Source organism: Streptomyces sp. NPDC086519, assembly GCF_040686075.1.
GTDB lineage: Bacteria > Actinomycetota > Actinomycetes > Streptomycetales > Streptomycetaceae > Streptomyces > Streptomyces shenzhenensis.
The window spans coordinates 38220-153028 of the sequence record NZ_JBFBJL010000021.1 but is presented as its reverse complement, the minus strand read 5'-3'; the positions used below and the strand labels follow the sequence as shown (position 1 = coordinate 153028).

General features: G+C 71.4%; 97 protein-coding genes and 8 pseudogenes (1 of these 105 only partly in view). 52 read left to right on the top strand and 53 right to left on the bottom strand.

What is annotated here, in order from left to right; translation table 11 throughout:
• The 7 genes from AB0P24_RS21700 to AB0P24_RS21670 all read left to right on the top strand — a co-directional run.
• Window positions 1-353: the final stretch of an AAA family ATPase gene (locus AB0P24_RS21700; protein WP_365796327.1), read on the top strand. It extends 2206 nt beyond the left edge of the window; 353 of the gene's 2559 nt are visible here — the last part of the coding sequence; its start codon lies beyond the left edge, outside the window; its stop codon occupies window positions 351-353.
• Window positions 354-566: 213 nt separating this feature from the next.
• Window positions 567-1940, top strand: coding sequence for a PLP-dependent aminotransferase family protein (locus AB0P24_RS21695; RefSeq protein WP_365796325.1), 1374 nt, complete (start codon window positions 567-569; stop codon window positions 1938-1940).
• 108 nt (window positions 1941-2048) lie between these two features.
• Entirely contained in the window at window positions 2049-3152 is a 1104-nt protein-coding gene (gene dpgA, locus AB0P24_RS21690) for a 3,5-dihydroxyphenylacetyl-CoA synthase DpgA (RefSeq protein ID WP_365796323.1), read from the top strand.
• A gap of 17 nt (window positions 3153-3169) precedes the next feature.
• Window positions 3170-3841 carry an enoyl-CoA-hydratase DpgB gene (gene dpgB, locus AB0P24_RS21685; protein ID WP_365796321.1) on the top strand — a complete coding sequence of 224 codons (672 nt, stop codon included), beginning with the start codon at window positions 3170-3172 and terminating at the stop codon, window positions 3839-3841.
• A 305-nt stretch (window positions 3842-4146) separates the two neighbouring features.
• Window positions 4147-5430, top strand: a complete 1284-nt coding sequence (dpgC, locus tag AB0P24_RS21680) for a (3,5-dihydroxyphenyl)acetyl-CoA 1,2-dioxygenase DpgC (protein WP_365796319.1) — start codon at window positions 4147-4149, stop codon at window positions 5428-5430.
• Between the two features lie 3 nt (window positions 5431-5433).
• Window positions 5434-6243 carry an alpha/beta hydrolase gene (locus AB0P24_RS21675; protein WP_365796317.1) on the top strand — a complete coding sequence of 270 codons (810 nt, stop codon included), beginning with the start codon at window positions 5434-5436 and terminating at the stop codon, window positions 6241-6243.
• Window positions 6244-6650: 407 nt separating this feature from the next.
• Entirely contained in the window at window positions 6651-6839 is a 189-nt protein-coding gene (locus AB0P24_RS21670; protein ID WP_365796315.1) for a hypothetical protein, read from the top strand.
• Between the two features lie 106 nt (window positions 6840-6945).
• On the opposite strand, the gene AB0P24_RS21665 is transcribed toward AB0P24_RS21670, so the two are convergent.
• From AB0P24_RS21665 to AB0P24_RS21655, 3 genes are all read right to left on the bottom strand, one after another.
• Window positions 6946-8514, bottom strand: coding sequence for an MFS transporter (locus AB0P24_RS21665; protein WP_365796313.1), 1569 nt, complete (start codon window positions 8512-8514; stop codon window positions 6946-6948).
• A 55-nt stretch (window positions 8515-8569) separates the two neighbouring features.
• A complete protein-coding gene (locus AB0P24_RS21660) occupies window positions 8570-9922 on the bottom strand; it encodes an alpha/beta hydrolase (protein WP_365796311.1) in 1353 nt (450 codons plus the stop codon).
• 148 nt (window positions 9923-10070) lie between these two features.
• Window positions 10071-10925: a PaaX family transcriptional regulator C-terminal domain-containing protein gene (locus AB0P24_RS21655; protein ID WP_365796309.1), complete on the bottom strand. Its 855-nt coding sequence runs from the start codon at window positions 10923-10925 to the stop codon at window positions 10071-10073.
• Between the two features lie 324 nt (window positions 10926-11249).
• Here AB0P24_RS21655 and AB0P24_RS21650 point away from each other — a divergent pair, with 324 nt between their 5' ends.
• Complete coding sequence (locus tag AB0P24_RS21650) at window positions 11250-13154, top strand: hypothetical protein (protein WP_365796307.1); 1905 nt, start codon at window positions 11250-11252, stop codon at window positions 13152-13154.
• A gap of 69 nt (window positions 13155-13223) precedes the next feature.
• Window positions 13224-13904, top strand: a complete 681-nt coding sequence (locus tag AB0P24_RS21645) for a hypothetical protein (protein WP_365796305.1) — start codon at window positions 13224-13226, stop codon at window positions 13902-13904.
• 1 nt (window position 13905) lies between these two features.
• Here the strand turns inward: AB0P24_RS21645 and AB0P24_RS21640 are convergent.
• From AB0P24_RS21640 to AB0P24_RS21620, 5 genes and pseudogenes are all read right to left on the bottom strand, one after another.
• Window positions 13906-14151: pseudogene (locus tag AB0P24_RS21640) on the bottom strand (transposase); the annotation flags it as partial.
• A gap of 460 nt (window positions 14152-14611) precedes the next feature.
• A complete protein-coding gene (locus tag AB0P24_RS21635) occupies window positions 14612-15580 on the bottom strand; it encodes a superoxide dismutase (protein ID WP_365796303.1) in 969 nt (322 codons plus the stop codon).
• Window positions 15581-16206: 626 nt separating this feature from the next.
• Window positions 16207-16602, bottom strand: coding sequence for an SRPBCC family protein (locus AB0P24_RS21630; protein ID WP_365796301.1), 396 nt, complete (start codon window positions 16600-16602; stop codon window positions 16207-16209).
• Window positions 16603-16663: 61 nt separating this feature from the next.
• Window positions 16664-17320, bottom strand: a complete 657-nt coding sequence (locus AB0P24_RS21625; protein ID WP_365796299.1) for an MBL fold metallo-hydrolase — start codon at window positions 17318-17320, stop codon at window positions 16664-16666.
• A 47-nt stretch (window positions 17321-17367) separates the two neighbouring features.
• Window positions 17368-18897 carry a carotenoid oxygenase family protein gene (locus tag AB0P24_RS21620; protein WP_365796297.1) on the bottom strand — a complete coding sequence of 510 codons (1530 nt, stop codon included), beginning with the start codon at window positions 18895-18897 and terminating at the stop codon, window positions 17368-17370.
• 207 nt (window positions 18898-19104) lie between these two features.
• On the opposite strand from AB0P24_RS21620, the gene AB0P24_RS21615 reads away from it, so the two are divergent.
• The 3 genes from AB0P24_RS21615 (at window position 19105) to AB0P24_RS21605 (ending at window position 23610) form a co-directional block, all read left to right on the top strand.
• Window positions 19105-20043: a LysR family transcriptional regulator gene (locus AB0P24_RS21615; protein ID WP_365796295.1), complete on the top strand. Its 939-nt coding sequence runs from the start codon at window positions 19105-19107 to the stop codon at window positions 20041-20043.
• A gap of 561 nt (window positions 20044-20604) precedes the next feature.
• The gene (locus tag AB0P24_RS21610) at window positions 20605-22281 is read left to right on the top strand and encodes a thiamine pyrophosphate-binding protein (protein ID WP_365796293.1); all 1677 of its coding nucleotides are present in this window, start codon (window positions 20605-20607) and stop codon (window positions 22279-22281) included.
• A gap of 99 nt (window positions 22282-22380) precedes the next feature.
• Complete coding sequence (locus tag AB0P24_RS21605) at window positions 22381-23610, top strand: FAD-dependent monooxygenase (RefSeq protein WP_365796291.1); 1230 nt, start codon at window positions 22381-22383, stop codon at window positions 23608-23610.
• 137 nt (window positions 23611-23747) lie between these two features.
• Here AB0P24_RS21605 and AB0P24_RS21600 read toward each other — a convergent pair whose 3' ends face one another.
• Window positions 23748-24137: a lipocalin family protein gene (locus AB0P24_RS21600; protein WP_365796289.1), complete on the bottom strand. Its 390-nt coding sequence runs from the start codon at window positions 24135-24137 to the stop codon at window positions 23748-23750.
• Window positions 24138-24299: 162 nt separating this feature from the next.
• On the opposite strand from AB0P24_RS21600, the gene AB0P24_RS21595 reads away from it, so the two are divergent.
• Window positions 24300-24518, top strand: a complete 219-nt coding sequence (locus AB0P24_RS21595; protein WP_365796287.1) for an NAD(P)-binding protein — start codon at window positions 24300-24302, stop codon at window positions 24516-24518.
• 249 nt (window positions 24519-24767) lie between these two features.
• Here AB0P24_RS21595 and AB0P24_RS21590 read toward each other — a convergent pair whose 3' ends face one another.
• The 4 genes from AB0P24_RS21590 to AB0P24_RS21575 are packed head-to-tail and all read right to left on the bottom strand — an operon-like array spanning window position 24768 to window position 28688.
• The gene (locus tag AB0P24_RS21590) at window positions 24768-25598 is read right to left on the bottom strand and encodes an NAD(P)-dependent oxidoreductase (protein WP_365796285.1); all 831 of its coding nucleotides are present in this window, start codon (window positions 25596-25598) and stop codon (window positions 24768-24770) included.
• Window positions 25599-25651: 53 nt separating this feature from the next.
• The gene (locus tag AB0P24_RS21585) at window positions 25652-26479 is read right to left on the bottom strand and encodes an enoyl-CoA hydratase-related protein (RefSeq protein WP_365796283.1); all 828 of its coding nucleotides are present in this window, start codon (window positions 26477-26479) and stop codon (window positions 25652-25654) included.
• Window positions 26476-27378, bottom strand: a complete 903-nt coding sequence (locus AB0P24_RS21580; RefSeq protein WP_365796281.1) for a fumarylacetoacetate hydrolase family protein — start codon at window positions 27376-27378, stop codon at window positions 26476-26478. Before AB0P24_RS21580 ends, AB0P24_RS21585 begins: the two co-directional genes overlap by 4 nt.
• Window positions 27379-27395: 17 nt before the next feature.
• Window positions 27396-28688, bottom strand: a complete 1293-nt coding sequence (locus tag AB0P24_RS21575) for a CaiB/BaiF CoA-transferase family protein (RefSeq protein WP_365796279.1) — start codon at window positions 28686-28688, stop codon at window positions 27396-27398.
• A gap of 175 nt (window positions 28689-28863) precedes the next feature.
• Here AB0P24_RS21575 and AB0P24_RS21570 point away from each other — a divergent pair, with 175 nt between their 5' ends.
• Window positions 28864-30120 carry a DUF3500 domain-containing protein gene (locus tag AB0P24_RS21570; protein WP_365796277.1) on the top strand — a complete coding sequence of 419 codons (1257 nt, stop codon included), beginning with the start codon at window positions 28864-28866 and terminating at the stop codon, window positions 30118-30120.
• A gap of 82 nt (window positions 30121-30202) precedes the next feature.
• Window positions 30203-30955 carry an IclR family transcriptional regulator gene (locus AB0P24_RS21565; RefSeq protein ID WP_365796275.1) on the top strand — a complete coding sequence of 251 codons (753 nt, stop codon included), beginning with the start codon at window positions 30203-30205 and terminating at the stop codon, window positions 30953-30955.
• Here the strand turns inward: AB0P24_RS21565 and AB0P24_RS21560 are convergent.
• Complete coding sequence (locus AB0P24_RS21560) at window positions 30883-31539, bottom strand: response regulator transcription factor (RefSeq protein ID WP_365796273.1); 657 nt, start codon at window positions 31537-31539, stop codon at window positions 30883-30885. The two genes, AB0P24_RS21565 and AB0P24_RS21560, sit on opposite strands and share 73 nt — an antisense overlap.
• Window positions 31540-31853: 314 nt before the next feature.
• Here AB0P24_RS21560 and AB0P24_RS21555 point away from each other — a divergent pair, with 314 nt between their 5' ends.
• From AB0P24_RS21555 to AB0P24_RS21500, 12 genes are all read left to right on the top strand, one after another.
• Entirely contained in the window at window positions 31854-33128 is a 1275-nt protein-coding gene (locus tag AB0P24_RS21555) for a glycosyltransferase (protein ID WP_365796271.1), read from the top strand.
• Between the two features lie 32 nt (window positions 33129-33160).
• Complete coding sequence (locus AB0P24_RS21550; RefSeq protein ID WP_365796269.1) at window positions 33161-35302, top strand: glycosyltransferase family 39 protein; 2142 nt, start codon at window positions 33161-33163, stop codon at window positions 35300-35302.
• A 37-nt stretch (window positions 35303-35339) separates the two neighbouring features.
• Window positions 35340-36080 (top strand): response regulator transcription factor, encoded by a 741-nt coding sequence (locus AB0P24_RS21545; protein ID WP_365796267.1) that lies wholly within the window; start codon window positions 35340-35342, stop codon window positions 36078-36080.
• Window positions 36077-37588 carry an ATP-binding protein gene (locus AB0P24_RS21540; RefSeq protein WP_365796265.1) on the top strand — a complete coding sequence of 504 codons (1512 nt, stop codon included), beginning with the start codon at window positions 36077-36079 and terminating at the stop codon, window positions 37586-37588. The genes AB0P24_RS21545 and AB0P24_RS21540 overlap by 4 nt, the downstream gene beginning before the upstream one ends.
• A gap of 699 nt (window positions 37589-38287) precedes the next feature.
• The gene (locus tag AB0P24_RS21535; RefSeq protein WP_365796263.1) at window positions 38288-39589 is read left to right on the top strand and encodes an extracellular solute-binding protein; all 1302 of its coding nucleotides are present in this window, start codon (window positions 38288-38290) and stop codon (window positions 39587-39589) included.
• 7 nt (window positions 39590-39596) lie between these two features.
• Window positions 39597-40514: a sugar ABC transporter permease gene (locus tag AB0P24_RS21530; protein ID WP_365796261.1), complete on the top strand. Its 918-nt coding sequence runs from the start codon at window positions 39597-39599 to the stop codon at window positions 40512-40514.
• A complete protein-coding gene (locus AB0P24_RS21525) occupies window positions 40511-41392 on the top strand; it encodes a carbohydrate ABC transporter permease (protein ID WP_365796259.1) in 882 nt (293 codons plus the stop codon). The genes AB0P24_RS21530 and AB0P24_RS21525 overlap by 4 nt, the downstream gene beginning before the upstream one ends.
• Complete coding sequence (locus tag AB0P24_RS21520) at window positions 41389-42753, top strand: carboxylesterase family protein (RefSeq protein WP_365796257.1); 1365 nt, start codon at window positions 41389-41391, stop codon at window positions 42751-42753. The genes AB0P24_RS21525 and AB0P24_RS21520 overlap by 4 nt, the downstream gene beginning before the upstream one ends.
• An 8-nt stretch (window positions 42754-42761) precedes the next feature.
• Window positions 42762-43892, top strand: a complete 1131-nt coding sequence (locus tag AB0P24_RS21515; RefSeq protein ID WP_365796255.1) for an ROK family protein — start codon at window positions 42762-42764, stop codon at window positions 43890-43892.
• 58 nt (window positions 43893-43950) lie between these two features.
• Window positions 43951-45477: a GMC oxidoreductase gene (locus tag AB0P24_RS21510; protein WP_365796253.1), complete on the top strand. Its 1527-nt coding sequence runs from the start codon at window positions 43951-43953 to the stop codon at window positions 45475-45477.
• 16 nt (window positions 45478-45493) lie between these two features.
• Entirely contained in the window at window positions 45494-46102 is a 609-nt protein-coding gene (locus AB0P24_RS21505) for a nucleoside deaminase (RefSeq protein WP_365796251.1), read from the top strand.
• Complete coding sequence (locus AB0P24_RS21500; protein WP_365796249.1) at window positions 46099-47103, top strand: sugar phosphate isomerase/epimerase; 1005 nt, start codon at window positions 46099-46101, stop codon at window positions 47101-47103. Before AB0P24_RS21505 ends, AB0P24_RS21500 begins: the two co-directional genes overlap by 4 nt.
• A 210-nt stretch (window positions 47104-47313) precedes the next feature.
• On the opposite strand, the gene AB0P24_RS21495 is transcribed toward AB0P24_RS21500, so the two are convergent.
• The 7 genes from AB0P24_RS21495 to AB0P24_RS21465 form a co-directional block, all read right to left on the bottom strand.
• On the bottom strand, window positions 47314-48495 hold the full coding sequence (locus tag AB0P24_RS21495) for a cytochrome P450 (RefSeq protein ID WP_365796247.1): 1182 nt from the start codon (window positions 48493-48495) through the stop codon (window positions 47314-47316).
• Window positions 48492-49892 (bottom strand): nucleotide pyrophosphatase/phosphodiesterase family protein, encoded by a 1401-nt coding sequence (locus AB0P24_RS21490; protein ID WP_365796245.1) that lies wholly within the window; start codon window positions 49890-49892, stop codon window positions 48492-48494. Before AB0P24_RS21490 ends, AB0P24_RS21495 begins: the two co-directional genes overlap by 4 nt.
• 103 nt (window positions 49893-49995) lie before the next feature.
• Window positions 49996-51195 carry a metabolite traffic protein EboE gene (eboE, locus tag AB0P24_RS21485; protein WP_365796243.1) on the bottom strand — a complete coding sequence of 400 codons (1200 nt, stop codon included), beginning with the start codon at window positions 51193-51195 and terminating at the stop codon, window positions 49996-49998.
• Window positions 51196-51206: 11 nt separating this feature from the next.
• A complete protein-coding gene (locus AB0P24_RS21480; RefSeq protein WP_365796241.1) occupies window positions 51207-52061 on the bottom strand; it encodes a TatD family hydrolase in 855 nt (284 codons plus the stop codon).
• A 192-nt stretch (window positions 52062-52253) separates the two neighbouring features.
• Window positions 52254-53036, bottom strand: coding sequence for an EboA domain-containing protein (locus tag AB0P24_RS21475; RefSeq protein ID WP_365796239.1), 783 nt, complete (start codon window positions 53034-53036; stop codon window positions 52254-52256).
• Window positions 53037-53133: 97 nt separating this feature from the next.
• On the bottom strand, window positions 53134-53982 hold the full coding sequence (locus AB0P24_RS21470) for a sugar phosphate isomerase/epimerase family protein (RefSeq protein ID WP_365796237.1): 849 nt from the start codon (window positions 53980-53982) through the stop codon (window positions 53134-53136).
• Between the two features lie 32 nt (window positions 53983-54014).
• The gene (locus AB0P24_RS21465; RefSeq protein ID WP_365796235.1) at window positions 54015-54962 is read right to left on the bottom strand and encodes an SCO3242 family prenyltransferase; all 948 of its coding nucleotides are present in this window, start codon (window positions 54960-54962) and stop codon (window positions 54015-54017) included.
• Between the two features lie 113 nt (window positions 54963-55075).
• Between AB0P24_RS21465 and AB0P24_RS21460 the strand changes: the two genes are divergently transcribed.
• A complete protein-coding gene (locus AB0P24_RS21460; protein ID WP_365796233.1) occupies window positions 55076-55459 on the top strand; it encodes a glycoside hydrolase family 2 TIM barrel-domain containing protein in 384 nt (127 codons plus the stop codon).
• Here AB0P24_RS21460 and AB0P24_RS21455 read toward each other — a convergent pair.
• Window positions 55432-55563: a hypothetical protein gene (locus AB0P24_RS21455; RefSeq protein WP_365796231.1), complete on the bottom strand. Its 132-nt coding sequence runs from the start codon at window positions 55561-55563 to the stop codon at window positions 55432-55434. The genes AB0P24_RS21460 and AB0P24_RS21455 overlap by 28 nt on opposite strands.
• Complete coding sequence (locus tag AB0P24_RS21450; protein ID WP_365796229.1) at window positions 55557-56024, bottom strand: helix-turn-helix domain-containing protein; 468 nt, start codon at window positions 56022-56024, stop codon at window positions 55557-55559. The genes AB0P24_RS21455 and AB0P24_RS21450 overlap by 7 nt, the downstream gene beginning before the upstream one ends.
• A gap of 97 nt (window positions 56025-56121) precedes the next feature.
• On the opposite strand from AB0P24_RS21450, the gene AB0P24_RS21445 reads away from it, so the two are divergent.
• The 3 genes and pseudogenes from AB0P24_RS21445 to AB0P24_RS21435 all read left to right on the top strand — a co-directional run.
• Complete coding sequence (locus tag AB0P24_RS21445) at window positions 56122-56547, top strand: hypothetical protein (RefSeq protein WP_365796227.1); 426 nt, start codon at window positions 56122-56124, stop codon at window positions 56545-56547.
• The gene (locus AB0P24_RS21440) at window positions 56441-57139 is read left to right on the top strand and encodes a molybdopterin cofactor-binding domain-containing protein (protein ID WP_365796225.1); all 699 of its coding nucleotides are present in this window, start codon (window positions 56441-56443) and stop codon (window positions 57137-57139) included. The genes AB0P24_RS21445 and AB0P24_RS21440 overlap by 107 nt, the downstream gene beginning before the upstream one ends.
• A pseudogene (locus AB0P24_RS21435) lies at window positions 57100-57284 on the top strand (IS21 family transposase); the annotation flags it as partial. The gene AB0P24_RS21440 and the pseudogene AB0P24_RS21435, both read left to right, overlap by 40 nt.
• Before the next feature lie 164 nt (window positions 57285-57448).
• Here the strand turns inward: AB0P24_RS21435 and AB0P24_RS21430 are convergent.
• From AB0P24_RS21430 to AB0P24_RS21415, 4 genes are all read right to left on the bottom strand, one after another.
• Entirely contained in the window at window positions 57449-58150 is a 702-nt protein-coding gene (locus AB0P24_RS21430) for an FCD domain-containing protein (protein WP_365796223.1), read from the bottom strand.
• Between the two features lie 72 nt (window positions 58151-58222).
• Window positions 58223-59266, bottom strand: coding sequence for an ABC transporter permease (locus tag AB0P24_RS21425; protein ID WP_365796222.1), 1044 nt, complete (start codon window positions 59264-59266; stop codon window positions 58223-58225).
• Between the two features lie 2 nt (window positions 59267-59268).
• Window positions 59269-60873 (bottom strand): sugar ABC transporter ATP-binding protein, encoded by a 1605-nt coding sequence (locus AB0P24_RS21420; protein WP_365796221.1) that lies wholly within the window; start codon window positions 60871-60873, stop codon window positions 59269-59271.
• Window positions 60874-61007: 134 nt separating this feature from the next.
• Window positions 61008-62045: a sugar ABC transporter substrate-binding protein gene (locus AB0P24_RS21415; protein WP_365796220.1), complete on the bottom strand. Its 1038-nt coding sequence runs from the start codon at window positions 62043-62045 to the stop codon at window positions 61008-61010.
• A gap of 840 nt (window positions 62046-62885) precedes the next feature.
• Here AB0P24_RS21415 and AB0P24_RS21410 point away from each other — a divergent pair.
• The 13 genes and pseudogenes from AB0P24_RS21410 to AB0P24_RS21350 all read left to right on the top strand — a co-directional run bounded on the left by AB0P24_RS21410 (window position 62886) and on the right by AB0P24_RS21350 (window position 76081).
• Window positions 62886-63737 (top strand): fumarylacetoacetate hydrolase family protein, encoded by an 852-nt coding sequence (locus AB0P24_RS21410; RefSeq protein WP_365796218.1) that lies wholly within the window; start codon window positions 62886-62888, stop codon window positions 63735-63737.
• 14 nt (window positions 63738-63751) lie between these two features.
• Window positions 63752-65089, top strand: coding sequence for an L-fuconate dehydratase (locus tag AB0P24_RS21405; RefSeq protein ID WP_365796216.1), 1338 nt, complete (start codon window positions 63752-63754; stop codon window positions 65087-65089).
• Entirely contained in the window at window positions 65086-65844 is a 759-nt protein-coding gene (locus tag AB0P24_RS21400; protein ID WP_365796214.1) for an SDR family oxidoreductase, read from the top strand. Before AB0P24_RS21405 ends, AB0P24_RS21400 begins: the two co-directional genes overlap by 4 nt.
• Window positions 65841-66869, top strand: a complete 1029-nt coding sequence (locus tag AB0P24_RS21395; RefSeq protein ID WP_365796212.1) for an aldo/keto reductase — start codon at window positions 65841-65843, stop codon at window positions 66867-66869. The genes AB0P24_RS21400 and AB0P24_RS21395 overlap by 4 nt, the downstream gene beginning before the upstream one ends.
• Window positions 66866-67177 (top strand): L-rhamnose mutarotase, encoded by a 312-nt coding sequence (locus AB0P24_RS21390; RefSeq protein ID WP_365796210.1) that lies wholly within the window; start codon window positions 66866-66868, stop codon window positions 67175-67177. Before AB0P24_RS21395 ends, AB0P24_RS21390 begins: the two co-directional genes overlap by 4 nt.
• Window positions 67174-67981, top strand: a pseudogene (locus tag AB0P24_RS21385) (amidohydrolase family protein). Before AB0P24_RS21390 ends, AB0P24_RS21385 begins: the two are co-directional and overlap by 4 nt.
• Window positions 67972-68712 (top strand): (Fe-S)-binding protein, encoded by a 741-nt coding sequence (locus AB0P24_RS21380; protein WP_365796208.1) that lies wholly within the window; start codon window positions 67972-67974, stop codon window positions 68710-68712. Before AB0P24_RS21385 ends, AB0P24_RS21380 begins: the two are co-directional and overlap by 10 nt.
• Complete coding sequence (locus tag AB0P24_RS21375; protein WP_365796206.1) at window positions 68709-70208, top strand: LutB/LldF family L-lactate oxidation iron-sulfur protein; 1500 nt, start codon at window positions 68709-68711, stop codon at window positions 70206-70208. Before AB0P24_RS21380 ends, AB0P24_RS21375 begins: the two co-directional genes overlap by 4 nt.
• Window positions 70205-70840: an LUD domain-containing protein gene (locus tag AB0P24_RS21370; RefSeq protein ID WP_365796204.1), complete on the top strand. Its 636-nt coding sequence runs from the start codon at window positions 70205-70207 to the stop codon at window positions 70838-70840. The genes AB0P24_RS21375 and AB0P24_RS21370 overlap by 4 nt, the downstream gene beginning before the upstream one ends.
• Window positions 70841-71157: 317 nt before the next feature.
• A complete protein-coding gene (locus AB0P24_RS21365) occupies window positions 71158-72981 on the top strand; it encodes an alpha-L-fucosidase (protein ID WP_365796202.1) in 1824 nt (607 codons plus the stop codon).
• A gap of 334 nt (window positions 72982-73315) precedes the next feature.
• Entirely contained in the window at window positions 73316-74266 is a 951-nt protein-coding gene (locus tag AB0P24_RS21360) for an expansin EXLX1 family cellulose-binding protein (protein ID WP_365796200.1), read from the top strand.
• A 393-nt stretch (window positions 74267-74659) separates the two neighbouring features.
• Window positions 74660-75109 (top strand): annotated as a pseudogene (locus AB0P24_RS21355) (transposase); the annotation flags it as partial.
• Between the two features lie 231 nt (window positions 75110-75340).
• Complete coding sequence (locus AB0P24_RS21350; protein ID WP_365796335.1) at window positions 75341-76081, top strand: 3-oxoacyl-ACP reductase family protein; 741 nt, start codon at window positions 75341-75343, stop codon at window positions 76079-76081.
• A gap of 150 nt (window positions 76082-76231) precedes the next feature.
• On the opposite strand, the pseudogene AB0P24_RS21345 reads toward AB0P24_RS21350, so the two are convergent.
• A pseudogene (locus AB0P24_RS21345) lies at window positions 76232-76360 on the bottom strand (ISAs1 family transposase); the annotation flags it as partial.
• A gap of 192 nt (window positions 76361-76552) precedes the next feature.
• On the opposite strand from AB0P24_RS21345, the gene AB0P24_RS21340 reads away from it, so the two are divergent.
• The 4 genes and pseudogenes from AB0P24_RS21340 to AB0P24_RS21325 all read left to right on the top strand — a co-directional run.
• A complete protein-coding gene (locus AB0P24_RS21340; RefSeq protein WP_365796198.1) occupies window positions 76553-76822 on the top strand; it encodes a hypothetical protein in 270 nt (89 codons plus the stop codon).
• Window positions 76749-77024 (top strand): annotated as a pseudogene (locus tag AB0P24_RS21335) (IS630 family transposase); the annotation flags it as partial. The gene AB0P24_RS21340 and the pseudogene AB0P24_RS21335, both read left to right, overlap by 74 nt.
• Window positions 77025-77079: 55 nt before the next feature.
• Complete coding sequence (locus tag AB0P24_RS21330; protein ID WP_365796196.1) at window positions 77080-77862, top strand: class I SAM-dependent methyltransferase; 783 nt, start codon at window positions 77080-77082, stop codon at window positions 77860-77862.
• A gap of 281 nt (window positions 77863-78143) precedes the next feature.
• Window positions 78144-78362, top strand: a pseudogene (locus tag AB0P24_RS21325) (hypothetical protein); the annotation flags it as partial.
• A gap of 280 nt (window positions 78363-78642) precedes the next feature.
• Here the strand turns inward: AB0P24_RS21325 and AB0P24_RS21320 are convergent.
• The 5 genes from AB0P24_RS21320 to AB0P24_RS21300 all read right to left on the bottom strand — a co-directional run bounded on the left by AB0P24_RS21320 (window position 78643) and on the right by AB0P24_RS21300 (window position 84178).
• Window positions 78643-80145: an ATP-binding protein gene (locus tag AB0P24_RS21320; RefSeq protein WP_365796194.1), complete on the bottom strand. Its 1503-nt coding sequence runs from the start codon at window positions 80143-80145 to the stop codon at window positions 78643-78645.
• Window positions 80142-80879 carry a response regulator transcription factor gene (locus AB0P24_RS21315; protein WP_365796192.1) on the bottom strand — a complete coding sequence of 246 codons (738 nt, stop codon included), beginning with the start codon at window positions 80877-80879 and terminating at the stop codon, window positions 80142-80144. The genes AB0P24_RS21320 and AB0P24_RS21315 overlap by 4 nt, the downstream gene beginning before the upstream one ends.
• An 89-nt stretch (window positions 80880-80968) precedes the next feature.
• Complete coding sequence (locus AB0P24_RS21310; RefSeq protein ID WP_365796190.1) at window positions 80969-81709, bottom strand: peptidoglycan-binding domain-containing protein; 741 nt, start codon at window positions 81707-81709, stop codon at window positions 80969-80971.
• Window positions 81710-81936: 227 nt separating this feature from the next.
• On the bottom strand, window positions 81937-82779 hold the full coding sequence (locus tag AB0P24_RS21305; protein ID WP_365796188.1) for an FMN-binding protein: 843 nt from the start codon (window positions 82777-82779) through the stop codon (window positions 81937-81939).
• A 64-nt stretch (window positions 82780-82843) separates the two neighbouring features.
• Window positions 82844-84178: a ferredoxin reductase family protein gene (locus tag AB0P24_RS21300; RefSeq protein ID WP_365796186.1), complete on the bottom strand. Its 1335-nt coding sequence runs from the start codon at window positions 84176-84178 to the stop codon at window positions 82844-82846.
• Between the two features lie 801 nt (window positions 84179-84979).
• Here AB0P24_RS21300 and AB0P24_RS21295 point away from each other — a divergent pair.
• Window positions 84980-85543, top strand: coding sequence for an NAD(P)H-dependent oxidoreductase (locus tag AB0P24_RS21295; RefSeq protein ID WP_365796184.1), 564 nt, complete (start codon window positions 84980-84982; stop codon window positions 85541-85543).
• A 19-nt stretch (window positions 85544-85562) separates the two neighbouring features.
• Here the strand turns inward: AB0P24_RS21295 and AB0P24_RS21290 are convergent, their stop codons facing one another.
• Genes AB0P24_RS21290 through AB0P24_RS21280 form a run of 3 tightly spaced genes read right to left on the bottom strand, consistent with a single transcriptional unit; the run spans window position 85563 to window position 87804 of the window.
• Entirely contained in the window at window positions 85563-86264 is a 702-nt protein-coding gene (locus AB0P24_RS21290; RefSeq protein ID WP_365796182.1) for an SDR family NAD(P)-dependent oxidoreductase, read from the bottom strand.
• Entirely contained in the window at window positions 86261-86902 is a 642-nt protein-coding gene (locus AB0P24_RS21285; protein ID WP_365796180.1) for a flavoprotein, read from the bottom strand. Before AB0P24_RS21285 ends, AB0P24_RS21290 begins: the two co-directional genes overlap by 4 nt.
• Window positions 86899-87804 carry a phosphotransferase gene (locus AB0P24_RS21280; protein WP_365796178.1) on the bottom strand — a complete coding sequence of 302 codons (906 nt, stop codon included), beginning with the start codon at window positions 87802-87804 and terminating at the stop codon, window positions 86899-86901. The genes AB0P24_RS21285 and AB0P24_RS21280 overlap by 4 nt, the downstream gene beginning before the upstream one ends.
• Before the next feature lie 99 nt (window positions 87805-87903).
• Here AB0P24_RS21280 and AB0P24_RS21275 point away from each other — a divergent pair, with 99 nt between their 5' ends.
• Window positions 87904-88986: a winged helix-turn-helix domain-containing protein gene (locus AB0P24_RS21275; RefSeq protein WP_365796176.1), complete on the top strand. Its 1083-nt coding sequence runs from the start codon at window positions 87904-87906 to the stop codon at window positions 88984-88986.
• The gene (locus tag AB0P24_RS21270) at window positions 88983-90842 is read left to right on the top strand and encodes an MFS transporter (protein ID WP_365796174.1); all 1860 of its coding nucleotides are present in this window, start codon (window positions 88983-88985) and stop codon (window positions 90840-90842) included. Before AB0P24_RS21275 ends, AB0P24_RS21270 begins: the two co-directional genes overlap by 4 nt.
• Window positions 90843-91377: 535 nt before the next feature.
• Here the strand turns inward: AB0P24_RS21270 and AB0P24_RS21265 are convergent.
• The 17 genes from AB0P24_RS21265 to AB0P24_RS21185 form a co-directional block, all read right to left on the bottom strand.
• Complete coding sequence (locus AB0P24_RS21265) at window positions 91378-93927, bottom strand: FAD-dependent monooxygenase (RefSeq protein WP_365796172.1); 2550 nt, start codon at window positions 93925-93927, stop codon at window positions 91378-91380.
• Complete coding sequence (locus AB0P24_RS21260) at window positions 93924-94610, bottom strand: VOC family protein (protein ID WP_365796170.1); 687 nt, start codon at window positions 94608-94610, stop codon at window positions 93924-93926. The genes AB0P24_RS21265 and AB0P24_RS21260 overlap by 4 nt, the downstream gene beginning before the upstream one ends.
• A 7-nt stretch (window positions 94611-94617) precedes the next feature.
• Window positions 94618-95730, bottom strand: coding sequence for an FAD-dependent oxidoreductase (locus AB0P24_RS21255; protein WP_365796168.1), 1113 nt, complete (start codon window positions 95728-95730; stop codon window positions 94618-94620).
• Entirely contained in the window at window positions 95708-96766 is a 1059-nt protein-coding gene (locus AB0P24_RS21250) for a hypothetical protein (RefSeq protein WP_365796166.1), read from the bottom strand. Before AB0P24_RS21250 ends, AB0P24_RS21255 begins: the two co-directional genes overlap by 23 nt.
• 7 nt (window positions 96767-96773) lie before the next feature.
• Entirely contained in the window at window positions 96774-98036 is a 1263-nt protein-coding gene (locus AB0P24_RS21245) for a metallopeptidase TldD-related protein (RefSeq protein ID WP_365796164.1), read from the bottom strand.
• Window positions 98033-100195 carry a hypothetical protein gene (locus tag AB0P24_RS21240; RefSeq protein WP_365796162.1) on the bottom strand — a complete coding sequence of 721 codons (2163 nt, stop codon included), beginning with the start codon at window positions 100193-100195 and terminating at the stop codon, window positions 98033-98035. The genes AB0P24_RS21245 and AB0P24_RS21240 overlap by 4 nt, the downstream gene beginning before the upstream one ends.
• Window positions 100192-102468 carry a lantibiotic dehydratase gene (locus tag AB0P24_RS21235; RefSeq protein WP_365796160.1) on the bottom strand — a complete coding sequence of 759 codons (2277 nt, stop codon included), beginning with the start codon at window positions 102466-102468 and terminating at the stop codon, window positions 100192-100194. Before AB0P24_RS21235 ends, AB0P24_RS21240 begins: the two co-directional genes overlap by 4 nt.
• A complete protein-coding gene (locus AB0P24_RS21230) occupies window positions 102465-103847 on the bottom strand; it encodes a hypothetical protein (protein ID WP_365796158.1) in 1383 nt (460 codons plus the stop codon). The genes AB0P24_RS21235 and AB0P24_RS21230 overlap by 4 nt, the downstream gene beginning before the upstream one ends.
• Window positions 103844-106102 (bottom strand): hypothetical protein, encoded by a 2259-nt coding sequence (locus AB0P24_RS21225; protein WP_365796156.1) that lies wholly within the window; start codon window positions 106100-106102, stop codon window positions 103844-103846. Before AB0P24_RS21225 ends, AB0P24_RS21230 begins: the two co-directional genes overlap by 4 nt.
• A complete protein-coding gene (locus tag AB0P24_RS21220) occupies window positions 106099-108519 on the bottom strand; it encodes a lantibiotic dehydratase (RefSeq protein ID WP_365796154.1) in 2421 nt (806 codons plus the stop codon). Before AB0P24_RS21220 ends, AB0P24_RS21225 begins: the two co-directional genes overlap by 4 nt.
• Window positions 108519-110327, bottom strand: coding sequence for a hypothetical protein (locus AB0P24_RS21215; RefSeq protein WP_365796152.1), 1809 nt, complete (start codon window positions 110325-110327; stop codon window positions 108519-108521). Before AB0P24_RS21215 ends, AB0P24_RS21220 begins: the two co-directional genes overlap by 1 nt.
• Before the next feature lie 145 nt (window positions 110328-110472).
• Window positions 110473-110646, bottom strand: a complete 174-nt coding sequence (locus tag AB0P24_RS21210) for an ammosamide/lymphostin RiPP family protein (protein ID WP_365796150.1) — start codon at window positions 110644-110646, stop codon at window positions 110473-110475.
• A 541-nt stretch (window positions 110647-111187) separates the two neighbouring features.
• Entirely contained in the window at window positions 111188-111529 is a 342-nt protein-coding gene (locus tag AB0P24_RS21205; RefSeq protein WP_365796148.1) for a hypothetical protein, read from the bottom strand.
• A gap of 50 nt (window positions 111530-111579) precedes the next feature.
• Window positions 111580-111861, bottom strand: coding sequence for a hypothetical protein (locus tag AB0P24_RS21200; protein WP_365796146.1), 282 nt, complete (start codon window positions 111859-111861; stop codon window positions 111580-111582).
• Window positions 111858-112094, bottom strand: coding sequence for a hypothetical protein (locus tag AB0P24_RS21195; protein WP_365796144.1), 237 nt, complete (start codon window positions 112092-112094; stop codon window positions 111858-111860). The genes AB0P24_RS21200 and AB0P24_RS21195 overlap by 4 nt, the downstream gene beginning before the upstream one ends.
• A gap of 106 nt (window positions 112095-112200) precedes the next feature.
• A complete protein-coding gene (locus tag AB0P24_RS21190) occupies window positions 112201-113679 on the bottom strand; it encodes a HAMP domain-containing sensor histidine kinase (RefSeq protein ID WP_365796142.1) in 1479 nt (492 codons plus the stop codon).
• A complete protein-coding gene (locus AB0P24_RS21185) occupies window positions 113676-114338 on the bottom strand; it encodes a response regulator transcription factor (RefSeq protein WP_365796140.1) in 663 nt (220 codons plus the stop codon). Before AB0P24_RS21185 ends, AB0P24_RS21190 begins: the two co-directional genes overlap by 4 nt.
• Window positions 114339-114454: 116 nt before the next feature.
• Here AB0P24_RS21185 and AB0P24_RS21180 point away from each other — a divergent pair.
• A pseudogene (locus AB0P24_RS21180) lies at window positions 114455-114809 on the top strand (hypothetical protein); the annotation flags it as partial.

The following is a 114809-nucleotide window of genomic DNA, read 5'->3' as shown; positions in this document are numbered from 1 at the left end:
AACGCTGCCGGGAACTCGCGGTCCGCTGGGGGCTGCACGGCCCGGGCTTCGTGGACTGGCGCCAGCGCGGCGCCGTACGGCTGGGCCGCTCCCCGCGCCCGGCCGCCACGGCCGCCGGCCCCGCACCGCTCCCCGAACTCACCGAATCGGAACGGCGGGTGGGCGCGCTCGCCGCGGCCGGCCGCACCAACCGGGAGATCGCCGACCTGCTCAGCATCACCGTGAGCACGGTGGAGCAACATCTCACCAAGGTGTACCGGAAACTCAAGGTGCGCCGCCGGGCTGATCTTCCGGAACCTCTCGCGCATTTCTCCGGGGAAGTTCTGCACATGGTCGAAGAAAGCCACGTCTAGCCTTCGACGGCGTTCCTCCGTAAATCTCTGGCCATTGCTCGGCGGTGTCTTCCGCATGCCCTTACGGAATCCGTCCAACCGGCCTTCCGGCCTCTTGGACACGTTGTTGGGGCGGCCGGAATCATGTGATGCTGACCGGGAAAACGGCGCGACCCACCTGATGATTCCAGGGCCATGGACGCCGTCGATTCTCACCGGGGGAGATGCGTTTCCGTGTCCGCCACCGCATTCCCGAACAGGTCGCCCGACGGTCGTGTGCTGAGCAGGGGCGACCTGCACGCCAGCGTCCGCGATCCCGTCCTGGACACCATGACGTTCCTGAACGAGATCACCCACCGCTATCCCGACGCCATCTCGTTCGCGCCGGGCCGGCCCTACGACGGATTCTTCGACATCGAGCAGGTCTTCGGCCATCTCCGCCGCTATCTCGACCACCTGGCCGCCCTCGGCCGCACCCCCGCCGAGGTGCGCACCGCGCTCTACCAGTACGGCCCCACCGCCGGCCAGATCCGCGGCATCATCGCCGACTCGCTCCGCGCCGACGAGGGCATCGACGTACCACCGGAGTCGGTCGTCGTCACCGTCGGCGCCCAGGAGGCCATGCTGCTGGTGCTGCGGGCCCTCGTCGCCGGACCCGAGGACGTCGTCCTGGTGGCCAGCCCCTGCTACTCGGGCATCACCGGCGCCGCCCGGCTGCTCGGCGTCACCGTCGTCCCGGTCGACGAGGACGAGAACGGTTTCTCGCTGACCGAGGTGGAGACCGTGATCGCGCGCGAACGAGCGGCAGGCCGGCGGCCCCGCGCCCTCTATGTCATCCCCGACCACTCCAACCCCTCGGGCAACACGGTGGACCGGGACACCCGCGACCGGCTGCTGGCCGCCGCCGAGCGGCACGGCCTGCTGATCGTCGAGGACAGCCCCTACCGGCGGGTCAGCCCCGGCACCCCGCTGCCCACCCTCAAGTCGCTCGACCGGTCCCGTACCGTCGTGCACCTCGGTTCCTACTCCAAGACCGTCTTCCCCGGCGCGCGCGTCGGCTTCGCCGTCGCCGACCAGGAAGTCGTCGACGAGGACGGGTACACCGGCCTGCTCGCCGACGAACTCACCCGGATCAAGAGCATGGTGACGGTCAACACCTCCTCGCTGAGCCAGGCCGTGGTGGCCGGAGCCCTGCTCGCCGCGGACGGCCGGATCTCCACACTCAACGAGGAGCCCGCCGCCTACTACGGCGACGCCATGCGGACCACCCTGCGCTGCCTCGACGCCCGGCTGCCGGCCGCGCGCCGCGCGGAGCTGGGCGTCCGCTGGAACCGGCCCGCCGGTGGTTTCTTCCTCACCGTCCGGGTCCCTTTCCGGGCCGACAACGCGGCACTCGCCCGGTCCGCCGAGAAATTCGGGGTGCTCTGGACACCCCTCAGCTACTTCTATCCGGACGGCGGCGGAGAACATGCACTGAGGCTCTCCACCAGCTATCTGACGAAGACCGAGATAAGGGAAGGCACAGCGCGCCTCGCCGATTTCATCGAGGCACAGACGGCCGCGGACCAGGACCTCGTTCCCGAGCCCGTGAACAGCCGACAGCGCTGAATTTCCCGAACGTTCCCGAAAGGTGGAATCCGTGCGCGATGCCGGCACGACTCCGCGATCACGTCAAAAACCGCGCAGCAAGTCCCGTATGTGGGGGTGGACCTTCCGATGACCATCACGCTCGAGGCAGGCGACGGCGTCGTCACCGCGGCGCACCGGCCGCGCATCACCGGCGTCGGCACCGCGGTGCCCCCGGCCTCCTACTCCCAGCAGGACGTCCTCGACGCCTTCGCGATCAGCGACCCGAAGATCACCTCCGTGTTCCGCAACAGCGCCATCGACCGGCGCCACCTCCAGCTGCCCGAGCCCGGCCCGGACGGCGTGCGCAGCCCCGAGAGCCAGGGCGACCTCCTCGACAAACACAAGCGGACGGCCGTCGAGATGGGCGCCGAGGCGCTCCGCGCCTGCCTCAAGCGGGCCGGCGCCGACCTGTCCGACCTGCGCCATCTGTGCTGCGTCACCTCCACCGGCTTCCTCACCCCCGGCCTCAGCGCGCTGCTCATCCGCGAGCTCGGCATCGACCGGCACTGCTCGCGCAGCGACATCGTCGGCATGGGCTGCAACGCCGGCCTCAACGCCCTGAACCTGGTGTCCGGCTGGTCGGCCGCGCACCCCGGGGAGCTGGCCGTGCTGCTGTGCACGGAGGCCTGCTCCGCCGCCTACGCCATGGACTCCTCCATGCGCACCGCGGTCGTCAACAGCCTCTTCGGCGACGGTGCCGGCGCGATCGCGCTGCTCTCCGGCCCGCAGGAGGCGGTGACCGCCGAGGAGGGCCCGACCCTCCTCAAGTTCGCCAGCTGCATCATCCCCGAGGCGGTCGGCGCGATGCGCTACGACTGGGACCGCGACCTGGGCCGGTTCAGCTTCTACCTCGACCCGCAGGTGCCGTACGTGGTCGGCGCGCACGCCGAGATCGTCATCGACCGGCTGCTCGCCGGGACCGGGCTGCGCCGCAGCGACATCCGGCACTGGCTGGTGCACTCCGGCGGCAAGAAGGTCATCGACTCGGTCGTCGTCAACCTCGGCCTCACCCGTCACGACCTGCGCCACACGGTCGGTGTGCTGCGGGACTACGGCAATGTGTCGAGCGGTTCGTTCCTCTTCTCCTACGAGCGGCTGCTCGACGAGAAGGCCGCCGAACCCGGCGACTACGGCGTGCTGATGACGATGGGGCCGGGATCCACCCTCGAGACGGTACTGGTGCAGTGGTGACGGGAGAGACGAGAGACGTGGACGTGACCGTGGACGAAGCGCCGGCCCTGGACGTGGACGGCCGCCGGCCGCCGACGGCGGTGGCCGTGAAGGAACTCACCGCGCTCTGCGACCGGGTGGAGGACGGCGGCCCCGCAGTCGCCGTGCTGCGCGTCACCGGCGCGCCCGACGCGGACTGGACGGACGGTCTCGACACCGCCCTGGTCACCAAGTGGGAACGGACCCTGCGCCGCTTCGAGCGGCTCCCCGCGGTGACCGTCGCCGTCGCCGCCGGGGACACCGGCGGCACCGCCCTCGACGCCTTCCTCACCGCCGACCTGCGGCTGGCGGCCCCCGGCACCCGGCTGGTGCTGCCCTCCGACGGCGAGGCCACCTGGCCCGGCATGGCCGTCTTCCGTCTGGTCCGCCTCCTGGGCGCCGGCCGCGCCCGCCGGGCCGTCCTGTTCGGCGACCCGATCGATGCCGAACAGGCCCTCGCCCTCGGGCTGGCCGACACCCTCACCCCCGCCCCGGACGCCACCCTGGCCGCCCTGACCACCCGCTACGCCGCGCACGCCGGCACCGAACTCGCCGTCCGCCGCCAACTCCTCCTCGACGCCGCCACCACCCCCTTCGAAGACGCCCTCGGTTCCCACCTCGCCGCCTGCGACCGCGCCCTACGCCGCCTCCCCACCCAGGAGCCGGCATGACCACCACCTCACCGGACCCCTCCGGGGGACCGGGCGTTCCGGGCCGGAGGCCTGCCGTGGAGGGCCCCGGGGGGCCGGGGCTTTCGGGTCAGGCGTCGGTCGCGGGGAGCTCTGGGGGAGAGGGGCTCCCAGGCCCGGCGTCCGCTGTGGAGAACTCCGGAGCATCGGAGCTTCGGCCCCAGGGGTCTCCCGTGGAGGCCGCAGGGCAGCCGATTCTCCGGGATGGCCGGTCCGTTGACGACGAGACCGGGGGAACGGGGCGGCCCGCCGCGGCGGCACCGGACCTCCAGGGCCTATCGGCCGCCGTGGCGGAGCTGGCCGGCTGGCAGGACGTCGTGGTGGCGTCGGCCGAGGTGGACCGGGTGCTGGCCGGGCTGGTGCGGCCGGCGGGACGTGGGGTCGCCGCGCGGGAGGCCGCCGAGGCGGTGAAGGACGCGGCGCGAGCCGCCCGGTCCCGGTTCCTCGACATGCATGCCGATGCCGTCTACGACCGGCTGACCGACGGCCGTACCCGTTCGCTTCGCCTCGACGAGTTGGTCGAGGCGGCGGCCGGTGCGTTTCCCGGTCTCGTCCCCGGTCCCGAGCGGATCGCGCAGGAGCGGGCCCGGCCGCAGGCCGACAAGGAGGGGCACGAGATCGACCAGGGCATCCTGCTGCGGGCCGTGCTGCGTTCGCCGGTCGCGGGCCCGCACCTGCTCGACGCGATGCTCCGGCCCACCGCCCGCGCGATCCGGCTGCTGCCGGAGTTCCGGCGCACGGGCGTGCTGGAGACGGAGTCCGTACGGCTCGAACGCCGGGACGGCGTCGCCCGGCTGACGCTCTGCCGCGGCGACCGGCTCAACGCCGAGGACGAGCAGCAGGTCGACGACATGGAGACCGCCGTCGATCTGGCCCTGCTCGACCCCGGAGTCCGGGTCGGCCTGGTGCGCGGCGGCGAGATGACCCACCCCCGCTACCGGGGCCGGCGGATCTTCAGCGCCGGCATCAACCTCAAGAGCCTCAGCTCCGGCGGTATCCCGCTGGTCGGCTTCCTGCTCCGCCGCGAGCTCGGCTACCTCCGCAAGCTCGCCCACGGACTGTCTCTCGGCGACGCCGCGACCTGGCACACCCGGTATGCCGACAAGCCGTGGCTGGCCGCGGTCGACGGCTTCGCCATCGGCGGCGGCATGCAGATGCTGTTCGTCTTCGACCACGTGGTGGCCGCCTCGGACGCGTACTTCAGCCTCCCCGCCGCCGAGGAGGGCATCGTCCCCGGCGCCGGCAACTTCCGCCTGGGCCGCTTCGCCGGGCCCCGGCTCGCCCGGCAGGTCATCCTCGGCGGCCGCAGGATCAGGGCGGCGGAGCCGGCGGCCCGGCTGCTGGTCGACGAGGTCGCCGAGCCCGACGAGATGGACGCCGCCGTCGAACGCGCCCTGGACCGGCTCGACGGCGAGGCCGTGCTCGCCAACCGCCGGATGCTCAACCTCGTCGACGAACCCGAGGACGCGTTCCGCGCCTACATGGCCGAGTTCGCCCTCCAGCAGGCCCTGCGGATCTACGGCGAGGACGTCATCGGCAAGGTCGGCCGCTTCGCGGCGGGAAGCAGGTGACGAGTGCCGTACGCGCGGATCGACGGCAGGGACCTCGCCTACGAGGAGTACGGCGCCGCCGGCGCCCCGGCCGTGGTGCTGGTCGCCGGCACCGGCGCCCCTGGCCGGGTGTGGCGTGCCCACCAGGTGCCGGCGCTGCGCCGGGCCGGCCTCCGGGTCGTCACCTTCGACAACCGGGGGCTCGGCCCGGAGCCGCCCGGTTCCTTCACCCTCGCGGACCTGGCCGCCGACGTCGCCGCGCTGATCGAGTACCTCGGCGCGGCGCCGTGCCGGCTGGTCGGGCACTCGCTGGGCGCGATCATCGTGCAGGAGGTGGTCCTGGCCCGGCCCGAACTCGTCGACCGGGCCGTCCTGATGGCGGGCGGCGGCCGCACGGACGCGCTGATCGCCGCCGCCTCCGCGGCCGACCTCGCGCTCGCCGACGGCGGGGTCCGGCTGCCGCCCGCGGTCGCGGCCCACCGGCACGCCCTGCAGAACCTCTCGCCCCGCACCCTCGACGACGACGCACGGCTCACCGACTGGCTGGGCCTGTTCGAGCTCACTCTCCCCGATCCCGCCGCCGTCCGCGCCCAGCTGGGCCTGGAGCTCATCCCGAACCGGCTGGCCGCGTACCGCCGTATCACCCGGCCCTGTCTGGCCGTCGCCTTCGCCGACGACGTGGTGGTCCGCCCCCGCTTGACCCGCGAACTCGCCGACGCCATCCCCGGCTGCCGGTACACCCAGATCCCCGGCTGCGGCCACTTCGGCTATCTGGAGCGGCCCGACGAGGTGAACGCGGAACTCCTCGGCCATCTCGCGGGCACCCGGGTGTGACGCCGTACCACGGGACTTGCAGTTTTCCGACCAGCCGGTCGGCCGTTCAGGCGGAGGGCTCCGCCAGCAAGGAGACCGCGTCGGCCGGCCGCGAGCAGCACGCCGATGCCGGCGAGTTCAGGAAGCCGCTTCCGGGCCACCGGTGCGGATGACGGGCGCACGGATGTCCTGCTGGGGGCCGTAAAGCGTGTTTTCCGCCAGTCGCGGGAGTTGCGGCGGTCTCGGCCGGTGAACCGCCCCGCCCGGGCATGCCGGTCCGGAATGAACCTTCTGGGCCGACGGAGTTGTCGGTGCCGGCCCGATGAATGACCCCTGCCTACGCTCACCGAGTATCACGCACCGTAGCCGCAGAACGCGGTCGCCGTGCTTTGCCGTGACGGGCTCGGACGAATGAGAGGGAGAGGGCCATGGGTGACCGCACTGCTGCCGTCTCTCCCCGTTCCCGCTACGAGGTGATCCCCGTGTCCCTGTTCCCCGGTACCCGCTGCGTGGCCGGCACGATCCGCCCCGACGGGGCGGCGGTGGCCGCCCAGTTGCTGCTCGACACGGTCGGACGGGATTCGACGCGACGGTCGGCGACTTGTCCCGGCACGTGACGCACGGGACGTCGTTCGACCGCCGCCAAGGGCTGCGTGCCTCCAGGACGAAGCCGTGGCTTCGGCTGCGTACCGTCTCAGCAGCGGCAGGTGTACGGCGCGGCCGCTACTGCTGCTCCGAGGACTCGTCACGCGAGGCAGCCCGGCCCCGGAGCGTCACGAGTGCCAGCAGGGCCGAGAACAGTGCGGCCGAGCCGCAGACGACGAAGCCGATCGAGTAGCCGCGGCCGAGGGCGTCCAGGGCGAGTGGGTGAAGGTCCGCCAGCTTGGGTGACGCCGCCGAGGCACCGTTCACAGCGAGCGGGCCGCCCTCCTCCAGTACGGCCGCGCCCGCCCCTTTCAGCGCTTGCGGGAGCGGGGAGTCGGCCAGCGAGTCGGAGAAGCTGCTTGCCGCGCGGCTCAGGGCCACGGCGCCGATGACCGCCGGCCCGAGGGTGAAGCCGAAGTCGCGCAGCAGGTTGGTGGTGGCGCTCGCCATGCCGGCCAACCGCACCGGCACGGTGTTGACGGCCGTCGCCGTGATCGACGAGACGGTGATCGCGAAGCCCAGGCCGACCAGACCGAGCGGCAGGATCAGCGAGGTGAAGGCGGTGTCGGTGATCGGCAGGGTGGCCGTCCAGTAGTCGCCCGCCGCGATCAGCAGTAGCCCCGCGCCCAGCAGCAGCCCCGGCGCCACCGTCCTCAGCAGCCTCTCCGTCAGCGGCAGCATCGCCAGCGCGATGCCGTTGAGCAGGACGAAGGCCAGGGCCGTGCGCATCGGGGCCTGGTCCTGCACGGGGCCGAGCCGGATGCTGACGGAGTAGGCGGTGCCCAGGAAGGCGAACATCCCCACCACGGCCACCACCGAGGCCACCGCGAAGGCGCGGTTGCGGAACAGGTCCAGGCGCAGGAGCGGGGACTTGGCGTGTTTCTCGGCGAGGACGAAGGCGGCGAGGAAGGCGGCCGCCAGGACGAAGGCGATGACGATGGAGGGCGAGGCCCATCCGTCGGTGGGACCCTGGATGATGGCGTAGAGCAGGGCGAACAGGCCCAGGCCGATGGTCAGTTGGCCCGCCACGTCCAGTGAACGCCCCTCGGGGGCACTGGAGTCGACCGCGAACAGGGCGCTGACGGCGGCGCTCACCGCGGCGATGGCGGTGACCACGACGAAGGACCACCGCCACGAGCCGTAGGTGGCGGTGATGCCGCCGAGCAGGGGGGCGAGGAATCCGCCGGTGGAGAGCAGGGCCGCCCACATCGCGATGACCCGGGCCCGTTGGGTGGCCGAGGTGGTGCCGGCAGCCAGTACGGCCAGCGAGGTCGGGAACAGGCTCGCGGCGCCCAGCCCTGCCAGGGCCTGTCCGGCCCAGAGCTGGTGGACGCCGGAGGCGGTGGCGCTGACCAGCTCGCCCACGGCCAGCAGCGAGGCGCCGCCGATCAGCAGCCGTTTGCGGCCGAAGAGGTCGCCGAGCAGGCCGAAGGTCAACTCCAGTACGGCGACCGGCAACAAGAAGGCGTCGGAGATCCAGGTGAGCTGAGAGCCGACCGGGTGCAGGTCGGACTGGAACAGTCCGTTGAGGGTCGCCGGTATGGCCAGGCCGACCTGGGCGAGGCAGACGGCGAGGAGACCGGCGACCAGGGTGCCGGGGGTCAGGCCACGGCCGACGGCGGTTCTGGTGGAGGATTCGGTCGTCATGGACACGGGGGCTCCTGAGGTGCGCGAGCTCGGGACGAGGGAGGAGGCTTCGGGATCAGCGGGTGCCGGTCAGTCGATGCGGCCTGTAGCCGGTGAAGGCGGCGCCGTCGAGACCCAGTGCGTCGGCGTTGTGCTGGAGAACGGCGGGGGTGGCGGAGTCGTCCCAGCGCCCGGTGTCCAGCCGGTGCTCCACGGCGTGCAGCCCGGCGAGCACTTCGGCGGTGGTGAAGTTGCAGTGGCTCTGGCGTGCCACGTAGGCCTGTCGCAGCAGCGCGGAGTCTCCGGCCCTGCGCACCCGGGCGGCGAAGGCCGACTCCTGCTCGACCGGCACGAGCTGGTCGGCGGTGGTGTGGAGGTCGAGCAGCGGCACGGTCAGTTCCTGTCCGGCCGTGGAGGTCCGCTTCAGATGAGCCACCGCGGCCGGGTCGGCCGAGACGTCCGCGCCGCGGGTGAGCCTGTTCAGGTCAGCTCGCAGGTCGAGTCCGGCGTCGCGGTAGAGCGCCTTGACCTGCGGGGTGTGGCTGGACTTGTGCAGCAGGCCGGCGTAGTCGACGCCCTTGTTCCAGGAGGTGTTCCCGCCGGCGGACCGCTCCACCGACCACCGCGCCGGGACGATGAAACCGAGCAGCCCCTGGGCCAGCCATGCGTACTGCTGCTCCTCCTGGCCCGTGAAGTCGTCACCCGCGGGCGGCTGCCGGCCCGGAGCCCAGTCGGTCAGATTGAGGTAGGCGGCGGCCAGGGCGATCCGGGCGCGGCCCGCTGGGGTCTGCTGTGCCGTTTCCACGGCCTGTGTGAGCCGGTCGGCCAGGGCGACCGCATCTGCCGGGCTGTCGAGGTTCACGAGTCGGCCGGCGTCGGCGGGGTCGAAGAACGTGGCAAGCGTGTACTCGGCGTCCAGCTGGTAGTTGTCCAGATCCACACCGCCCGCCACCAGGCCGCACAGGCCGAGGGAGCCGTCGACGCGTCCCGCGCCGTCGCGGGCGATCTGAGCGTTGACGAGGCCTCCCATGGACTGGCCCACCGATATGACCCGGGTCGGCGTTCCGATCTGCCGGCGGAAGGCGCTGAGCGTCGCGAACTGGTCCCGTTCGGCTGAGTCGAGCGCCCACATCGAGCCGTTCGGGTCGTAGGAGGAGCCGACGAGGGCGTAGCCGGCGTCCAGCAGGGCCTGGCGTACCGCGGCCGACGGTGCGTCGGCGGCGGTGGTCGGTCCGAACCCGTGGCTGAACAGCAGCAGGCTGCCGTTCCACTGCGCGGGTCTGTCCGCGATCCAGGTGGCGCCGTCGGACAGCGTCCCGGAGTAGTGGTCGCTGGTCGTTGCCCGCGCGTCGGCCGCCGGCCCGAGCAGAGCGGTGGCGAGGGCGGTCGCACACGCGGCGGCGAGGGTGGGGAAGTGGGGACGAGGCATGACTGCGGCTCCGCGAGTCGAGGGGGACTGGGGAGGAGCGAGCTGGAAGAGCGCAGCGAATGTATGGCTCTTTTTTCATGGCGGTCAATACTCTGCCCAATATTGAGGCAGGGGGCTCCGCACCTGGGGGCTCGGGCTCGGGCGCGGATCAGCCCAGCGTCAGGGTGTCGAGCAGTTGGGCGGCCACCCGTACGGCCGGGCGTTCCCAGCGGCGGGCCAGGCCGCGGAAGACGGTCTCCGCGTCGGCGGCGGGCCAGTCCGCCGGGAGGTGTTCGGCCGGCAGATGCGGGTCGCGCCGCACCAGGTCCAGCCAGTCGGTGTGCAGAAGGAGCTGGCCTGCGAGTTCGTCGCCGCGGAGGGCCGCGGGAAGCGGGTCGGTGCGATCCCAGCGTTCCAGGAACGCCCGGTACCGCGCGCCGATCGCCGGCACGTCGAAGGCCTGCTCCAGCACCTCGCGGACGTCGGTCGGCGACTCCACTTCCGCCCGGAACACCCGCAGATACGGTTCCAGACCGAGACCCGCCACCATCTCCCGCACATCGACACGCGCCGGGGCCACCCACAGGCCGTTCTGCAGGGGCCCGAAGCCCGCCCAGATCAGCCGGGAGCGCAGGTCGTGCCGTTCGCGACTCCACGCCTCAGGGAGTGAGAAGCCCACCATGGTCCACCGGCCGTCCCAGTCCCGGTTCACGGCGCCGGTGCGCCAGATGCGGTCCCTGCCGTCGGTCAGCACCTGAACGGCGTGCGACGTGAGCCCGAAGTAGGTCTTCCGGCCCTGGCGATGGCGCTCCAGCAAACCGCGTCTGACCATCCGGTTCAAGGTGGTGCGCACCGCCTCCTCCGTGCTGCCCAGCCTCCCGAGAGCAGCGATCACACTGCCCGACGACACCGCGATCGGCCGCCCCAGCACATGCACACCGAAGAAGGTCAGCATCAGGGACTGGGTACGCGGCTCGGGACCGCCCTCGGTGGCGGGCCCGGCGGCGACATCGGCACTGGTCACCGGGACAGCCTAGGCCCCGGGACGAGCGCGTATCGCTCCCGCCGCACAGAGACATACGTCACTTTAATGACGTCAAAAAGAAAAGTGCCCGATATTGGGGTCCCGGACACCGGGACGCCATGCCGCACGGCGGCGCCGGGACGACCTCCGGATGACGTCGATCGCTCGGGACGGGTGCGGCTCGACGCGGTCGACCGGTGGGTGACGGCTAGGGCAACGGTGGCTGCCGCACGAGCCACTGGCCGGTAGGCGACGCTCGCGAGGTCCACCGCGGCCACCGGCTCGGGGACGACCGCAGCGCCGAGCCTGTCGGCGACGAGGGCGATGAGGGGATCACGCGGATCACGGGAAGCCGGTCCCGGCGCAGGTTCTCCGACCGCGTCCGACTCCGGCTCCAGCATCGGCCTCGGCTCCGACACTGGCATCGGCATCGGCATCGGCATCGGCATCGGCGCCGCCCCGGTCCGGTCGGCTTTCGACCTGTCCTACGACCGGCTCACCCCCGAACAAGCCCGGCTGTTCCGGCTGGCGGCGCTGCATCCGGCGGCGTCCTTCCACGCCGAGCAGGCTGCCGCGCTGGAGGGCGCCGGGGCGGACGAGACCGCCGGGAGACTGCGGGCGCTGGCGGCTGCGAGTCTGCTGACCGAGACCGGGCGGCACGACGACCGGTACCGGTACCACGACCTGCTGCGCGGGTATGCGCGTGAGCGCACCGAGCAGGAGGACTCCGACAGCGACCGGCGGGAAGCCGTACGACGGCTGCTGCGGCACTACGCGCACACGGCCGGGCAGGCCGACGCCGCCCTTCGAGGCGCCCTCGGCCCGGACCCCACCCGCGTCACCGCCCGCTTCGCCGACCGGGCGTCCGCCCGGCGCTGGTTCGACGCCGAGCGACCGGCCCTCGTCGGAGCCGTCCAACTGGGCGCCGCCTCCGGCTTCCCCGCCGAGACCGCGGCGCTGGCCGTCCGGCTGACCGCCTACTTCGACCTGCGCAAGCGCTGGGACGAGTGGACGGCCACGTACGAACTCGCCTCCGACTGCGCGCGCCAGACCGGTGACCGGGCACGCGAGGGACTCCTTCTGGGCCAGCTCGGCCGGGCCTACGCCCAGCAGCGCAGATACGACGAGGCGCTGATCGCCTACGGCCGCTCACGCGCGGCCTACCGGGCGGCCGGCGACGCCAGAGGAGCTCAGCTCGTACTCGGCCGGGTGCTGCGCGTGCTCCAGGACACCCGGGCCGGGCGCGTCCCGTTGCAGGAGGCGATACGCCGGTACGAGAGAGCCGCCGACGGCCTCAGGGAAACGGACGACGGCGACGCCGTCACGCTGTCCGGCATCCTGAACAACCTCGGCAACCTCCGCTTCACCAGCGGCTCGTACGACAGGGCCGCGGAGTGCCACGCGCGGGTGCTGCGGATCCACGAGGGACACGGCGATCGACGCGGCGCGGCTCAGTCCCTGGTCAACCTCGGCAACGCGCTACGGGCCGCCGGCGCAGCACAGCGCGCGGCTCAGCACTACGAACGCGCGGCAAAGACGTTCCACGAGATCGACGACCGCTACGGCCAGGCGCAAGCCCTGGAGAACCTGGGTCTGGCACACCTGGCTTCCGGACAGGTACGCGCCTGTCGGCTCGCCTGGCGGGACGCAGCCGCCTGCTTCGCCGAGGCCGGTCACACCGACGAGACGGAACGGCTGACCGCCGCCGACCGGTCGCTGCGCCTATGGCGGCGCAAGCGTGCTGTTCCGGTGCTCCTGCGCCGCGGAGGACAGAACTACAAGGTGCCGCAGGAGACTTGGGACACACCGCCGAAGACCACTACTGGCGGCCCTGCACACCGCGACCACCCACCCGCACGCACACGCTCACGCGCCGGTGCGTACGACTCCTCCGCGGCGAACGACGGACCCGCAGTCGGCACCGAAGTCCCGCAGGAGGACAACCAGGACGTCGGCGCCATACCGGGGGCAGAACCGGGTGGGGACGACCATGGCACTGCCACCACCCACGTCTTCGACGCGGAGGGCGGGGAACCGCACGAGGTCGCGCACGAGGTCTCGTACGAAGGAGGGGAGGATTCCTGGCACGACGACCTGCACGGCGGCCCCGACGACGAGCACATCGACCTGGACCACGAATTCCCCGTCGCCGACTTCAGCCACGACCAGGACACCGATCAGGGCAGTGACGCGGACGACGAGAACGAGCACGATTGGGACGACGACTAGTGAACGGGGGTGGTTCGCGACGTTCCTGGCGGCGGCCTGGCTGTCACCGGTATCGGGTTGGATGGGCACGTGACTGTCTATGACGTAGCTCGCCAGCTCCCTGCCATCGCCGACCTGCGGGACCTGTGCCGTTCACTGGCGATGCTCGATGCGATCCTCAGCCCGGACTGGGAAGACCGGTACTACTCCATGAACGCCAATTGGGCCGACGGCGAGGAGATGGCCTCGATGCGCAACGGGTCGGGAAACGAGTACTCCATCGTGTTCTCGACTGCCGGGGCTTATATACGTGGCTTCGACCATGAATCGCCGATGAGCCCGTATGGCAATGACGGCGAGCCCTGGTCGGGAGTGATCGACGAGGTCCCCGAGCTCTTCAAGCCCTTCGTCGAGGAGCCGGCGTTCACCGACGAGGACGGCGTCCCTGTCGTGACGGCCTGCTTGTGGCGGGGAGCGACGGACGATCGGTGGCATCACGGGACGATCGATTTCCCCGATCGCGCTGTCGATCCTGACGGAGCGACGGGCCTGTTCGAGCTCCTGGTCGACCGTTCGCCAGAAGCGTTCCAGCGCTTCGCCGAGGACTACTACGAGGTCCCCGTGGACCTGGAGGCGGTGAGCCAGGTGTACGCCTTGCGGCCGCTGAGTCCGGAGCTCGTGTCGTTGCTGAACCCTGGGGTCAGCTTGACCGGCCTGGCCCAGGACATCTCCGAGGTCGGCTACCCGCAGCCGGACCAGGAGTCGACCTGAACGCCATTAGGAGGATGCGTCTGCGGAGCAGATCAAGGTTGGCGCGGCCGTAGCCCATGCGCTTGAGGAGCTTGTCTCTGGTCCCGTGTCCCTCGAACTGGCCAGAGCTCCAGGGCGTAGACAGGCCGGCGGTGACGGCGTTCAGGTCCCGTTTCATGCCGTTGACCAGGGAGCGCAGGGCGGGCAGGTCGTCTGTGAGGACGCGGTCCATCCATGCGGGCAGGTCGTTGCCGCGCAGGTCGTGCATCATGTCCGCGAAGTCGCGGGCTGCACACGCCACGACACCACCCCGCATCTTGGGCACCTCGCCCCCGGTACCGCGGAGTGAGCGCAGAACGTGACCGTTCCGGCCGCATGCTCGATCGACTCGATCACCACACCGGCTAAATGCGGAAGCAACCGCCCCAAACCCCCTGAACCGCACGCCGGGTAGATGCCCAGTTCAGGCAGGTGACATCACAAGATCCCCGACAGAGCCGAATTGTTCGACCGTCGAGACTCCGGGAGCGGGGCGTCGACGCCCCGCTCCCGGAGTCGGACTCGGCGTTCTGAGGCCGTGGTCGCCGCGCGAGGCGGCTTCTGCCAGGCGGAAGGGGTTCGCGTCCGGTGTTCCTCGCACGGCTGCCGCCGCCGGAGCCGCACGGCTGCCGACGGTTCCGTCCGCGTGGGCGGGAACCCACCCCCGGCCCGGGCCGGGGGTGGGGGCGCTACGGGATCGGCACCGACACCACGTCGTACGTCGTGGTCGGCTCGACGGGGAGGGCGAAGCGGGCGTTGGGAAGGTAGAGCCGTCCGCGGTACGCCGCCACCGTCGTCGGCACGTCGAAGGAGGGGTCGGTGATCCGCGCGGTCACGGAACCGGTACGGCCGGTCCTGTCGAGCGTTACGACCGCGACCTCGTTCGCCAAGTTGCACACCACGTAGAGGGTGTGCCCGATGCGCAGCAGGCCGTCGCCGGGCAGCGGGAACTCGCCGCCGAGATCGACCACGGCGGTGGCGCCGGTCCGCGGATCCACGCGGTACAGCAGTTGGCTGCTGCTGTGCATGACCAGCAGCGCCGTGCCGTCCGGGGTGGTGACGATGCCGTTGGCGTTGATGCCGACGCCTTCGGTGCTGGTGGGAAAATCGGTCAGCGGGAGGGTGAACACCTTGGACTGTGCGGGCAGCGCGCCCCTGGGGCCGAGCGGCAGCACATACAGCGCGGGGTGGCGCGAGTCGGTGAGGTACACCGCCTCACGGGTGATGACGAGGTCGTTGACGATGCCGGTCGTGGGGGCGGTGAACAGGCGGTAGCCGGCCAGCAGCTCGCCGGTCCGGGTGTCCACCACCCGGGCGTCGCCGCCCTCGCTTCCGGCCACGAACAGCCGCCCGTACGCGTCGACTTTGAGCCCGAGCGCCATGGCGTCGGACCCCGCGACGAGCTGCGTGCCCTCGCCGGTGGCGAGATCGATCCGCTGGATGGCACCGCTGAGACGGCCGCCGCAGTACGCGATGCCCCACCGGTCGATGGCGATGCCCTCGGGGCCGAATCCGTTGGGCAGGGCCGCGGTGGTCACCGGAACGGGAGCCGTCCGGGCGGAGGCTGATGCCGGAGAGGCGGGAAGCAAGAAGGCCGCGGCCGTCGCGGCGGCGCCGGCCAGCAGGCCTCGCCTGGTGGGCTGCTGCGTTGGGAACATCGTCGCTCCTCTGGTCGGTGGGCTGGTGGGCTGGCCTCGTACAAGACAGCCTGGGGGTTGGGGATACGTTGCCTTCGGGAAACGGCAGGGCCGCGATCAGGGCTGATCGCGGCCCTGCCGTTTCACTCGGTGCCGGGTCCGGGAGTCGTACGGCGGATGTCGTCGTACCGACTGCGGCCCAGCGGGGGACAACCGCGGGTGGAGCCGCTGGAACGCCGCGGTGGAGCGGTGCGCGGGCCGGTCGGGGCCCGGGGCGCGAGGCGGGCAGTCCGGGGCCGGTGTGCGGCAGTCGGCTCCCATTGCCGAGGAGCAGAAGCAACTGGCGCAGGTCCCCGGCGGAAGCTGGCACGGCATCTTCCCAGCGGGCGAGGAATGTGTGGTGGGCGGCCCGCAGGAGGTCAAGATCCCCATCCCAGGGTTCCGGCGATCATGCGGTCAGGGCGGCTGGGGGATGGGGGGTGACAAGGAACGCCCGCGCGAGGCCGAGTTCGTCCCCGTGAGCACGTCGGCCATGAGCGCCTGCGCGTCCACGTATGTGCGGGGGAGCCGCTCCAGCCCGCGCTGGACTTCAAGCCCGGCCTGGCGGCTGTCGCGCGGTGCGGGATCTTCGGTCGAGTCGTTCTCCCTCAGGGACGGGTCGCGAAGTAGTCGTCGATGCCCGCGATCGCCGTGCTGACGACCTTTTCGAAGACGGGCGCCAGGCTGTCCGGGAGGATTTCCTGGCTGTAGATCACGCGTGAGCCGTCTCCGTCGGCGAGCACGTCGATGGTGCCGAGATGGAATTCGGCGGGCTCGGGCAGACCCTCGACGACTCGGTACTGGAAGCGCCGCAGTGTGTCGTCCTGCGTCACGACGAGCGACTTGAGTTTTCCACCGGGCCCGCTCAGGTGGCGGTGCTCGCCGTCGAAGTACGCCTCCTCCACCACCGGCAACCACTCCGGGATCTTGCTCACGTCGGAGAGCACGGCCCAGACCTGGTCGGGGTTCTGCTTCACCTGAGTGTCGAATCGAAGAGTTGCCACAGTGATCTCCTTGCGTCAGTGAGGTGTTGGTGGGTGACCCGGCGGGGGCGGGCGGTCGAGTTCAGGCCGGGAGCTGCGACAGGTTGGCCGGTGTCCCGGCCTCCAGCCGGATGTAGTGGGTGGTGGCGTCGGCGCCGATCGTGGCGCCGACGATCCCGTTCACCACGGCGTGGCCCATGGCGCTCAGGCCCCCGTCGTGGACGGCCACGGCAAGCCGGGGCTTGATCTGCCGTATGTAGTCGATGACCTCACCGGTCCGCGACCAGGGGCTCTGGACGGGGACCAGGAGCGTGTCCACCGGGCTCGGCGGGACGGTGAACGCGTCGCCCGGGTGAAAGACGTTGCCGGCCACGAGGAAGCCGATGTTGGGTACGGTCGGGAGGTCGGGGTGGACGAGCTGGTGCAGTTCGCCGTGTACCTCGACACCGATGCCGTCGACGTCGAAGGTGTCGCCGTCGCCGACCACGGTGACCCGGTTGCCGAGGCCGTCGAGCCTGGCGGCCACGGACCGGTTGGTCCAGATCCGCAGGGCCGGGTTGGCCTCGGCGGCCGCGCGCAGGCGGCTCTCGTCGAAGTGGTCGGCGTGTTCGTGGGTGACGAGCACCGCGTCCGCGCCGTCGAGGGCCTGGGGGTCGGTGTACTCGCCCGGGTCGATGACGACAGCCGCACCGGGCCGCTCGAGACGGACACAGGCGTGACCCCACTTGGTGAGCCGCAACGGTCTTCCTCTCTGTCAATGGGGCGGCGTGACCGAGGACGAGGACTTCATCGCTCAAGCTCGGCGGCGGGCACCCAGGTGCCGTGGAAGCCGTACCGGAGCCGGAAGGGAATCTTCACCGTGGCGATCGGGCCGGCGGCGATGTCCAGGGCATCGAGGATGACCATGTCGTGCCGCATCTCGTCGCGCCGGCCGACCAGCGTGAGCAGGTAGCCCTCGCCCTCGTCCGCGTCAGCCGACTTCGGGACGAAGACCGGCTCCTCGGGCGCGGCGTGCTCGCCGGCGGACCAGTGGGTCTGCTGCCCGGTACTGTCGTCCCGGTGGATGATGGCGTTGAGAGGCGGGCCCATCGGGCCGATCTCGCACATGGGCTCCTCGTGGATCATGCCGCCAACCCAGGCATGCCGGTTCTTCTCCATCAGCACCCGGGGGTCGACCCGGGGCATGTCGCCCGGCGAAGTGAGGAGTTGCTCGCTGCGGTAGATGTCGGTGGCGTCGTCCCAGTGGGCGGCGCCCCGGGTGAGGTCGAACGTCCAGCGCTCCAGGAACGGCGGCTGTTCGGGCAGCAGGCCGACGGTCGTCTTCGGGAACTGCGAGAACCAGCCGGACTTGGTGACGAAGTGGTCGCCGACGAGAGTGTCGCCGTCCGTCCAGGCGTTGAGGGAATGTCCCTCCATGACCCGTTCGCTGCGGAACCACTTGATGCCGCTCACGCCCTCCTCACGCGGGATGATCGCGGCGTAGGCATCCCTGCTCGGGTCCCACATGCAGAACTGCTCATCCCGTTTCATCCACTCCTCATCGATGACCATGGGCGCGATGGTGAAGACGAAGTGCTCGCGGGTGACGAGCCAGTCGTGCACCATCGAGGAGTACGGCACCTCGAAGGACTGCGCGCGGGTGACCTTGCCCTCGGCGGAGATCTCGTAGATGTGGATCTGCTTGTCAGGCCGGCCGGAGGCGTTGTACGCGAAGGCGATCAGTTCGCCGGTGCGCGGGTCGTGCTTGGGGTGCGCGGTGAAGGTACGGCCGGGAATCTGGCCGGAGAAGTCGTAGACGCCCTTCGTTTCCAGGGTCACCGGGTCCAGCTCGTAAGGAAGGGCCGCTTCCTTGAGCGCGAGCAGCTTGCCCGCGTGCCAGATGACCGAGGTGTTGGCGTTGCCGTCGTCGATGCCGGCGACGGACGGGTCGTCGGTGTAGGGGTTGCGGTAGGCGCCGAAGAGGGCCTGGCGGGCCTGGCGTTCGAGTTGGAACCGCTGGGTGCGCACATACTTGGTCTTCAGATCGGCGTGGCCGTTGTCGAACCGCACCATGTGGACCATGCCGTCGCCGTTGATGTACGTGTCGTTGGGGAAGCGCGGCGGGTACTGGGTGTCGGCGGCGGCCCGGTAGAAGGCGCCGTTCAGCTCGGGCGGGATGCGGCCCTCGACCTCCAGGTCGTAGACGTCCGCCTCGATCCGCGAGGGGGCGAAGAACCCCCGGAACTTGGGGGTGTCCGGCCACTGCATGGTTTCCGGAGGCGGTTGGGTGCCGACCTGCGGGGGCGTGGTGTCCGGCTGGGTGGGGACAGCGGCCATTGGATTCCTCCTGCAGTGCATGGCTGACCGAACGAGGCTTTGGATTGATGCCTGTCTGCGATGTCGCACGAGTAGGCGGGGGCTGCCGAGAAGGGGGGCCCGGTGCGGCGCGATATCTGGCATTCATTTGCTCGTAACAGTGATGATGCTGTCGGTGTCGCGGGGGTGTCCAACAGTGGAATGCGCAGGCAGTGATCGGAGAGCTGGATGGATCTACGTCAGATGGAATACGCGGTGGCCGTCGCCGACGAGCTCAACTTCACCCGGGCCGCCGCCCGCTGCAGCATCGGGCAGTCCGGGCTCAGCCACCAGATCACCCAGCTGGAGCGCGAGGTCGGAGCCCGGCTGTTCGACCGTACGAGCCGCAGCGTGCGGCTGACCCCGGCGGGCCAGACGTTCGTCCACTGCGCACGCCGGGTGCTCAGAACGGTGCAGGAGATGAACGCCGACATCGCCGCCGTCGAAGGACAGGTGCAGGGACACCTGGGCATCGGGGTGATCGCGCTCACGGCGGGCGACATCGACGTCCTGGGCCTGCTGCGGGAGTTCCAGGAGACGTATCCCGCGGTCGAGGTCACCGTGTCCGACGACGGAGGCACGACGGCCGCCACCCAGCTGCTCACCGGCGACATCGAGGTGGCCGTCCTCGGGCTCCACGAGCACGAGCTGCCGCCCGGCCTCGCCCACCATCTGCTGCGCCTCCATCCGCTCGTGGCCGTGGTCGGACGGCAGCACCGCCTGCGCGGCACCGGTGTCACGGGTCTGGAGGCCCTGGCCGGCGAGCGCTTCCTCGACTGCACCCCGGAGACGGGGCTGCGTGCCCAGGTCGATGCCGCCTTCAACCGGGCGAGGGCCCGCCGCAGAAGTGTCTGCGCGTTGCGCGGCGCGGGCGATCTCACCTTGTTGGCGCTGGAGGGGATCGGGGTGACCGTCGTCCCCCGCCCGGTGGCGCAGGCGGTCGTCCCGGCCGGTCACGCCGACTGCGTGCTGCGCCTCGACGATCCGCGGGCACTTCAGCCGCTGGCCCTCACGCACCGGGATCCGGTGCCGTCCTCACGGGCGGCCCAGGCGTTCCTGCGCCTCGCGCTCGCCCGCCTGTCCCCGCGCCAGGACGCCGAAAGCGCCGCCTCGGGGGACACCGCCTGAGTCACTCGCCGGGCAGGTGCCTGCGCGCGAGCAGTCGTCTGGAGGCTCCTCCAAGGCGTCGGCCGCCTCGGGCACGTCCCGGGCGATGGCTCCCGTGCCTGCGCCGAGCCGGGCGCTGCCGTAACGGTGCCCGGCGGCAAACGGCGATCGGGTGACGGGAGTTGTGTCGTCGGGCGTCCTCCGCGTGGCCCGCCGACGCTGTGGCCGTGGCGCTCGAGAGAGCAGGGCCGGGATGGCCGTTCCGCCCGACTGCCGCGTTCACGGCCCTGCGGCACGGGTGCTCGGCACTCGACGAATCTCTCTTGACGCTCCGCCCTGTGCGCCCTAACGTCCCAGTGGACCTTATTCCGGTCCGTTGGTCCGCAAGGCGGACCACTTCCTGCAGCAGTCATCTTCGCGGTGCGGCACTCGCAGGAGTCCTCAGTCACCTCCTTGACGTCCTGGTGGAGGCGCCGAACGAGCGCCTGACAGGAAGGTGTGGGCAAGGCGGATGAGCGCACCCCGACCGACGGCCCGTGCGGGAACGAACCGCATGTCCAGAACCGAGCCAAGGAGCGAGAGATGACCGCAGTCAAGGCCGTCGGCGAACCGGCCGACGAGCGCCCGGTCTGGCAGCACATCGCCGCCGCGGTGGCCGCTGAGGATGTCGAGGCCGTCTTCGGGGTCATAGGCCTGGGCAACATGCAGCTCGCCGTCCACCTGGCGTCAGAGTACGGCGTCGCCTACCACCCCGCACGGCACGAGAGCGGTGCCATCAGCATGGCGGACGGATACGCGCGAGCCACCGGCAGGCCCGGGGTCTGCACCGTCACGGCAGGTCCCGGCCTGACGAACGCCCTGACCTCGCTGCTCGAAGCTCAGCGTTCCGCGACTCCCCTCGTACTCCTCGCCGGTCAAAGCGCCGTGGACAACCCGGCCGACAACCAGTACCTCGAGCAGGAGCGGCTGCTGCGTTCCGTGGACATCGAGGTGGAGGGCTACAGCGGTGCGGCCGGCATTCCCGGCACGATCGCCCGCGCGTTCTCACGGGCACGGCGCGAGCGGCGGCCGGTCGTGGTCAATCTGCCCCTCGATCTCCAGCACACCGTCGTGGCGCTACCCCCCGGGGCGCAGTCCGCACAGTCCGCCGAGACGACGCAGGCACCCGCGGACGAATCCGTCCAGGCTCTCGCCGACCTGCTGTCCCGGGCGCAGAACCCGGTCGTCCTCGCGGGCCGCGGAGCGGTTGTCTCGGACGCCCGAAGTGTGCTGGAGGAACTGGCGGACCGGGTCGGCGCGCTCCTGATGACCAGTGGCCCGGCCAAGGGCTTCTTCTCGGGAAACCCCTTCTCGATCGGTGTTGCCGGCGGCTTCTCGACCCGCCGCGCCCTGCAGCACGTCGACCAGGCCGATCTCGTCCTCTGCTTCGGCGCATCGCTGAACCCCTGGCAGACCCGGCACGGCAAGCTCTTCCCTTCGGACGCAAGGCTGGTCCACGTCGACACCGACTCCGACGCGATCGACCGATACCTGAAGGCCGATCTGGGCATCGTCGGCGACGTGTCCGCCGTGGCCGCCGCAGTCGTCAAGGAACTGGCCGGCCGCGGTGTCCGGCACACCGGCATGCGCACGGAGGCCAGAACGGCCGACCTGCGCGCGTTCGGGGCCGCGGACGAGTGGACGGATGCGAGTCGCGAGCAAGACCTGGACCCACGGACGCTTACCGCCCGCCTCGACGGCATGCTGCCTACCGCGCGGACGGTCGCGAGCGGTGACGGCATCTGCTTCGGATGGTCCATCCTCGGCCTGAGCGTGCCGGACGAGCAGGCGTGGCTGATGATGTACGGCTTCCAGTCCCTCGGCCACGCCCTCGGCGCGGCCATCGGCGCCGCGGTGGGACGTCCGGACCGGCTGGCCGTCGCCACCCTGGGGGACGGCGGACTCATGATGGCCCTCAGTGAACTGGACACCGCGGTCCGGGTCGGCCGACCGCTCGTGGTCATCGTCTACAACGACTCCGCCTATGGCGCCGAGGTCTTCCATCTGACCCACCACTTCGGCGGCCTCCCCACCGAGCTGGTGCGCTTTCCCGACGTCGACTTCGCCGCCACGGCACGTGCTCTCGGCTGCCGAGCCGTCACCGTGCGGAAGGAGGCCGACCTGGAGGCAGTGCAGCGCTGGCTCGAGGCGCCCTCGGGCACCCTGCTCATCGACGCCAAGGTGACGCCCGACGTGTGGGCCGACTGGATGTTCAGCTGACCGCTCGGCCGTACGGGCCCGTCGCATCGGATGCGGCCTCACTCCTGACGTACATACGACTGTCGCCTGCAGGCGGCGACCTTGAAACCAAGGCAGATCATGCAGAACGATATTGTCCACCCGTCCCGTGGCCTCGGCCGCATGCGCATCGCCGTCGTCGGAGCCGGGATAGGCGGTCTGGCCACGGCCATCGGTCTTCAGAAGTGCGGTCACTCCGTCTCGGTACACGAACAAGCGGCCGCGCTGACCGAGGTCGGGGCGGGAATCGTGCTCGCCCCGAACTCCCAGCGACTGCTGGCAGGAGCTTTCGGCATCGTGGTCTCAGGGACGGTGCGCCCTTCGGCGCTTCACCTCCGCCGCTGGCAGGACGGCTCCACCATCAGCCGCCAGCTGCTGGGTGCCGAGGCGAGCGCCCGGTTCCGGGCCGACTACGTCACCCTCCACCGCGCGGACCTGATCGACGCCCTGGCCGCCGGGGTCCAGCCTGGCACCCTGCACCTGGCACAGCGGACGATCGCCGTCCGGCAGGACGACGACGGGGTGGAGGTCGACTTCGAGAACGGAGAGTCGCTCCGGGCCGACCTCGTGGTGGCGGCGGACGGCAACCGCTCTCTCGTGGCCGCGGCGGTGGGCGTCCCGACCGTCCCCCGCGCCTCCGGATACGCCGCCTACCGCGGGCTTGCCTCGCCGGACCTCATCGAGGAACTGGGAGACGATCACACGGCCTGGCTCGGGCCCGACCGGCACTTCGTCCACTACCCCGTCAGCGGCGGACGCTTCCTCAATTTCGTGGCCATCGTCCCCTCGCCCCGGGACGAACCGGAATCATGGAGCAGCGCCGGTGACATCGGCGACGCTCGCGCGCACTTCGCCGACTGGGACCCACGGGTGCGCAGGATCCTCGCCTGCACCGATTCCGTCGGGCTCTGGGGGCTGTACGACCGACCCGTCCACGATGTTCTGCACGCCGGCCGGACTGTCCTCGTCGGCGACGCCGCCCATCCGGTACTCCCGTTCTTCGCCCAGGGCGCGAGCATGGCCCTGGAGGATGCGGCGGTCCTCTCGTCGCTCCTCGGACGTGCCACGCCGGAGAACCTGGCGGATCGTCTGGCGGCCTACTCCGCGGCACGAGTGCCACGGGTCCGCAAGGTGCAGCAGGTCTCCTACCGCAATGCGACGATGTTCCACCTGGCCGACGGGCCCGAGCAACAGGCGCGCGATGCCCGCCTGGGCACCCCGGGGGCAGGCGATCCGCTCCGCGACAACGACTGGCTGTACGGCTACGACGCCCGCGACGAAGCCGCCGTCGCGCTCGCCAGGAACAGCTGATGCCGATCGGCCTCGGAGGTGACGATCTGATCGTGGCTGAACGGCGCGGCCGGGCGGACGGTGTGCTCCGCCCGGCCGCGGAGACCGGGCTGCCTCTCCGGTGGGCCGCCGACGGCCCACCGGAGAGCGGGGCGTGGTCAGGCGGGCCAGTGACCGACCATCTCGACGTGGTTCTTGCCGCTGACCTGTGCGCCCTCGTACCTGCCGGCGAAGGAGGCGGTTGCTTCGAGGCGGGCTCCGAAGCCGCCGGTGAGTTCCTGCCCGTCCGTGCCGGTCAGACGGACGTTCAGAGGTGTCTTGAGCGCGGGGATGTCCACCTTCCAGCGCGTGGGGCAGGACTTGCCGCTGCTGGGGCTGGTCCAGAACCTGTCGACGCCGTCGGCGAGAGGCTTGACCGCGGCCACGTCGTAGGAGCCGTCCGGGTGCAGGACCGTGGCCCAGTTGCTCTCGCTGTCACCGGCCACGGCGTCCCACAGGGCGAGCTTGTCCCCGCTGGGCAGAATGAGGTCCATCCAGGTCCACCGCATGGCCGGGTTGTCGGAGACCGGGCCCCACTGACGGTCCGGCCAGCTTTCCCCCGTGACCTTGTGGGTCCTGCCCCGGCCTGAACTGCCGGGCGCGGCCAGAGTGGAATGCACACCAGACCACCGGGCTCGCCCGGTGGTACCCCGATTTACCAAGGGGCGACGATGAAGTCGTTTCACATCCTGATCGCCGGAGGAGGCATCGGCGGCCTCTGTCTGGCCCAGTGCCTACGCAAAGCCGGCATCAGCTGCACCGTCTACGAGAGCGCTCCCGGCATCGTGCGCTCCGGCTTCCGGCTCCACATGGACAACGATGGCGGTCGGGCTCTTCGCGCGTGCCAGCCCGAGAACCTCTACGAAGGCCGACTGCCGTCCTCAGCCTAGGCCTTCACCGGCGACGCGGGTTCTGTCGGCCGGCCGGCGCACCGCCCGTCCTTCCTCTCCGGTAGGGAGACGACGCCGGACATCCTGGTCAGCCGACGGGCGAGTGTGTGGGACGACTGGATGAAGCCTGGCTATCTCCGGGCCGATCAGGTGCCAGGTCCGGAACAGATCCTCGACTGACTTGACGGTGAGCGGGATGACCTGAAAACCGCCCCGTGCTGGTGCGGTGACCTCGGACCGGCGTGCGGCTCAGCGGGCCGGATCCACGAAGAGATCGAGTTCCGGACGGTCGCCACCGCCATAGGGGGCGAGATCCGTGATGCCTGCGTCGGCCAGGACGTCGGCGTCGATGAGGGTGTGGCCTGTGTGCTCACGTGGTGGGCGGGACAGTACGGCCACTGCCGCGTCCGCCATGATCTCGGGGGCGCGCGATCGTCTGCCCAGGCCTTCGCCACCGAGGAGATTGGTCACCGCGGCGGTCGCGATGGTGGTCTGCGGCCACAGGCAGTTCGCGGCGATGCCGACCTCTCCGTACTCGGCGGCCCAGCCGAGGGTGAGCAGAGTCATCCCGTACTTCGCCACCGTGTAGGCGGGGTGGGCGCCGAGCCAGCGTGGTGCGAGGTTGAGCGGTGGTGACAGCGTCAGGATGTGGGCGTGGTCCGACCGCTTCAGGTGGGGCACACAGGCCCGCGTCAGCAGGAACGCTCCTCTGGTGTTGACCGACTGCATCAGGTCGAAGCGCTTCAGCGGTACTTCCTCGGTGCCGCGGAGGTCGATGGCGCTGGCGTTGTTGACGCAGATGTCGACGCCGCCGAACCGTTCGACCGCCGTGGTCACCGCCCGTTCGACGTCCGTTTCCCGGCGCACGTCGCCGACCACGGCGACGGCCGATCCGCCGGCGGCCTCGATCGCGGCGACCGCCGTGTGCACGGTGCCCGGCAGCCGAGGGTCGGGTGCGTCGGTCTTGGCCAGGATCACCGCGTTGGCGCCCTCCCGGGCCGCGGCGGTGAGAACGGCGAGCCCGATACCGCGGCTGCCGCCGGACATCACGATGGTCCGCCCCTTCAGCGAGGTCCCCATGGGGAATGCTCCTGTCGTCGATGTGCCGCCCGGAGTGGCGGCGCCGGCGGCCGTCAGCGGCCGGTGAAGTGTGGTGGCCGCTTCTCCAGGAAGGCGCGGGCGCCTTCGAGCAGGTCCTGAGAGGTGCGGCAGCGGGCGACGGCCTGGGCCGCGAGCTGCCGGGCGGCGTCGCCGGCGGCCTGGTCTCCCTCACTCAGGCGGCGAACGGCCCGGACGGTCGCCTTCGCGGCGCGCACGGAAAGGGGGGCGTTCGCCGCGATGGTGGCGGCGAGTTCGCCGACGACGCCTTCCAGCTCCTCGGGTTCGGCGACCCGGTCCACCAGGCCCGTCGCGTGTGCCTCCTGGGCGGCAAGACGCCGACCGGTGAACAGCAGATCCGCCGCGGTTGCAGGACCCACGGTCTGCACGAGGGCGGCGGTCTGCTCGAAGGGGTAACCGACGCCCAGGCGGGCGGCGGGAATGGCAAGGACACCGCGGGTGTCGACGCAGCGGATGTCCGCGCCGAGCGCGAGGGCCATTCCCGCGCCCAGGCAGTAGCCGTGGATGCGGGCGATGACCGGCACGGACAGCGCCGAGAGCTCGGTGAACAGAGCCGTGGCCGCATCCTCTGCGGCCTGACGCACGTCGACGTCCTGGTGGCCGGGAAACTCGCTGATGTCGGCGCCGGAGGCGAAGGCCTTCGTACCGGCGCCGCGGAGGACCACCACCCGTACCTCCGGGTCGTTGTCCACCGCACGCAGCGCGGCTGCCAGATCGTTCATCATCGCCACGGACAGGGCGTTGTGCCGGGCCGGGTTGCTGATCTCCACGGTGGCGACGGCATCGCGTACCTCGGTCCGGATCTGTGCCGGTGCGGCTGCGAGGGTGCTCACGGCGGTCATCCGGTCTTCTCGTCGACGAACCTGTTGCGCAGTGCGCCGATGCCCTCGACACGCACCTCGAACTCGGAGCCGTGGCGCAGGAAGACCTTGGGCTCGCGCGCGAACCCCACCCCCGCCGGGGTGCCGGTGAGGATCAGGTCACCTGGCTCCAGGGTCATCACCGTGGTGACGTAGGCCAGCAACTCCGGCACCCCGAAGAGCAGCTGGGAGGTCCGGTCGTCCTGGACGACCTTCCCGTCGAGCGTGCCGGTGATGGCGAGGTCGGGCCGGGCGCCTCCCAGCTCCTGCGCGGGCACGACGACGGGCCCGAGGGGGGTGAGCCCGTCCCATGCCTTGCCCGCGGTGCGCTGAGCGGTGTGGAACTGGAAGTCGCGCACCGAGCCGTCGTTGGCCGCGGTGTAGCCGAAGACGACGCGCCGCGAGTCCTCGGCCGTGATCCTGCGTGCCCGTACCCCGATCACCACGGCGAGTTCGCTCTCGTAGTCGACCTGCTCCGACTCCGGCGGCAGGGCCACGTCGGCGAACGGTGCCGCCAGCGAGGTGTGCCACTTCGCGAACAGGTCGGGGTGGGCGGGGCCGGCCTCACGGCCGCCCTCACGCACATGCATGAGGTAGTTCTGCCCGATGCAAATGATCTTGCCCGGCTGGCCGACCGGGCTGAGCAGCCGGTCGTCGGGTGCGTGGATCGGCGTGCCGGCCTCGATGGACGAGGGATCCCCCTGGGCCGCTTCGAGCAGTGCGGGCAGGTCCTCGAAGGCACGGCCGTCCACCAGCGCGAGCCGTGCCTCGGACGACCCGTCACGCCGAAGAGCGACCACGGGGCCGCCGCCGTGGAGGACCCGGGCGAGCCCGAGACCGTCCGCCCAGTCGACGGACGAGGCGTGATGCGGTTTGGCCATGCGGATGTTCTCCTGGTTCATCGGGGTGCTCGGACGGCTCGGGCGGAGTCGGTGACCGGTTCGGACGCGGGCGGGGGTGTGCTCGCCGCACCGGGGGAGGGGCGCACTCCGACCACGCCTGCCTCGACCAGGGCGGCGATCCGCTCGTCGTCGTAGCCCAGGCCGGCCAGGACCGCGGCCGTGTCCGAGCCGAGGACGGGCGCGGGTCCGCGGGCCCGGGGCGCCCCGTCGGCGACGATCGGCGTGTTCACGATCGTCGGCTGCCCGAACCGGTCCTCGTCGTGCACGAACAGCCCCCGCTCGGCGAACTGCTCGTCGGTCAGGACGTCACCGATGCCGTTGACGGGCCCGCACGGGACGCCGGCCGCACGCAGTGCCTCCATCCAGTGGTCACGGGTCGCGGTGCTGAAGCGCGCTTGCAGGATCGCGGCCAGGGACTCCCGGTGCACGAAGCGCTCATATTCCGTGGCGAACCGGGCGTCGCCGCTCAGATCCACTCCCAGGACGGCGCACAGGGCCTCCCACGCACGGTCGACCGCGCCCAGGACCAGGGTGGCTCCGTCGGAGCAGGTGAACGCCTCGTAGGGAGCCGCCAGACGGTGCGCCGTGCCCAGTGGTGCCGGCTCGACCCCGGTGGCCACGTAGTCGGCGACCTCCCACAGGGACCAGGCGGCCACCGAGTCGGCGAGGGCCACATCGACGTACGCACCGCCACCACCGGCCCGTGCCCGCAGCAGGGCGGCCAGGACACCGATCGCTCCCCACATGCCGGATCCGAGGTCGGACACCGGGAACCCGGCCTTGGCGAGTTGTCCGTCGGTCGATCCGGTCACCGACATCAGCCCGCTGTACGCCTGTGCGATCAGGTCGATGCCCTTGGCCTCCCGCATGGGGCCGAACTGGCCGAAGCCGGAGATCGAGCAGTAGACGAGATCCGGACAGTCCGGTCTGAGGTCTTCGTAACCCAGACCCAGCCGCGCCATCGCGCCTGCCCGGAAGTTCTCCACCAGGACGTCACTGCGCCGCGCCAGCGACCGCACGATGTCCACGCCCTCGGGCGCCTTCAGGTCGACCGCGAGACTGCTCTTGTCACGATGGATCAGGTCGAACGGCAGGGACCTGCGGCCAGGACCCATCCGCCGCGCACGCATGCCGTCACCCGAGACCGGCTCGACCTTGAGGACCTCCGCACCCAGGTCGGAAAGGATCGTCGTGCAGTAGGGACCGGCGAGGGCCCCGGTCACGTCGAGGACGCGCACCCCCTTCAGGAACGGGGAACCGCGCCCGCCGGGCCTTGTTGTCATCGTCATTCTGCCCTCCACTCCTCTCCTGGACCGCATTACGGACCAGTGGACCGCAATGAGGACCCGTGGCAAACTTAGGTTCCGGATTCCAGGAGCGTCAAGCGTCCTGCGGGTGGCCGCCCGGCGCTGCTGGACCGCCGCGAGCCGGTGCGGTCTCGCGTCACCACCTGCCGGAGGCGACATGCCCAGTGACTTCCGCGATCACCTCTTCCCTCTCGACCATCCGCGTCTGAGCGCGTTCAGGTCGTGCGATCCGTACACCTACGTCGACGCGCTGAGGAGGGACCCCTTCGTCGACAAGGTGCTGTCGGGATGGATGGAACTGTTCGCCTCCCCCGAGCCGTTCCGCGGCATCACCACCGACGGCCGGCCGGTACCAGACCTCTTTGCGGCCGGGTGCGACGAGGGAGCGGAGGTCAAGTCGGCGGCCGACGCGGGGCTGGCCCTCCTCGAAACCCTCGGCGCGTCGGAGCGGGACCGCGTCCTGCACCCACTCGACAGCCGAGTGTGGCGGGCCTGGATGAACCCGGAGATGTACCTCAACCGCTACGGAATCCGGCTGGAGGAGACCGGCGAGGGCGTGCGTGCGCGGGTCTTCGAGCTGATCAAGGCGTGCCTGAGCCCCGCCGGCTACCGGAAGGTACGCGACGTCATGACCGTCAACGGGTTCCTGGGTGACCTCGTCGGCCTCCCTCGACTGCTCAACGAGCACAGCTACAACATCAACGTCTTCGGCACGCCTTCCGAGGACGGGCCGTGGGGATGGAACCTCTGGGGCCACCACCTGGCCGTCAACTGCCTGCTGATCGGCGGTCAGCAGGTGCTGACACCGGTGTTCTTCGGCTCCGAGCCGAACATGATCGACCGTGGCGAGAACGCTGGGCTGTCGCTGTTCGGCGAGCAGGAACGCGCGGGTCTGGCGTTCGTGAGAAGTCTGACCGGCCGCCAGGCCGACCAGGCGGTGCTCTACGACCGCAAGCGGGACCCGGACATGCCGGCCGGGCGGCTGCACCCGGGTGACGAACTGCACCTGGGCGGCGCCTTCCAGGACAACCGCGTCATCCCCTACGAGGGGATCATCGGCACCGAGCTGAACGCTGCCCAGCAGGAGTCGCTGCTGGAACTGGTGGACCTCTTCCTGGACTACCAGCCCGACCATGGCCGGGCGGCGCGACGCGCGGACGCACGGCGCCATCTCGCCGACACGCACTTCTGCTGGATCGGCGGGCGCGGCGACGACGACCCCTTCTACTTCCGCGTGCAGAGCCCGGTCGTCCTGGCCGAACTCGACCACCACGCGGGAGTCTTCCTCGCCAACACGGAACCAGAGAAGTTCCACACCCACACGCTCGTGCGGACCCCCAACGGCAACGACTACGGCGTTGAGCTCGTGCGGCGCGCCACGGGTGCTCCGCAGCGTCTGGACGGTCCCGTCTGAGAGCCCGGGAGCGTTGTTCGCCCGTGTGCGATCATCACAGGTGAGGCACGGCCACAACGACGCCCGGGAACGAGGTGGGAGTATGAGGAGCGTCACCACGGCGCTGCGCGTCCTCGAGGCCGTCGCGGTGAGTCAGCCGGTCGGGCTGAGCGCACTGACCCGGAGCCTGGGCCTGCCCAAGACCACGGTGCAGCGCAGCCTGGCGACCCTCGCGGAGGCCGGCTGGATCGAACAGGACCCCGACACGGGTCGCTGGCAGGTCGGGGTGCGCGCCTTCGTCGTAGGCAGCGCGGTCGGCGCCCGTGGGGGACTGCGGCCCGCCGCCCTGCCCACGATGAGGAATTTGTCCGCGGAAGTCGGGGAAACGGTGCATTTGATGGTCCCCGCCGACCGGGATGTCGTCCTTGTCGAGCGCGTCGACAGCCCCCACCCTGTCCGTGCCGTGGCTCCCCTCGGCTCGCGCGGGCCGCTGCACGCGACGTCGAACGGCAAGGCCGTCCTCGCGGCATGGCCGCAGAGCGAGGTCGACACGTACATCGCAGATGGTCTGCCTGCCGTCACCCTCCACACGATCACCGACCCCGACCGGCTGCGGGCCGAGCTCCGCCACGTCGGCGAGGCCGGATACGCGATCTGCCGGGAGGAAGTCGAGGAAGGCGTCGTCTCGGTCGGTGCCGCGATTCGGCCCGGCCGTGGCAGGCCGATCGCCTCCCTCTCGATCTCGGGACCCAAGAGCCGTATGTCGCCCGAACTGCTCGCGCCCTACGGTGAGAAGGTCCGTCTCGCGGCGGAGGCGATCGCCATCGCTCTGCCCACCGCCACCGAACCGGCCTGACACTCCTCGGGGACGGGGCGCGGGCCCGCGGCCCCGTCACGCCCTGACGCGATTCTGGTTCGGCACACCGCGCTCTGCCTGCCGTAGACAGCTGAAGAGCCGGCTGGAGCCCTTGACGGGGTTCCGGCGGCGGGCCGCTCTGCCGAAGTCCGTGATGGCCCGGTGCGCCGAGCCGCCGCAGGCGCGGTGGCGGCTGGGGCGCCCGTGGGGGCCAGGGCTCGGTGGGTGTAGGCGTCCAGGAGGCGGCGGGTGAGGCGGGGGGAGACGACGGCGTCTCCGGTGGCGACCGCGTGGATGCCGGCGACGAGTTCCTCGGGCCGGGCGTCCTTGAGGAGGAAGCCGCCGGCGCCGGCGCGCAGGCCGTCGTAGGCGTACTCGTCGAGGTCGAAGGTGGTGACGATGAGGACCCGGATGCGGCCACCGGCGGCGACGATCCGGCGGGTGGCCTCGATGCCGTCCATGCCGGGCATGCGGATGTCCATGAGGGCGACGTCGGGGCGGAGTCCGGCGGTCATGCGGACGGCCTGGGCGCCGTGCTCGGCCTCGCCGACCGGGGTCAGGCCGGGGGTGCCCTCCAGGAGCACCGGTACGCCTCAGGTATGACGGCGCCGCACACCTCAGCCGGCATCCCGCCCCGGCCGGCCCGCCGGCGGGTGGTCCCACAGGAGCCTCTCGGTGGGTTCCCGGGCTGCTGACCTCGGTCTCCCAGGTCGCGCGGCAAGGATCGGCGACATCCTTGGCCGCCCGCCGACGGGCGGCCTGACAGCGGACTCCCCGTCAATTCCCAGCTTTCTCCCCGCGTTTTTCCTGGCGCGCCGGTCAGAGTCGACCCGGCGCGCCACGAGGGCGTGGGCGCGACCGGGAGCCGCCCCACCGACCCCCACTGCTCGAGGAACCCATGACGCATACCAGCAGCAGTCCGCCCACGGCCCGGCGTTTCCAGGCGGCGTCGCGGGCCGACGTCCCTGGCTCGACCGCCACGCACACGCCGACCGTCGAGATCGTCATCCCCGTCCACAACGAGGAACGGGCCCTGCCCGGCTGCATCCGCACCCTGCACGCCCGGCTGCGCGACCAGTTGCCCTACCCCTGGCGGATCACCGTGGCGGACAACGCCAGTTTCGACCGCACCCTCGCCGTGGCCCGCGAGCTGTCCGAGGAACTGCCCGGTGTCGGTGTCCTCCACCTGGAGCGCAAAGGACGGGGTCTCGCGCTGCGCACCGTCTGGGGCATGAGCGACGCCGACATCGTCGTCTACATGGACGTCGACTTGTCCACTGGCCTGGACGGACTGCTGCCGCTGATCGCCCCACTGGCCAGCGGCCACTCCGACCTCGCCATAGGCAGCCGCCTCGCCTCCGGCGCCCGCACCGTGCGCGGCCCGCGCCGCGAGCTGATCTCCCGCTGCTACAACGCGTTGATCCGGCTCACCCACGGCGCCCGCTTCAGCGACGCCCAGTGCGGGTTCAAGGCGGCCCGCACCGACGTGCTGCGCCCGCTGCTGGCCAGGACCGAGGACGACGCCTGGTTCTTCGACACCGAACTGCTGCTGCTCGCCGAGCACAACGGCCTGCGCATCCACGAGGTCCCCGTCGACTGGGTGGAGGACGTCGACACCCGGGTGGACGTGGTCGGCACCGCCGCCGACGACCTGAGGGGCCTGTGGCGCATGGCCAGGCTCAAGGCATCGGGCGCTGCCCGCGTCCCGGTTCCACGCCGCCCTGGACCCGCCGCCGAGCACCCGGACGCGGTCCTGGCCCCGGACGCCGCCCGTTCCCAACTCGCCTGGCAGATCAGCTGCTTCGTCCTCATCGGCATCGCCTCAACCGCCGGACAGGCCCTGCTGTACTGGCTGCTGCGCGGCTGGTGGCCGCCCGCCGCAGCCAACTTCGTCTCGCTCCTCGTGCTCACGCTGCTGAACACCGAGGCCAACCGCCGCCTGACCTTCCGCTACTCCGCGGACGGTGTCGGGGCGGGGCGGGCGCACCTGGGCGCCGGTGCCCTGTTCGTCGTCGGCTACCTCGTCACCTCGGCGGCGGTACTGGTGTTCCGCGACGCCGTGCCGGACGCCTCGGCGGCCGCCGAGACACTCGTCCTCGCCGCCTCCTCGGTCCTGGTCACCGCCCTGCGCTTCCTGGTGCTGCGACTGGCCGTCTTCCGCCGCCGCGCCTGATGACCCCCTACTCTTCGAGAGCGAACCCCCACATGACCCCCACCACCGAGGCGCACGCGACCCCCGTCCTGCGTCTCCCCGTCACCGGGCGTGCCCTGCCAGGCTGGGCGGCCCCCGCCGCGCTGGGCGCGATCCTGCTCCTGTCCGCGCTGCTGTACGGCTGGGCCCTCGGCTCCCTCGGCTGGGCCAACAGCTACTACTCGGCCGCCGTGAAGTCGATGGGCCGCGACTGGACCAACTTCCTGTTCGGCTCCTTCGACCCGGCCGGGGTCGTCACGGTCGACAAGCCGCCGGCGGCGCTGTGGCCGCAGGTCCTCAGCAGCAAGATCTTCGGGATGCACGGGTGGGCGCTGCTCCTGCCCCAGGTGCTGGAGGGCGTCGCCGCCGTCTTCGTGCTGCACCGTACGGTCCGCCGGTGGGCGGGCGAGGCCGCGGCACTGCTGGCCGCGCTGGTGATGACGCTGACCCCGATCACTGTCGCGATCAACCGCGACAACAACCCGGACACGCTGCTGGTGCTGTTCCTGGTCGCTGCCGCCTACGCGCTGACCCGTGCCCTGCATACCGACTCGGGCCGGCACGGCACATGGTGGCTGTGCGCGAGCGGGTTCCTGATCGGCTGCGGGTTCCTCACGAAGATGATGGCGGCCTGGATGGTGCTGCCGGCCCTGGCGGCGGCCTGGCTGGTGGGTGCGCGGGGGACCTGGCTGACGCGGACCGGGCGGCTGCTGCTCGCCGGTGCGGTGTGCGCGGTGTCCTCGCTGTGGTGGGTGGTGATGGTCGCCTGGTGGCCCGGTGAGAAGCCGTACATCGGCGGCAGCACCGACGGCGGGGCCTGGGACCTGGTGACCGGGTACAACGGGCTCGGCCGGGTCTTCGGCGAGAACGCGGGCGGCGGCGGGGGCAACTTCGGCGGCGCCTTCGGCGGCGAGGCCGGGCTGCTGAGGCTGTTCAACGACCAGGTGGCGGGGCAGATCAGCTGGCTGCTGCCGGTGAGCGCGGTGGCACTGGTCGTCGCGGTGGCCGGTGCGGTGCTGCGCCGACACGGCGGCGGCTCGGCGGGGGAGGCCCTGGACGGCTCCGGGTGGGTGCTGTGGGGGACCTGGCTGGTGGTGTGCGGGCTGGTGTTCTCCACCCAGGAGGGGATCTTCCACCCGTACTACACGACCCAACTCACCCCCGCCGTGGCCGCGTTGACCGCCGGACTGGTGACCGCGCTGGTCCGGGCGCACCGCGCCGGGGCGCGCTGGGCGCTGCCCGTCGGCGCCGGGACCGTGCTGGTGACCGTCGTCTGGGCCGTGGTCGTGATCCGCCGGGAGCCGTCCTGGCACGGGTGGCTGGCATGGGTCGTGCTCCTGCTCGGGCTGATCGCCGTCGGGCTGCTGACGGCCGCGATGCGGGCGGTGCGGCTGGTTCCCGTCGCCCTCGGCGGCGCGCTGGTGGCGGTGCTGCTCGCGCCCGCCGCGTGGGGGGTCAGTGTGACCGGCGGGTCCGGGTCGGCGATGGGCGGAGCCAACCCGACGGCCGGGCCGGCGACGATGTCGTTCGGCGGAGGGAACGGCTCGTTGCCGCCGAAGGGCTTCGAGCTGCCCGAGGGCCTCGGTGGTGGCGGGACCGGCATGTCCGGCGGATCCGCGGGCGAGCTGCCCGAGGGCATGCCGTCGGGACTGCCCACGGACATGCCCGTGTTCCCCGGCGGCGGTGGCGGCTCGGGCGATCGAGGCGGTTTCGGCCGACTGGGCGGCGCCACGAAGCTCACCTCCGACCAGCGCAAGATCCTCGACTTCGCCACCGAGCACTCCGACGACGCCCGCATCACCCTTGCGGTCGACGGCGGAGCTCAGAGCGCGGCCCCGTTCATCCTCAGCAGCGACGCCACGGTCATCGGCATGGGCGGCTTCTCCGGCGCCGACGACGCACCCTCCGTGCGGCAACTGCAGAAGTGGACCAAGGACGGCGAACTGCGCTACGTACTCGGCTCCGGCTCCTCCGGCGGCATCGGCGCCATGATGGGCGGCAAGAACGGCGTGGCCTCCCAGCGGTCGGCATGGATCAGCAAGCACTGCACCAAGGTGCCGGCCAAGGAGTACGGCGGCTCCGGCGGCAGCGCCTCGGCCACGGGCGGCATCATGGGCCGTACCGGAACGACCATGTACGACTGCGCCGCCAAGTAGCCAGTAGCAGCTGCGGCAGAACGGACGACACCGCACCATGCACGAACCACCCGCCGCCCCGGCCCCGTACCGGCTCCTGGTGGTCGAGGATGACCCCGGCATTCGCATGCTGCTGGAGTCGGCGCTGCGGCTGTCCGGCTACACGGTCGCCAGCGCCGCCACCGGACGGGACGCCCTGCACGACATCGAGGGACTGCGCCCCGACCTCGTCCTACTGGACGTGATGCTGCCCGACCTTGACGGTTACGAGGTCACCCGCAGACTGCGCGCCGCGGGTGTGCGGACACCGGTGCTGTTCCTCACGGCCCGCGGTGAGGTCGCCGACCGTATCGCGGGCCTCGCCGCGGGCGGCGACGACTACGTGACCAAGCCGTTCAGCATCGAGGAGGTGCTGCTGCGCATCCGCGCCATCCTGCGGCGGACCGATCCCGAACACCTCGCCGACGTGCAGGGCGACGGCAGCGGCATCCTGTGCTTCGCCGACCTGGAGCTGGACGACTACGCCCACGAAGTGCACCGGGCCGGCGAGTACATCCCGCTGTCCCCGACCGAGTTCAACCTGCTCGCCTACCTGATGGAGAACGCCAACCGCGTACTGAGCAAGACCAAGATCCTCAACCATGTGTGGGGGTACGACTTCGCAGGCGACGGCCGCATCGTGGAGACGTACGTCAAGTACCTGCGCCGCAAGATCGACCGCTTCGACCCGCCCCTTCTGCACACTGTGCGCGGCGTGGGCTACTGCCTGCGTCTGCCGCGCACCAGGGCGGACCGGTGATCCGCGGCCGCCCCCGGTCGCTGCGCGGCCGGCTGGTGTGGGGCGTCACCCTGCTCGCCGCGGCCGCGGTTCTCACCGCCCAGACCGTCGGGTTCCTGGTCCTGCATTCCTGGCTGCTCAACCGGGTCGACCAGCAGTTGACGGAGTTCTTCCTCCCGAACGGCGCCCTCGCCGACGAGACCGGACTGCCCACCAGGCCGGCCCCTGACTCCACCACCCTCCCCTCGGACTTCCGCATCACGTTCTACGACGCCTCGGGCCAGGAGCGGGGAACCCTCGGTGGCGGGAGGAAGCCCGGCCCGGCGCTCGCGCCGAAGACCGGCAAACTCCATCTGGACAAGGGACGCGAGGCGACCGTCCCGGCCGTCTCCGGCGAAGGGCACTGGCGCGTGGTGTGGAAGAACGCCAGAGCCGATGGCACCACGTACGTGGTCGCCCTGCCCCTCGACACCGAGGAAGGGGCCACGTCGAAACTGCTCGTCCTCAACGTGGCCGTCTTCGCCGTGACCGTGGTCGGGCTGATCGCCGTCGGCCGGTGGGTCGTCCGTCTTGGTCTCCTTCCGCTGACCAGGATGGAGCACACGGCGCAGGACATCACCGCGGGGGATCTGAGCGTGCGGCTGCCCGACACCGACCCGCGCACCGAGACCGGCCGCCTTGGAACCGTACTGAACGACATGCTCGACCGCCTCCAACAGGCCCTGCGTCAACGTGAGTTCTCGGAGGCCCGGCTGCGCCGCTTCGTGGCTGACGCAGGGCACGAGCTGCGTACGCCCCTCACCTCCATACAGGGTTTCGCCCAGCTGGCCCTGCGCCACCCGGACCGCCCCGCCGCGTACCGCCGGGAGGCCGATGAACAGGTCGCCAGGAACGCGGAGCGCATGAACCACCTCGTCGACGACCTGCTCCTGCTGGCCAAACTCGACCAGGAACGGGCCTACCGCACCGTACCCGTCGACCTGCTGTCCCTCGCGGCCGACGCGGTGAGCGCGGCAGCCGTGCGCGGCGGGGGTGAGCACCGGGTGACCCTCAGCCCGCTCGACATGAAGATCGGGGATGCCGCCAACCGCGAACTCGACATCGTCGAGACGGATGGTGATCCGGACCGGCTGCTCCAGGTGGTGAACAACCTCCTGTCCAACGCGCTCGTGCACACGCCGCCGGGCACTCCCATCGACGTATGCGTGGGTACGGCCCGCGCGGGGGCGACGACGGGAGGTACCGACCGTCCCGGTCGGTGCGGCGGCTCACCGCCGCTGACCGCGGGCACGCCGATCTGTGTGATCGAAGTCGCCGACCAGGGGCCGGGACTGCCGCCGGAGGAAGCAGAGCGAGTCTTCGAGCGCTTCTACCGTGTCGACCCCTCCCGCTCTCGTGACCACGGGGGCAGTGGTCTGGGCCTCGCCATCGCCGCGGCGATCGCCCGGGGCCACGGCGGCCGCCTGGAACTCGACACCGGAGTGGGTGCAGGGTGCACGTTCCGCCTGGTGCTTCCGGCAAGGGATTGACCGGCGCCACTTCTTCCGCGCGACCGGCGTGCCGGTCTTGGCACTGGGCCACCCCAGCGGCCGCGAACTGCTCTGCCTCTACCTGGCTGTTCAGATGACCAGGACACTGCGCAAGCGCACTGCTGTGCTTTTCAGGCGCAACGTCACCGGCTACGCGAACGGTCGGGAGGTCGACAAGGCGCGGTCCCCCGCACGGGCTGCCGCACCGGGCTCCGATGCGCTTGGTGGAGGACCGGCAGCCAAAAGGCCGAACAACCGAGCCGGGAACTTCCACCACTTCACCCGTCAGCGCGAACGGACGATGAAAGGGATGCAGCACTTCAGGTGGGGGTGGTGTCGATCACGAAGCGGTAGCGGACGTCGCTCGCCAGGACCCTCTCGTACGCGTCGTTGATCTCGGACGCGTGAGCAGCTCCTCGCCGTCTTCGACTGGAAGCTCCCGGACACCGCCGCCCCGTTCCGGGGATGCCCGTTCCTGAACGTCAGCGTCGAAGTGCCGGACCCCGGGCATCCCGATTTTGCTACAAGTTCCGAAATTTCACGGTGACGGATCCGCGATGCCACCGCAACCCGTCCCACCTACGGTCACTGCCACGCCGTAAAGGCACCATCACCTCGATCACGTCCTATCGGACCGAAATCGCTACTTTCCCCGAAATACCCCACTGTGCTCAGCGCCCCATGAGACAGGAGCCCAGCGTGTCCCACCCCTCCAGACGCAGTGTCCTACGGCTGACCGCCGGCACAGCTTTCCTCGGCAGCTTTGCCCTGGCAGGCTGCGGTCGAGGCAGCGACAACGCTGCGACCGCCGCCACTGCCAAGCCCGTCGACAACTCCCCGGCCAAGGGAACCGTCAACGTGTGGGCCGCCCAGGGCGATGCCGACGTGCTCGACAAGGTCATCAAGCCCTTCAAGGCCGCGAACCCGAAACTCGATGTGAAGTTCACGCTGATACCGAACGCCGAGTACTACACCAAGCTCCAGTCGGCGATCGCCGCGGGCAAGGGGCCCGATGTCGCCCAGTTCTTCGCCGAGTCGCAGGCGCAGTTCCTCGATCCGTCGATCCTGCGGCCCGTCCCGGACGGCGTCGTCGACCCGTCCGCCTTCTTCAAGAGCCTGTGGGACGCCGGTGTGGTGAAGAACGTCGCCTACACGGTGCCCTGGTACGCCTACACCTACGCGCTCGTCTACCGCTCCGACCTCGCCAAGAAGGCGGGTGTCAAGGCGCCGACGACATGGGACGAGGTGGTGCCGTTCTTCAAGGCCTTGCAACGCGTCGGCGCCGGGCACGGGCTCGGGGCCGACATCGGCTGGGACATCTTCAACGGCCAGGACGTCGCGATGTACGCCTGGCAGGCGGGTGGCTCGCTGCTCTCGTCCGGCAGCAAGTGGACGCTCGACACACCGGCGATGGTCGACGCGATCAAGTACAACGCGTCGTTCTTCACCTCGGGCATCGCGGACACCAGCGGGCCCACGTTCCTCGACGCGCAGCCGTACTTCGTGTCGGGCAGGACCGCCTGCATGATCACGGGCCCGTGGGTCATCGGCCAGCTCGACGCGGTCGCGAAGAAGACCGGCTGGACGGCGTCCCATGTCGCCACCGCACCCCTGCCTGCCGGGCCGTCGGGAAGCGTCTCCTTCTCCGCCGGGGGCAGCTGGGGAGTGCTCGCCGACAGCGGCAACGCGGACGCGGCCTGGAAGCTCATCCGGTACATCTCCAAGCCGAGCACGCAGGTCGCGCAGTACAAGGCGTACAGCTCGCTGCCGGCCGTCGCCTCCGCCTGGGCCAACCCGGCCGTCGCGGGCCAGCCGCTGCTGGATGCCTTCCTCACGCAGTTGAAGAACACCCGGGCGTTCCCGCAGGTGAGCAACTGGCAGCAGGTCGCCACACGGCTGGGCAAGGAGATGGAAGCCGTGGCCAAGGGCAAGGGGACCGCCGCAGAGGCCGCCGCGAACGTCCAGGCGTACGCCGAAAGCCTCGGCACGGGCAAGGGGTGATGCCCGGATGACCGCCGCCATCGGGCCGACGCCGCGCAGGGCGCGTCGGCCCCGGGGCGCCCGCCGAACGGCCGTCGCCTGGCTGTTCCTCGCGCCGTTCGCCCTGGTGTTCCTGCTCTACACGGCGATCCCCACCGTCGCCGCGCTCGGGTTCAGCCTCACCGACCTCCGGGGCACGGACCTGCGGCATCCGCTCGCCGTCGACTTCACCGGAATCCAGAACTACCTCCGGCTGCTGGAGGACCCGAGCTTCCTGCGGGACATCCTCAACACCGTCCTGTTCGTAGCCGTCGGTGTGCCGTTGACCATGGGGTTCGGGTTCGCGCTCGCCCTCGCGCTCAACTCCGGCATCCGGCGGCTGCGCGGCACCTTCCGTACCGTCTTCTTCGCACCGGTCGTCACGAACGTCGTGGCCGTCGCCATGATCTGGCAGTACGCCTTCAACACCAACGGCACCGTCAACAAGGTGCTCGGCGCCGTCGGTTTCGCCGGGCCGAACTGGCTGGACGACACGCACCTGGCCATGCCCGTGGTCATCGCCCTCGGTGTCTGGCGGAATTTCGGCATCGCGATGGTGCTGTTCCTCGCCGGTCTGCAGGCGGTGCCGCAGGACGTGTACGAGGCCGCCTCCCTCGACGGGGCCGGCTGGTGGCGGAGGCTGCGGCACATCACCCTGCCGTTGCTGATGCCGACCACGCTGATGGTGTCGGTGCTGCTGACCGTCTTCTACCTCCAGGTGTTCGACGAGCCGTACCTGCTCACGAACGGCGGCCCGCTGGGTTCCACCGAGTCGGTGGCGCTGTACACCTACCACCAGTTCGGCGTCGGCGAGTTCGGCATGTCCTCGGCCGCGTCCTTCGTGATGCTCCTGCTCGTGACGTTGGTGAGTATCGTCCAGTTCCGAATGCTGAGGCCCCGCGCATGACCACCATCGCCGCACCACGGAATGCCGCGATGACGGGCGAGCGGACGCATGTGCGCCGCCGGTCCGTCGCCCGTCCCCTGCTCTACGGCGCGCTCGTGCTGTGCGCGTTGCTCACGCTGCTGCCGTTCGTCTGGGTGCTCAGCGGCTCGCTGCGCGGCCTCGGCGAGATCCGCTCCGACCCCGGTGCCTGGCTTCCGCACCACGTCACCGTCGACAACTTCGTACGACTGTTCCGGACCGAGGGCTTCGGCCGGTTCCTGGTCAACAGCATCGTGGTCGCGGTCATCATCGTCGCCGGCAACATCGTGGCGGCGTCGGCGGCGGGTTACGCGCTCGCCAAGCTGGACTTCGCGGGCAAGCGGATCGCGTTCGGCGCGGTCATGGCGGCGCTGATGGTGCCGTTCACCACAGTGTTCGTCACCCAGTTCGTGATCACCGTCGACCTGGGGCTGGCGGACACCCTCACCGGTATCGCCCTGCCCGGTGCGGCGTTGCCGCTGTCCGTGTTCATCATGCGGCAGTACGCCCTGTCGGTCCCCGACGAACTGCTGGAAGCGGCCCGGATCGACGGGGCGGGTGAGTTCCGGGTCTTCTTCCGGATCTTCCTGCCACTGGCGGGACCCGCCGTCGCGACGGTCACGATCATGTCGTTCCTCTATTCGTGGAACAACTTCATCTGGCCGCTCGTCGTAGCCCAGAGCACCTCCACCTACACGCTGCCGGTGGGCCTCGCCGCCACCAGCCAGGCCGCCGCTCACGTCACCGACTACGGCCTGATGCTCGCCGGTGCGATCGTCGTGATGCTGCCGGTCCTCGTCCTCTTCCTGTTCCTGCAGCGCTACTTCGTGCAGGGCATCGCCGGAACGGGAATGCGGTGACCGCGGTGGACGTGACGGACGTGGTGGAAGCGCCCGCGGGTACGGTCATCGGCCGCCGCACCGGCCGGGTACGGCGCTTCCTCGGCATCCCGTTCGCCGAAGCGCCCGTCGGCACGCGGCGGTTCGCGGCGCCGGTGCCACGCCGCCGGTTCACGCAACCGTACGACGCGTCCCGGCACGGTGCCACCTCGCAGCGCGTGCCGCTGTCCGCCGCGACCACCGTTCCGGAGCCGTCGGTGCCGGGCGACGACGTACTGAACCTGAGTGTCGTCGCCCCCGCGGACGGTGTGTCATGCCCGGTACTGGTGTGGATCCACGGCGGCGGCTTCCTCGCGGGCAGCCCGGCCAGTCCGTGGTACGACGGCCGGGCCTTCGCCCGCGACGGAATCGTCACCGTGACGCCCGGCTACCGGCTCGGCGTCGACGGGTTCGCCCCGCTGGACGGCGTACCCACGAACCTCGGGCTGCGGGACCTGCTGCTCGCGCTCGACTGGGTGCGGGAGAACATCGCGGCTTTCGGCGGTGACCCGGGCCGGGTCACCCTCGCCGGCCAGTCGGCGGGAGGCGGGGCGGTGCTCGCACTGCTCTCCTCGCCCCTCGGCGGTGATCGTTTCCACCGCGCGGTCAGTGTGTCCGGCGGTTTCTTCGAGGTGGGCGCGGACGCCGCGCGCGACTTCGCCGGGCGGCTCGGTGACCGGCTCGGCGTGCCGCCGACGCGCGACGGCTTCGGCGGCCTCACGGTGGAAAGCGTTCAGCAGGGCGTCCGTCTGCTGCGGAGCGAACGTGGCGACGACGGCCCGCTCGTGCTCGGTCCGGTCGTCGGCGACGACGTCCTTCCGGTGCCCGTCGCCGAGGGACTGGCCGTGCGCGGGCACAACGTACCGCTGCTGCTCGGCGCGACGGGCGACGAGTTCGACGGCGGCGCCCCGGGCATCCGCAACGCCGCCGCCCGAGCGGCGGGCAGCCGTGTGACGGACACCCTGTTCCGCACCGCCTGTCCGCGCGCGGCGGCAGCGCGTCGCGACGCCACCGTCGGCACCTGGCTGTACTCCTTCGAATGGCCCTCGCCCGTACTCGGTGGCGCCGTGCACTGCGCCGACATCCCGTTCTTCTTCGACGTGCTCGACGCGCCGGGGACCGCCGAGGCCCTGGGAACTCGGCCGCCTTCGGACCTCGCCGCATCTATGCACGCCGATCTGGCCGCGTTCGTCCATGGCAGCTCGCCGGCCTGGGCGCGGGCGACCGGGAGGCTCGGCGATCCCGCTCGCGAATACGGCGGGCCCGGGGCGCCGCCGACGGCCGACACCACAGGTGTGTACGACCCGGTAGTGGCGGGGTCCGACACGGCCGGGGCGTGCTGATGTCCGGGATGAACCAGAGCGCCGTCCGGCGGGTCAACACCTCGGTGATCCTGCGCACGCTGGCGGTGTCGGCCGGGCCGATGACGCTGGCCGGGCTGTCCGAGCGGGTCGGTCTGTCCCGCCGCACCATCGAACTCATCCTGGACTCGCTCGTCGACGCGGGCTGGGTGAGCGAACTCGACCGGGTGCCGGTAAGCGGCTGCGCCGGGCGCCCCGCTCGCCGATACGAGCTGCGAGCCGAGCACGCGCTGCTGGCGGCCGTGCGCATCACCACCCTGGACGGGTCCGCGGTCGTCGCCGACGTGCGCGGCCGGATCGTCGGCCGGGCGCACCGGCGGCTGCATGACTACCAGGATCCGCAGGCCACGCTCGACGACGCGGCGGCGCTGGTGCTGGAGGCCCTCGCCGACGCGGGCGGGACGGCGGACCGGCTGCGGGCCGGCGCGATCGCCGGCGGTGGCGCGATCGACGACGACGGCGTCGTACGGCGCCTGGTGCACACGACGCAGTGGGAAGGCGTGCGCCTGCCCAAGGAACTCGGGCGGCGCATCGGCATGCCGTGGTTCGCGGACAACGACACCAATCTGGGTGCGCTCGGCGAGCGTTGGCGGGGTGCGGCCGGTGACCACGACAACGTCGTATGGGCGATGCTCGGCAACCGGACCGGTCTCGGCATCCTCATACGCGGTGACGTCCACCGTGGTCTCGAAGGCGCCGCGGGCGAGATCGCCGAGGCGGTGTCGCTGCCGGCCGGCTCGGTCGAGGACCGCCCCGTGGCGTGGCTGACCTCACCGGACCCGTTCCGTCGGCGTGTCGCGCAAGGCCGCTTCGCCGCGGCCCGGGCCGGCGACACAGCGGCGCTCGCGGAGGTCGACGAGTTCGTGGAGAACATCGCGTCGATCCTCACCACCCTGTCGTGGACCGTCGCGCCGTCGCTCATCGTGCTCGGCGGCGGGCTGGAGGACGCGGCCGATGTGCTGCTGCCCCGGGTGCGCGAGGCGATGCGCGGCGCCCGTACCCCCGCCGTCGAGCTGCGCGTCACCGTACTGGGCTCCGACGGCCCGCTCATCGGCGCCGTCAAGTTCGTGCTCGACCACATGGACACCGAGTTGTTCGGCCCACCCGTCCCGAGCGCGTGATCGCGCGTCCCGCCCCGCTCTCCCCTCACACCCAGTTCCACAAGACAGGAGCCCGACCATGACCGGCACCAGCAGGACCGGCGTTCTCATCGTGGGCAGCGGCATCATGGGATCCGTCGTGGCCCGGCTGCTGCGCGACACCGATCCGACGCTGGACATCACCATGGTCGACGGCGGCCTGCCCATCGGCTCGGCCCCCGGCCTGCACCTGCACGACCTCGACGACCCGGCCCTGTGGTCGCGCTACAACGAACGGGTCGCCACCGGCATCCAGGGCCTGTACACGGGCGCCGAAGTGGTGCGCGACGTCGCGGACAGCATCACCGGCCTGGCACCCGGCATGTTCCACGCGCTCGCCTTCGGCGAGGACGCCGAGGCGATGCCGGCTGCCGCGCTCGCGTGGAACGCGGGCGGCATGGGCGTGCACTGGACCGCCGCGACCCCCTGGCCCGCCGGGGACGAGGTGTTCGACTTCGGTGACCCGGACCGCTGGGCGACGGATCTGGAGACCGCGCGCCGCCTGCTCGCGGTCACGCCCGCCGCCATCGGCCCGACTCCGGTCGGGCAGCGGGTACTTGAGGTGCTGCGTCGGTGCTACGAGGGCGTCGGACCGGACGACCGGCGGCCGCAGCCGATGCCGATGGCGGTCACCGCGACACCGGCGGGCCCCATGCCGCGCACGGCTCCGGGCACGGTCTTCCCCCCGATCGCGGCGGGCGGGGACCCGGCTTTCACGCTCCTGACCGGCACCCTCGCCACGGCCCTCGTCACCGAGGGCGGCCGGGTGGCCGGCGCCCGGCTGCGTCGGGTGGCCGACGGCACCGAGTCCGAACTCCCGGCGCAGGCCGTGGTGGTGTGCGCCGACAGCCTGCGCACCCCACAACTGCTGTTCGCGTCCGGCATACGGCCCCCGGCACTGGGACGTCACCTCAACGAGCACGCGTTCATCAGCGCCCGCGTGCTGCTCGACCTCGACCGGTTCGGCATCGGCGTCGACGCCCTGCCCCTGCCGCTCCCAGGCGAGTTCGCCACGGACTCGCTCTGGCTGCCGCAGAACGGCCCGGCGCAGCCGTTCCACGGTCAGATCATGAACCGCACGTACGTGGACGAGGCCGGCCGCCCCCTGGCGCACTCGGTGGGCTTGTCGCTGTACGCCCCCGTCGAGTCCCGTCCCGAGAACCGGCTCGTCTTCTCGGAGTCGGACACCGACCTGGCCGGGATGCCACGTTTCACCGTCGAGTTCGGCTACTCCGCCGCCGACCGCGCACTGATCGGCCGGGCACTGGACCAAGTCCGGACGCTGGCGGGGGAGTTCGGCACGTTCGATCCCGATACCGAACTGGCCCTGCTGCCGCCCGGCTCGTCGTTGCACCAGACCGGCACCGTCCGGGCGGGCCGCGCCGACGACGGCACCAGCGTGTGCAACCCCGACGGCCGGGTGTGGGGCTTCGACAACCTGTACCTCGCGGGCAACGGCGTGATCCCCACTGCCATGGCCGCCAACGTCACGCTGGCCGGCGCGGTGACGGCCGTAAGAGCCGCGCGCGCCGTCGCCGAACGCATCACCGCGCCCGCCGCCCACTGAGAGGAAACCGAAAGCCGTGATCCGCATCCCGAAGGAATACCGCGTGGCGCTGCCCGCGTGGATCGACGACGAACTCGCCGACGTGCCCGCCGCCGTCCCGTGCCGCGAGGACCGGATGCGCCTCGCGCACCGCCTCGCCGACCGTAACTGGCGCGAGGGCAACGGCGGTCCGTTCGCGGCGCTCGTCACCGAGCAGGACACCGGCCGGATCATCTCGGTCGGCGTGAACGTCGTCCTCGCCTCCGGCGTCTCCAGTGCGCACGCCGAGGTCGTCGCGCTGGGCCTGGCCCAGAGGGCGACCGGCGGCTGGGACCTCGGCGGCGAGGGCCTGCCCGCGCACGAGCTGGTCGTCAACTGGCGTCCGTGCGTGCAGTGTTACGGCGCGACGATGTGGTCCGGGGTGCGGGGGCTCGTGGTCGCGGGTGAGGGGCCGGAGCTGGAAGAGATCACGACCTTCGACGAGGGCCCGCTCGGCGCGGACTGGGCCGAGCAGTTCGAGGCACGCGGTATCAAGGTCACGCGGGACGTGCTGCGGGACGAGGCGCTCTCCGTGTTCCGCGGCTACCGGGACGCCGTCGACGCCGACGGGATCACCGTCTACAACGCCCGCGGAGGCGCCGCATGACACCACTGAACACGCCGACACCGCCGGCCCCGCGTTTCGCGACCGACCTCATCACCTTCTACCACCCGGACTTCTGGGAACTGGACTCCGCCAACGCCCTGCGCGACTGGGCCTTCGCCGCCCCCGACACCTTCTGGCTGCGCGTGATGGACGCATCGGCGGAGGCCGGGATCACCGGCCTGGAGCTGACCTTCGCACCCGGCGACATCGACTCGGCTCTGCGCGCCTTCGGCAGCGCGGCCTCCTTCCGCCGCGAACTGGCGGCCCGCGGCCTGTCCGTGGTGAGCGCATTCGTCGCCGGCAGCGACGCCCCCGACTGGCGGCAGGACGGCGACCTGCCCGCGATCGTCGCCGACGCCGAGCGGCGCGCCGCCTTCCTCGCCGAGGCGGGAGCGGAACTGCTCGTCACCGGACTGCCGATGCGGACGACGTTCGGGACGCGTCCGCCCTTCTTCGCCGACGCCGCGTACATGATGCGGATGGCCGACATCGCCCACATGGTCGGCGAGGCCGTCTCCCGGTACGGCGTGAAGCTCGCCTTCCACACCGAGTCCAACAGCACCCTCTGGTACGAGAGGGACATCGACCTGTTCATGGCCCTGACCGATCCGCGCTATGTGTGGCTGTGCCCCGACTCCTGCCACATCGCGCTCGGCGGGGGCGACCCGGTCGCGGTCGCGCGCCGTCACTCCCCGCGCATCGCGCTCGCGCACTGGAAGGACGCCGTCAGACCGATCGACGTCGAACTCACCATCGACGAAACGGTCTTCGCCCAGCAACAGCCCTACATGACCGAGCTGGGCACCGGCATCGTGGACTGGCGGGGGTGGGCCGACGCGATGTCCGGCACGCCCGGCGCCGGCATCGTACTCGTCGAGCTGGACGAGGCGGCTGACCCCGTCGCCGCGCTGCGGGCGGGAAGAGCCGTCGTGGAGGTGGCCCGCGCGGGGGAGGCGGCGGGCGATCGCGCCGCGCACGTCGAAAGGCAGGGCCGGGCATGACGGCTCCCCCTGGCGCTCCCCGCACGCGGCCTCCACCGACAGCACGCACACCCGGTCCGCACCCACCACGGCAACCGGCCGGGCGCGGCGCCCCCCCCGCGACTGCGGGCCTCCCACGCCGCGCTATCGAACAAATAATTGAACACGCGAGCGCAAAGGCCGACGTTCCTGCCCCCCCGGCCTCGCCGGCCTTCGCCGAAGCCGCGCCGGCTACCAGCTCACCGGCAACGACCGTACCCCGTGGACCGTGCTCATCGTCAGCGCGAAGCTCTCCGGCGCTCCGGTCAGCCGCAGACCCGGCAGGCGGTCGAAGAGGGCGGGCAGGCCGACCTGGAGTTCCGCGCGGGCGAGGGACTGGCCGATGCACTGGTGCAGCCCGTGGCCGAACGCCAGATGGCCGGTGGTGTCGCGGCGGACGTCCAGGGTGTCGGGGGCGGCGAAGACAGACGAGTCGCGGTTGGCGGCCTGGACCGCCACGACCACGCCCTCGCCCGCGCGGATGCGGACGCCCGCGACCTCCACGTCCTCGGTGGCGATCCGCCGCAGCCCCGAGTGCGCCACGGTCAGATGACGCAGCAGTTCCTCGACGGCTCCGGGCCACAGACCGGGCTCCGCGCACAGGGCGGCCAGTTGTTCCGGGTGGCGCAGCAGGGCCACGACCGCCAATGGAAACATGTTCGCGGTCGTCTCGTGACCGGCCACCAGCAACAGCGAGGCGATGCCGACGGCCTCGGGCTCACTCACCTCGCCGGTCGCCACCCGGTCCCGCGCGAGACGTGAGAGGAGATCGTCGGCGGGCTCCCGGGCGCGCCGGGCGAGCAGCTCACCCAGGTACGTGTGGAGGGCCTTGCGGGCGGCCATCATCTCCTTCGGCCCCGACGAGAGACTGCTGAACGCGTTCGCCTGCCGCTGGAAGAAGTCGTGGTCCTCGTACGGCACGCCGAGCAGCTCGCAGACGGCGAGCGAGGGCAGGGGCAGGGCGTACGCCTCCACCAGGTCGGCGGTCGCGGCGCCCTCCCCCGTCATGGCGTCGAGCAGTTCGCCGCAGATCCGGGCGATCGCCGGCCTCAGCTGTTCGATGCGGCGGAAGGTGAAATCGGGGATCAGGACGCGGCGCAGGCGGGTGTGCTCGGGTGGGTCCATCATGAAGAACTGGCCCGGTGCGCGGGGCGGCGACTGCGGGCGGAAGCCGGGGAAGCCCTCGCGGGTCGCGTCGGCGCTGAAACGGGGGTCGGCGAGGACCGCGCGGGCGTCCTCGTGCCGGGTGATCAGCCACGGGCTGTTGTCACCCCAGATCGTCACCCGCCGGATCGGCTCGGTACGCCACTTGGCGTACTCCGGGGACGGGTCGAGCAGCGGGCGGAGGGTGGGCAGGGGAGGGTGGTCGGTCATGCGCGCGACTCCTCTTGCGTCAGGCCCGCGAGGCCCAGCAGCAAAGACTTGATCTCGGTGGCGGCGTACGCCTTCCGGGCCGGCTCGCTCGTCGAGCAGAGCAGGACGGGACCGTCGTCGGGGTCGGCGGGAAGGCGGCCGTGGCTGCCGCGGACGCCGGCGGGGTTCAGCGGCACCGTGCTGATGCGGTAGCGGAATCCCAGCTTCTTGCGGGCGACCTGGCCGATGGCGCGCAGCTTCACTGCGGGGACCGAGTCGTCGTACAGCAACTCGGCGGGGTCGTAGCCGGGCTTGCGGTGGATCTCGACCTGGCGGGCGAAGTCGGGAGCGCGTTCGTCGTCGAGCCAGTAGTAGTACGTGAACCAGGCGTCGGGGTCGGCGACGGCGACGAGTTCGCCGGAGCGTTCGTGGTCCAGGCCGTGCGCGGCCTTGCCCTCGGCGTCCAACACCTCATCCACGCCGTCGAGTTCGGCCAGGAGCTTGGCGACCTCCGCCGTGTCGGCCGGATCCCTTACGTACACGTGGGCCACTTGGTGGTCGGCGACGGCGAAGGCCCGTGAGGTCCAGGGGTCGAGGTACTCCATGGTGTCCTGGACGTGCACCTGGAGCAGTCCGGCCCGGCGCAGGGCACGGTTGATGTCCACGGGACGGGACACGGGCGTGATGCCGTACTCGCTGAGGGCGACCACCGTGGCGCCCTCGCTCAGGAAGTGGTCGAGTAAAGGGCGCAGCGCGTCGTTGAGTTGGCGGGCGGCGCGGATCGTGGCGGGTGAGTCCGGGCCGGAGCGCTGCGGCTCGTAGTCGAGTTGGGGGAGGTAGACGAGGGTGAGGTCCGGGTCGTGCTCGTCGAAGACCTGGCGGGCGGCGCCCAGGATCCACTGGGTGGAGGGCATGCCGGCGTTGGGGCCCCAGTAGGTGAACAGGGGGAACGGCCCCAGGCGGTCGGTGAGTTCGTCGTGCAGGGTCGGCGGCCAGGTGTAGCAGTCGGGTTCCTTGCGGCCGTCGGAGTAGTAGACCGGGCGCGGGGTCACCGTGAGGTCGACGTCCGCGCCCATCGCGTACCACCAGCAGATGTTGGCGACCTTGTACTCGGGATCGGTCCTGCGGGCGGTCTCCCAGATCTTCTCGCCGCCGACGAGCGCGTTGTGCTGGCGCCACAGCAGCACCTCGCCGAGGTCCCGGAAGTACCAGCCGTTGCCGACCGCGCCGTGCCCGGCGGGCGGTTCGCCGGTGAGGAACGTGGACTGGACCGTGCAGGTCACGGCGGGCAGGACGGGGTCGAGCCGGGCCTGGAAGCCGCGCTCGCCGAGGGCGGCCACGGCGGGCATGTGCGCCAGCAGCTTCGGGGTGAGTCCGACGATGTCGAGAACGACGAGCCGGTGGGGTCGGTTGTTCATCGCCGGTGCTCCTCGATACTGGGCCCAAGGCTCATCGCTGGTTCTCCTTGAGAGTGGGCCGGGAGGCCGGTCAGGGGCTTCCCGGTGGGGCGGTGTCGCGGGCTCATCGCTGATCGTCCCTGAGGCCGAGGCCGGTCAACCGGTCGCGGGCCCAGGCGAGTTCGGCGGCGATGCCGCCGGGCAGGTCGGTGGGCGGTTCGGGCAGGACGGACCAGGTGTAGGTCTCGACCTCGATGTGGTCGCAGTCGGCGGAGGGCCCGCCGACCAGTCCGGCGAGGACCTGGCCCAACTGGTCGGCGGTGGTGCGCAGCGGCGGTTCGGGGTCGGCGTGCAGCGGGGCGTGGAAGTGGACGCGCCAGGGGCCGATGTCCGTGGGCAGGCCCCCGTCCAGCGCGTCCGGCAGATCGTCGACGCCCCGCACCTCCGGATCCCCCTGCTCGGCCGCCGTGTGCTTCTCCCGGTCCGGCCACCGGGCCGCCGTGCGCGTCTGGTGCAGGAAGCGTGGTTCCGCGAGGCGCCGCAGGGCCGCGCGGGCGGTGGGGTCGGCCGGGGCGGCGGCCTCGACCGCGCAGGACGCCTGGAGCTTGACGACCGGTAGGCCGGCCTCGGCCAGGCGGCGCAGGGCCGAGCCGGGTTCCTCGAACTGCACGGCGAGGTGGCAGGCGTCGAGGCAGACGCCGAGCAGTTCGGGGTCGAGGCCGCGCAGTTCCCGTACGGCCTGGACGGTGGTCTCCACGACGCAGCCGGGCTCCGGTTCGAAGCCGACGCGGACGCGGCGGCCGGTGTCCGACTCGATCGTGGTGAGCCCGGCGGCGAGCCGGTCCAGAGCGCGGCGGGCGGTGTCGGCGCGGTCCGGCGGCCAGGGCGTGCGCCAGGCCAGCGGCAGGGTGGAGACGCTGCCGCGTTCCGCGTCGTCGGGAAGGAGCGCGGCGAGGACACGGGCGCAGTCGAGGGTGTGGCCCAGACGGGCCTCGTCCGCCCAGTCGGGGAGGTAGACGTCCTTCTTGACCACTTCGCGGTGGAACCCGGCGTAGGGGAAGGCGTTGAGGGTGACGGTCTCCAGGCCCCGGGCGTGGAGTTCGTCCTTGAGGCGCTGCAAGTCGCCTGGTTCGGAGGTCAGCCGGGTGACGACGTCACGGGCGAGCCAGAGTCCGATGCCCAGCCGGTCGACGCCCAGCCGCTCCCGCACCGGTTCGGCGTGGTCGGCGAGTTGCGCGAGGACGCCGTCGAGGTCCTCCGCCTGATGGACGTTGCTGCAGTAGCCGAGGTGGACGGCGGTGCCGTCCGGGTGCCGTAAGCGCATGGGTGGATCCCTCACTCCCCGCCGCGCCGGACGGAGTTGCCCTGGTAACTCGACTCCTCGTCCGGCTTGGGCTCGTCGAGGTCCAGCCGTCCGCTCTGGCCGTAGAAGGCGACCGGGTTGCGCCACAGCACCCGGTCGACCGTGCCGTCGTCGAACCCGGCGGCGAGCATGGCGTCTGCGGTCTTCCGGGTCTTGAGCGGATCCGAACGGCCCCAGTCGGCGGCCGAGTTGATGAGGACTCGCTCGGTGCCGTGTTCCTGGAGGATGCTCACCATGCGGTCCTCGCTCATCTTGGTCCTGGGGTAGATCGAGAATCCCGCCCAGCAGCCGCTGTCGAGGACCATGCCGACGGTCAGCTCGTTGAGGTGGTCGAGGACGACGAGTTCGGGGGCGATGCCCGACTCCCGTACGACGTCCAGCGTCCGACGTGTCCCGGTGGCCTTGTCGCGGTGCGGGGTGTGCACGAGGGCGGGCAGTTCGTGCTCGATCGCGAACTGGAGCTGGAGCGCGAGAACCTCGTCCTCCTCCGGCGTCATGGAGTCGTAGCCGATCTCGCCGACCGCGACCACCCGGTCCTTGGCGAGGTAGCGGGGCAGTTCGTCCAGGACGGGTCGGCAGCGCGGGTCGTTGGCCTCCTTGGGGTTGAGGGCGATCGTGCAGAAGTGCTGGATGCCGAACTGGGCGGCCCGGTAGGGCTCCCAGCCGAGCAGCGCGTCGAAGTAGTCGTAGAAGCTCTCGGGCGAGGTGCGGGGCTGGCCCAGCCAGAACGCCGGCTCGACGACGGCGCGCACGCCGGCGGCGTGCATCGCCTCGTAGTCGTCGGTGGTGCGGGAGGTCATGTGGATGTGGGGGTCGAAGATGCGCACGGGCAGGCCTTTTCCTCGGGAGGTCCGGTCAACCGCGCCGACTGTGGCGGGGCGGTGACGAGGTGGGGAGGCGGCCGGACGGACACGGTGACCATGCGGAAGCCGTGGCCGCGCGGAGCGGTGGCTGCGGCCAGGCAGTACCTACGGAAGGCCGTGGCCAGGGGGAGGCAGTGGTTCGGAGGGAGGCAATGGCTAGGGGGAGGCCGCCCGGTGGAGGGCCTCCAGAGCGCGCTGGGCGGCCTCACGGCGTTCGGACGCGGCGGCCCGCGTCTCGGTGGTGAGTCCGTCGGTGAGCTGATCGGCGGCGGGGAAGGCTCGGACGACGGGCCAGATGTCCGCTGGCACGTCGCGCCCGGCGGCGACCCGCTCGCGTGCGAAGTCGGCCAGCATCCGGGCGAGTTCGGCGTCGGCCCGGGCGGGAAGCCCGTCGATCCGGGCCAGCGGGATCTCGTAGAACACGCACTTCAGCACGGCCTGCCGGTACTCGGCGTCCGGTAGCCGGGCCGCGCCGTACGGGCCGAGGGCGGCCTCGATGATGCCGTTGTCGTTGCCCCGCAGTGCTTCACGGACGAGCGGCAGGGCGAGGTCGCCGAGGGGTTCCCGGGCCGTGTCGCCGCCGTTCGGGGCGACGAGCAGCGGCAGGGTCCGCAGGACCGCCCGCTGTTCGGCCGGGTCGCCGTGGCGGTGCAGGCCCGTCAGTTCGTCGGCGAGCGGCTGTCCGCCCAGCGGCAGCGCGGTGAGCAGGACGGCGCGTGCGGCCTCGTCGACGGTCCAGTGCGCGTCCAGCCGGGCACGCCCGCAGCGTCGTCGGGCGGCGGGGAACAGTGTGCGTACGGCAGCGGGGCGTTCGGCGACACGGGCCACGGCCTCGTCGAGCCAGGTGCGTGCGGCCGGGTCCAGCGGGTGGTGGGCGAGGAGGGTTCGGGGGTCGGAGAGTTCAGCCGTCTCGGAGAGCGGCATTCCAGTGGAGACCATGACGGAACAACCTCCTGTGGGGTGGAGGACGTTGGGTGCGGGACATGGCGAGGGAACGACGTGACGGGGTCGGATGAGGTCGTTGGGCAGGGTCGGGTCAGGCCGTCGCCGCACGCAGGAAGTCGAGCGAGCGGCGGGCCACTTCGGGGGCGTCGAGGGCACCGCCCTGGATCTCCACGGAGACCAGTCCGCGGTGGCCGAGGTCCTGGAGGGCGGCAAGCACGGGTGGGAAGTCGATCTCGCCGGTACCGAGTTCGAGATGCCGGTGGACACCCCGCCGCATGTCCTCGATCTGCACGTTCAGCAGACGCGGAGCGGCGAGGCGGACGCACTCCAGCACGGTCCGGTCCTCGACACAGTGCGCGTGTCCCACGTCGAGGGTGATTCCGAACAGTTCGTGCCCGCCGACCAGGTCGGCGAGTTCGAGGCACCGTTCCACGGTGTCGACGAACATGTACGGCTCGGGTTCGAAGGCCAGCGAGACGCCGTACCCCTCCGCCGTCTCCAGGACGCTCGCGACGCCGGCCGCGAGCCGTTTCCACGCGTCCCGCTCCGGCAGCCCGCCCTCCGGCGCGGGGCCGCTGCACAGGTGGACGGTGGGTGAGCCGAGGTCGGCGGCGATGCGTACGGCCCGCCGCAGCAGGTCGATCCTGCGCTCGGCCCCGTCCGCCATGAGGGTCGGGTGGTGCTTGCCCCAGGGGTCGAGGAGGTAGGGTGCGCCGGTCTCCACGGTGACGTCCAGTCCGAGCCGGGCCAGGTCCCGGGCGATCGCGGCCACCCGCCGGGGCAGATCGTCCGCGTACGGGTCGAGGTGGCCGTGGTCGAGGGTGAGGGCGACGCCGTCGTAGCCGAGGTCGGCGAGGACCGCGAGGACGTCACCCAGCCGGTGGTTGGTGAAGCCGTTGGTGCCGTAGCCGAATCTGAGGAGTGTGGGGGGCGGGGTCATTCCGGCTTTCCTCCTGCGGAGGTTCGTGCTGTTCAGGTGGGGGATATGCGTCGGGCTATCCGCCGCGCGAGGGGGTGGACGACGCCGAGGGCCGCCGCCGCTGCCGTGGCTCCGCTCCGTGCGGTCAACGCCGCCTGCAGAGGCATCAGCCCGAGGATCCCGGCCCCGACGGCCCGCCGTACGTTCTCGCCCGACGGTTCCCGTACGGCACGGGCCTGAGCCGTTCCGTAGCTGCCGAGGTAGGCGAGGGCGCCCGCTGTCACCACGACGGCCCGGGCGGTGGCGGTGGCGCCGGTGCGCCCCTGAAGTCGCCCGGCACGCCAGGCGACGGCCGTGCGGGCGGCCGGGAGTGCCGTGGCGAGGGCGGTGGCCGTGGCGGCGGCGAGGGCCGCGGCCGGCAGCCGGGCGGGAGCGCCCGAGATCTCGTGACGGCTGAGGGCGGTCAGGGCGTATGCGTGGGCGCCGACCAGCGCGGCGGGGACGGCGCCGCGCAGTAGGGCGGCACCGGTCGCGGTCGTGGGGTGTGGTCCGCGCCCGGCGGCCAACGCACCCGCGAGGACGTCGAGGGCCCGCGCGGAGGCCATGGCGGCCGGGCCGGCCGGGGTGGACTTGAGCTTCAGGTCGTACGCCCAGACGGCGGCGGCCAGCGGAAGCGTTTGCATGAGGCTCCGGCGGCCCCCCGCGGCGGCGGCGAGCGCGAGGCCTCCTGCGGTCAGGGTGCCCGCGACGGCGAGGGCGGTGCGGCGCGGGACCCGGCCGGACGGGACGGGGCGCTCGGGGCGCTCGACCGCGTCGACCGTGGCGTCGGTGTAGTCGTTGAGGGCCATGCCGGCCCAGTAGAGGCAGACGGACGACCCCATCACGCCGACCGTCCGCACGCCCAGTGGGTGCCCTGCGGCGGCGGCGCCCGCGAGTACATCGCCCGGGACACTCAACGCGGCCGGAGCGCGGACGAGTTGCGCCAGGTCGGCGAGGCTCACGAGAGACCGCGAGCCCGAGCCCGGTAACGCTCTCCGATCTTTCATAGCGGCAACTTACCCAAGGAACTTGAACATTCACATAGAGGAGGTGTGAAGATCTTAGTTGATTCGTGATGTCATCCGGGATGTTGCTCGGCGCGTCGGCGAACTCAGGGTTCCTGCGAGCGAGTACGGGGCGGACGCCCATGGGGGACCGCACCCGGTGCGGGACCTACCGTGGACGGAGGAATCCCAGACCGGATGTCTGGCCGCGAACCAGCGGGTGTTCGACCGTGGCGCGGCGGGTGGTCGGCGAACACGTCTGGGGCTTCGCCGACTTCCGGACCCGCAACGGCATCCATCGTGCCGATGGCAACAGAAAGGGCGTCTTCACCCGGGAGCGTCGGCCGAAGGCGGCAGCTCGCGCCGTGCGGAGAGGTGGCGCGAGTCCGGTGGGCGCAAGCCGGCCGCTGAGTGCTGAGCCATCCCCTCAAGCGTCGGCGGAGGCACCTTGGTAGCGCTGGAGGAACTGCTCCACGAACGCGAGGGCCTCCGCGTGCCGGGTCGTCATGCTCATCGTGTTCTCCATCATGAGGATCCGGCCGAGGGCGTCCGTCAGCATGAGCAGGACGGCCGGGGACACCTCGGGGGCAGTTGGACACGCGTCTGTGTGAGGCGTCGGGTGAGCGCCTCCAACTGTGCCTCGCGGTAGCGCTCGGCGAAGACGGCGAGTTCGGCGCGGATCGTCTTGCGGTGATTGGCCAGAGCGGCGAACTCCGTGGTCAGTGCGTTGTCCGGGTGGCTGGCGATCCGCCACAGGGTGCGCAGCGGCTGCGGGCCGTCCAGCAGATGGATCACCCGCTCCATCTCCTCCTCGCCGCGCCGTTGCAGTACGGCGAGGAACAGATCGTCGAGCGTGCGGAAGTAGTGCAGCACCAGCGCCGGCGCCACCTCGGCCTCACGCGCCACCCGGCGGACGCCCACGGAGGCGTAGCCCTCTTCGAGCATCAGCCGCTCGGTGACGTCGAGCAGTACCTGGCGCGTCTTGGAGTTCTCGGTGCCCATACGACGAGGTGCGGCCATGCCGCTCATGGTCCTTGACCGCACCGGACAGCGCTGCTGAACGGTTGTTCAGCGCTCGTGTTGAACGCTCGTTCAGCATGAACGGGAGGCCAGTTGGATGGCTCGCTGTACGGGCACCCGCACCCTGCGCGTCGAGGACCCTCGGCTGTTGACCGGCACCGGCACCTACGTCGACGACGTCGTACGATCTGGCATGCTGCACGCCTGCTTCGTGCGCAGCCCCGTCGCGAGGGCACGCATCGCCGGAGCCGACGTGTCGGAGGCACTCCAACTGGACGTCGTGCACGCCGTGTTCCTCGCCGAAGACCTCAACCCCGGCGTGCGCAAGCAGTGGTACACGCTGAACGGGCGCGACGACCCGAACAACACCCCGCCCGCCGCTCGCCGAGGGCGAGGTGCGTTTCGTCGGAGATCCGGTGGCGATGGTCGTCGCGGTCGACCGCTACACCGCCGAGGACGCGGCCGAACTCGTCGTCGACTACGACCAACTGCCGCCCGTCGTCGACTACGCCACCGCGCTTGAGCCCACCGAGTCGATCCACGCGAGCCATCCCGGCAACCTGGTGGGCGAGCTCGCCGGACGCCCGATGGCGGACCTGGCACCCGTCTTCGAGCGCGCCCCGCATGTGGTGAGCGTGACCGTCCACCAGCAGTCCTACGGCCCCGTGCCGATGGAGACCCGCGGCATCGTCGCCGAATGGTCCGCACCTGCTGGGGAGATGACGATCTGGGCGGCGACACAGTCCCCGCACGAGGTCCGCTCCTTCTGCGCCCGGCTGCTCGGCGTCGACGAGCACCGGGTGCGGGTCGTGATGCGGGACACCGGCGGCGGGTTCGGGCAGAAGATGCTGCCGCAGCGCGAGGACATGTGCGTCATGCTCGCGGCCGTCAAACTGCCCGCCGCACTCAAGTGGATCGAGGACCGGCAAGAACACCTCCTCGCGGCCGGGCAGGCACGCCACGAGAGAGTGCTTGGTCAAGGCGAGCGGGCCCCTGCTCCTCGTAGCAGCGTGGAGAGCCCTCAGCCTGCTTTTCCCGCAAGAACCCTGCCGAGCGGGGTACTGCATGGGACGACTCGGTCGGAAGGGTCCGCTACTCCGTTCCGCACGAACTGATCGACAACCGGGTCTGGGCCCGGTTCCACGGCGACGAGCTCATCGTCACCGCGGTCGGCGAGGACGGCTCGGCCCGCGAGGCCGCCGGCCCCCGCGCGGCCGGACGGGCACCCCGGTCCTGGACGACATCCACTACCCGCCGCGGGGCGCAGGGCGCTGTCGGCTGCCGCCTCCAGCGACGCTGCTGGCGATTCCGGAAAACGGCTCCGTCCGCAGTTCCGCCGAACGCGCCGGACACCGGTGTGACCGGATGTGAGGTGGAGCCGGTGCACGGAGGGAGCGGACCCGATGGCGGCGGGGCGCGCGGGGTCAGCCGTCGATCGTCTGCACCGGGTCGTCGTTGAGACTGGCGGCCAGCCACTGTTCCACCGCCGTGATGTGGACGGTCGCGGCGGAGACGGCGAGCAGGGCGTCGCGTGATTGCAGCGCGCTGAGGATCTGCTCGTGGTCCTGGTGGGCGTTGTTCAGGGCGTGACTGGTCTGGCTGCCGCGGACGATGCGGACACGCTGGGTACGGGTGGAGAGCACCTGCAGCAGCATCGACAGCACGGGATTGCCGACCGCTTCGACGATCCTGAGGTGGAAGGCGATGTCGTGGGCGACGAACTCCTCCACGGTGGCGACGGTCCGGGACCGCTTGAGGATGTTGCGCAGTTCGTCGAGGTCCTCCGGTTTCAGCAGCGCGGCGGCCAGCCCTGTCGCCTGCGGTTCGAGCAGTCGTCGGACCTGGAGTAGCTGCAGAGCCGTGTGGCCCTGGGAGACGTCGGCGGCGAAGGAGAGGCTTTCCAGCAGGAGATGGGGTTCGAGGCTGGAGACGTATGTGCCGTCGCCCTGTCGGGTGATCAGGATGCGCATCGCGGTCAGCGCCCGGACCGCCTCGCGCAGGGAATTCCGGGACAGGCCGAGCTGTCCGGCGAGGATCTCCTCCTTGGGCAGCCGGGAGCCGGGCTCGAGTTCGCCGGCGACGATCATCGCCTTGATCTTGTCGATCGCCTCGTCCGTCAGTGCCACGGGCGTGCCTCTCTGAGTGGGGGGAGGGCCGGGTGGCGGACCGGCCGGGCTGAGCCGCCACCCGGCACGTGGTTATTCCTGCTTCTCGCCCGAGGCGAAGCGGGAGATGATCAGGGCGACGATGATGATGGCCCCGTTGAGGAACTGGTTCCACAGCGGAGGCACGCCGGCCAGTGTCATGACGTTCACGACCAGCTGGAGGGTCAGCACACCGGTGAGCGCGCCGAACACGGAGCCCTTGCCGCCGTTCAGGCTGACCCCGCCGATGACGGTCGCGGCGAAGACCTGGAAGATCCAGCCGCTGCCCTGGGTGGCGGAGATGGAACCGTAGTGGCCGCTGTAGAGGATGCCGGCGAACGCGGCGAGGACGCTGCCCAGGATGAGCACGATCCACACGATGCGGTCGACGCGGATGCCGGCGGTGCGAGCCGCCTCCGCGTTGCCGCCGATCGCGTACAGCGCCCGGCCGTGCCGCATCCAGGCCAGCGCACTGCCGGCGATCGCGAAGAGCAGCGCGCACACCCAGATCGCGGCGGGAACGCCCAGCCAGGACGCCCTGCCGAGATAGGTGAAGGAGGAGGGGAGCTCGACGATGGACTGGCCCTGGGAGAGGGCGACTTGCAGACCGCGGAGCATCGTCAGGGCGCCGAGGGTGACGATGAAGCCGTTGAGGCGCAGCTTGAGGATGAGGAAGCCGTTGACGGCGCCGATCACCGCGCCGATCAGCAGACAGAGCGGGACCGCCGTCCACTCGGGGAGCAGGCCGAGCCCGTTGAACCGGCCGCCGCTGGTCGGCAGGACGAGCCACACGGCGATGACCGGGGCCACACCGATCGTGGACTCCAGCGACAGGTCCATCCGTCCGGCGATCAGGATGAAGGTCGTGGCGAGTACCAGCAGGCTCAGCTCTGTGGACTGCTGGGCCACACCGATCAGGTTGTCGGCGGTGAGGAAGGCCGGCGAGACGATGAACCCGATCAGGCCCAGGACGAGGATCGCCGGGACCAGGGACAGTTCACGGAAGCGCCCGAGGTCGACCCGGCGGCGCGTGGCGTCCGCGGCGGCCGGCTCGGCCGCGCTCACTGCGGGCTCGGTGAGATCTGTGGTGGCGGACATGACTACCTTCCGTGCTCGTCCGCCCCGGATGAGGCGGTTGCGGGGGATGCGGTGGCGGGGGCCGGGGCACCGGCGACGCCCTCGATGGCCGCGACGAGGTGTTCGTCCTTCCAGCCGCGGGGGAACTCGGCGACCACCCGGCCGTGGAACATGACGACGACCCGGTCACAGACCCTCAGGTCGTCGAGTTCGTCGGAGACGATCAACGCGGCCTTGCCGCCATCCGCGATCTGGCGGATGCGGCCGAGGAGGAACTCCTTGGACTTGACGTCCACGCCGTTGGTGGGACGGATCGCCACCAGTACGTGAGGGTCGGTGGCCAGGGCCCGGGCGACGACGACCTTCTGCTGGTTGCCGCCGGAGAGCGCGGAGACGGGGGTGGCGGCTCCCGGGGTCTTGATGTCGAGGTCCCGGATCATGCGCCCGGCGAACGCCCTGGTACGGGCGGGCAGCACCGTGCCGAACGGGCCGAGCTGGTCGGTGACGGTCAGCGTCGCGTTCTCCGCCACGCTGCGGTTGTTCACCAGCCCTTGGAGGTGGCGGTCCTCGGGGACCAGCCCGACCCCGGCGGTGAGCGCGGACGGCACACTGCCGGCGCGCACGCTCCTGCCGCCGACCGTGATCCGGCCGTCCTTGGCGCGGTGCAGACCGGCGATCGCCTCACCCACCTGCACATTGCCGCTGGCGGTGGCGCCGGCCAGCCCGACGACCTCGCCGGTACGGACCGAGAGGGACATGTCCTCGCAGACGCCGGGCAGTGTGAGGCCGTCGATCGTCAGCAGTTCCTCGGCGTCCGACCGTGCGGCCGGGGGCCCGCCCACGGCGGCGGTGACCGTGGCGGCGGACTCGCCGGTCATGGCCTCCACCAGTGCCTGGTGGCCGAGTTCGGCGACGGGCGCGGTGAGGATGTGGCCCGCGTCGCGGTAGACCGTGACGGTGGTGCAGAGGTCGTACACCTCTTGCAGGTGGTGGGAGATGAACAGGAAGGCGACACCCTGACTCTGGAGGTGGTGGAGTTTGTCGAACAGCCGGCCGATGCCGCGGGCGTCGAGTTTCGCGGTCGGCTCGTCGAGGATGATGAAGCGTGCGCCGAACGACAGGGCCCGTGCGATCTCCACGAACTGCCGTTGCTCGACGGTGAGGTCCTTGGCCCGGGCGGTGGGGTCGACGGCCACGCCGTACTCCCCGAGCAGTTCGCCGGCGCGTCGGCGCAGCTGCTTCCAGCGGATGGGCTGGGCGGCGCCGGCGCTCTGCCGGTTCAGGAAGAGGTTCTCGGCGACGGTCAGCTCACCGATGATGGTGGAGCGCTGGTAGACACAGGCGACACGGGAGCGCCAGGCGTCGATGTCACCGAAGGCGGGCGCAGGCTCGCCGGAGAAGCGCAGGGTTCCGGTGTCGGGCTGCTGGAGGCCGGTGAGGATGGACACGAGCGTCGACTTGCCGGCGCCGTTGCGTCCGACCAGAGCGTGCGCCTCGCCCGGGGTGACGGTGATACGGGCGTCGCGCAGCGCGACGGTCGCGCCGAATCGTTTGCCGATGCCGGTCGCCTCGGCCACCGGGGCCGGGGTGCCGGGGCCGGTCGCCGGGGCGGTCGCGGTGTCCGCCATGGTGGGTACCGTCCTTTGCGTACGGAGGCTGGGGGCCGAGGGGCGCGGGCGTGCACCCGGGCCGGCGGGGCGGGGGAGGCGTCGGGGGACCGGGGCGGTGCTCCCCCGACGCGACGCGTGGGAACCGACGGTCCTCAGCCGACGTTGTTGCCCCACAGGGTCTTGTCGTCGACGTTGGCCTTGGTGATCAGCGGCGCGGGGAGCTGGTCCTCCAGGCCGTTGGACAACTTGATGATGGTGGAGTCGTGGTCGGTCGCACCCGGCTGGAAGGTCTTGCCCTCGGCCGCGGCCTTGGCGTAGTACAGCGCGTACTTGGCGTAGAGGTCGGCGGGCTGGGAGATCGTGGCGTCGATCTGGCCCTTGCGGATGGCGTCGAACTCCTGCGGGATTCCGTCGTTGGAGACGATGCTGATGTGGCCCTTCTGCCCGGCGGGCTTGAGCAGGTTCTTCTGCTCCAGCAGGGCCAGAGTCGGCTGCAGGAAGACGCCGCCCGCCTGCATGTAGATGCCGTTCAGGTCCGGGTTCTGGGCGAGGAGCGACTGCAGCTTGGCGGACGCCACGTCACCCTTCCAGTCGGTGGGCAGCTCGAACACCTTGATCTTCGGGAACTTGGTCTTCATGCACTGGGCGAAGGCCTCGGAGCGGTCACGTCCGTTGATGGAGTCCAGCGCGCCCTGAAACTCGGCGACCTTGCCCTTGCCGCCCAGCTGCTTGCCGAGGAACTCGCAGGCCTTGGTGCCGTAGGCCCGGTTGTCGGCACGGACCACCATGTAGACGTCGCCCTTGTCGGGTCTGGTGTCGACGCTGACCACGGGGATCTTCTTCGACGCGAGGGCGTCGAGGGTGGAGGCGATCGCGCCGGTGTCCTGTGGGGCCATGACGACGGCCTTGGCGCCGGTGTTCTCGAACACCTGGACGTTGGCGACCAGCTTCGTCACGTCGTTCTGCGAGTTGCTCAGCGGCAGCGCTCCGATGCCGTCGGTCTTGATGTCCTTCTTCACGTACTCGGCGTAGGAGTTCCAGAAGTCGGAGTCGGAGCGCGGCAGGTCGATGCCGATGGCGGGCTTGTCGCCGCCCGAGGCGGTGCTCGCTCGGTTGCAAGCAGTGGCGAGGGTCAGCACCGCGAGGACGGTGACGGCTGCGGCGGTGGAGCGGGTGTGAGCGAGCTTCATGGCCGTGTTCTCTCCTTAGCCAGGGGCGCAGGGCCGCAGGGCGACGGTGGGAGGGGATATGTATCTGCCTGTGGGGAGGGGCGAGGCCGTCGGACGGGCGGGTGCCGATCCGGCGAGGGAAGACGTGAAGACGGGTGGATCGCGCCGGAACGGCGGCTGTGAGGGGCGGCGGGGGACCGAGGACGCGGAGGCGAAGCGACCGCCGCGGACGAGCCGAACGGTCGCCCCGGCTGATACGGCTATTCCTCCGATGTATCTCGGACGTCGAGGACGTTACGACGACGTTGCCGCCGTTGACAAGAGTTCGCCCCCAGGGAATTTCCGGACATCGCGCGGCAGGGCCTCAAGGCACCGTTCCGACCTCCTGACGGCCCATCGATACCCGTGTGGCCTGCGTGTTCACCGACCCTGCCGGTGCGGCGCGCTGCGCTGCGGCAGCTGACGCTTCTGCAACGGGAGGCGCTTCCAGGTGTCACGGCCCCGCCGGGCGGACCGCCCGCGATGTTGGCCCGCCTCGCTCTCACCAGGGGAAGTAGGCCTGTGGCTCGGCTCTGGATTCATCGGATGGCGAGCCTTGTGCCGGTCTCGTGATCGTGCGTGACCTTCGGAGATCTACCCATTCTGGGGGCTTGAGCGGCAGCGCCGAGACAAATACATCCGAGGAATCCATTGCCAGCCTGCGATCCCCGCATTTAAGGTCGCCGTGCCGCCATTCATCCGATGACTGGCGATGTGCAGGAGCGAGGCGCTTCCGAACGGCCCGGTCCGGGGCATCGCAGGCGGCCCGGCCGACGGCCGACCACCCCTGAGACGAAACCCGTATGGCAAGGGAGTTCCCCAGTGAAACTGCTACGAGTCGGCGCTCCCGGTGAGGAGCGGCCGGCGGTCCGTACCGAGGACGGCCGGCTGCTGGACCTGTCCTCCGTGACCCGGGACATCGACGGCGTCTTCCTCGCCTCCGGGGGAGTCGACCGGGCCCGCGCGGCCGTCACGGCGGGGAAACTGCCCGAGCTCGACGAGGCCGGCCTGCGCATCGGCGCACCCGTCACGCGGCCCGGCAAGGTCGTCTGCGTCGGCCTGAACTACCGCGACCACGCCGCCGAGACCGGCGCGGCGATTCCCCCGCGTCCGGTGGTGTTCATGAAGGACCCGGGTACGGTCGTGGGGCCGTACGACGAGGTACTGATCCCGCGGGGTTCGGTGAAGACCGACTGGGAGGTCGAACTCGCCGTCGTCATCGGACAGCGGGCCCGCTATCTCGACGGTCCGCAGGCCGCGCGGGACGTGATCGCGGGATACGCGATCAGCCATGACGTCTCGGAGCGCGAGTTCCAGCTGGAGTACTCGCCGCAGTGGGACCTCGGCAAGTCCTGCGAGACCTTCAACCCGCTCGGCCCGTGGCTGGTCACCGCGGACGAGGTCGGCGACCCGCAGAACCTCGGGCTGCGCCTGAGCGTCAACGGCGTGAAGCGGCAGGACGGCCACACCAGCGACATGATCTTCCCGGTCGGCCACATCGTGGCGTACCTGAGCCAGTACATGGTCCTGCGACCGGGCGACGTGATCAACACCGGTACGCCCGCGGGCGTGGCCCTCGGCCTGCCCGACGCCCCCTTCCTGTGCCCCGGCGACACCGTCGAGCTCTCCGTCGACGGCCTCGGCAGCCAGCGCCAGACCTTCGCCCAAGCGTGAAAGGCAGCACCACCTTGACTCCGACCTCCGCCCGGATCACCGCCGTTGAGACCTACGACATCCGCTTCCCCACCTCACGGGAACTGGACGGCTCCGATGCGATGAACCCGGATCCCGACTACTCCGCCGCCTATGTCGTGCTGCGCACCGACGCCGGCGACGGACACGAAGGACACGGCTTCACCTTCACCATCGGACGCGGCAACGACGTCCAGGTCGCCGCGATCGACGCACTGCGGCCCCATGTCGTGGGCCGCGGCCTCCAGGAGCTGTGCGCCGACCCCGGCTCGCTCAGCCGCGACCTGATCGGCGACAGCCAGCTGCGCTGGCTCGGCCCCGAGAAGGGCGTGATGCACATGGCGATCGGCGCCGTGGTCAACGCCGTGTGGGACCTGGCCGCCAAGCGGGAGGGCAAGCCGCTGTGGCAGCTGCTCGCCCACGCCGACCCGGAGTGGCTGGTCTCCCAGGTCGACTTCCGCTACATCGCCGACGCCCTCACCCCCGAGGACGCCCTCACCCTGCTGCGCGAGGGCCGTACGGGCCTCGCCGAGCGTGAAGCGGTCCTGCTGGCGCGCGGCTACCCCGGCTACACGACCTCCCCGGGCTGGCTCGGCTACTCCGACGAAAAGCTCACCCGGCTGGCCAAGCAGGCCGTGGCCGACGGCTTCACGCAGATCAAGCTCAAGGTCGGCGCCGACGTGAGCGACGACGTGCGTCGGTTGCGCACCGCGCGGGCCGCCGTCGGCGACGACATCCGCATCGCCATCGACGCCAACCAGCGGTGGAACGTGGGCGAGGCGATCGAGTGGACCAAGGCGCTCGCCGAGTTCGACCCGTACTGGATCGAGGAGCCCACCAGCCCCGACGACGTCCTCGGCCACGCGGCGATCCGCCGGGCGGTCGCCCCGGTCAAGGTCGCCACCGGCGAACACGTCCAGAACCGCATCGTCTTCAAGCAGTTCCTCCAGACCGGCGCCATCGACGTCCTGCAGATCGACGCGGCTCGGGTCGGCGGGGTCAACGAGAACCTCGCGATCCTGCTGCTCGCCGCCAAGTTCGGGGTGCCGGTCTGCCCGCACGCCGGCGGTGTGGGGCTGTGCGAGCTGGTGCAGCACCTGTCGATGTTCGACTACCTGGCGCTGTCCGGCACCACCGAGAACCGGGTGATCGAGTACGTCGACCACCTCCACCAGCACTTCACCGCGCCGGTGGTCATCCGCGACGGCCACTACACCGCGCCGCTGGCCCCCGGCTTCTCCGCCACCATGCACGCCGAGTCCATCGCCGAGTACCGCTACCCGGACGGGACGTTCTGGGTGGCCGACCGCCCCGCTCAGGAGGACGTGGCATGACCGGTCTGTCAGGACTCAGGGCCGTCGTCACCGGAGGCGCGTCCGGTATCGGGCTGGCCACGGCCCGCGCACTGGCGGCGCAGGGCGCGGCGGTGGCCGTGCTCGACCTCGCTCCGGACGGCGTCGCCGGACCGCTGCTGGGGCTCCAGGCCGACGTCGGTGACGACGCCTCCGTGCGCGCCGCCGTGGACACGGCGGCCACCCGGCTGGGCGGCATCGACATCCTCGTCAACAACGCGGGCATCGGCGCGGCGGGCACCGTCGAGGACAACCCCGACGAGCAGTGGCACCGCGTCCTGGACGTCAACGTCCTCGGCATGGTGCGCGCCACCCGCGCCGCCCTGCCCCACCTGCGCCGCTCCGCGCACGCGTCCGTGGTCAACACCTGTTCCATCGCGGCCACCGCGGGACTGCCCCAGCGCGCCCTCTACTCCGCCAGCAAGGGCGCCGTGCTGTCGCTCACCCTGGCCATGGCCGCCGACCATGTTCGCGAGGGCATCCGAGTCAACTGCGTGAACCCCGGCACCGCCGACACCCCCTGGGTCTCCCGGCTGCTCGACGCCGCCGACGATCCGGAGGCGGAGCGCGCGGCCCTCAACGCCCGTCAGCCCCTGGGCCGACTGGTGACCGCCGAGGAGGTGGCGGCCGCCATCGTCTACCTGGCGAGTCCGGCCGCCGCGTCCGTCACCGGCACCGCGCTCGCGGTGGACGGCGGCATGCAGGGACTGCGGCTGCGCCCGGTGGACCGGTCGTGAGGACCACCGCGCTGGGCGGCACCGCCGTACCGGTCTCGGAGCTGGCACTGGGCTGTGCCGCCCTCGGCAACCTCTTCCACCCCGTCACCGACGAAGCCGCCCACGCCACGGTGGACGCGGCCTGGAACGCAGGCATCCGCACCTTCGACACCGCGCCCCACTACGGTCTCGGCCTGTCGGAACGACGGCTCGGCGCCGCGCTGCGCGAGCGCCCCCGCGACACCTACACCCTCTCCACCAAGGTGGGCCGGCTTCTCGTGCCGAACCCGGACGGCGGCGCAGGCGACGACCTCGCGAACGGCTTCGCCGTGCCTGCCACCCGCCGCAGGGTCTGGGACTTCAGCGCCGACGGAGTGCTGCGCTCCCTGGAGGCCAGCCTGCAACGCCTCGGCGTCGACCGCGTCGACGTAGCCCTGCTGCACGACCCGGACGACCACGCCGGGCAGGCGTTGCGCGAGGCGTATCCCGCACTGGAGCGGCTGCGCGCCGAAGGCGTGGTCGGAGCGATCGGCGTAGGGGTGAACCAGTCCGCCCTGCCGGCCCGGTTCGTTCGTGAGACCGACATCGACGTGGTGCTGCTGGCCGGCCGCTACACCCTCCTGGAACAGGACGGTCTCACCGAGCTGCTCCCGGAGGCGGCCGCCCGCGGCCGGAGCGTCGTCATCGGCGGGGTGTTCAACTCCGGGCTGCTCACGGCCCCCCGGCCCGGCGCTACCTACGACTACGCACCCGCTCCGCAGCCGGTGCTCGACCGGGCGCTGCGGCTGCTGGCGGTCTGCGAACGCCATGGCGTACCGCTGCGTGCCGTTGCGCTGCGCTTCCCGTTCGGACACCCCGCTGTCGCGAGCGTCCTGACCGGCGCGCGCACTCCCGAGGAAGTACGCGACACGGTCGAACAGCTGCGGCGCCCGATTCCGGACGCCCTGTGGGACGAACTGCGCGCCGAGGGCCTGCTGGACGCGGGCATCCCCGTCCCCGCAGCCACACCCGTGGGGGAAGCCATGCCGCCGAAGGAGCCGCCATGAAGGTCGCCCTGCACACCAAGGTCCGCGCCGACCGCGTCGAGGAGTACGAGACCGCGTACCAGGACGTGCCCGAGGAACCCACCGCCGCCATCCGTGCCGCGGGGGTGGGCGAACTGACGATCTGGCGCAGCGGAACGGACCTGTTCCACGTGCTGGAGGCCGAGGACTACCAGGCGATGATCGCCGAACTCGACAAGCCGCCCGTCAACATCGCCTGGCAGGCGCGGACGGCCGACCTGCTCGACGTCGTCCACGACCACTCCGCACAGGGCGCGGACGCCTCGCTGCCGGTGGTGTGGGAACTGTGACCGTAGCGGAGGCAGGGCCCGGCATCGCGGACGCCCACCACCACGTGTGGGACCTGTCCGTCCGCGACCAGGACTGGATCAGCGGGGACGAACCCGCCCCGCTGCGACGCGACTTCACCCTCGCCGACCTGGCGCCCGAAGCCCGCGCGGCCGGTGTCACCGCCCCCGTGCCGGTGCAGACGATCACTGTGCCTGAGAAGACCCCGGAGTTCCTGGCCCTGGCCGCGCGCAGTGACCTGGTCGCCGTGTGCAGGGCGAGCCGGACCCGCGCTGGCTCCTGCGCCCCGAGGTACTGCGCGGCCTGCCCGCGCTCGCCGAGGCGCAACTGGTCTACGACCTGGTGGTGCAGCCCCACCAACTCGCGCCGGCCGTCGAGCCCGCGGAGCGCCTGCCCGGCCTCACCTTCGTCCTGGACCACCTCGGCAAGCCGCCCATCGCGTCCGGTGAACTCGCCCCCTGGGCACGGCAGATCCGCCGTCTGGCAGCCCTGCCCGACACCGTCTGCGAACTCTCCGGCATTGTCACCGAAGCCGACTGGGCCTCCTGGACCATCACCGACCTCATGCCGTACGCCGACACCGTACTCGACGCCTTCGCCCCCCCCGGGCGGCTGATGTTCGGCTCCGACTGGCCCGTCTGCCGGCTCGCCGCCACGTACGCCGAGGTCATCGCCGTCACCCGCGCGCCGACCACCGGCTGGGCCCCTCCGAGCGCCACGACGTCATCACCGGCACGGCCGTGCGGACCCATCACCTGCCGGTCACCGCACGTCCGGCCCCGCACCAGGAAGCCCCATGCGCATAGCCCTCTTCATCACCTGCTTCAACGACACCATGTTCCCCCGCACCGGCCGGGCCGTGACCGCACTGCTGGAACGCCTCGGCCACACCGTGGAGTTCCCGCAGGGCCAGACCTGCTGCGGCCAGATGCACTTCAACACCGGCTACCGCCCCGAGACCGTGCCCATGGTGCGCCGATTCGCCGAGGTCTTCGCGGGCTACGACGCCGTCGTCGCCCCCTCCGGCTCCTGCGTGGGCATGGTGCGCGACCACCACCGTGTGGTGGTCGCCCAGTATGGCGACGCCGCCCTCGCCGAGGCGGTCGAGCACGTTGTCCCGACGGTGTACGAGCTGTCGGAGCTCCTCGTCGACGTCCTCGGCGTCACCGACGTCGGCGCCTACTTCCCGCACCGCGTCACCTACCACCCGACCTGCCACTCGCTGCGCATGCTCCGCGTCGGCGACCGGCCGCTCGAACTGCTGCGCGCCGTGAAGGGCATCGACCTCGTCGAACTGCCCGCCGCGGAGTCCTGCTGCGGCTTCGGCGGCACCTTCGCCCTGAAGAACTCCGAGGTGTCCAACGCCATGCTCGCCGACAAGATGCGCCATGTGCAGGACACCGGCGCAGAGTTCCTGTGCGCGGGTGACAACTCCTGCCTCACACACATCGGCGGCGGTCTGTCCCGGCTCCGTACCGGTGTCGGCACGAGGCACCTGGCCGAGATCCTGGCCTCCACGGAAGGGGACATACGGTGAGCGGCGCAGACAACGTCGTATGGCTGGGCACCCCGGCCTTCCCCGAGGCGGCGCGCACCGCGCTCGCCGACACCCGACTGCGGGCGAACCTGCGCCGGGCGACCGGCACCATCCGGGACAAACGGCTCGCGGTCGCCGCCGAACTGGAGGACTGGGAGGAACTGCGGGAGCACGCCGCCGCGGTCAAGCGCCACACCCTGCGCCACCTCGACCACCACCTTCTGCGTCTGGAGAAGGCGGTGACCGCCGCGGGCGGAGTGGTCCACTGGGCGGCGGACGCGGCAGAGGCCAACCGCATCGTCGCCCATCTGGTGAAGGTGACCGGCGAGGACGAGGTCGTCAAGGTCAAGTCGATGGCCACCCAGGAGATCGGCCTCAACGAGGCGCTCGCCGAGGCCGGCATCCGCGCCTACGAGACCGATCTCGCCGAGCTCATCGTGCAGTTGGGCGGCGACCGCCCCTCGCACATCCTGGTGCCGGCCATCCACCGGGGCCGCTCCGAGATCCGGGAGATCTTCCGGCGGGAGATGGGGGAGTGGGGCAGACCGGCCCCCGAAGGACTCACCGACGAGCCGCGCGACCTCGCCGAGGCGGCCCGGCTCCACCTGCGGGAGAAGTTCCTGCGGGCCAAGGTCGCCGTCTCCGGCGCCAACTTCGCGGCCGCCGACACCGGCACGGTGGTGGTCGTGGAGTCGGAGGGCAACGGGCGCATGTGCCTGACGCTGCCGGAAACCCTGATCACCGTCATGGGCATCGAGAAGGTCCTGCCGTCCTACGCCGATTTGGAGGTCTTCCTCCAGCTCCTGCCCCGCTCGTCGACCGGCGAGCGCATGAACCCCTACACCTCGCTGTGGACCGGTCTCGCCGAGGGCGACGGCCCCCGGAACTTCCATCTGGTGCTGCTCGACAACGGCCGCAGCGCCACCCTGGCGGACGAGGTGGGACGCCAGGCCCTCGCCTGCATCCGCTGCTCGGCCTGTCTGAACGTCTGCCCGGTGTACGAGCGCACGGGCGGCCACGCCTACGGCTCGGTCTACCCCGGCCCGATCGGCGCCGTCCTGACCCCGCAGCTCGTGGGAGTCGAGAACGCGGCCTCCCTGCCCTTTGCCTCGACGCTGTGCGGTGCCTGCTACGACGCCTGCCCCGTGAAGATCAACATTCCCGAGGTGCTGGTCCACCTGCGCGCCGAGGTCGTGGAGGCCAAACGCCGGGACCGGCTGCTTCCCACGCCCGAGGCGCTCGCCATGAAGGCCGCGGGCGCCGTGCTGTCCTCACCGCGTCGGCTGGCCGCCGTCCAGCGGCTGGCCGCAGCAGGAGCCCGGCTGGTGGCCCGTGACGGCCTGATCGGCGCCCTGCCCGGTCCGTTCGCCCGCTGGTCCGGCACCCGGGACACCCCGGCGCCGGCCCGGGAGTCGCTGCGCGCCTGGTGGCGCCGTACGAGGACACCCGTGAACGAGGACCGCCGCACGCCGACGGAGGGGAAGGAACGACGATGAACGGCCGCGAGACCGTCCTGAGCGCTGTTCGGGGGGCACTGTCCGCCGTTCCCTGTTCCGAGCACCCCGACGATGTACCCGTTTCGTCCGGTCGCCGCGCCGACCACGCAGGACCGGACGTCGTCGGACTGTTCGCCGAGCGTGCCGCCGAGTACCGCGCCACGGTGGTCCGTGTTCCGGCGAGCGGTGCCGCGGCCGCCATCGCTCGCGCGCTGGCCCGCACCGGAGCGCGGTCCGTGGTGGTGCCGCCCGGGCTTCCCGAGGATCTGGTTCCGGAGGGGCAGTGGTCACTGCTGGCGGATGTCCCGCCGCTGTCCGTCGGACAACTCGACGAGGCGGACGCCGTGGTCACCACAGTCGCCGTCGCCATCGCCGTCACCGGCACAGTGACCCTCGACCACGGGCCGGGCCAGGGGCGGCGCGCCCTGACCCTGCTGCCGGACCGGCACATCTGCGTGGTCCGGGAGGACCAGATCGCTCCCGACGTGCCCGAGGCGCTGAGCCTGCTCGATCCGTACCGGCCGTTGACCCTGATCTCCGGCCCGTCGGCCACCAGCGACATCGAACTGGACCGGATCGTGGGCGTGCACGGGCCGAGGACGCTGCACATCGTCGTGCTGGAGGATGCGTAACCGCCGGCGCGGGGACCGCACGGCTTTGCAGCGCGGCCACCCGGCCGCGCTGCAAAGCCGTGCTCGTTTCCACCGCTTGGCGGACCTTGACATTCATCCGATGTATTTGGTCGGCGAATTTGATTTCGGCGTGGTGAACAGGACTTTTCAGATTCGGTGTTCCCCGCTCTAGACAAGGGATGGGGCTGTGGCTGTTAATACATCCGATGTCCCTGGGAGTCGCTTGAGCCCCGCCGGACACGAGCCCCGTACTCCGCCGTCTGCGCGGACCAGCAGTCACCGACCCCCTGTGTCCTTCACCCTCCAGGAGCCGCACGATGTCCTCCGCACCCCTCAGCAGGCGCTCCCTCATCAAGGCCGCGGCCCTTGCCGGCGGTACCGTGGCGTTCGGTCTGCCGCAGGCTCTGTGGGCCTCCCCCGCCGAGGCCTACTCCGTCGCATCGAAAATGGACTGGTGGTACCAGGCCCGGTTCGGGATGTTCATCCACTTCGGGTCCTACGCCCACCTCGGCCGCGGCGAGTGGGCGTTCAGCGTCGAGAACTGGACCAAGGCCAACTACCAGAACCAGGTGACCACGGGGTTCAACCCGATCAGCTTCAACGCGAACACCATCGCCGACCTGGCCAAGAACGCCGGCATGAAGTACGTCGTGATCACGGCCAAGCATCACGAGGGCTACGCGATGTGGGACTCCAACGTCGCGGGCTTCACCGACGTCACCGGCTCCAAGCTGTACAACCTGCACGACTACAACGGTTTCCAGGCCGACCTGTTGGCCCAGCTGAAGACCGCCTGCGAGAGCCGGGGCATCAAGTTCGGGCTCTACTACTCGATCCTCGACTGGACCCACCCCTCCCAGACGTGCGACAGCGCCAGGGGCTTCTCCAACATGTCGTCGCTGAACGCCCGCACCGGCTACATCAACGACATGAAGGCCCAGCTCCAGGAACTGCTGGACCGCTACGACCCGGCCCTCCTGTGGTTCGACGGCGACTGGTGTGCCAACCCCTCCTCGCCCACGCTCGCCGACTGGTGGACCAAGCCCGACGGCGAGGACCTCTACGCCTGGCTGATGGCCCGCAAGCCGAACCTCGTCGTCAACGAGCGCGTCAAGCGGGACTTCGGCCTCGGCGACTACTCGGTCGCCGAGTTCGGCATCCCCGCCACCCCGCAGGACCGGCCGTGGGAGGTCTGCGCCACCATGAACGGCGCCTGGGGCTACAACGCGGGCAAGGAGAACCAGTACCGCTCTGCCCAGACCATCATCCAGGAGATGGTCACCGTCGTCTCCCGGGACGGCAACTACCTGCTGAACATCGGCCCCGACGGTGGCTTCAACAGCGACGGCAGCGCCAACGACGGCCACGTCACACCCGGGGCGGTGAACGTTCTGAACGGCCTGGCCTCATGGATGGCCACCCATTCCGACAGCATCTACGGCACCAGCGGCAGCCCCTTCGCGAAAGAGCCGTCCTGGGGCAAGGTCACCAAGAAGGACGGCAAGCTCTTCGCCCACGTCCTCAACTGGCCCACGGGCGGCACCCTGCAGATCCCGGCGGTGTACAACACGATCAACCGCGTCTACCTGATGAACAACCCCTCCGTCTCGCTCAACTACTGGGTCAGCGGCGGGCAGATCAACGTCAGCGTGCCGACCACGGCGCCCAACACGATCGACTCCGTGGTCTGCGTGGAGGTCAACGGCATGCCGGCCGTCCTTGCCAACGGCGTCTACCGGCTGGTCTGCGCCCAGAGCGGCAAGGCTCTCGACAACGCCAACTCCGGCGGCGAGGCCACCGACATCATCCAGTGGACGGTCAACGGCGGTACGCCGCAGCAGTGGACGGTAACCGACCTGGGCCACGGCTACTACAAGTTGGTCTGCGTCCGCAGCGGCAAGGCCCTCGACGACAACAACAGCACCTCCGACAACACGGTGATGGTGCAAAAGACCGACAACGGCAGCTACCAGCAGCAGTGGGCCGTCAGCGCGCTGGGCGGCGGCGCGTTCCGGCTCATCAACCGGCACAGCGGAAAGGCGCTGGACAACTCCAACCAGACCGCGGACCTGACCAAGATGATCCAGTGGACCCCCAACGACGGCCCCCCGCAGCAGTGGAACATGACCAAAGTCGGCTGAGCGTGCCCGGATGGCGCGCTCCGGGCCGCCACCCCGGCTCACACGGCGCCGACGCGATGGTCGGTTCACCCGTCCCAGCCGACCCTGCGGGTGAGCGCCTCCCACACAAGCGGTGACCTGCGCCCGAAGCAGGCTGTGCTCCCGCCCGAGCCCTGGGTGGGAGCACAGCGCATCCGGCTGCGGGGGTGGACGCTCACCGAGATAGTGCCCAGCGCTTGCGTCCGGCTGCTCATGTCCCTGGACCTGGACCGACCGAAAAATTCGGCGGCAACCTTTTCGCCACCTGCGGCCACTGACCAGTGCAACACCGACACGCTCTTCCGAACGGATGAACATGCAAGAGACACGCCAGGCCGCGCGTCAGCGCAGGCGCAGACGACGGCTGATGGTGGGCAGCGCCGCGGGGCTGGTCGTCACCGGTCTTGTCGTCTGCCTGGTCATGACGACGCAGTCCGACCGCAAGGAGGATGCCGGGCGGGCCCCGGCCACGGCCGTCGCCGCCTTGGAGGGAACTCCCCCACAGACATCGCCGGGGCGGAAGCCCTCCAGTCCCTCTCCGTCCTCCTCCCCGACCCCGTCGGCCAGTACCGCGAAGCCGAAGGCCGCACCGACCCCGTCGGCGTCGCCGTCATCGGCCGCCCCCCGGACGGCTCCCGCCACGTCATCCCTGGCCGGACGAATCCGGCCCAAGGCGACCTACCAGGGAGTCGCCACCGTCTACAAGGCCGGGGTCGGGGATGGCGCCTGCTCGTACGGCCCGAGCAGCGACATGATGATCGCGGCGATGAACACCATCGACTACGAGACGTCCAGGGCGTGCGGGGCGTACGTGCGCGTCCACGCGGCCAACGGTGCCTCCGTCACGGTCCGGATCACCAACGAATGCCCCTTGCCCTGTGCGCCGGGCCAACTCGACCTCAGCGAACAGGCCTTCGCCGAACTGGCTCCGGTCTCGACCGGACGACTCGCGATCACCTGGAGCCTGGTGAGCCCCGACATGTCGAGCACGATCTCGGTCCGTTACAAGACCGGGTCCAGCGCCTACTGGTGCGGCATTCAGGCCATCGGCCACCGCAACCCGCTCGCCCGGCTGGAGGTCCGCACCAGCGGTGGTTGGCGCCAACTCGCCCGCACCGGCTACAACTACTTCCTTTCCCCCGATGGCAGCGGATGCGGCGGCGCCATCAGACTTACCGACATCTACGGACAACAGCTCACCATCAACGGGATCGCCGTGCGACCCAACGTGGTGCAGCCGACGGGCGTCCAGTTCGCACGACACTGACCATGCCGCCAACAGTGGCTCCTGCGTACGGAACGGAGCCTCGGAGGGGCGGCAACACTGGCTCATGACTACGACGGCGTCGTCATGGATGGCGGTCGGATCGGGTGCTCTTGCACTCTCTGAAGTTTCCCCGTGGTCACGCTCGATGGTTATGCCGCGAGGCCGTGTTGGTGTCGCTGTCTGGTCTCGGCCGGAGTGAGGTAGCCGAAGGTCTTGTGATCGCGGAGGCGACGTCGGTTGTAGAAGGTCTCGATGACCCTGTTGCCCAATTCGAGTGAAGCCAGCGTGATCACGGGGCATGTGGCGTCCGGGGCCATGAGCATGTTGTGCGACGGTCGCAAGGGCACGAGCTGGGTGTCCGGCCGCGGGGAAACTGGGGGTACGGCGGTGTCTATGCGCTCGGACTCGGGAGCGGAGGTTCCTGCCCTGACGCGGGATGTGGCTCGCGCGGCGTTCCCCAAGGGCTGTCTGGCCATGAGGATCCGGGACGGCCTCGGTCCGCTGTTCTCGAATGAGGATTTCAAGGCGGCCTTCGGGGTCAGGGGGCGTCCCGGGATTCCGCCCGGCCGGCTGGCCCTGGTCAGCGTCCTGCAGTTCGCCGAGAACCTGACTGATCGCCAGGCCGCGCACGCGGTGCGGGCCAGGATCGACGTGAAGTACCTGCTGGGCCTGGAGCTGACCGACTCCGGCTTCGACCACACAGTGCTGACCGGGTTCCGGGATCGGCTGCTGGCGCATGGCATGGAAGCGAGGGTCCTGGACCTGCTGCTGGAGCGCCTCGCCGAGTTGGGGCTGGTCGGCTCCGGCGGGAGGCAGCGCACGGACTCGACACACGTGCTGGCCGCGCCAGGACTTCGGCATGCGACTTCATCGCGCCGACGACGTGCTCCGGCGGGCGGAGACCGTCTGGGGCAACGCGCCAGGGTCCCGTCCTTCTCGTGATCGGTTCGGTTGCGGCGTGATGCCGGTCCTGCCTGGCTGAGGGGCCTGTGCCAGGCGGTGCTGTCGATGTCGCCGAACGCCAGGTCGGATTCCCGCCAGTTTCCACTGATGGGGCTCGCGATGATCGACGGCATGAACCGACTCGAAGGAAACGTCGCCTTGATCACCGGCGGAAGCCGGGGCATCGGCGCCGCCGTGGCGCTCCGGCTGGCCGAGGAAGGCGCCGACATCGTCGTCACCTATGAGAACAACTCGGAGCGCGCCGCCGAGGTCGTGGAGCAGGTCAAGGCCATGGGGCGTCGAGGTCTGGCCATCCAGGCCGACAGCGCGGTCCCGGAGGCACTGACCGCCGCGGTGGACGAGGCCGACGCAGCATTCGGCAGGCTGGACATCCTGGTCAACAACGCCGGCGTCTTTCTCGTCGGCCCGCTCGACGACTTTGGGCCGGCGGAGATCGACCGCACCCTGGCCGTGAATGTCCGGGCGCCGTTCGTGGCGTCACAGGCGGCGGTGCGTCACATGGGCGATGGCGGCCGCATCATCAGCATCGGCAGCAATGTCGCCGAACGCGCGCCCTTCCCGGGCCTGGCGCTGTACTCGATGAGCAAGACGGCCCTCGTCGGCATGGCCAAGGGCCTGGCCCGAGAACTCGGCCCGCGCGGCATCACGGTCAATGTGGTCCACCCCGGCCCCACCGACACGGACACCAACCCGGCGGATGGCCCGAACGCCGAGACGATCGCCGGCTTCACCGCGGTGGGACGTTATGCGGAAGCGGCCGAGATCGCGGCCACCGTCGCCCACTTGGCAAGCGCCGACGGCAGGTACATCACCGGAGCCTCGATCCACGTGGACGGCGGCTTCACCGCGTGACAAGAGGTCGAGGACGAACAGTTCGGTGAGGCGGTCTGTTCGTCTCCGACCTCGGTGTCAGATGCCCAGGGCTTCAAGGGGCCTGCCAGGGCGGCGGCTGTGATGGCGCAGACCTTGGGCGATGTTGGTCCACCCGTCGAGGCGGAGGGTGCCGAGGGCAAGGTTACGCGGGCCGGCCATGGCGCGGGGTGCGGTGCCGGTGCGGACGCGGGAGGCATCCTCCTCGAACGTCACGTCGCGGACACGGTGTTCCTTGTTCTCGATCCACCAGTGCCGTCTCACGCATTCCGCGAGTTGTCCGGCCTGTTCATGGAGGGTGTCCAGGCTGGTGAGGGCATAGGCGCGGCCAATGGTGGTCTTCCCGTTCCGGACGGTGCGGCGACGATCTGGTGGGCCTGCGCCGCGTGAGGGAAGGGCAGCCGGGTCATCGAGGCGATCTTCAGCCGGCGGATCTCGTTACGGCCCCTGGAGGTGTCCCGGCTGCGCTACCGTCGGGGCGGACCGCGCCGCCTGCGTGACGGCTTCGGGGTCGATCCCGTCTGCCGGGTGCTGGAGCTGTCCCCGTCGACGTACTTCGCGCGTAGGCAGCGGCCGAAGTCGGCCCGCACGCTCCGCGACGAGGAGTTGATCCCGCTGGTCACGGCCGTGTGGGAGGACTTCGGCCGCACGGACCTGGGCAGAGAAGAAGCGGGTCGAGCTGTGCTTTACCCCGACGTACGCGTCCTGGGCCGACCCAATTGAGGCCCACTGCGGACCATCGCGGCAGTTCACCATCGCCAACTCCAACCACCGCAACCACACCGCACAGGCCCGAGCCCCGCACGCCTACCTCCGCTGGCGCAACGCGAACACCCGTCTCCCCGACGTGCTGGCCGCCCAACGCCGCGAACGCGCCCGTATCCGCAGCGAGAAGGGCATCCGCTGGGGCGGCCGAAGACAGGCAGCCGCTGCCCAAAACCGCCCGCGCCCCCCGGCGGCCACGCACTACGGTGGGATACGTGTCCGAGCCCTCCGTGCGGGATTTCTACGACGATCTGGCCCACGACTACCACCTGATGTTCCGGGACTGGGATGCGAGCATCGCCTACCAGGCCGAGGTATTGGGCGGACTCTTGCGCCAATCTCTCGGCGCGGGACCGCACAGCGTCCTGGACTGCTCGTGTGGGATCGGTACCCAGGCCATCGGCCTGGCCCTGGCCGGGCACCAGGTCATCGGCAGCGACCTGAGCCCGGTCGCCGCCGCGCGCGCCGCCGCCGAGGCGGCGGCCCGGGGCAGCCGGCTTCCGGCCGCTGCGGCCGACATGCGCCAACTGCCTTTCAAAGAAACGTCATTCGACGTCGTCATCTGCGCGGATAACTCGCTCACGCACCTGCTCTCCGGGCAAGATCTCCGGGCGGCACTCCTCGGCATGAGACGGGTGCTCCGGGACGACGGACTGTTGATGATCACTGTCCGGGCCTACGACGAGACGCGCCAGACCAGACCCACGGCGACACCTCCCCAGGTCACGGAAACACGCGACGGCCAAGCGATCACCTTCCAGCTGTGGCGCTGGCACGAAGACGGCGAGCGCTACGACCAGGAGCACTTCCAGCTCATCCCCGCGGAGAACACCTGGCATGTCCGAGTCCGCCGGAGCACCTGCTGGGCGCTGACGACGCCGCAGCTGACAGAGTTCGTGGCTGAAGCCGGCTTCACCAACATCACCTGGCACAGTCCGGCCTCCAGCGGGTACTACCAGCCCGTGCTCACCGCACAGCGCGCTCCCTCAGCGCAGTAGTCCAGACATCGGTTCCGCCCTGCCTGGCTTTCCGTTCATCCATGGCAAACCGGTGAACGTTGCCGGGTCAGAGCGCTAGGTCCGAACACTGGGTCGTCGCTCTCGGCGAGGCCGGGGAGGACGAAGAAGCGGCGGCCGCTGCCGATGCGCTCCCACCCCTCCGGCGCGCGCACCCGCGCGATCGGGCTGCGGCCGAAGGCCCGCTCAAGCTCCCCGCCCTCGCCCGGGGGCGCGGACAGGTAGACCCGCTGCACGGGGCCGGTGGGGCAGCAGCGAGGCCGTACGAAGTCCGCCGGTATCCGGGCTGGTACCGGCACATCACCCTGGCCATGCTCGCCCATGCCTTCCTTGCCGCGACGGCCGCCGCCGCGGGGACCGAAAGGGGGGCGGCAGAAACGGTTCCGACGCCCTCGCACCGCTCACCGTGGCGGAGATCCGGCGACTCCTGGCAACTGGCCACCACACGCCGACGCACCTGCGGCACACCGGCCACGCACTGAACAGGTCCCGCTGGCGCCGCCGTCACCAGGCCACCGCATGCCGCTGCCACTACCACCGCCGCACCCGAGGTCACGAACTCCCGTCACCTGACGAGGCGTCAGCCGAGTACACTCCAATACAGGGTCCTGACCAGCAGCGATAGCGATCTGCAACTGGAATACCAAGGCGCAGGCTGAGGTCGACGAGAGCTGTCGGGGCCTGGCCGACGAGTTCCCTGACCCTCGGTCTGCTCACTCCGCACCTCGATGTCCGGCTGGCGGTCGCTGGGTTGGGTGGTGCCTACGTACGCACGTCACTGCCGCCGGGGACTCTTGCCTCGGTGATGTTCACGGCCGTCTTCGGTGGGCGTTCGGGACTCGGTGCGAACCGCGGGACCGTGCGCGGGCGGGGAGCGTGAAACCGGCCTCCGGTCGCTGCCACCGGTTGCAGCCGGACGACGGCGTCGACGCCGCTGCCCGGCGCTTCGTGGAGGGTGACGTCGCCGCCGCCGGCCCTGGCGAGCCGGCGCACGATGGGCAGGCCCAGGCCGGAGCCGTCGCCCTGGGTGCCGGGAGCCCGCCAGAACCGGTCGAAGGCGCGTTCACGGTCGGTCGCGCTCATACCGGGGCCCTGGTCGATGACGTGCAGCTCGGTGCCGTGCTCGGTACGGATACGCGCAAGGGTGAGGGACGTGCCGGGCGGCGCGAAACGCAGAGCGTTGGCCAACAGGTTGTCGATGATCTGCTCGAGGGCACCGGAGATGGCCATGACCGGGCCGACGGGGTGCCCGGTCACAGCGATGTACACCTGCTGCTCGGCGGCGAAAGGGGCCCAGATGGCAGCGCGGTCGGTGATGACGGCATCGAGGTCGACCAGCTCCGGCGTGGTGGCGCTGTTCTCCAGACGGGCGAGGGCCAGCAGGCCGTGGATCATGCGGCCCAGGCGTTCGACCTCGCCGATGGCCTCGTCCAGGCTGTCGTGGGCGTGCGGATCGAGGTACGGCTCGAAGTTCTCCAGCCGCAGGCGCAGCGCCGTCAGGGGGGTCTTGAGCTGATGCGATGCTTCGGAAGCGAAGGACTTCTGGGTGTGCAGCAGATGGTGGAGCCGGGTGGCGGTACGGGTGAACGTGGCAGCCAGCCTGCGCAGTTCGGGAGGGCCGTCATCGGTGACCGGCGTCTGTGTGACGTGGCCGTCGGCGAACTGAGCGGCGGTACGCTCCAGGGCGTGCAGGGGGCGGGTGATCCAGCGGGTGAGGGCGAGCGCCGTCAGTGCCGTGGCGGCCAGGATGCAAGCCCCGCCGATGGCGAGAGCGAGCCAGATCTCGTGAATGTGCCCTCGCAGGGCCCCGGCCGGATGGCTGAGGCGCACTGCGCCGCGGACCGTAGTGCCCGACCAGGCGGGCATCGTGGCGTAGAACTGCTCGGCGCCGGTGGTGTCGTCGCGACGAGTGCCGGTGTCGGACCGGTTGCGCAGGGCGACAGCGATGTCGGGCTCCTTGGCCAGGTTGCGGCCCAGGTTGGCGGCCGCGTCGGAGTCGGCGAGCACGGTGCCTTTCTCGTCGACGATGACGACGCGGCCGCCGGAGCGGCGGGCGTAGTCGGCGGCCAGGGGCAGGAGCATGTCGGTCTTGCGTGCATCGATGATCTCCTCGGCGAGCTCCGCGAGTATCACCGCATCACGATCGACGGCGGCGGAGAAACGGTTCAGTTCCCCCCTCGCGTACACGTATCCGAGCGGAAGTTCCAGGGCGAGCAGGGCCATCAGCACCAGGCTGAGGTAACTGACCAACAAGCGGCGGGTCACGTGGCGCCGCCTGTCGGGTCGATCAGGCGGAACCCGACGCCGCGCACGGTCTCGATCCACGCCGGATCGCCGAGCTTGCGACGGAGCGCGGACACGTGCACGTCCAGGGTCCTGGTCGGGCCGAAGTAGTGCGGGTCCCACACGGTGTCCATGATCTGCTGCCGCGAACAGAGCGCTCCGGGGTCCTGGGCGAGGTACGCGAGGACGTCGAACTCCTTGGGAGCCAGGGCGATCTGTCGGCCGTACAACTCGACCCGGTGTGTCCTGTGGTCGATGGTCATGGACCCGATGCGCTGAGTACGGTCGGCCTGGCCCGCCCAGGTCGGGGGTGCGCCCGCCGTCCCGGCCATTCGGCCGGCAGGGGGACGGCTCTGTCCGGCCGCGGCCTGGGTCCGCCGGGTGACTGCACGGACCCGGGCGACCAGCTCCCGGGTGCCGAACGGCTTGGAGAGATAGTCGTCCGCGCCGAGTTCGAGGCCGACGACACGGTCGGTCTCGTCGGTCCGCGCCGTGATCATGATGATGGGGACGTCGGAGCGTGAGCGCAGGGCCTTGCAGACGTCGATGCCGTCCATGTCGGGCAGGCCGAGGTCCAGCAGGACGAGATCGGCCGGGGCCGCCGCGAGGGCGGCGGCTGCGGTACGGGCCAGTTCCACGGTGAATCCGTAGCGGGCCAGCCCTTCGATCAGCGGACCCGCGATCCGGTCGTCGTCCTCGACGAGTAGTAGCCGCATGGCATCAGGCTGGCACGAGTCCGTATGGGCGGTCGGGAATTTCACAGCAGTCACGGAACATGCCTCCTGTTTCGGGGAGTCCGGTGCGGTTACGCGCCCTCTTCTCCCTCTTCGTGTTCACGAACTCCGTTGTCCTGCTGACTCGGAGCGGGGCTGACGGCTTGTAGCTGGACACGGGTCTCCAAGGCGTACTGGGTCACGGGGCCGTACACCCCAGGGGCCTCGCTGCTGATCCCGACCGCGCTCTGGAAGCGGGCGACGGCCTGGGTGACGCCGGCGTCGTAGCGGCCGTCGGTCTCGCCGCTGCCCGACCCGTACAGGCCGGGTATCCGGTGCAGAAGTGACTGGAGTTCTCGCACCCGCTGCCCGCTGTCCCCTTCCCGGAGCACTCTCTGGTCCGCCGCCGAAGGGGAACCGCCGGACCCCGTCGGGGGTTTTGCGGGCGGTCTCGCGGTGGCCGACGGTGTGAGCGGCGGGCTGGTGAAACCGGTGGGCAGATTGATCGGCACGGTTCCCGGGCCCTGGGGCTCCCCGGACGAGAGCGAAAAGCTGCTGTCGAACAGCGACATGGCGAACAGGAAGCCGCCCACCGCGAGCAGTGCGACCACTGCGCTCACGACCGCCTTCGGCTTGTCCCGCAGCCCGAGCCGCACGGCCGCATGGCCCCGTCGTGGCGCGGTCCGGATGTCCGGCGCGGCGGCGACGTCATGGGGGCCGTGGAACTGCGGCGCAGGATTCGGGCGGCGGTGCGTGCCCAACGGCATCGCCTCGTCGAGTTCGGCGGGCGAAGGGGGGCTGTGGAGCGTGTTGCGCGCCTGCTTGAGCACCACGGACTCCTCCTCGTTGATCAGGTGAGTGACCGCTTCCCTGACCGCGTGGCGGTTGCCCCGGGCGGCTTCGCAACAGCCGGTCCGCAGCGTGCCCGTGGGCCGGAAATAATGAGAACTCTAGAGGCTGGTGGTGCAGGAGAGGTACGGAATGGCATTAAGTACCTTCTGTTCAGGCATCGGTGATGCCCCGTGGGACAGCCCTGCCCGGCGGCCCCACGAAGGCCGTCCTACGCCTTCGCCGCATCGATCGCGGACTGCAGTGACTTCTTGTAGGAGCTGCTGGTGTAGGTCGCCCCGGACACGCTGTCGATGGTCGCGCTCTGCGCCGTCAGCGCCTCCTTGCGCAGGGCCGGTATGGCCCGCGCGTTGATCTGGGAGGTCATCGCGGGTGAGGTGGGATACGTCGCGGTGACCTCGGTGATCCGGCCGCCGGAGACGCTGACCGTGGTCTGGATCGTGCCGTACTGGTTCGTCGACGCCGCGCCCTTGAAGGTGCCGTCGCGCAGTCCGCTGCCGGGCTTGGACGGCCTGGCGGGGCTGCCGGGCACGGACGGCGCCGGTGCGGCCGGCGCGGGCGCCGACGCGGAAGGGGAAGCGCAGGAGCAAGGGGGCGTGGACGGGGCGGGGCAGGAGGGCCCGGACGGGGACGCCGGACCGGTGGAAGCGCCACCCGCACCGCCGTTGGAGGCGCCGGACCCCTGCCCACCCCCTCGCTGACCGTCGTCTCCGTCGCTTCGCTCGCTCCCGCGGTCGTCGTCCCCGGCGCTGCCGCGTTCCTCGTCGTCCCCGGCGCTGCTGCGGTCCTCGTCACCGGCCTCCTCGCTGCGCCAGTTGACAGGTGTGGTGGATGCCACATCGGCCGCAGCGTTCTTGGATGTCGCAGGGCAGGTCGGTGTCGGGGGGTTCGAGGGTGCGGGGGCGGTGGCGCCGCCCGCGAGTGCTTTGCCGGCCGTCGGCGGCTCACTGGTGACGGTGGTGTCGGCTCCGACCGGGGCGATGCCCAGCTTCAGTGCGGTCAGCAGAGCGGTTCCGGCGATGGTGCCCGTGATCGCGGCGATCGACTTGCGCATGGTGTTCCTCCAGGGGGCGAAGAAAGGCGGGCACGACGGTGAAGGCTTCGAGAGCAGGAACGATTCAGAACTCGAACGGGTCGAGGTGGATCCGGCCGCGCGGCACCCGCAGTTCCGCCAGGGCGCCCAGTGCGGCGGCGGTCAGCCCCGCAGGCCCGCACAGGTACACGTCCCGGAGCGTCACGTCCGGCACCAGCTCGACCAGCCCCTCAGGGCTGAGCAGCCGTGCCGGCCCGGGGTCGTGGCGGGAGCCGACGACGTAATGGACCGTGCAGTCGCGTTCCCCGGCGAGATGGTCCAGTTCGTCGCGGAAGACGATGTCCTCTACGGAGCCGGCCCGGTAGACCAGGACGGTGGACGGCGGCATCCGCTCCAAGACGGCACGGACCGGGGCGATTCCGCTGCCGCCTGCGATCAGCAGGACCCGGTTGCGCAGGCGCCGGTCGGCGGTGAACGCGCCGAAGGGTCCCGCCGCGACGACCCGGGTGCCGACCCTCAGGGAGCGCAGACGGGTGGTGTGATCGCCGACCGGATTGACGGTCAGCCTCAGCCACTGGGGATTGGGTGCGCTGGACAGGGAGAACGGATGGGACTGCCACCAGTCCTCGCCGGTGAGGAAGCGCCAGCGGAAGAACTGTCCGGGCCGGGCCTTCAGTTTGTGCAGCTTCCGGCCGCGCAGATAGACCGAGAACATGTCGTGCGCTTCCGGCACCACGGCGGCGACGCGCAGCCGGTGCCGCAGGTTCAGTGCCAGCGGCTCCACGATCCGTCCCCAGACCAGGCTGGCGACCACCAGCGCGTACAGCGTGTTCCAGTAACAGCCGGCCACTGGGGACTGCAGGTCCGCGCCGAAAGCGAACTGGTGTCCGTAACCGAGCAGGAGCGACCCGTAGGCGGTGAGGTGGAGGAGGTACCACGTCTCGTGGCGCATGCGCCGTCGTACGGCCCGGACGGCCAGGAAGGAGACCGCCACCAGAATGCCCGTCGCGGCGAACGCGCCGGCCATGTCTGCGGAGGCGTTCAACAGCGACCAGGTCTGCGCGGCGACGGACGTCCGGGCGGACAGGGCGTAACCGTAGACGACGAACACGGTGTGTGCCAGCACCGCGACCAGTACCAGCGGGCCGAGCTGCCGGTGCCACGCCATCAGGTGATCCGTGCCCGCCCATTCCTCCAGCCAGCCGACCCGGCTCACCACCAGTACTTGGGCGAGCAGGAGGAAGCCGGAGACCATGCCGGTGATCCGGCCGGCGGCGGTGAACACGGCGGCCTCACCGGTGAGCGACCCGGCGGGGGTGTTGAACCACCACAGGGCCACGCTCGCAATCAGCAGTGACCAGAACCCGGCTACCACGAACCTTCTGTTGCCCTCGGCATGGTGGCCGAGAGCCGGCTCCACGGCGCACGCCGCGTCGGAACCGCCGGCGTGCTCGCCGATCCGCGCCGGACCCGCTGCGCCGAGCGGATACGGGACCGTCTGCCGGTACGTGTGGGCATCCGGCCTGGACCGGCGGGCCGGCCACAGGCGATTCCTTCTCGGCGTCGCGCGGTGCCGTCGACGCTCGGGAGGACGAGCCGGCAAGGGCCTGTCGGGGACCGAAGGGCCGTGGCCTGAGGGGAGAATGCTCGTTGGCTGCATGAATCTTCCTGTTCGCGGATCATCCGGATCGCGGCGCGGACGTCGCCGCCATCGGGCGCGGTCCTGCGCTGCCGCCGGGCGTCAACGGGGGAGCTATCACCCGGCGACAGCAGTAGGTTGCTGTTCATCCCCTCCTTCCCGGCGTGGTGGCGCCTTCCTGGCTTCCCTCGGCATGCCGTGTGTGGGCGGCCCGGCGAAGCGGGCGGCAGGTCACGGACACGCACCGGAGCACAGGGATCGATGTTCCCGGCGGTGGTGGTCCGCCGTCGTGGGCGGACGTTCTCCGCGGCAGAGGAGTCCGCGGAGGTGGATGCCGGGGAACACCAAAGACCTTAGGGGTGCCCGTTTAAGGGCAGCCGCAGCAGTTCATCAGCAATGCGTTAGCGACCGGCCAACCTTTTGCAGCGGTCCTCGGCACGCGCCGAAACAGCGGTCCGCCCGGGGGAGTTGGCCCGGCCGGAACGCCCGGGGCTGGGCGGTGACGATGATCGACGGGTACGTTGACCCTCGGCGCTCGTCCCGCGTGACACCGCGCCACCGTAACGGAAGGAAGTTTCGTCGGTGAGGATCGTGTGCATCTCGGGAAGCCCGAGTCCTTCGGCCTGGTCGCGCCAGCTCCTGTCGGCCGTCGCCGACACCCTGGTGGCCCGCGGCTGCGAGGTCGACATGCTGGACCTGCGCGAACTGCCGCTTCCCCTTCTGGACACCGTCGCCTATGACGCCGGCGGTGGACACCCGCACCCGGCCGGACGTGAGCTTCGGGCCCGCGTGGCGGAAGCCGACGGCGTCGTCCTGGCCACATCCGTCCACCACGCGAGCTACTCCGGGCTGCTCAAGAGCGCCCTGGACCATCTGGAGGCCGACGCCTTCGTCCGCAAACCGGTCGGGCTGATCGCCAACGCGGGAGCCCAGCGCGGTGCCACCATCGCCTGCGAGCACCTGCGGTCGGTGGTGAAGGCGCTGTCGGGATGGGCCACGCCGACCCAAGTGGCCAGCGCGGCCTCGGACTTCGACCCGCAGACCCGGCAGTTGCGCACCGGCTCGCTGATACGGCGCTGCCAGGCCATGAGCGACGAACTCGTCACCTTTGTGGGCGCCATGACCGCACCGCGGCCCCTTGCTTGAAGCAACTCCCTCGGTGGATCTACCAGGGCAGGGCCCTGCGTTCGTGGAACAGTCCGCCGGTGGTCTTGTCACCGTCGGGCAGTGTCGCCAGCCAGACCGGGGTGTCGGCGCCCTGCTCGACGCTGCGCGGCGCTTCGGGTCCGCCCATGGTGGTGCGGACCCATCCGGGAGAGGCTGCGTTGACCAGGACTCCCGTCCCGTCGAGGTCGGCGGCCAGTATCCGGGTGAGGGCGCTCAGCGCGGCCTTGGACACCCGGTACGCCGGCTGCTCGCCCCGGGTCATCAGGGACAGCGATCCGAGGTTGCTGGCCAGGTTCACGATCCGCCCGTATCCGGCTGTGACCATGTGCGGGATGACGGCGTCGGCCACGCGCCACGCGCCGAGGAGGTTGGTCTCCAGTGTCTCCCGGACGATCCGGTAGTCGACCCCGACCGCGCGCTGGCCGCCGTCGATGCCGATGCCGGCGTTGTTGACCAGGACGTCGACGCGGCCCGTCATGCCGAGGGCCCGGAGCACGGCCGCCTCGACGCTCCGGGGGGATGTCACATCCAGCGTCAGGGGCAGCGCGTCGGGGCCGAGGCGGTCGGCGGCGCGCTTCGCGTCCTCGGCGTTCCGTGCCGAGACGAGGACGCGCAGTCCACGCTGTGCGAGTTGACGGCCGATCTCGGCGCCGAGACCGCGGGCACCGCCGGTGACCAGGGCCACGCGAGGGCCGGTCATGGCCGGGCTCCGCCCCGGGCCGCGGCGGCTGGTTCGCCGCGCACACCGGCAGGCAAGGCGGGCAGCTCCGTGAGAGCAAGGTGCCAGGGGAAGGCAGGCCGCTCGCTGCCGGCGGGCGGCGTCACCTCGTCGGGAAGGAGCAGGGTCACGCCCGCTCCGCGCAGGGTGGAGACCGTGCGGGGGAACGCCGGATGAGCTCGGTCGCGGCCCAGGCAGGGCAGCGCGACCAGCGGCAGGCGCCTGCAGATCGCCTCGTTGAGCAGGCCGAGTGCGAGGTTGTCGCTGATTCCGGCGGCCCACTTGTTCATGGTGTTGCCGGTGATCGGGGCGACCAGCATGGCGTCGGCGCGGGGGAGCAGGCGGGATTCACCGGGCATCGAGTAGCTGCTGCGCACCGGGTGACCGGTGCGGCGGGTCAGGGTCGGTATGTCCGCCTCCAGCCAGCCGGCGGCCGTGGGACTCAGGATCAGGCAGGTGTCCCAGCCGAGTTCCTGTGCGGCGTCGACGATCGTGCCGACCTCCAGTACGGGCGGTGCGGCGCAGCCGATCACGTAGAGCACCGGGCGGCCGTCGGCACCGGACGGACGGCCGTACGGGCGCGTCGCGCCTCCCGCGCCGACGCCGCTTCGCCCCGTCACCGCAGCGCCGCCAGCAGCACGGACCGGGACTCGGTCAGCCATGCCTGCCTGCGCCGGATCGCGTCACCGGCCCCGCGCTCCCACATGCGTGCCCAGCCTCCGCCCAGTTGCCCGGCGGAGGCGCGCATGCGCAGCCAGCTGAGATCGGCCCTGGCGATACCGAGGTCCGGCAGCCCGGCCCGCTGCTCGGCCGACAGTCCGTAGGCGTCGGCGAAGATCCTCAGTCGGGTCGGCTGGTCGACATGGCGCCAGGCGGGCCAGAGGTCCTGCGGCGGGCAGAGCGGGACCCAGTGCACGGCGGCGTTGTAGACGTTGAGCAGCCGGGTGGTCGGACCGGCCAGGTCGAAGTCGATGAAGCCGACGGCGCGCCCGTCCCGTACGACGGTGTTGCGGGGGGTGATGTCGAGGTGCGACACAAGTTCGGGTTCCGGGTCCGCGACGGGCAGGTCGACCTTGACCAGGTCACGGCGCCAGACCGTCCCCGGCGCGGCGGCGAATCCCCGGTCGGCCGCGTACCCTTGCGAGGCGTCGTGGAGGCGGCGCAGCAGTTGCGCCACACCTGCCAGCAGGGCGTCGGCGGCGGCCCAGCGTTCCGGCGGATCGCCCGGGACCTCGCCCTCGAGATGGGTCAGCACGTCACGGCCCTCGTCATCGCGCCCCAGGTAGCGGGGGGCGGCCTCGAAGCCGACGCGCTGGAGGTGGTCGAGGTAGTCGGCGACTGCGGTGCTCTGAGGCTGGTGGGGCCGCCGTACGGTGTTTCCCACCCGCGTCACGCCCTCGCTGAGGTTCCCCTGCACCAGGACCTCCGCGGACGGAGTGTCCGGGGCGTCGCCCTCTTCGCGGTAACGCCGGGCGGCCGGAGGGGTGTTGAGCAGGTGGTCGGAGTCGTTCTTGCTTCGCATGCGGCACAGGCTGCCGGTCGCGACAGAACGCGGGCAAGCAGTGACCGCCGATTTCCGCGTTCCCGCCCTCACGACACCATCGTTCGCTATCTTGCGAACATGCCATCCACCGAAACGAGAACGGTGCGGGTTTTCCGCCTGGAGCCACGGCTTGCCGGACCCCGGATCGGCGTGTCCTGCGGCACCGGTTACGAAGCACTGCTCGGGCTCATCATGTTCGCCGGTCATCAGCCTCCCGGCGACTACGACATCGGGCAGGAGTGGTTCGACCGGGTCCGCTCCCGGGCGTCGCGGCAGCTCCACGAGGACGTGGCCAGGCTGTGTGCCGGAGTGCCCACCGTCTTCGGCCATCTGCTGGGCCTGGTCCGGCTCGCTCGCGAGCCGCGCGACCTCGCCTCGCTCGTCGACCTTGTCGCGGAGCTGGCTCCGCGCCGTCTGCGCCTGGAACTGCTCGGCGGATCCGTCTCCACCGTGCAGGCGGGAGTCGCGCCGACGGTGCTCGAACGGGCTGCGGACGGGGACCGCGTCGCGACGCAGGAACTGCTCGCCGTGGCGGCCGACGACGAGCACTGGGCGCGAAACGTCCGCGCGGTGCTCGCGCTGACTCCGGAGGAGACCAGCGGGCTGACCGTGCGCGTGCTGCGCCGGTGGGCCGACGAGGTCTTCACCGAGCAGGAAGCGCAGCTCGCGCAGCGGCTGACGGCGCAGGCCGACCGCTGGCGCACCGCCGCCACCCGGACCGGCTGGCGGGAGGTCGTGGAGGACGCCACCGGCGGCATCGTCCTGGGTGAGGATCTTCCGGCCGACAGCGTCCTGCTGGTGCCGACCGTTCTGGGCGCGCCGTGGGTCTACTCGACCGATGTGAACGGCACCAGGGTCTTCTGCTGCCCGGTCCGCGAGCAGTCCGGCCCCACCGCCGAGACGCTGGTGCCCGTCCTGCGCGCCCTGGGTGACCCGACACGGCTGACGGTGCTGCGCCATCTGGCGACGACCGGTCCCACCACCCTGTCGGAGCTGACCGCGAAGCTGGGCATCTCCAAGTCGGCCGTCCACAAGCACGTCATGCTGCTGCGGTCCGCGGGACTGATCCGGGTCGAACTCGGCCGTGACCGCCGCTACGCCCTGCGGGACCTGCCGGACCTCACCGCGTTGGTCACCCGTGTGATCCACGCCGGCCCATGACCGCGCCCGCGAAGCCCCGGCGGTCGGCCCCGTCCCTCCCGCCGAAACGGCGCTACCGGGTCAGGCCGACGGACCTCAGGCGTCTCTGGGCCGGCCAGACGGTGAGTATGTTCGGTGACGAGATCACGGCGGTCGCGCTTCCGACGATCGCGCTGCTGACGCTGAATGCCTCACCGTTCCAGTACGGCCTGCTGAGCGCGAGTACCTATCTGCCCTACCCGGTTCTGGGGCTGCTGGCCGGAGCCTGGGTGGACCGGGTACGCCGCAGGACGGTGCTGCTGCTCGCGGACCTGGTTCGCGGGATCGCCATCGCGTCGATCCCGGTGGCCGTGATCACCGGGACGCTGACCGTGCCCCATCTGGTCCTGGTCGGCCTGGTGGTCGGAACCGCCTCCGTCTTCTTCAACTCGGCCTACCAGGCATTTCTGCCGCACGTCGTCGCGACGGAGACCCTCACCAAGGCCAATGCCCGCCTGTCGACCAGCGAGACCGCCTCCCAGGTCGCCGGCCCCTCTCTGGCCGGACTGCTGATCAGCGCCATAGGCGTCGGCGGGGCGATGATCATGGACGCCGCCTCGTTCCTGGTGTCGGTGCTCAGTCTGCTGATGATCCGTCGGCCGGAGATCGCCCCCGAACGACGCCGGAGCAGCCTCATCCCGGACGTCCGGCAGGGACTGCGGCTGGTGACGCGGGACCGGCTGCTGCTCGGCCTGACACTGACCTCTGCGGTGTCCAACCTCGGCCGGGGCATGGCGCTCCAGTTGGTCCTGCTGTTCGCCTACAGCGGCCTGAACCTCTCGCCCGCCGTCGCGGGCGTGATGCTGGCCGCGGGAAACGTCGGCCCGTTTCTCGGCTCCCTGGCCAGTCGGCGTTTCACCGAGCGCTTCGGGCTCGGCCCCGCCCTGCTGATCGGCAGCGTCATGAAGGGGCTGCCGTGGCTGCTCGTCCCCTTGGCGCTGTTCGGCGGCGCGATACCGATCATCGTCGCCATCATGGTGGTCTCGGGTTTCTTCATCCCGGTCAGCAACGTCACCACCCTCACGATCCGGCAGACGCTGGTCGCGGCGGACATGCAGGGCCGGGTCGCGGCGACCGTCCGCACCGTCACCCGGACCGCCGTCCCACTCGCCACCATCCTCGGCGGCGGGCTCGGCGAGTTCGGCACCAGCCTGCTCGGCCCGCGCGCCGGTCTGTCCGCCGTACTCGCCCTGGGCGGCCTGATCTGGATGAGTGCCGGCGTGCTGCTGCCGCGGCGGGTGCTGCGCAGGGTGCATTCGGTCGACGACCTGGAGGAGTTGGACCCCGCCGTCGCCGACCGCGACCCGCATCGGGGCAGACACCGGGCCGCCGCTGCCAACGGCCGCGGGGGCGGTGACACGCCCGGTGCCGGTCGAGCGGCGATGCCGGCGCTGTCCGCGCTCTCCGTCGGTGTCAACGGGCCCGACCGAACGGACATGCCTCCCCCGCGGTCCACGGATCCGACCGCTGACGGGCACCTCCGCGTCGTGCGGCCGCTCTCCCAAGGACAACCGTCCGGGCCGGAGCGGTTCGGTGCGGCGGAAGGCGTCCGCCGCACCGGACCCGACGGCGTGCCTGCGGCGCAACAACCGGCGCTCCAGACGGATGAGGCCCACGCACGGCACCTTCTTCCGCGCATCGGCCGAAGGACGGGCCCCACCGGCACTTCTGCCGCGAAGCGTCTTCGCCGGGCCGTGACGGGGCTGACCGTCGAGCACTGGGAGGGGACCTCCGAATACTGGGAGGTTCCTCCTCGGCTGCCGGGCTACGCCGGCCTGCCCGAGGGAGAGGCCGAGAGCTTCCGGTTGCTCCGCCGGCGGGCCACGGGCTCCCCGTAGCCCGTGCCGAGGACCGTCTCGCTGGGGCGAAACGTCGGCCGCGGCACCACCGGCCGCCTCGACCAGCGGGTGCCGACAGGGCGCCCTGCGGTACAGAGTCGGCCGCGGCCCGCTCCGACGAGTCCGCCGTCGCGGTGTCGGGTGGCGGCGGTCCACCGTGCCCGCGCTGGGTGGGAGAACAGAGACGGCACGGACACCGTGGCCCCGGCGCCGCTCGTCCGCTGTGGCGCGGAAGCGCCGTGCCTCCGGCCCGGTGGCCGGTCCGGTGGCCGCCCCGCCTGCCCGCGGCGGCGCTTGGTGCCGTCGGCGCCCGGGCGGCTGACGGCCCAGCCACGGAGACCGCTCCCGCGCCGAAGGCGAGCCGGGCCGCGCGGCGACGACGCCCGCGGCGGGGGGGGGGGGGCCCCCGGGGGGGGCGCCGCCCCGGGGGCGGCGCGGCGACCCCGCCCGGGGGGGCCGGGCCCCCCCCTGCGGGGGCCCGGACCGCCGCGGGCAGCTGGGTCCAACGAGCGTCAGCCGGGATGCCGACGGACAGTCAGTCGGCGGTGGGGACCACCGGATCGCGCGGAGACGGGGCAGACGTCCGGTCGGTGGTACCGGCCAGCCACCGGTCGAAGTCCGCGCGGTAGGCCCGGAACCGGGCCCGCTGGATCTCCGCCATCCCGGGGAGCCGGGCGGTGACCGGGCCGACGTAGGCGTCGATCTCGACCTCCGACAGGTAGTGGGTGTGACCGTCGAAGAGGAAGTCCACGGCGAGCCAGGGCGTGTCCAGGTGTGCCGCGACCGCGGCGGCCCGCTCCCGCAACTCCTCGGGAACCGGGACGAGTCGGGCCTTGCCCCCGAGGGTCACATTGGCTGTCGGCCCGCCGTCCGCCGCCGTCCGCAGCAACGCGCCCACCGGCCGCCGGTTTACGCAGTAGACGCGGATGTCGGAGGATTCGCCGCCGTCGCCCACGAACGGCTGCACCACCATGGTCAGTTCGGCCGCCGCGGCCAGCCGCAACGCGGTCAGCAACTCCGATTCGCCCTCGGCGCGGATGACGCCCTTGCCGGACCCCCAGCTCGCCGGTTTCACCACGACCGGGTAGCTGATCCCGGCCTCCTCCAGCCGGACGCGCAGCCCCGTGAAGTCCCGGGTGGGCACAGTGATGGTGGGCAGCCAGCCGGTGTCGACGCCGCGCAGGTGCAACAGCGTGGCCGCCTTGTCGTTGCTGACGAGGTTCAGCTCGGGCCGGATCAGTGTGCGGTATCCCGCGCCGGCGATCGCCTCGAAGGTCGCCAGCGAACGCCAGACGTCGGTCTGGAACATCGGCCAGGTGTAGAGCTTGGTGTGAAAGACCGTACTGGCGGCGTCGACAGGTTCACCGCGGACATGGACCCGGGGGGCTCCGGGCAGAGCCAGGACGTCTACGTCGTCGACCGCGACGACGTCCAGCCGCAGGCCCGCTGCCGCGGCGGCCTGCCGGTAGCCCTGCCAGCCGGGCTCGTCTTCCCGCACGGTCCGCGGCCGGCCGCGCTCGGGCCAGAACCAGCACAGCCGGGGCAGTGCGCCGTCGGCCGTCTCCGCCGTGCCGTTCCCCATGCCGCTTCTCATCGTCCTGCTCCCCGCATTGATCCCCATCCGTTGTCCGCCCCGTTTCCCGCACCCCGTTGCGGGGCGCGACCGCCCGGCCGCCACCGGCTCGCCGCCCACACGCGGACCGGCGCCACCGGGCCCGGAGCCAGTTGCGAAAGTGGCGTCGTCGCCCGAGGGGCGGCGACACGGCGTCTGCTGCGTGCCCTCGGTGTGACGCCCGGAAGCCCTCGTACCGGCAGTGACCGGGCTTTCGGGCGGCGCGGCGAGTGGGGGCACCTCCCACGCCCTTGGGACAGCGGGGGAGCGTGCCGGATGTCGCGCGGCGGGCGCCACATTCGCAACAGGTCCCAGCCCCATGCGCGCCCGCAGGTCCGCCTCCACCGCCGCGGGGTCCGAGGCCAGCCGGCGGGCCCGCTCAAGCCCTTCGGGGGTCGGCGCGTAACTGCCGATGATCCGCTCCGTCAGATCCCACTGGGCGCCGAGCAGCGCGTCGCGTCGCTCGGTGAGTCCCCGGTACGCGTCCGGCGCCCCGGTGACCGCACCGTGCTCGGCGACCCGGTCCCGCAGCAGACGGACGGTGCTGAGCACGGCGTGGGCCCCGAGAGCGGACATCGGGTCGAGGTGGAAGCCGGCGTCCCCGACCAGGACCCACCCCGGCCCCGTCATCGGCCGGCGCAGCATGCGCAGCCTGCCCGCGCCGCCGACCGGAGTGGTCCGGGTGCCGGCCTCCAGGGCGGGGCCGACGACCGGGTCGGCCCGTGCGACACGGGCGTACAGCCGCACCGGATGCTCACCGCGCTCGGCGATCAGTTCCCGGTGCAGTGCGGCGGCCACGCACCACAGGGAAGGCCCGCAGGGAGTGACGATGAGCATGCTGCCGGGCTGCCGGGAGTAGTGGATGCGGTCCGAGGACAGCGGCAGGTCGCGGTAGTACGCGAGGAGCCCGGTCCACGGGGACGGCACCGTTCTGTAGGGCACAGCGCCCACCCGGTCGGCGTTGCGGGAGAGCCTGCCGTCGGCGAAGACCACGAGGTCGCTCTTCACCTCGTGGTCTTCGCCTCGGTGGCGGAAGCGGACCCCAGTGATCTGGCCGCCGTCGCGCACCACGCCGGTGGCCTTCGCCGGATGCAGGAAGGTCACATTGGGGTGGCGGGCGGCGCGGGTGGCAAGAGCCGGGTCGAGCACATGACGGGGCACGCTCATCCGGTAGCAGTGCTCATCGTCGGCCGGATACCGGTACTCGACACTGACGTCCAGGGTGCGGCGGGTGTGGCCGCGCACCTTCGGCGCCCCGCAGGCCAGGACGGTGCCGCTCAGTCCCAGATCGTCCCACATCAGGTTGTCCTGCCGGTCCCACGACAGCTGCTGCGGCCAGTGCGTGGCAGGATCGCGGCGATCGAGCAGCAGTACCCGCCCGGCGTGGGGGGCCAGCGCGTGCGCGGTCAGTGCGCCGGCCATGCGCGCGCCGACCACCACCAGGTTCCAGCGGTCCGGGATCCGGCCGGTCATGGCAGCACCACCTCCACGTCGCCGTCGGCGGTGCGGATCCGCACCGCTCGTATGCCCTCTGCGCCGGGCCCGGCCTCGACTGCGCCGGGTGCCTCCATGACGACGGGCAGCTCCGAGTGCCCCCACCAGGACGCGAGATCGGGCTGAGCGGTGCGCACCGTGACGGCGGCGAACTCCAACGGGGTGCGGCGGTGCGCGGCCCGCCGCAGGTCACCGCCGATCCGCCCGACGCGGGCGGGCCAGTTGCCGTACTCGAGGAAGAACGGCCGCGAGGGGCACCGCCACGAGGCGTCGAAGGCCGCCTCCGCCCATGGGAAGCGCTGCCCGTCGGCGCGCACCGACTCCCCGCGCACCAGCCCCGGGTCCGCACCGGTGAGCGACCGCACGCGGTCCGCGTCCTTGTCGATGTCGTCGCAGAGCAGGGCCCAGTTGAGGAAGGCCGGGCCCCCGGCGGTGCGTTCCAGGAACAGCCGGCCGAACGCGCTCCCGGACAGCTTGCCCAGGTCGCCCGGGGTGAGCAGTTCGAGGTACTGGACCTGCGGCGAGTCGAACGGCACCAACCAGCCCTGGGTGCCGTCGTCGTGGGCAGAACCCTGGATGACGCCGAAACCGTAGCGGTCGCGGAGCAGTTCACGCAGCGGGCCGATGTCCCCTGCGCCGATGATCACGTGGTCGACGCGCATCGCGCCCTCACCTCCCCACGACCGTGGCCGGCATGCCCGCGGACAGCTCCGCGTTCGGGCAGAACCGTTCGGGCAGCTCCTCCCAGTCGCAGCGCAGCAGTCCCGCCGCCAGGCCGCGGGCGGTGAGCCGGGAGGAGATCAGCCCGTGACCGGCGTGACCCGCGGCGACGTACAGCCGTGAGCGGCCGGGCACCCGGCCCACCAGTGGCCGGCCGGTCCCGGACAGCGGCCGCAGGCCGGCTCGCAGTTCGGACACGACGGCCTCGGACAGATCCGGGAGGGTGCGCACGGCATAGGCGAGCAGTCCGGCGGCCGTGCCCGCCGTGCAGTGGTCGGCGAAACCGGCCTGCTCCTCGGTCGCGCCCACCACGATCCGGCCGTCCGGGAGCGGCGCCATGTACAGCCGTCCGGACAGGATGCAGCCCAGCTCCGCATCCGCTTCCAGGACGGCGAGCTGGCCGCGCTGCGGGCCTATCGGCAGCGGTGCCAGCTGCCCGGTCCACGCGCCCGCGGTCAGCACCACCCGGTCGGCGCGCGCCGCGAAGCCGTCGGCGGCCCGTACGCGCAGCCCGGAGACTTCCTCCTCAACAGCGCTGACGGTGGTCTCCTGACGCCATCCGGCGCCGGCCGCGAGAGCTGCCGCGCGTACCGCCCGCAGGTAGGAGCCTCCGTTCACGAGCAGCCCGTCCTCGGCCATGAACGGCCGACGGCCGGCGGGAACGCGCACGCCCGGGGCGAGTGCGTCCAGTTCCGCGGAGGTCAGTGCCTGCCCGAGTGCCGCGTTCCCGGATGCTTCGGGAAGGGCGCGCACGTCGTCGTCGGTCAGCAGCCGCACCATGGGGCGGGCCAGGCTGAACGGGCCGTGCCCGGGTTCGAGGCGGCGGATGTCGTCCCGCAGCGCGCCCTGGGCGTCGACCAGCCAGCGGTGGAACTCCTCGTCGCCGAGGTGACGCAAGGAGGGTACGGCGACGCCCGCGGCCTGGGTGGTGGCGTGACCGGGCTCGCCGCCCGCGTCGAGCACGAGCACCGTTGCGCCGCCGGTGGCCAGCTCCTCGGCCAGACAGGCGCCGACCAGGCCGCCCCCGACGAGAACGACGTCATAGAGAGGAGAGGAGGGCATGACACTTCCTTGTCAGTTCGTCGGCGCTGGGCAGCACCAGGGACGGGGTTTCGATTTCGTGTTCGGTATAAGTGGTCACCGTGTCGCCGGTGAGGCCGACGACGGCCCGCAGCAGGGACAGCGGCCGGGCCTGCACGGCGACCAGGAACGCTCCGGACGCGGCCGGGGACCGGGCCAGACAGAGCATCTGCAGCCGGCCGTCCGGGTGGTACCGGCGCAGTCCTTCGACGCAGGCCGTCAGCTCGACGGTGTCCTCGCCCGGCTCCGCCACGGTGACGGTCCCGGTCAGGGTCAGCGCGTGGACCGGCGCTGCGACCGGACGCCGCTCCTCGTGCCGCCACAGTGTGCGGCCCGACGGAAGGCCGGTGTCCGGGGCCACGGGGAACACGCGGACACGGCCCTCACGCACGATCGTGTGCGCCGTCGCGGGCTGGCCGGCGTCGTCGGGGGCTCCCTCGGGGTGTTCCGTCGGCCGGTCGGTCAGCGTGACCGGCGGAAGCACGCGGCGGCCCTCCAGCCGGGTCGCCGCCGTGCCGGCCAGCACCAGGCGTACGCCGGTCAGCAGGACGGCGGCCACCGCGGGACGCAGCACCAGCGGACGGCTCCGCCAGCCCCGGGGGGCTTCGGCCGGAGCCTCCACCGCCGCGTCCAGCCCGGCCACCACGGCCAGGAGGTCCGTCGCCGCGCGCGGTCCGCTGCCGCCCGCGAGCAGCGGGCCGGCTGCGCTCTCCAGCCGGGCCAGCATGCGCAGCCGCGCTCCGGCCGTGACCAGCAGACTCTGCGGGCGTAACGACGTACAGGAGACCAGCCCGGTGACGACGGCCCGCAGCGCCTCGGCCACCTGCTGCTGCCGCTCCTCGACCGGTGCGCCCCCGCGGTGCGCCGGCAGCCGGACCGATCCGGTCACCCGCGCGGCGTCCCGGCTGAGCAGGACGAGGTCGGTGGAGCGGCGCACGTACGCCGTCCGTACCACTGGGGAGGCCACGGCGGTGACCGTCGTCCGCAGTTCGTCGACCGGGTCCGTGCCCGCCGGCACCGGCCGCTCAGACCGCGGGGTCGCTGCGCACATCGACGGCCTCCGCGGGGACCCACATGCCGCTGTTGGCGAAGGTGGTGACGAGCGGGTACTGGCCGAGCTTGCCGCAGCCCCTGGTGGCTCGCCCGTAGCTGCGGCTGACGGACGGTCCCGGGCGCAGCGCGGCCAGGACGGTCAGGGCGTTGCCGTTCACCGCACAGGGTCCGACGCGGACCGGCGGTCCCTCGCCGGTGTCCAGCAGGGCGGTGTCCACAGCGAACTCGAAGTCGCCGGTGAGCAGGTTCATCCAGCGCAGCCGGATGCCGCGCGGGGTGAGACGGAGAGCGCCGGGCGGCTCCGGCTCCACTCCCACGGCCCGTGCGTCGGTGTGCCACATCCGCGGAACCACCGGATGCCGGTAGTCGAGCCGCCGGCCGTGCCCGTTGCCGGTCGTCCCGGTGAGCGCGGCGGTCGAAAGGTCCGAGAGGACACCGGCCACCCTGCCTTCCGCGATCAGTTCCGCCGTGCCGACCGGCGTTCCCTCGTCGTCCACCACGGCCCCCAGACCGTCGCCTTCCGGTGCCGTCCCGTCGGCCACTGACAGCCAGGTGGGCGCGACCCGCTCGCCCATCAGGCCGGCGAGACAGCTGGCGTTCCCGGCAACGATGTCGGCTTCCAGCGGGTGTCCGACGAGTTCGTGGAAGAACGCACCGGCGCGGCCGGGATCCAGGACCAGGTCGCAGCGCACCGCCGGCAGGTCTGTCTGCGGGAGTGCGGCCAGGGCGCGGACCCGGTCGGTGGCGGCCTCCACCTCCCGGAGGCCGCCCGCCGTGTCCGTCTCGTCCCAGCGCACCACTTCGGAGCAGGCAGGCCGGCCGGGGACGGTGATCTCCACGGTGCACATCCGGCGTTCGTCGGTCACCAGCCGCCGCAGGCCGCCGACCGCGACGCGCTGGTGCAGACGTGCCCAGGTCAGCGTCACCGCGCAGCGGTCGGACAGCGCGTCGAGCGCGTGGTCCGGCCCGGACGCCACCCCCGACACGGCTGCGGATTCCGCCAGGACCGACCGCACGGCGCCGACCACCGGCGCGCCCGGCCGGGCCATGCCGGTCGGCCAGTCGAGCAGCAGATCGGTGCCGTCCGCGAACACATGCTCCGACGACTGAGGAGTGCGTCTCTCCAGGCACATCCCGCGCCAGGTGCGCGTCTCGCCGACGGGCGGCCGGCCGGGTCGGTAGTGGCGGACGGTATGGGTCCCGTTGTCGGCGAACACCGTTTCGGTCCGTCTCACGTCGTGGTCCTCTCCCAGCGCAGGAAGACCGGGACCCGCAGCTCGGCAGGCTGCGGGCCGCCCGCCCGCCACCAGGTGTCGGTCAGCTCGGGCAGCACTTCCGCGCAGGTCACGCGGGCCGGGGGCAGCCGGGTCAGGTCGTCCACCGCGAACGGGTCGGTGAAGTCGATCAGCAGCGGTTTGGGCTCGTGCGGATGGCGCAGATAGACCCGGTCCGGCAGGCCGTGCCGGATCCGCCAGGCGGTGACCGCCCGGAAGCCGGCCTCGCGGCGAGGGAACGGGCCTGTTTCGCCGCCCAGGGGCACAGTCCACCGGCGCCGCTGCACGACGACGTCTCCGAGGACGATCCTGGGTGTGCGGCGCCGGCCGGCGGCGAACGGAACCGGCACCAGGCAGGGCAGGGACAGGGCCGTGAACAGGGGACCGGGCACGTCTCCCGGGTACAGCTGGCGGGCGCGGCCCGCGTACACCACGCGGGTCCCGTCGGCGCTGACCTCCACCTCCGCTGCGGGCGCCACCTGCCCTTGCGGTTTGCCGGAGACGCCGGACAGCTCGATGGACAGACCGGGCAGCTCCGGCGTGACGTGTCGGCTGCGGCGGCGGCCCACGACGGTGGCCATGCGTTCGGTGTCGAGCCAGCCGGACACCGCCGCACGGAAGTCGTCGAAGTCCCGGCCCCTGCCCGGCTGGACGCGGCTGGTGATGCCCCCGATGGCGCTGCTGCTGTCGTCGTGGCACTCGGACAGCACCCAGCGGCCCCGGCCGGGCGGGCCGCCCGCCGCCATGAGGTCGAATCCGGGCAGGGCGACGAGCTGGTCGCCGGAGACCGTCTCGACCTCCTCCCACAGGGGGCGCAGCCGCTCGGCGAGCAGACCGGGGTCCAGACGTACCTCGTCCAGTGCCGGATCCACGGGGATCAGCCCGGAGAGCAGTCTGCGCAGACGCGCCGTGCGCGTGGTGACCGGCTGGACACGGCCGACGGCCAGCTCCACGAGGCCGGTCGCGGTGCCGCCGGTGTGCCGGACGACCGCTTCCCTGGCGTCCGCCTGCCGAAGCATCGCGTCCAGCCACATCAGCGGCGCTGTCTCGCCGAGCATCCGGTGTGCCGCCGCCACCGCGGGGCGGCCCAGCCGCACTCGCCCGCTCCACGGGCTGGACCGGTCCTCGTTGACCACGTCCCGGTCGGCGTAGTGAAGGCCGGCCGCACGGCTGGTGGCGAGCCCGGCGGCCGTGATCTCGGCACGGATGCCAGCCCGTACGGCGCGCGGGCCGGGCCAGGGGGCGGCCGTCTCCTCCAGCAGCTTCCCGATGCGTGGCAGCACGTCGCCGCCGATGCTCTGCCGGGCCAGCCAGTCCATCCCGTCGATCAGGGTGGAGGGCGGCGCGGGCCAGGGGCGCAGCGCGGGGGCGAGCAGGATCAGCGCGTCGCGCAGCGGCGCGGCGTCCATCGGGACACACCGGAGCAGTTCAGCCGGGGTGGCCGGGGTGTGCAGCAGCTGCCAGACGGTGTCGGCCTGTTCGGTCAGCGTGATCCGGCGGCCGTTCAGCGCGCAGTGCAGTTCCCCTCCCCGCCGTCGCCACAGCGGGTCGCGCGCCCAGGCCCGCCGGTCGGCCGGCAGCGAGCCGCGGTGACGTGCGGCGAGGTCCCGGACGACCCAGTGGCTCAGGCCGGTCACGCACCGCTCAGGCGCCGGCTCGCCGACCTCCACCGGCACATCGAGGTCCGGGTCCCAGGCCGTGACCAGGGTCGGGCCGAAGAAGGCGTTGGTCTCGGTCTTGCCGAGGAAGCGGCGCAGGTACCGGTGCGCGGTGCGCACCTGGCGTCGGCCGTGCTTGGTCAGCCGTGCACAGTCGGTGTCGGTGACGAGGGCCCGGCCGGGCGCGAACGAGATGTCGTAGTAGACGGGATTCGTCTGGGCCACCGCCTCGCGCAGGCGGGGGTCTTCGAAGGCGGCACGGACCACCGCAAGGCTCGACTCCATGGCCCGTGCGTGGTCCGCCGGGCCTTGGCAGCCTCCCAGCTCCAGCAGCGGCCTCACCGCGAACCCGGTGCCCCGCAGCAGGGCTCGTGGGTACAGGGCGTGGCGCAGCCGGCCGACCGGCAGGGCGGTCACGGCCTCCAGGACGGCCGGGATCCCGGTCGAAGCGGGGGCGCTCATCGGGTCCGCTCCCGTCCGGTCAGCTGCATGCGCAGTTCGCAGGTGTAGCGGCGGCCGTTCTCGTCGCGCAGCCACAGCTCCTCCGGCCCGGGCCGCATCTGTTCCGCCGTCACCAGGGTGCTCCCCTTGGCCACATGGGCGGCGAGGTCCGCGGCGAGCACCGACTCCAGATCGATCAGGTAGGGCTTGCGTTCGCGGTCGGTGCGGCAGAACACGAACCGGCCCGGGACACGGGTGCGGGCCAGTCGGCGCAGCTTGAGGAATCGGGCGTACGGCGTTCGGGCCGACACCGCGGCCGCGTCCAGCGTCCAGCGCGGCCGCTGGTAGACGACACCTCCCACGGTCACCTCCGAGGTGTCCGCGGGCCCGCCGAACACGGCGTGCAGCACCTGCGGGGGCGAGATGGCGGCGTACGGCGGGTATTTCACGTAGTCGCTGAGCGGCAGGTACACCGACACCTCCCGGCCGGTCTCGTCGCGGCAGCGCGGCCCCACCGCGGTGTTCTCCACCGTGATCCGCTGAGGCCACACCGTGTGCGGGTCGTCCGCGTCGGCGGCCGAGGGCGAGCGCAGCACCACCCGTCGGCCCGGGAAGAGGTAGTAGCCCTTGTTACGTCGGCCGACGTCGAAACCGACCAGACCGGGCCGGTCGGCGACCCAGCGTCGGGCGTCCGCACCGAATCCGTCCCCGCCGGGGAACATCGTGCCCAGCCAGCCGTCGGTGAGCAGGTGGTGGTGGCAGCGGCCGAGCACCAGGTGTGCGTCCGGCAACTGCCGGACGTCGGAGACCGCGGGGCACAGGTCCACCAGCGCGTAGCGGTCCCCGGGGAGCAGCGCGGCGGCGGCGAGCAGTTCCCCGGTGACCTGCCGCTGCCGGTCGGTGGGATGGACGGGGACGTGGTCCGGGACGAAGCGGCTGCCTCCGGGGTCGAAGACGTCGCGCAACCGTTCGCTGTACTCCAGCAGGTCCAGCGGCGGGCCCGCGCCGAGGGCGTCGCGCACCTTCGCCGCGGCGGCCCGCTGGACCGCGGCGCCGTGTGCCGCGGACAGCTCCAGCGCCGGCCCGATCCGCTCCGCCCAGGAACGCAGCGTCTCCTCGCCGACCTCCAGAGCGAACGGCGAGGCGCACTCCTCGTAGAAGACGGCGCGGTCCGCGTATACCGCCCCGGCTCCCCGCCGTGCCGGTGTGCCGGTGACCTGGCTGAAGGCATGTGCCAGCCGCTCCACCGCCGCCGTCCGGCCGGGGAACGGCGTCGCCTCCACCTCCGTCAGCAGGGCGCGCAGCCGACCGATCCGCCCGGTCCACTCGCGGACGGCCTCGCCGTCGGGGAGTCGCGCCAGTCGGTCGAGCATCGTGCCCAGAGGATCGAGTTCGTAGGGGGCTGCGGCGATGCCGAACACCAGGCGGCCACCCGCGACGAGCGGCCGCAACCGGGTCGCGGTGTCCCGCAGCCCGGCGTGCACGGCCTCGGCCACAAGGGGCAGCGTGGCCCCCTCCGTGCCGAAGGAAGCGACCGCCGCGAGGAGTTCGTCCGCCCCGGCCGGTGTCCCCGCCGCGGCTCCGGCCGTCGCGCCGGCAGGCGGTGGCGCGCCGGTACGGCGGAACGGCAGCACAGTACGGAGCCTGGGATCGCGGGCCACCGCGTCGGCCACCTCCCGGCCGGCCCACTGGGCGAAGAACACCCGGCGGCGGCGCGGCACGTCGGTGCGCAGCGTGACACCGTGGCCGGGCCTGGTCGTGCCGTACGCCATCGGCCCGAAGAAGCTGACCGTCTCGTTCTTCGCGCAGAACCGCTGCAGGTACGTGTAGAGCTGGCGGCGGACCCGGCGCCAGCGGGCGTTGTCCGGCCGCGGGCCGTCCAGAAACGGCACCAACATGTTGCGGTACACCTCGGGGTTGGAGAGGAAGACGGCCTCCTGCACATCGGGCCGTGCCATCACCCCGCGCAGCGCCTCGGTCGCCTCGCTGTCCGCCTCGTCGAATGCCTTGCGGTAGGTGCGTACGGCGTCGCCCCAGCGTGCTGCGGCAGCACGCCAGGCATCGTCGTCGCGCGCGGGCAGCAGTGCGGGATCGGCCGCGTTGACCGCCGCACGTGTTCGCTCCGCCGCAATCCCTGTCACCTCGGCCGCCGCGGCCAGCGTCTGCTCCTCGTCGAGGAGCGCGTCGGCAGCGGACAGCAGGGCGTCGGGCGCCGCGAGCGTCGCCAGCAGGTCGAAGGGCATGCCCGCGTGCCGGAGCACGAAGACACCGCCCGCCGTCCAGTCACGGTTCATGGCGCGTACACCCCCATCTCCGCGGTGCGCACGGCACCGGCGGCCCGAAGTACGTTCAGCAGTCGTGTCCGGCGGACGGCGGGCAGCGCGCCGACGGCCTCCGTCGCCGCTGGCCCGCCACGGCGGACCTGTTCCAGCAGCCCGGCGAGCGCGGGCTGGATCCGAGTGAGCGCTCCGCTGCGCAGGTTCACCAGGAACTGCCCCGGTGCGCTGCCGGGCGGAGCCGTGTGCTCGCTGCGCACCAGCCGGACGGCCGGATCCCACTGGTGCTCGCCGTCGATGACCGGCAGCGGCCCGGCGGCGAACAGTGCGCCGGCGACCCGGCCCGGGAACATGTCGTGACGGACCACGCCGATGCCGAGCAGGCGACGGACCTCGGCCGTGGTCGCCTCGCCGGCCGGGGCCGCCCAGCGTGCGAGGTCGTGCCCGCCCGGCATCGGCGCGCCGGGCGGCAGCGGCGGCCGGAACGGGCGGAAGCCCGCCACCCGCACCGGTGATCCGGGCCGGGACCACCATGCGCCGGAGGAGGTGTCCCCGCCCGGCACGCCGACCAGGATCTCCACGGCGGCCGGGAAACGGGCCGCCAGCGCGGTCAGCGGGCCGGCCAGCTCCGCCGAGCCGCCGGTCGTCACCACCAGGCCCTCGCAGCGGTCCAGTTCGCTCACCTGCAGCGCGGTCACGGTCCCGGCGTCCAGCCAGCCCGCCCAGCGGCCCGCGGACGGGGGCCGGTCGCCCTCGCCGCACCAGCACAGCGCCGCTTCCCGGGACGACCACTGGCGGAGCACGATCCGCGGCCTGATCCGCTGTTCCAGCCCTACTCCGGTGAGCTCGGGAAGACGTCGCAGCGCATCCCGGTGGCGGGCCACGAACCGGCCGCTGAGGGTGGCGGCCCCCGGTCCGAGCCGCCGCAGCAGCCGCAGTGCGGTCGGCAGTTGCTGATCGCTGTCGACGACCAGCTCGACTTTCGCGCCCGTGGGCACCGCGGACAGTTCCGGGTCGAACAGGGTGCAGCGGGTGGCCGCCCGCGCCGCGTCGGCACTGCTGCTCGTGCTGCCGGTGCGCAGCTCGATGTCGTCGATGGAGGCGGTGAGCCCCGGGTCGCGGGCGCTGATCACCCTGATCGCCGCACTCAGCGCGCGCAGCCGGGTGGCCGGGTCGGACGCTGCGGCCAGGGCGTCGGCAGCGGCCCGCGCCAGCAGGCAGATCCCCGCTGTCTCCGAGCGCCCCGGGGCGTCGAGCACCGCGGCGTTCGCGTACAGCACGGAGGGCTCGGCGACCCGCCGGGCGAACAGCCGGTTGAGGTCGAGCAGCTGCTCGCCGGGGCACACCGTCACGGTGATGGTCGGATCGCCCGGCGGGGGCACCACGATGATTCTCATCGGGCCGCTCCCGGTACGCCGGGACGGAGATAGACGCAGCGCAGCTCGGCCGCGAAGCGCAGGTCGCCCTCCCGCAGCCACAGCCCGTTCCGGTCGGGCAGCACCTCACTCGCGTGCAGTGTCTCCGCTCCCGCGGCGAGCCGGAGGAGGCCGTCCACCAGGAGCGGACTGTCGAGGTCCACATACACCGGTTTGCGCTCGTGGGACGCCTTTGCGAAGAACCTCGACGGCACTCCGGCGGCCCGCAGGCGGCGGCGCAGGGCGAGCGAGTCGTCGACGTCGGCGAGCCGTTCGGGCAGATCCGTCAGCGGTCCGGGCCGCAGTTGCCGGCGGCTGCGGGCCAGCACCACGTTGCCGTGCCGCAGCCGGGGCAGACAGTCGGCGTCCGGCAGTCTCGGAGGACGTATCCGGGGCAGTGCGAACGCGGTGTGCACCGCGGTGTCCAGTTCTCCGTTGTGCAGGAAGAGTTCCTTCTCCGGGCGGCCGGCCGCCCGCAGCCGGGCTCGTTCGCCGTCGCTGGAGACGTACAGCCGGTCCAGTTCGATCCGCTCTGCGGAACCGTCGACCGGGCCGATCTCCACGACCGGACCCGGGAAGCGCAGCGGCGGCAGGCCGGTGTTGCGGCGGGCCACCACGCTCAGCGCCCGGCGGCCGTCGAGGACCCGCAGGATCTGCCGGTCCCGCTCGGCCAGTGCCGCTGCACGGCCGGGATGGAATTGCAGTGCCCATGGGGTGAGCAGGGGCGCGTCGTGGACATCACCGATCACCAGCGGGGTGTGCCCGCCCCGGTAGCCGGACAGCGTCCCGGCGGCGACCATGACGTCCACCGAGCACAGCACCGGCAGTTCGGGCGGCGGTGCTGTCACGAGTCCGGCGAGGTCGAGGACGGTCGTTCCGGGCGCGGCAGAGGCGACGGCCCGCCCGATCGCATCGGTCAGCCAGGGGTCGTACGCCACCTTGAGACCGGCGCATGCGCGCAGCACTCGCGTGAACGGGAAGCTTCCGGGCCCGAGCGCCCGCGCGACCTCGCGGTTGGTGCGCCGGCGGGTGCCCACGGCCGTGTGGGCGAGCAGGTCCAGGACGGCGGGCACGGCCTCCTGCAGATCCCTGGCCAGCTCGCCGCCGATCGACAGGTCGAGGGTGCCGACCGCGGCCTCGGTGACGGGCAGCCGGTCGTTGTAGAACTTCGCGCGCTCGGGGGGCCGACCGCCGTCCGCAGGGGTGCCGGCTCCTTCGGGCAGGCCGAATCGCGCCAGTTCGCTCTGGAGCGCCAGCTTGGTGGCCGCGTCGGCGGCGGGATAGCGGTCGAGCGACGCGACGACGGCGGCCAGCCGGCGGTCGGCTGCCGGCAGTCGCCCGGCCAGCCAGCGCGTGGGGTCGATCTCGGTCGCCGCGGGGTCCAGGTCGTGGGTGAGCAGACCACGCCGCATCGCGCTGTCCAGCGCCTGCTTGGCCTCCGCCGCGTCGAGTCCGCTACGGGCGGAGATCTCTTCGAGTGTGCTCCCTCCGTCTGCGCCGCGCACCAACGCGCCCGGTGCCGTCGCGGCGGCCGGCGTGCCCGCGAAGGTCTTGCGGCGCGGCACCAGGGCGGCAGCCGTCGCGGGATCGGCGAGGACGGCGGCCTGAATCTGGTGGAAGGCCCAGGCCGAGAGATAGGCCCGCCGCCGGGGACACACCCGGTGGCCCTCCCAGGACCACTTGGCGGCCGGTCCCGGACCGGGAGACAGCGTGGCGTAGTTGATCGGGCCGAAGTAACTCATCGTCTCGCACTTGGTCGCCAGCCGTTGCGCGTACGAGGCCACTTGACGGCGCAGCCGGGCGGCCGTCAGGCGTCCCTTGGCGATGTCGCGGAACACCCCGGGCCCGGAGCAGGCGACGGCCTCCAGGAAGCGGGGGTCCGCCACCGTCGCACCCAGCGCCCTCGAGACGTCCCCTTCGTCCTGCATCAGCGCGTTCGCCCACCGCTCGTGCTGGGCGGCCAGTTCTCCGGTCACCTCGGTCCAGCGCTCCAGCCAGTCGGCCGGTACGGGAGTCTCCGGCGGCAGGGGGCGGCTGCTTCGCAGCCGGGCCCGCTGTCCCCTGCTGAGGCGCGGACCGGGCCCCAGCTCGCCGCGGAGCTGCTCGGCGGCCCGCGTGAGCTCCAGCAGCCGGTCGGCGATCGGCGCGGTGCGCCGGTGCGCCAGTCGTTCGACCAGCTCCCAGGGGAAGCCGGTGGACCGGACGATGAGCGTCGGCAACAGCGTCCAGGGGTTCACGAGTTCCTCCTGATCATCGCCAGGCGCAGTTCGGAGGTGACCGGCCGGCCGCCTCTGCGCAGCCACAGCGCGCCGGGTTCGGGGAGCATCTCCTGTACCGTGACGGGCTCTCCCGGCTTCCCGCCCGAGACGACCGAGGCGAGGGCCGCGACGGCGAGCGGCGAGTCGAGATCGACGCACAGCGGCTTCGGCTCGCCCGGCACATGCGCGTAGATCCAGCGCGGCAGACCGAACCGCACCCGCGCCCGCTGCGCCGCGCCGAAGGAGCCCGCGTCGCCGGAAGACCGCCCCTGGGCGCCGCTGCCGGTGAGTTCCTCCGGCTCCAGCCACCAGGCAGCACGCTGGGCGACGACCTCGCCGACGGTGATCCGCGGGGCGAAGTCGCCGAACCGGACCAGGGGGAAGCGAGCCGTCCCCGGCGGGGCGAAGGGCATCAGATGGGGGTGGTCGTCCTCGCCCGCGTAGAGCACCAGTTCACCGCGGGTGTCCCGTAGGACGACCCGGTCCTGCAGCGTTTCGACGACCAGGTCGGTGATCGCCACGCTGCGTTCCGCCGACCGGGTGGCGATCGCGGTCACCTCCACGAAGCGTCCGGGGAACGCCTCGGTGACCAGCCCCTTGTGCCGCCGGCGGCGCATCACGGTGGCGAGGCAGGCCTCGCCACCCCAGGGGGACAGGTCGGCGCGGAAGTCCGCCTGGAGCCCGTCGGGGTCGTCGCAGAACAGCCCCTGCGATCCCCAGGCGAACACATACGGATGCACCTCCCCCAGAACGAACCGGGGCCCGTCGCCGCCCTGACGGATCAGCAGGTCGGGGCCGGCGAAGAAAGGCCGGGCGCCGGGCACGCCGAGCCCCTGGAGGTCGGCGGGGTCCAGCTCGCAGGCACGGTCGCGCACCCGGCCCGCCACGAGGGCGGTGAGCGCCGCGGTCAGCTCCCCGACCGGTGCCAGGCGCTCGCGCAGAGCACCGTCGTCGACCGCCTGCCGGATCCGGAGGACGAACTCGTCGTAGGGCATGCGCCGCGTACCGGCGGCCCGCAGCACCGACGCCGCCAGTTCCTGGTGCGCCTGGTGCAGCAGCTCACCGAGACGGGCGCCGATGTCGAGCACCGGGGCCAGTCCCGCCTCGATGGCGGCCGCCATGTCGGTTCCCATGCGTACCGGGCCCAGGTCGCCGCGCGACTCCAGGTAGACGATCAGCCGGTCGGCGTACATCCGGCCGCCGGCACGGCGGGCCGGGGCGCCCGTCAGCTCACTGAAGTGCGTCTCCACCGCTTCCAGTTCGGCCCGTCGCCGCTCGTGGTCGGATGCCTCCGCGAAACGTTGGACCCCGTTCCACAGCGCGGCCAGCCGCACGGGCCAGTCGGTGTGGGCGGCGAACCGGTGTGCGTCCGCCAGCAGTTGCTCGAAGGGCTGGACCGCGGTGGACGCCGGTTCCGGCCAGGTGCGTACGACGCCGAGCCGTTCCAGTCGGGCCAGGGTCTGGGCGACACTCTGCGGGGACTGCCCGGTGCACTCGGAGAGTTCCCGGGCCGAGCGGCGTCCGTCGACGGCGGCGAGCAGCTCGGACTGCCGACCGTCGAGCCGTACCCGTCGCCCGTCGCCCAGGGTGAGCAGCTCCGCGTCACACCGCGAGACCGGTACCCGGGTCACCGGGATCGCGGGGCGCACGAGCGGGTCCGCCGCCATCCGGCGGGCCAGCTCGCAGACCGCCCAGAAGGCGAGGAACGGCCGGGTCTCGACCACTCCGCTCCTGGTCTCCGCTGCGAAGTGCACACCGTGCACTCCGGGATCGACGCGGCCGTGGACCAGCGGGCCGAAGAAGCTGGTGGTCTCGTTCTTCGCGGCCAGCCGCTGCAGGTACAGGCAGAGGCGGCGTTCCATGGACCGGTCCCGCCCCGAGCCGGTGGCTTCGGCGGCGAGCCAGCGCAGCACCCCGTCGTAGAAGGAGGGCGCCAGCTGGAGCAGTGCGTCGAGCACCGGTGCGTCGAGCAGTTTGCGCAGCCTCAGTGACCGGTCGGCGGCGTCGCGGCCCACCGCCCGTGCCAGTTCCGTCTCCGCGGCGCGGGCCGCCGCGTGTGCCGCCGCATAGACCCGTGCCCGTGCCTGCTCCGGGCAGCGGGCCAGCGGCCGGGGAGGTATCGGCCGTCGGCGTCCGACCGCCGCCCGGGTCTGGGACAGGGCGCGCAGTACCGCCCGGTCGGAGCGCTCCCGGGAGGCGGTCACAGCCGCCGGGATGGCCTCTCGCAACAGCTCGGCCCGGATGTCCTCCAGGTCGCGCTCGGCGCGCCGGTAGGCGGCCGCCGGCGCGGCGACCGCATCGTCGGTGAGCGCGTCGAGCAGGTCGAATCCGAATCCGGCGCGGCGCAGCAGCAGTCGTGGCACCAGATGCCAGTCGGCCTCGTTCCCCGCCGCCATCAGTCGGCGACCAGGTCGAACGGACGGTTCAGTTTGGTCCGCGGCAGGGGAAGCAGTGTCAGTGGATCGGCGCCGTCCCGGCACCCTTGGGCCAGTGCCCGCACCCGGTCGGGCCGGGTCAGGCTGTTGGCCGCGAGGACTGCTGTGCCCGCCGTGGGCGGCAGACCCGTCGCCGCCCGGCGTCCCAGTTCGGCCAACGCCATCCGGTAGGGGTCGCCGAGCCGGGCCGCGGCGGCGGCGCCCTCGTCGTAGTAGTCCGCGGCGGTGTTCCGGTCACCGTCGGCGAGCAGGAGGGTGCCCAGTTCCACGGCGATCTCGCAGGCGTGGAAGTCGTCGGCCAGCCGTTCGCCGTGACGCAGCGACGCGTCCAGGTCCGCCACGCCTGCCGCGGTGTCGCCGAGCGCGATCCGCAGGCCGCCTGACCGGTAGGCGTGGTGCTTGGCGAACTTGGCGTCGCTGCGGAAGGCCGAGTCGGCGAAGCGCTGCCAGGTCTCCAGCGCTTGCCGCTGCTTGCCCGCGCTCTCCTGCAGCACGCTGATGTTCGACACCAGGTTGACCCGGAGATGCAGCGAACTCGCGTCGGTCAGCCCGTCGATGCAGTCGAGTGCAGCCTTCTCGTGGTCGAGGGCGGCCACCAGGTCCCGCCCCGCGAACAGGGTGAGCCCCCGCAGGTTGTGCAGCCAGCCTCGCTCGCGCCGCCTGGTCACCGGCTCGCCGGGTTCCTCGGCCACCGCCGCGAAACCGGCTTCCAGCTCCGCCACGGCCTCGGACACCCTGTGCTGGCGCTTCGTCAGGGTGAGCGCCGCGTACAGATGGGACTGTGCGAGGGTCTCGGCGGAGAGCGGGCCGTCCGTGTCCCGCATACCGCGGAAGAAACGGACCGCGTCGTCCTGCCGGCCGCGGAAGGCCGCCTGGATGCCGAGCACCTTGAGCAGGAACGCCCGGACGTCGTCCGGGTAGCGCAGCAGCGCCGCCTCGAACTCGATGGCCTGGTTGTCCTCGCCGGATCCGGCCGACGCCTGCGCGGCCAGCCGGGCGACGTCGTCCCGGGTCAGCCCGGCCGCGGCCCCCAGGCAGCCGCTGGCCACCACCCCCATGCCCTCCCAGTTGCCGGTGTAGAAGGACAGCCGGCAGTAGTCGAGCGCCGCGGCGATGCGCTCCGGTCCGGAACTCTGCGGGTCCAGGGCGGTGGCGAACAGTTCCGCATCCCTGCCCTGGCCGGTGACCGGTACCGGTGCGCCCGTGCGCAGCCGGCCCGGGCTGACGTCCAGTCCCAGCAGTCGCAGGGCGCGGGCGCGTTCCTCCCGGCAGTCCACCGCGTCCGCTCTGAGGGGTTCGGTGACCAGGGCCTCGCCCGGCTCCACGGACAGCCGGCCCCGCCCGGTGGCCGCGCTGTATTCGGCGGCCCGGACCAGTCCTTTCAGGCTCGGCAGATCCGTCCGGCCGGCTCCGCGCAGCAACAGCGCCATGTCCAGGCTCTCCGATGCCCGGCACAGCGCTCCTGCTGCCAGAGCCAGTACCCGGAAGGTCTGTTCGGACTCCCGGTGCAGCCTGCGTTCGGACGCCGACAGCGCGATCGCTGCCAGCCCCGTCATCGCGTCCGGCTCACCCGACAGCACTGCCCATTCGGCCGGGTAGCGGACGGGCAGCGTGCCGAAGTCCGCCTGCGCGTCCCGGAGCGTACGAATGGCGCGGCGCAGACCCGCGAAGCCCGCCGCCGGCCCGGTGGCGAGGTCGATCTGCAGTGTCCGTCCGCCGGACCGCCGGACGGACTCCACGATCAGACCGGTGTTGTTCCCTGAACCCATCTCTGGTTCCACCCCCACGTGGACATGAGTTGCACAGTGTGTGAAACCCCCGTGACAAGCGCGTCGCCGCTGCTGCGGCCTCTCGGGTCCCCGGCGGAGCGGCCGCGCCACTCCGCCGGGCCCGCGTCGTCTCAGCCCGTCCGCCTCATCGGTGGGCCAGGGCCAAGGGCGCGATCCTGCTCTCCACCTCGTCCAGCGTGAAGTCGATGTCGTCGAGGAACTCCATCTGATCCAACTCCTCGAATGACCCTTCGCCGCCGGACCCCTGGGCCTGACCGCCGGGCTCTTCGGCAACGGTGCCGCTCGTGTGCTCCGCCATGACGTCTTGTCCTTCCATGGTCGCGGGGACCGGAAAGGTGTTCCGGGTCCCTGAATCCGTTCCGGCCGACCCCGGTTTGCTCCGGTCCCGGGCGCCTTGCCGGTGGATACGCACCGGACCGTCGGAGTATTCACGAGAATTCAGGGAAACTTTTCGAGCCTGCGGAACTTTCACCCCTTATCGCGCGGGTGACGGTCGGCTTCCATCTAAGAACTCGGGCTGTGACCTGCAAGGATGCGGTCTTTCCCTGCGTCAGGAGAACGCGTCTTTCTCTCGTTTCGGGATCCATTTGTCATCACCGCCACAGGAAGGCGCAAGGAAAACTGCAGAGAATGGTGAGGAGGTTAAAGGGATCGCATGGGCAGCGAAAGGAAGGGAAAGGCAATGTAAAGAGAGTGAAAGGAAAAGGGTAGGGCGGCCGGGAGGCGGGCCCGGAAGCGCCTGGTGTCCCGACGGGTGAGGCGACCTCAACAGCGGACGGTCACCTGCCGACCGTGAACTGCCCGGTGAGCCGGTGAGCGGGCTCAGGGGCGATGCGTTCTCAGGCTGTGAGCCGGAGCATGGCGATCGCGTGCTCGGGACGTGATCGGTAGTGATCGGCGGCGGCGATGTTGGTCCGGCCTGCTTGGCGGATGAGCCCGATGGCGAGGTTGCGCGGGGTGGCCTTGGCTCGGGGTGCGGTGCCGGTGCGTACGCGCGGGGAGTCCTCGCTGAACGTCACGTCTCTGACGTGGTGCAGGGCCTCAACTGAGCGGTGATTCTCGACGAGTTCGGCGAGTTGTGCCGGGCTGGTCTGTTCGGGCGGGAGCTTGGTGACCGCGTGGACGGTCTCCGTCTCGACCTTGCCGGTCGTGCGGTGGGTGCGGCGGCGCTTGGTCTCCATGGCCTGGACGGCGTGCGGGAAGAGCAGGCCGGGCCGGACGGTGCAGACCTTCAGGCGGCGGACCTCGCGGCGGCCGTGTCCGGCCCCTGCGGTGCGGGCCGGCGCGGGATCTGCTTCCAGAGCAGGCGACGCAGTTGCTTGCGCAGCCTCTTCTGGCTGTCCTCGGCCACCACGAGGTAGTGGCTGCCGACGGTGATGGCGTGTTCGGCGTGGGCGCGCTGGGTGTGCATCGCGTCGACGGTGACGACGACGCGCAGGTCGATCTGGTCCAGCAGTGGGCCGAAGGCGGGGAATTCGTTGCTCTTCGCGGCGATCTGGCGCTGGGCGATCACGGTCTGGCAGGCGTGGAGCGCGGCAGCGGGCAGGTGGAGGGCTGCGCCGTCGGTGCGGGAGCCACGTACGGTCTTGCGTCGATGGCCACGCCGACCAGTGTGTCGCCGGGTTCGTCGACCGGTTCGGCTGCGTACCGGGCGAGCCAGGCACCCACGGCGTCGTCCAGAGCGTCGCCGTCCAGGCGGGCGAGGAGTCGTCCCAGCGTGGAGGCGTTCGGTGTGCCGGCAGTCAACCCGAGCCACGTTCCGCCCGTCGAGTACGAGGCCGATCACTACAAGGAATCCACGAAACCCCAGGTCACAACCACAATCTGAGATCTCTGCCGAACCCGGTCCCGTTCAGATTCTGGGCAGCCGCAGTTCGAACAGGGCCCCGCCGTACGCGGACGTGCGCACGATGAGTGTTCCGCCGTGCCGCTCGGCTATATCGCGGGCGATGGCGAGGCCAAGGCCCGTGCCGCCGTCGTCCCGGCTGCGCGCGTTGTCGAGACGGACGAAGCGTTCGAAGATCTGCTCACGTTGCGTCTCCGGTACGCCGGTGCCGTCGTCGGCGACCCGCAGCACGGCAGCCGTTGCCTCCTTGGCGAGTGTGACGTCGATCCGAGTGCTGGCGTGCCGTTGGGCGTTGTCGATGAGATTGGCCAGGACCCGTGCCAGCTGCCCTCGTGATCCCGTCACTTCCACGTCTTCCTCCACGATGGCGCGGACCGCGATGGTGTCGCGCGTGGCCCGCTGCCGGAGTTCCTCCCCCACCAGCGAGTCCAGTTCCACCCGCCCGGCCGTGCTTCGCCCACTTGCGTCCAGCCGGGCCAGCAGCAGCAGATCGGTGGCCAGCCGCTGGAGTCGTACGGTGTCCTCCACCGCGCCTTCGAGGTCGAGCAGCTCGGGGTGAGCCGCACCGACTTCCAGTTGGGTGCGCAGGGATGCGATCGGACTGCGCAGTTCGTGCGAGGCGTCGGCGACGAACCGCCGCTGACGACCCACGGAGGCTTCCAACGCGGCCAGCGTCTCGTTCGTTGTCCGTGCGAGACGGGCCACCTCGTCGCCCGAGCCGGACTCGGGCACCCGGCGACTCAGGTCCTCGGAAGCGGTGATGACCGCCATCTCGGCGCGGATCGACTCGACCGGACGCAGGGCGCGGCGGGTGACCATCCAGGTCACGCCCCCGACCACGAGGAGCAGGCCGGGAAGGCCGACCAGCATCACGGCCGTTGCGGTGGACACGGCTTTCTGCTCGGCGTCGCGGAGGGCGCCGGCGTGGATGGTGAGGGTGCCATAGGTCTTCGTGTCCACCCGGGCTGTGGCGAAGCGGTAGCCGGAGGTCTGCCCGCGGACCGTCGCCGTCCCTGTCGCGAAGGTGTGGCCGTCCCTGATGCGTCCTGGCGCGGTCGGCCCGTACGCGTTCTCGTCTTCTTCCCGCTCGTCTTCTCCCTGCGTCGGCTGAGTGCCCTTCTCGGGCCCGGGTGCGGGGGTGGCGGTCGTCGGAGGGTCGGGCTTGACCGCCGTGACGCCGGTTCCCGTGATCTTCTGCAGTGCCCGGCTGGCCGCTCGCAGCCGACCCTCCGCGTCGACGACCTGGATCGGGTGCTCGCTGCCGTCCCCGAGGTCGAGTTGGCTGAACCGATGGCCCAGTCCCAGGTTGACGGCGACCTCGCGGGCGGCGGACTGCGCCGAGGAATCCGCCTGTGCGATCAGGCTCGACCGCAGCGAGCCCAGCACCGCGGTACCTGCCGCGATCAGAGCGACCGCAACGACCAAGGTCGCGCCGAGGGTGGCTCGAGCGCGCACCGAGCCGAAGGGATGCAAGGGCCTCGTCATCTGCTCTCCAACCGGTACCCCGCGCCCCGCACGGTGACGATCCGGCCGGCGCCCAGCTTCCGTCGCAGGGTGCTGATGTACACCTCGACGATGTTCGGGTCACCCTCGTAGGCGAAGTCCCACACGTGCTCCAGGATCTCTCTCTTGCTGACGAGCTCACCGACCCGTACCGCCAGCTGCTCTAGGACGCTGAACTCCTTGGCCGTCAGGGGAATTTCGTTGCTGTCGAGCCGGACCCGGCGAGCGGCGGTGTCCACTCTGAGCCCGCCCGCCCATATCACCGGCGATGCACCTGCCGGACCGCGCCGCCGGAGCAGCGCCCTGATCCTGGCCACCAGCACGACATAGGAGAACGGCTTGGTCAGATAGTCGTCGGCGCCGGTGTCCAGCCCCTCGGCTTCGTCGTACTCGCCGTCCTTGGCGGTCAGCATGAGAATCGGCACCTCGTTACCGGCGGCCCGCAGGGCGGCGCAGACCCGGTAGCCGTTCATGCCGGGCAGCATGATGTCGAGGACAACAAGATCGTAGGAGCCTTCGGAGGCCCGGTACAGACCTTCGAGGCCGTTGTGCACCACGTCCACGGCCATGCCCTCCGCGGTCAGGCCTCTGGCGAGGGAGAGTGCGAGTCGCTTCTCGTCCTCCACTATCAACAAACGCATAAGGCCAAGAGTGGCAGGACGAAGCTGAAGAACGCTTCAGGTGACTTCAGGTGGAGTTCAGGTTCCCGGCAGCACATTGGACCCGTCGCAACAAACCCAACCAGGGAGGGAACCCTGTGAAGCTGAACATCGTCGTCGCCGGCATTGCCGCGGCAGCTCTGGTCGGCGGTGGCACCGCCACCGCGGTCGCCCTGTCCAACGGGGACGACAAAACCCCGGTCAAGCAGTCCGGCGTCCAAGTCCCGGGCACCGACAGCGGTACCAGCAAGGACAGCCGTGGCGCCGGTGCTGCCGGTCACGGCTCGGGCAGTCACGACGACGGCAGCAACGCCGACGACCGTGACGACAGCCGTGGGGCCGGTGCTGCCGGTCACGACTCGGGCAGTCACGACGACGGCAGCAACGCCGACGACCGTGACGACAGCCGTGGGGCCGGTGCTGCCGGTCACGACTCGGGCAGTCACGACGACG

Coding starts and splice junctions, on each gene's coding strand:
- AB0P24_RS21230 (WP_365796158.1), bottom strand. CDS start 103,847: ATGAGAATCATCGTGGTGCCCCCGCCGGGCGATCCGACCATCACCGTG.
- AB0P24_RS21290 (WP_365796182.1), bottom strand. CDS start 86,264: ATGACCGGCCCTCGCGTGGCCCTGGTCACCGGCGGTGCCCGCGGTCTC.
- AB0P24_RS21470 (WP_365796237.1), bottom strand. CDS start 53,982: ATGACCCCGCCCCCCACACTCCTCAGATTCGGCTACGGCACCAACGGC.
- AB0P24_RS21615 (WP_365796295.1), top strand. CDS start 19,105: ATGGATCTACGTCAGATGGAATACGCGGTGGCCGTCGCCGACGAGCTC.
- AB0P24_RS21350 (WP_365796335.1), top strand. CDS start 75,341: ATGAACCGACTCGAAGGAAACGTCGCCTTGATCACCGGCGGAAGCCGG.
- AB0P24_RS21280 (WP_365796178.1), bottom strand. CDS start 87,804: ATGCGAAGCAAGAACGACTCCGACCACCTGCTCAACACCCCTCCGGCC.
- AB0P24_RS21650 (WP_365796307.1), top strand. CDS start 11,250: ATGAGGGGATCACGCGGATCACGGGAAGCCGGTCCCGGCGCAGGTTCT.
- AB0P24_RS21260 (WP_365796170.1), bottom strand. CDS start 94,610: ATGCGCGTCGACCACGTGATCATCGGCGCAGGGGACATCGGCCCGCTG.
- AB0P24_RS21425 (WP_365796222.1), bottom strand. CDS start 59,266: ATGTCCGCCACCACAGATCTCACCGAGCCCGCAGTGAGCGCGGCCGAG.
- AB0P24_RS21550 (WP_365796269.1), top strand. CDS start 33,161: ATGACCCCCACCACCGAGGCGCACGCGACCCCCGTCCTGCGTCTCCCC.
- AB0P24_RS21605 (WP_365796291.1), top strand. CDS start 22,381: ATGCAGAACGATATTGTCCACCCGTCCCGTGGCCTCGGCCGCATGCGC.
- AB0P24_RS21670 (WP_365796315.1), top strand. CDS start 6,651: ATGGGTGACCGCACTGCTGCCGTCTCTCCCCGTTCCCGCTACGAGGTG.
- AB0P24_RS21660 (WP_365796311.1), bottom strand. CDS start 9,922: ATGCCTCGTCCCCACTTCCCCACCCTCGCCGCCGCGTGTGCGACCGCC.
- AB0P24_RS21210 (WP_365796150.1), bottom strand. CDS start 110,646: ATGGCGGAGCACACGAGCGGCACCGTTGCCGAAGAGCCCGGCGGTCAG.
- dpgA (WP_365796323.1), top strand. CDS start 2,049: ATGACCATCACGCTCGAGGCAGGCGACGGCGTCGTCACCGCGGCGCAC.
- AB0P24_RS21455 (WP_365796231.1), bottom strand. CDS start 55,563: ATGCTGACGGACGCCCTCGGCCGGATCCTCATGATGGAGAACACGATG.
- AB0P24_RS21590 (WP_365796285.1), bottom strand. CDS start 25,598: ATGGGGACCTCGCTGAAGGGGCGGACCATCGTGATGTCCGGCGGCAGC.
- AB0P24_RS21275 (WP_365796176.1), top strand. CDS start 87,904: ATGCCATCCACCGAAACGAGAACGGTGCGGGTTTTCCGCCTGGAGCCA.
- AB0P24_RS21475 (WP_365796239.1), bottom strand. CDS start 53,036: ATGGTCTCCACTGGAATGCCGCTCTCCGAGACGGCTGAACTCTCCGAC.
- AB0P24_RS21635 (WP_365796303.1), bottom strand. CDS start 15,580: ATGTTCCCAACGCAGCAGCCCACCAGGCGAGGCCTGCTGGCCGGCGCC.
- AB0P24_RS21235 (WP_365796160.1), bottom strand. CDS start 102,468: ATGAACCGTGACTGGACGGCGGGCGGTGTCTTCGTGCTCCGGCACGCG.
- AB0P24_RS21575 (WP_365796279.1), bottom strand. CDS start 28,688: ATGACGATGACAACAAGGCCCGGCGGGCGCGGTTCCCCGTTCCTGAAG.
- AB0P24_RS21510 (WP_365796253.1), top strand. CDS start 43,951: ATGACCGGCACCAGCAGGACCGGCGTTCTCATCGTGGGCAGCGGCATC.
- AB0P24_RS21585 (WP_365796283.1), bottom strand. CDS start 26,479: ATGACCGCCGTGAGCACCCTCGCAGCCGCACCGGCACAGATCCGGACC.
- AB0P24_RS21545 (WP_365796267.1), top strand. CDS start 35,340: ATGCACGAACCACCCGCCGCCCCGGCCCCGTACCGGCTCCTGGTGGTC.
- AB0P24_RS21390 (WP_365796210.1), top strand. CDS start 66,866: ATGAAGGTCGCCCTGCACACCAAGGTCCGCGCCGACCGCGTCGAGGAG.
- AB0P24_RS21380 (WP_365796208.1), top strand. CDS start 67,972: ATGCGCATAGCCCTCTTCATCACCTGCTTCAACGACACCATGTTCCCC.
- AB0P24_RS21240 (WP_365796162.1), bottom strand. CDS start 100,195: ATGAGCGCCCCCGCTTCGACCGGGATCCCGGCCGTCCTGGAGGCCGTG.
- AB0P24_RS21190 (WP_365796142.1), bottom strand. CDS start 113,679: ATGACGAGGCCCTTGCATCCCTTCGGCTCGGTGCGCGCTCGAGCCACC.
- AB0P24_RS21530 (WP_365796261.1), top strand. CDS start 39,597: ATGACCGCCGCCATCGGGCCGACGCCGCGCAGGGCGCGTCGGCCCCGG.
- AB0P24_RS21595 (WP_365796287.1), top strand. CDS start 24,300: ATGAAGTCGTTTCACATCCTGATCGCCGGAGGAGGCATCGGCGGCCTC.
- AB0P24_RS21255 (WP_365796168.1), bottom strand. CDS start 95,730: ATGCCCTCCTCTCCTCTCTATGACGTCGTTCTCGTCGGGGGCGGCCTG.
- AB0P24_RS21580 (WP_365796281.1), bottom strand. CDS start 27,378: ATGGCCAAACCGCATCACGCCTCGTCCGTCGACTGGGCGGACGGTCTC.
- AB0P24_RS21365 (WP_365796202.1), top strand. CDS start 71,158: ATGTCCTCCGCACCCCTCAGCAGGCGCTCCCTCATCAAGGCCGCGGCC.
- AB0P24_RS21500 (WP_365796249.1), top strand. CDS start 46,099: ATGACACCACTGAACACGCCGACACCGCCGGCCCCGCGTTTCGCGACC.
- AB0P24_RS21565 (WP_365796275.1), top strand. CDS start 30,203: ATGAGGAGCGTCACCACGGCGCTGCGCGTCCTCGAGGCCGTCGCGGTG.
- AB0P24_RS21185 (WP_365796140.1), bottom strand. CDS start 114,338: ATGCGTTTGTTGATAGTGGAGGACGAGAAGCGACTCGCACTCTCCCTC.
- AB0P24_RS21400 (WP_365796214.1), top strand. CDS start 65,086: ATGACCGGTCTGTCAGGACTCAGGGCCGTCGTCACCGGAGGCGCGTCC.
- AB0P24_RS21420 (WP_365796221.1), bottom strand. CDS start 60,873: ATGGCGGACACCGCGACCGCCCCGGCGACCGGCCCCGGCACCCCGGCC.
- AB0P24_RS21265 (WP_365796172.1), bottom strand. CDS start 93,927: ATGACCGGCCGGATCCCGGACCGCTGGAACCTGGTGGTGGTCGGCGCG.
- AB0P24_RS21270 (WP_365796174.1), top strand. CDS start 88,983: ATGACCGCGCCCGCGAAGCCCCGGCGGTCGGCCCCGTCCCTCCCGCCG.
- AB0P24_RS21220 (WP_365796154.1), bottom strand. CDS start 108,519: ATGGCGGCGGGGAACGAGGCCGACTGGCATCTGGTGCCACGACTGCTG.
- AB0P24_RS21515 (WP_365796255.1), top strand. CDS start 42,762: ATGAACCAGAGCGCCGTCCGGCGGGTCAACACCTCGGTGATCCTGCGC.
- AB0P24_RS21370 (WP_365796204.1), top strand. CDS start 70,205: ATGAACGGCCGCGAGACCGTCCTGAGCGCTGTTCGGGGGGCACTGTCC.
- AB0P24_RS21360 (WP_365796200.1), top strand. CDS start 73,316: ATGCAAGAGACACGCCAGGCCGCGCGTCAGCGCAGGCGCAGACGACGG.
- AB0P24_RS21570 (WP_365796277.1), top strand. CDS start 28,864: ATGCCCAGTGACTTCCGCGATCACCTCTTCCCTCTCGACCATCCGCGT.
- AB0P24_RS21600 (WP_365796289.1), bottom strand. CDS start 24,137: ATGCGGTGGACCTGGATGGACCTCATTCTGCCCAGCGGGGACAAGCTC.
- AB0P24_RS21305 (WP_365796188.1), bottom strand. CDS start 82,779: ATGCGCAAGTCGATCGCCGCGATCACGGGCACCATCGCCGGAACCGCT.
- AB0P24_RS21490 (WP_365796245.1), bottom strand. CDS start 49,892: ATGAACAACCGACCCCACCGGCTCGTCGTTCTCGACATCGTCGGACTC.
- AB0P24_RS21620 (WP_365796297.1), bottom strand. CDS start 18,897: ATGGCCGCTGTCCCCACCCAGCCGGACACCACGCCCCCGCAGGTCGGC.
- AB0P24_RS21315 (WP_365796192.1), bottom strand. CDS start 80,879: ATGCGGCTACTACTCGTCGAGGACGACGACCGGATCGCGGGTCCGCTG.
- AB0P24_RS21215 (WP_365796152.1), bottom strand. CDS start 110,327: ATGGGTTCAGGGAACAACACCGGTCTGATCGTGGAGTCCGTCCGGCGG.
- AB0P24_RS21610 (WP_365796293.1), top strand. CDS start 20,605: ATGACCGCAGTCAAGGCCGTCGGCGAACCGGCCGACGAGCGCCCGGTC.
- AB0P24_RS21665 (WP_365796313.1), bottom strand. CDS start 8,514: ATGACGACCGAATCCTCCACCAGAACCGCCGTCGGCCGTGGCCTGACC.
- AB0P24_RS21555 (WP_365796271.1), top strand. CDS start 31,854: ATGACGCATACCAGCAGCAGTCCGCCCACGGCCCGGCGTTTCCAGGCG.
- AB0P24_RS21525 (WP_365796259.1), top strand. CDS start 40,511: ATGACCACCATCGCCGCACCACGGAATGCCGCGATGACGGGCGAGCGG.
- AB0P24_RS21450 (WP_365796229.1), bottom strand. CDS start 56,024: ATGGCCGCACCTCGTCGTATGGGCACCGAGAACTCCAAGACGCGCCAG.
- AB0P24_RS21205 (WP_365796148.1), bottom strand. CDS start 111,529: ATGGAGACCAAGCGCCGCCGCACCCACCGCACGACCGGCAAGGTCGAG.
- AB0P24_RS21445 (WP_365796227.1), top strand. CDS start 56,122: ATGGCTCGCTGTACGGGCACCCGCACCCTGCGCGTCGAGGACCCTCGG.
- AB0P24_RS21460 (WP_365796233.1), top strand. CDS start 55,076: ATGTCATCCGGGATGTTGCTCGGCGCGTCGGCGAACTCAGGGTTCCTG.
- AB0P24_RS21415 (WP_365796220.1), bottom strand. CDS start 62,045: ATGAAGCTCGCTCACACCCGCTCCACCGCCGCAGCCGTCACCGTCCTC.
- AB0P24_RS21495 (WP_365796247.1), bottom strand. CDS start 48,495: ATGACCGACCACCCTCCCCTGCCCACCCTCCGCCCGCTGCTCGACCCG.
- eboE (WP_365796243.1), bottom strand. CDS start 51,195: ATGCGCTTACGGCACCCGGACGGCACCGCCGTCCACCTCGGCTACTGC.